Raw genomic sequence first — 115343 nt, forward strand, 5'->3', positions numbered from 1 at the left:
CAGATGCAGGCGTAATCTTATAGGTTCTGGTGACGCTTCCACTGTAGCTGCCTTCTCCCGTAATCGTTACGGTGATGGTCTTTACGTCTACAAAGTTGTCTGTGTCATAGCTTACCTTATAGTCGGTTCCTTCTGTCAGCGTATTTCCCTCTTTGTCTGTGACAGTCGGTGTCCATTTATGCTCCTGGGCATCATACTCATGATCTCTCGGATCATCTACGGTTACTCCCCTGTAAGACGGGTCATCCGGCACGATACTCTGGGCTGTAATAGTAATATATCCGTCTGTGACAGCAAATGTAACATTAAAATTAGTGTTTACATTTGTAAAGCTGTCTTTGCTCAATCCCATATACGTAGTTCCAACATCTGTTCTGCTTGCAATCGCATTTTCCTGTGTCGGACCATTTACCATATCGGTTACACTATATAATGCATTATCAGATAAAATACTGTAACCGTTTACAGACTGAGCTGAACCATTATAAACTCGGTTGTCGTTATTACCTATAACAAAGACTGTTACTTCTATTGGTGTGATTTTCAATGTAACTGTTTTTTCAAGCTGTCTGTAACCTGCTTTTCTGGCAATCACAGTTACATTTTTTTCTCCGACACTACTGATTGCCACACTAGTCACATCTGTGTATTCTGTACCATCTACTTCATAAGTAACTGTATAGCCATCTACACCTTCAACGCTTACATTACTTACTGTATGTGACTGTCCATCATATGTCCATGTTCCGCCAACAGCACTTAACTTAGCCCACTGAGCTGTAAGTGTATTACCTGGTGTTGTTTTTGTATCCACATGAAGGACTTCACCTGCATCTGCTACAGCCGGTTTTCCATCTGAATTCGTATAACTCCAGCCTGCAAATGTATATCCATCCGGTGCTGTAAATTCAAGTTCTTCTGGTGTTTTGGTCACTATTTCAGCATTATTTGCTGCATCGAATGACTGTGATGTTCCTTTTCCGATACCAGGCTGATAGAAAACTGTTGTTTTTTCTTCTTTTCCCCACTGTGCAGTAAATGTCACATCGCCTTTCATAAGATATACATCACCCGGATAATATACCCTATTATCTGTATCAGACAGCCATCCCTGGAAATAGGAATCAGCATCCGGAGCTGTAAGACTTGCTGCGCTCTTCACTTCAGCCTGTGCGTCTTCTGTATATTCAAACTCATCCTTCACAGTTCCGGTACCTGTTCCTGCCTCATAGCTTACCTTGAATGTCTCATCAGAAGTCCAATATGGTACAAGTGCAATGTCGCCACGAATTTCCGTATCAGGATTGTATAAAGATGTTCTCTGACCATTTTCATAGAGATACCATCCGCGGAATGTATGACCATCCGGAGTTGTTACAGACAACTCATCACTTGATAATTTACTTCCGAGAACCTTCTCGTAAACATTCGGCTCATCAGATGCATCTATTGTACTATATACCGTTATGTTAAATGTCGGTGCAACCCATTTAGCATAGACTGTGACATTTTTTGCAGGCATAATTCTTCCTGTAAATGTATACTGATTTCCTTCACCTTCCGGGTTATCATACCATCCTGCAAAAACATAACTTTCTTTTCCTGCGGGTGGCGTTAACTCTTTACTACAGGAAACACCGGTAAGAGACTGTTCAAAATATTTGCTTATTTGATCCGCTTTTGTTCCTTCATTGATAAAAATAATATCATACTGATTACGATTGTAATAAAATTTTGTTCCATCCCAGGATGTTCCATTTCTAGGACTCAGACTTGTATTACATGTGTAACCTTCTATATTATACCTGTCTTCATCTGTAACTGTATAACCTGATCCATATGATTTGTCTGTGTGATGTAATTTATACTGTTTTCCGTTCTTTGTAATCGTTCCTGTCTCACCAGGCAGTACCTCTACATAATAACCAGCAGATGATGTTTTTGCACTATTACTTACTTCATAAAATTTTGCTCCTCCTGCCGGCATTGTGAACAAATGTGTCTGGTATGTGCTTCCACCATAAGATGTACGCCAGTTATATCCAGGCCATTCGCTCTCAATATTAGCACCATACTTTGCAGTAATCCGAAGAGATGTATTTTCATTCCATCGATCATACATAAATTTTACATCGTATGTATTTCGATTAATATATACATTCACCACAGTAGATCCATCGCCTGCAATTGTCTGTTGCTTAATGCTCTGAAGAGTAAATCCTGCCGGAACCTTTCCATTCCATCCGGATACATTTGTCTCTTCTCCTGTTTTACCTCTTCCAGTTACTGCAGCAGCATAACTGTACTGTTCCATATCCCTTTTATCTGCAGAGAGATATGAATTCTCATAATTGGCATTTTCCATCCAGTACATAACAAGGTAATTGGTATCTTTTGCTTCCCATACTGCATAAAGCGTAATATTCTCTGTCAGTTTTTCTCCAAATCTATATTCGGATCCATTTTCTGTTAAAGACCAATATTTAAAAGTATATCCTGGTTTAGCAGGAATATTCGGTGCTGTTGTATTCTCTGTTGGCAGTATAAATACCGGTACCGTATAACTTCCACCATTACTCTGGTAGGTAATATAATATCCATTTTCAACCTTTGGATATAATACAACATCTTCATCTCTTAAAGTAACTGTTTCAACTTTTTTTGTTAACCCTTCGTCTTCATACCATCCTGTGATACCCTGAGTTCCGGAAACCGGAAAAGTCACATCTGATGTTGAAATCACATCCCCGGTTTTACCCTCTTTTGTACATATTACGATGCCAGAACTATTTTTAAAGAATACATAATACGCATCTTCATATTCTGCTACAACTTTAACGGTTCCTGTTTCACTAACAGAAACTGGTGTTGAGAAAGCAACCTGTGTTGATGTTCCTTCAATAAACCATCCTGTAAAGTATTGTCCGTCATGTTCCGGTGCAGCAGGTTCTACCAGACTTTCCCCATTTTTCACACTCTGACTGCTAATCAGATTTGTGCCATCATAAAATTCATAAGTTGCAATTGCAGGTGTGTTTTCACCGGTAATTACATAAATCGAGAAGTGGTCTGTTTCAAAGCTTGCACTATTTCCATTTGCAATATCTGCGATCTTATTAGCGGACGCGCCGTCTACGTGATAAACAGCATTTTCTTCGCCATCTACTCCTGCATTTCTGATAGATACCTTTACGTTGTCATCCGGCTGAATTACCGCACCATCCGGCCCGATAATGGTAATATCGTATGCTTTATAATTGTTCAGTTCTTTTCCTTCTGCTTCAATCGTATTTTCCAGAATAGTTTCAATTGCTCTTGACTCAATTACAATAGCGTTTACAGAAGATCCTTCTGGAAGAGCACCTTCCGGAGCATTCACTGTAATTCTCGCTCCATCTGCTGCCGTTATAGTAAGTTTCTGAGCAGGTTTACTTATTTCTGATTCTTCTGATAATTTCGTCTCACTCTCTGTTTCGCTCTCAGACTCGCTTTCACTTTCTGTCTCGGTTTCTATGGATGTTTCAGTCTGTGCTTCTGTTTCTACTTCTACCGTTGTGATATCAACGGTTGTATTATCTGTCTGGATACCTTCGATTATGTAAGATCCATTTTCTGTAGTACGTGCATTGATACTCTTATCGACCAGAACGCTTTCGATCTGGTAGCCGTTCTCCACTGCCACGTCGAAAACGATCTTTCCATCTTTTGCATAGGCTGTGGATTCTACGGTTGTGCCGTCTACTACCACATGGGCATGCCCGTTGATGGAAAACGTGACCACATTCTTTCGTATCTCCGTACCATCCTCATCTGTCTCAGATGCTTCTGTCTCTTGCACCTCTGTCTCAACGGTAGTTTCACTCTCTTCCACCGTTGTCTGACTCTTATCACTATTCTTATAACCACCTACAATGGTAGCTGCCAGAACATTCATAGATGAACTTGTAAAGATCATTGCGAACGCAAGTAATAAAGCCAGATATCTTCTTACTTTTTCCCTTTCTCTCATCTTCCCGCGCCTTCCTTTCTATGATTTTCTACTACTTAATGATAATATTTCCCTTATTCAAGAATGCCTCGGCATTCTTGCTGCGAGATGCGCGTCATGCAATGCATGACATACTTCTTCTGCGCATCTCTGCGATCCTGCCGGAAGCTATATCAGATGGGGGATTGACTCCCACCACTGATACTGATTTGTTGCTCACCACCTACAGAAGTGGGAGCCATTTCACATCTGATATATATATATATTGTATCAGCTGTCTTATTTCGTCATCTATTTCGCGTTTCCCGATATGAAAAAAGAAATCAACCTCTGCTGATTTCTTTTTTCACTTTATACAATTTCTCATCCTTAGATTCTCTTTGCAGCACCGTCTTTTACTCTTACTGCTGACGCATCGTTCTTAAAGGAAACATTCGCATTAATATGACTGTCCTTTACATCCACTTCTGCGCCATTTTTCTCAAATACAATTTCGTAAAAACTGTAGCTTCCGTCTTCATCAGAACCAAGGCTATTCATAGTTGCCGCTTTTGCTGCTTCATACTTTTCACTTCCGGTTTCCAGTTTTCTGGCTACCATCTTTACATCTTTTTCCAGTTTTGCATCCTTGGAAACTTTCACTTCAATCACAACTTCATCATTCTCAAAACGGAAGGAAGTCTGATATTCTTTTTCTGTTTCCTTTTCTTTCTTCTCCGTTTCTGTCTCTTTTTCCGTAACAGCTTCTGTTGCTTTCTCCGTTGATGCTTCGGTTGATGCCTCCGTTACTGCCTCTGTCGGTGCTTCTGTTGGTGCCTCCGTTACTGCTTCGGTCGGTGCTTCCGTTACTGCCTCTGTCACTTGGCTTTCCGCTTCTGCCTTCGCTGCTGCTTCCGCTGCCTGCCTCTCCGCTTCCGCCTTTGCTGCTGCTTCTGCTGCCTGCCTTTCTGCTTCTGCCTTTGCTGCTGCTTCCGCTGCCTGCCTTTCCGCTTCTGCTTTCGCTGCTGCTTCCGCTGCCTGCCTCTCCGCTTCTGCTTTCGCTGCTGCTTCCGCTGCCTGCCTCTCCGCTTCTGCCTTCGCTGCTGCTTCCGCTGCCTGCCTTTCCGCTTCTGCTTTCGCTGCTGCTTCCGCTGCCTGCCTCTCCGCTTCTGCTTTCGCTGCTGCTTCCGCTGCCTGCCTCTCCGCTTCTGCCTTCGCTGCTGCTTCCGCTGCCTGCCTTTCCGCTTCTGCTTTCGCTGCTGCTTCCGCTGCCTGCCTCTCCGCTTCTGCTTTCGCTGCTGCTTCCGCTGCCTGCCTCTCCGCTTCTGCCTTCGCTGCTGCTTCCGCTGCCTGCCTCTCCGCTTCTGCCTTCGCTGCTGCTTCCGCTGCCTGCCTTTCCGCTTCTGCCTTTGCTGCTGCTTCCGCTGCCTGTCTTTCAGCCTCCGCTCTCGCTGCTGCTTCTGCCTCTTCCCTGGCTTTTGCCTCCGCCTCTGCTTTCGCCTTTGCTTCTGCTGCCGCCTGTGCCTCAATTTGTGTATCTTCTTCTGCATATACTGCATAACCAGGGACTGTCATCATTGCCGCCATAAGAACCGCCATTATTTTTTTCATCACTTTGTTTCTCATAGACCACACCTCCGAATGATTCTGAATTTATATTTTCTCTTTTCGAGTATCTCTTTCGTTTTATGGACTCATTATAACAGGTTAGCTATTTCGTCATCTCTTTCGTCCTGTTTTCGAATTCATTTTATGCACTTTTTCTAACATTCAGAATCGTATTTTGTAACCATCCTGGTCTTTCTCTGTCCAAATCAGCCTCAGCACATGGTTTCTCTTGGTCTGCAGGAAACTTGTCGACATATTTTCCATTGATTTTACATAATATGGCAAATTTTTTACTAAAAATATACAAAAAAAATATTTCTTTTTGTGAAATATGTGGTACAATTATTGTATCCATGATATTTTAGGGGGATTATGAAAAATGGCAAAAGAGATTATTGCAATGCTTCTTGCCGGTGGACAGGGCTCCAGATTATATGCTCTGACCCAGAATCTGGCAAAACCTGCAGTTCCTTTTGGCGGTAAATATCGTATCATCGATTTCCCGCTTTCGAACTGTGTAAATTCTGGTATTGATACAGTTGGTGTTCTGACTCAGTATCAGCCACTCGTTCTGAATGAATATATTGGCAACGGACAGCCATGGGATCTTGACCGTGTTCACGGTGGTGTTCATGTACTGCCTCCTTATCAGCAGGCCGCTGGTTCTGACTGGTACAAGGGTACTGCAAATGCAATTTATCAGAATATTTCTTTCATCGAACGTTACAATCCAAAATACGTCATCATCCTGTCAGGTGATCAGATCTGCAAGCAGGACTACAGTGATTTCCTTAGATTCCATAAGGAAAAGAACGCTGAATTCTCTGTTGCGGTTATGGAAGTTCCGTGGGATGAGGCATCCCGTTTTGGTCTGATGGTTGCCGATGAAGATGACAAGATCACAGAATTCCAGGAGAAGCCGGCTCATCCAAAATCTAATCTGGCTTCCATGGGTATCTATATTTTTAACTGGGATATCCTGAAAAAGTACCTGGAAGAAGATGAAGCAGATCCACAGTCTGAAAATGACTTTGGTAACAATATCATCCCGAATCTGCTTCGTGATGAGTGCCGTATGTACGCATATCATTTCAGTGGATATTGGAAAGATGTAGGAACCATTTCTTCCCTGTGGGAAGCCAATATGGAAGTTTTGGATCCGGAACACAGCGGTATCAATCTTTTCGACGATAACTGGAAGATCTACAGCCGCAACAGCGGTATGACCGGTCACAAGATTTCTGCAGGTGCTGTAGTTGAGAATTCTATGATTACAGATGGATGCCGTATTCAGGGTACCGTAAAGCATTCCGTACTTTATTCCGGTGTAAAAGTAGAAGACGGAGCTGTGGTAGAAGACGCTGTGGTTATGGGTGGATGTGTCATTAAGTCAGGCGCTGTTGTCCGCCACTGTATCATTGCTGAAAATGCTGTTATCGGTGAGAATGCCATCGTTGGCGCAATACCTACTGAGACAGAAAAAGGTGTTGCTACGATCGGTCCTGGCGTATCTGTCGGTGAAGGTGCCAAAGTAGGACCGAATGCAATGGTAAGAGAAAATGTAAAAGGTGGTGAAGAAGTATGTTAGCATCCAGCACAAGTGCACTTGGTATTATTTTTCCAAACAGTTATGACGCTCTGGTTCCGGAATTATCCAATGTACGTCTGATGGCTTCCATCCCTTTTGCAAGCCGTTACCGTATGATTGACTTCATTCTCTCCAGCATGGTCAACTGTGGAATCAGCAACGTAACCGTATTAGTACGTAACAATTACTCCTCACTGATGGATCATCTTGGTTCCGGACGTGAATGGGATCTGACCAGAAAAAATGGTGGTCTCCATATTATTCCTCCATATGCAGAGAAGCAGAACAAGCTGTTTACCGGCCATGTAGAAGCTCTTGCAAATGTACTGGAATTCCTCAGACATCAGAATGAGAAATATGTATTTCTTTCCGATGCCAATATTGCAGTAAACTTTGATTTCAATGCCATGCTGAAGGCTCACATTGAAAATGACGCTGATGTAACTGCTGCTTATATTGCAGAAGAACTTCCTTCAAGTGCATTAAAGCATACCGCCAATGACAGAGGTCTGTATTATACATTCGCTCTGACCGGTACCAGAATCAGCAAAATCTATATTAATCCGCGTGATACAGGTATTCAGAATTTCTCCATGAATATCTACTGTATAGAACGTAAGAAACTCATCGATATGATCAATACCGCATTTGTACGTGGTCAGGTATACTTTGAGCGTGATGTTCTGGCTCCGAATCTGGAGTCTCTGAATGTGCAGGGATTCAAGTATGAAGGATATGCTGCCCGTATCAGTGATATGAGATCTTACTTTGATGAGAATATGAAGCTTCTGGATGATGAGAATCTGGATGCACTCTTTGACCCGAACCCGATCTACACCAAGATCCGTGACGATAACCCGACCAGATATATTCCTGGTTCTGAAGTATCTAACGTCATGGTTGCTGATGGTTGTGTCATTGAAGGCCATGTAGAAAACAGTATTTTGTTCCGTGGTGTGAAAGTAGCCAAGGGAGCGATTGTCAGAAACTGTATTCTGATGCAGGATACCGTGATTGAAGAAGGGGCGATTGTAGATTACACCATTACTGATAAAAAAGTTGTTATCAGTGCCGGTAAGGAAATGAAAGGTGCTGATACCTTCCCATTGTACATAGCAAAGGGACATCGAGTATAAGTCTGATAAAGTTTTGGGGTTGTCCATCATGAACAACCCCATTTTTATGATTCTTTTTAATTGAAATAAACCAGATCGTCTTCCGGTTCTTCTGCAGGTTCATAACTGATTCCATACAGCACCGGTCCTTCTTCACCATAATCCTTCTGATATTCATAATGAATCTTCGCAGTGAGATAAATCCACTGACGGGTCTTTAATTCACTCACAAAATCAGCCTTACACAGATATCCAATAAAACGGATATCATCTGCACAACAGGTCATGGCATTTCTGCCCGGAACAATCATACCCTCCGGCATTCTTCTGGACTTCATGACTTTTGCCAGAAAACGAACTGTTTTGCCCTCGTATCGTTCCGGATTATCCGATGCATCCAGGAACCACAGGCCATAGTCCATATCTTCAATATTAATCACATCTGCATCAAAATCAAATGGAGGTACTTCTGCCCCTGGGTCAATCGGTTCTCCGTCATAAGCCTCGAAGTATACCATTGCCCGTGGATTCAGGCTGCGTACCGTTCTGCGGTAGGAATGAAGATCCATGCTCTCTGTACAACGGTTGAAAATAACCATCTCTGTGTACTGGAACATGTTGCTAAACAGGCTTCTCATATTATTCAGATAAACCGGGAAAGTACTTCCGTCCACCAGAGTAATAACCTGAGCAAGCACCAGACGGTCCATCTGCCCCCACTCAAACACCCATTTATAATCCCACATGCCGTTCATTTCGATAAAAATTTTCTTCGGTGTGTACTGGCGGATACAGTATTTGAGGAAATCTGTATTCATCTTTTCTTCCTCATTCACGGTAATCATAGTAATATTGTTACCGCACAGATCCTCATTATTGTACTCCACTTCACCCTCTTCGCAGACAATCAGAAGACATCTCTGTCCCTCTGTAAAATCTTCGTCTGTCACAATATCCTGAAGAAAACTGGTCTTGCCGCTCTCCAGGAATCCCGTAATCATATATACTGGAATTTTCTGCATGATTTCCTCTCTTCTCGTATCTGTTGTTATTTCAGAAGAAACAGTTCTTCTAACTTATCTTCTTTTAACTTGGATCCGATAACACACAGTCTGCCTGTGTAATCTGCTGCACCGGTACGGATCTCATATTCACCAGGTACCAGATCGAAATGCATCCATGTTCCGTCCGTGCAAGGAAGCATGCCTTTTGCTCTCAGTACCATTCCCAGATCTTCAGACTCATCCAGAGTCTTCAGAATATGTTCCAGTTCCTCTTTGCTGTATTTACGCGGAGTCTCTTTTCCCCATGAAGTAAAGACTTCATCTGCATGATGATGGTGATGGTCGTGATCATGGTGATGTCCACAACTGCATACGCCATTCTCGTCGTAGTGATGCTCATGCTCGTGGTCATGATGATGTTCGTGTCCCTCATGGTCGTGTCCACAGCCGCATTCGCCATCGTGGTGATGCTCATGGTCATGATGGTGTTCGTGTCCCTCATGGTCGTGTCCACAGCCACATTCGTCATCATGATGATGTTCGTGATCATGTCCACATCCACACTCACCGTCATGATGATGGTGTTCATGTTCTTCCATCAGCTCTTTTGCCAGAGAATGGGTTCCTTCGATAGCATCCAGAATCTGCTGTCCTGTCAGATCATCCCATGGTGTGGTAATAATCACTGCATTTGGATTCTTTTCACGAACCAGCGCAGCAGCTTCCATCTGCTTTTCCTCTGTCAGGTTCTGGGTTCTGCTTAAAATGATGGCTCCGGCATTCTCTACCTGGTTGTTGTAGAACTCACCGAATGTCCTCATATACATCTTGATCTTGGATGCATTGGCTACAGTAATCAGACTGTTTACTTCCAGATGTGCAGCATCTGCAGCATCCTCAACAGCTTTTCTTACATCAGATAATTTACCTACTCCGGATGGCTCAATGATGATACGGTCCGGATGATATTTTTCTGTTACTTCCTTCAGTGCCTTGCCAAAGTCTCCTACCAGAGAACAGCAGATGCAGCCGGAATTCATCTCTGTAATATTGATACCTGCTTCCTTCAGAAATCCACCGTCAATGCCGATTTCTCCAAATTCATTCTCAATCAGCACTACCTGCTGGTTCGCATATACTTCCTTCAGCAGTTTCTTGATCAGTGTTGTCTTTCCTGCTCCCAAAAATCCTGAAATAATGTCTACTTTTGTCATATTCATTCCTTCTTTCTATTCAAACACTATCTGATTGTGCCGCTTTCTCACTAACAACCAATTATAAGTGAATCACTCATTTCTGTCAACTTCTGCCCGTGCCGCAAGAATTCCGAGAAGACGGGGAAAAGACGTTTCTTCCCTTGTATTCATCTGCACTTCCATCTGATTCAGATTCGGATCTGAATGTTCCAGTTCTCTGGAATAACGATATGCCAGTTCCACCCGCTCTTCAAAGGAAAGTATTTCACCCTTCTGCGCTTCTTCTGCCCGGCATAGTTCTTCCCAGATCAGCGTACTGACAATTGCCATCTTCGCCTTCGCCAGAGCATCCCCGTCATACACCGCACCGCAAAAATAAGTATACAGATAATATACCACCATCTGTTCTTTATCATTCTCAGGAATGTTTCCCGGATGCAAGGACTGTGCACATTGCTTCCAGACAGCAACATCCTTTTTCCAATGTTCATCCAGTACCTCCCACTCATCCAGGAGACATAACAGTTCTTCTGCATGTACCCGTCCTTTTTCTGCACAAAGCTTTCTGATCAGCGCCATCTCTCCCTTTTCATAACGGGTGAGAATCGTCTCGATTTCAAAAATCTGTCCAGAACGAATTCTGCTCTGCACATCATGTGCCAGCGCCAGCACCTCTGCCATTCTCAGATGAACCGGGTATTTTCTGTTCTGCAGCATGTTCAGCATCACTTCCCTGGTATCCTGCAGTGCTGAATATAAAAAGAAATCAAAACCTGCCTCTTCTTCCTGTCTGTCATCTTCCGCGGTCCGCATGGTCACCGGTTCCTGTTTTTCCAGAATTATCTTCGCCACAGCTGGACAGGACATGGACAGCGTAATCTCCCGTTCATTTTCAAATTCCTCAATATGGCGCGGATACTTCCGGCAGGTGGCACACATCATCTCCGGTCCCGCCTCAATATGCATGTCACATAAGTTTTCTTCATTTAGAAATGCGCACCGTTTCTTCTCATACTGTAAAAAAGTCTCTTCTTTCCAGTTCACGGAATTACGGATACGATTGCCAAAGCGCCCCTTCACTTTATGATATCTTGCCAGTGATTTTGGATCAATCACAATCTGCCATCCTGCACAGCATGTGGCAGGACAGAACCCTGCCAGACACTGGAACTTCTTATAATAGTCCGGTACCGTGTATCTCATTCTTTCACCCCATATCTTCTGTCCATAGACTTTCACATATCATTGCATCCAATATTGTCATGGATCTGCCGGTTTAACCCTGATACTTACAACAATGTTTTCAGAATTTTCAGCACACTGTTCTTATTGGTATCTGGCAATATGTACTTACATACTGCCTTTACTTCCTCTCTCGCTTCAGATACCGCATAACTTTCCCCGGCATTTTTCAGCATACCAATATCATTGTTATTATCTCCAAATGCCATCGTTTCTTCTGCTGTCACATGCAGGTGTTCCTGCAATTCTTTCAATGCATTGCCTTTCTCGGATCCTGGAGCAGTAAAATCCACCCAGTGATCTCCTGCCGCTGTTACCATTGCTTTTCCTTCAAAAAGCGTTTTCGCCGGAACCGCTTCTTTTGCTGCATCCTTATCTTTTAAAAAAGCAGAAATTTTCACGAGACAATCTGCCTTTTCCATCACGTCACCGATCTGGTCAATATGGATACGATAGCCTTCCCTCAGCCATTCCAGCATCTCTTTGTCCTGGCAGTCGGTATAATCCCCATCCGGAGAAGTTACCAGATAGAATGTATTCTCCAGGCTTCTTACATAAGCAAGGATCTCTTCTATAGTTTTCCCGTCAAATACCCTGCATGCCAGCACTTCATCCCGGTATGTGACGTATCCACCATTATTCGTAATAAAATACATCTCCTGTTCCACCGGTGCAAATACCGTCTTTACACTATTCGCCTGTCTGCCGCTGGCTGCTGCAAACACAATTCCTTTTTCTTTTAATTTCAAAATAACATCATACAATTCCGGATTCAGATCCGCAGTTCCTTCCGGTAACAGCGTACCATCCACATCTGATGCGATTAATTTAATCATCTTCTCCTCCAACTACTTTCAGCTGTTCTAATGCCTGCCTATTATAAGCTTCCTCACCACAGACCATACGAATTGCCTGGGCGCATCCCTGATGGTTATTATCTGCCACTTCCAGATCACAGACTGCCTTCACATGTGCATTGGCATTCCCCATGGCAACTGCCATTCCGGCAGCTTTCATTGCTTCTATATCATTGTCTGCATCTCCGACCATAACAACCTGCTCCATACCAAGTCCCAGCCTGGCACACAGGCTTTTCAGTCCGGATGCCTTACTGACACCCAATGGGGAACATTCCAGAGAACTGGTCTCGGAATCTACCAGTTCAGCCTGTATTTTTTGTTGTTCCAGCCATTTCCTCGTCTCCAGACGCTCATCCGGGCTGGTATGGTACAGATTAATCTTTTCCACCGGTCCTTCTTCCTTCAGCAATCTCTCCAGCACATTTTCTTCCATAGGATTGCAGGTCTTCTCATACATCTTCTGATACTGCCCCATCTGATATCTGTCCATATGAAGCATATGTTCTTTCTTCACACAGCAGATGCCATCACTGAATACACAGGTCATAAGATCTTTGCGTTTTCCCGCCGCCATCATAATCTCTGCTATTTCCCGGCTTACTTCCTCCCGGTGAAGTGTCTCTCCCTTTTGCAAATCCAACACCAGTGCGCCGCTTTCACCACACAGATAATGCATATCCGGGAAATCCTTTAAAATATCCCGCATTTCAGAAAAGCTTCTGCCTGTACAGAATACAACCTCCACACCTGCTGCCAGTGCCTCATGGATTGCTGATCGTGTTTCTTCATCTATCTCTTTCTTATCATTTAAAACTGTTCCGTCCATATCCAGGGCAATCAGCTGATATTTCCTGCTCATATTTCTACTCGCCTGTCTCCTTTTCTTTCTCCACTGTTTCATCCACACATTCTACAAAACGCTGCGCCAGCCCGGACAGCATTCTGTTCTTGTCCCAAACCAGAAAATAATCTGCCTGATGTCCCGGATTGACAATATTCTTCGTCACCACCTGCGTATGTGTCATACCAAAATCCATGGTTGCCGGAAAAATTGCAATTCCAACCTTGGCCTTTACCAGTGCAAATGCATTCATATAATTACTGATTCTGCACAGGATCTTTGGTTCCTTTTCCACTTTGGTAAACCATCCCACAATCTCCTTTGATCTTGACTTTCTGGATGGAATAATCAGCGGTTCCTCTGCCAGATCCGTCAATGTAACAAAGTCCCCCGGCTGCTTTGCAAGAGGATGATCATGTGGAATCAATGCAGCCCATGGCTCTGACCCCACAGGAATTCCATCCCACCGTTCTGTATCATAAGGTGCTGCAATGACTGCCAGATCACAGAGTCCCTTGGACAGACGGCTAATCACATCGTCACTGCTTCCATTCCACAGATTGTACTGTACTTCCGGATATTTGCAGGAAAATTCTGCCACCCACTGGGATATCAGCCGGGGTGCACTTCCTTCTACAGTTCCCACATACAACGTTCCTGTCACTCCCTGACCGAAGCTGCGGATCTCGTCTTCTGTTTTCTCCACCAGCGTCAGTATCTGGTCGCCCCTGTGAAGCAGGAGCTGCCCCACTTCGGTAAGCTGCAGCTTTTTCTTTTTCCGGTCAAACAGCTCCACTCCCAGTTCCTCTTCTAACTGATGGATCTGCCGGGACAGTGGTGGCTGCGCAATATGCAGATTCTCTGCCGCTCTGGTAATGTTCAGTTCTCTTGCCACTTCCATAAAATACCGTATTGCTCGAATATCCATTGCTTCTGCCTCTTTCTTCTCCAGTACATTCTGCCAGTATTCTCAAATATTTCTTCAAGAATGCCTCGGCATTCTTGCTGCGAGATGCGCGTCATGCAAAGCATGACATATTTCTTTTGCGCATCTCTGCAATCCTGCCGGAGGCTATATCAGATGGGGGATTGACTCCCACCACTGATACTAATTTGCTCCTCGCCACCTAAAGAGGTGGGAGTCATCTCACATCTGATATATCTGTTCAGTATCTTCACAGATACGATGCCAGTATACAATACTTTCCAGTCCGTGTCATCTGCTCTTTTTACAGTTCAGAATCCGCGATACCGATTCACTGATCTGTTCTTCACTGATATGTCCGTCTCTGACTGCCTGCAGTACTGCTTCATATGCTTCCTGAAAATCCTCCGGCATCAATATCATATCCGCACCTGCTTCCAGTGCCCGCACAGCCGCCTCTCCACAGGAATAGTGTGCTGTGACTGCCCCCATATCCATGGCGTCAGTAATAATAATTCCGTCAAATCCCATTTCGTTTCGTAATATATCTGTGACCAGTTCTTTCGACAGACTTGCCGGTATCTCTTCTGATATGATATTCGGGCAACAGATATGTCCCACCATGACAAATTCGCTCTGTTCTTCTATGCCTGCTTCAAAAGGCTTCCATTCTCCTTTTTCCAGTTCTTCTTTTGTACTATAGTTATAGGCAAATTCACTGTGACTGTCTTCCGCTGTATTCCCGTGTCCCGGGAAATGCTTCACCGCAGTACGAATCTGACTGTCATGAAAACCTCTGACTGCCCCTGCCACCATTTTTGCCACTTTTTCCGGATCCGTACCAAAAGACCGGTCACCAATCACCTGATTTTCAGCATTGCTCCACACATCTGCCACCGGTGCAAAGTCTGTATCAATTCCCAGTTCCGTCAGATAGGCTCCGATCTCTTTTCCCGCCTGATATGCTTCCTTTGGATTCCCGGATGCTCCAACTTCATACATGGATGAAAAATGTGGCGTATCCATAATCCCGGCATTAGCAATTCGTGCCACTCTGCCTCCCTCTTCATCCACTCCGATAAAGACAGGTATGTCCAGCAGTTCACTGCTAAGCAACTGATACCCTGCCGTCATTTCCTTTACCTGGTTCTCTGACAGAATATTATTTTCCATAAGAATAATGCCGCCAACCGGGCAGTTTTCAAAAGCTCCTTTCGTGACTTCTCCTGCCGCTGTGGTTCCATCTACACCGGATAGCTGATCCGGAGTTACAAAAAACAGCTGTGCCACACGCTGTTCCAGTGTCAGATCTTTCGTTTCTGCTGCCACGACAGACCTCCCCGCTAACAGACAGATTCCTGCTATCATCAAAGTTACAGTGGTTTTATGCTCTTTTCGCATCTGTTTTTTCTGTTTATCAGTCTCTTTCCAGTTTTTCATAGTTTCCTCTGCACCAGTATCCCTGAATTTTCTCCTTTACAGTATAACAAAAACAGCCCCGAAAATGAAATCTTTTCAGGACTGTCTGTTTATTCGTATGTCTGTTGCCTGTTCTATAACTTACTAAATATGTTTTACCAGTATCTTGCTGCGCATACCGGTGAATCGTAATTATAACTGGAAATGATAATTCCCTGTGACTCTGTAGCTGCATGTACGATCTGGCCTCCGCCAATGTACAGTGCCACATGACTGATTCCGCTTCCATCGGAATAGAATAACAGGTCACCCGGCTGAATATCACTAACGGATACGGATGTTCCTCCATAAGCCTGATCTGCTGCTGTTCTTGCAATATAGATACCAAAGTTCGCCATAACAGACTGGGTAAATCCGGAACAGTCTGTTCCGTTTGTCAGACTTGTACCACCATAAACATATGGATTACCCACGAACTGAACTGCATAGTTGGCAATCTCCTGTCCAACTGAACTGTCTGATGCCGGTGCTTCTGTCTCTGGTGCCTCTGTCTCTGGTGCTTCTGTTTCCGGTGCTTCTGTCTCTGGTGCTTCTGTTTCCGGTGCTTCTGTCTCTGGTGCTTCTGTTTCCGGTGCTTCTGTCTCTGGTGCTTCTGTCTCCGGTGCCTCTGTATATGGTGCTTCTGTTTCCGGTGCTTCTGTATATGGGGCTTCTGTCTCCGGTACTTCTGTATATGGGGCTTCTGTTGACGGTGTCTCATCTACATACGCTGTATCTGTTGACGGTGTCTCATCTACATACGCTGTATCCGTTGACGGTGTCTCATCTGTATATGTAGCATCCGCTGAAGCTGTGTCCTCTGCATAAGAAACATCTTCACTGTCAGAAATGTCTGTGTTTTCACTCACTTCCTTATAAGAAGCTTCTTCTGCCGCCTGTCTGTCTGCTTCTTCTTCCAGTGTAACTGCTGTCGGATAATAGGTCTTATATTCGCAGTAATCCGGGTGAATGAATCCATATACATCATTTCCCAGTGCTACTGTTGCCCATTCTCCGCTGGTGTCAACAACTTCCAGTTCCTCGGACTCGCTTGCCACATCAATTACGGTTGATTCCTCAGACGGAGTAGCTCTGACATTCAGTGCCTTTGCATTGACTACTGCTACATTATACGCAACTTTATCAGCAATCTCTTTTGCCTGTTCTCCTGTTGCAAAATACTCCGACTTCACATATCCGATAGCATTACCGGACTTAATCTTATACCATCCATCTTCATCTGTCTCTTCTACGGTTGCGGATCCATCATTATACAGCTTGGCCACTACCTCGCTGTTCTCATCAGCTTCTGAACGAATATTAATGTAACTTTCACACTGTGCAAAAATAAGCTCCCCTGTTTCTGCATCAGCTGCATTTACTACTCCTGCAAGATTCATAGTCAGACCTGCTGCAAGGATACATGATGTGATCCAAAGTTTTTTATAATGCATATTGTCCCTCCTTCTTTCATGCATGTATCACAATTACTTTTGTAATTATGTTGTAACTCTTCAGAACCTTTTGTGAAAGTACTGAACAGATACATCATGTTTTATATTTTAATGAACAAATGTGAACAGGTTATGTTATGTTCCTTAAAGATTTTTTGTGGATTCTTAATATTTTGTTAAGATTTGCATGATTTTTATCCAAAAAATAGAACATCGTATTTGTAAAGATACTGAACCGATACGAAAAAACCCTGTTTTGAGTCTGAATGTGAACAGCAAGATCCCCGGCTCTGTACTCCAGGACCGGGGATCTTCCATATCATATTTAAAAAAGGGAGGGTATTAAAAATTTGAAAAAAATGTGTTGCTTTCTTACTTTTTATCATCAGAATCTTAGAAGAAATATCCAAATCCTGTTGCTTTTCTACCAGGCTGTGTCTCGCTCTGATCCGGGCTCTGCATCCAGTCACCGTCATCAGACTGTCCATCCTGATATTCTTCTGTACTCTCTTCATCCTGAGATGAACTATCTGTAGTATCCTTTGCCTGCAGTGTAACAGTAACTACCTGTTCCTGATATCCGTTATCACCGGATCTCTTAATGGTTACATCTACAGACTCACCGGCTTCATAATACTGGATTCTGTCAAGAAGTTCCGACATGGAACTGATCGTTGTCTTATCCAGCTTGGTGATGATATCACCCTGTTTGATACCGGCTTCTGCTGCTGCACTGCCGTCAGTTACTTCATATACATAAGCACCTGCCGGAATGTTGTACATCTGTCTTGCTTCTTCAGATACGTTTGTAACACGAACGCCAAGGGCACCTGCTTTATCTGCATCTGCTTTCGTTCTGGTGGTCTGATTCATCAGATCTTCAATAACCGATTTTGCTGTATTGATCGGGATAGCATATCCCATACCTTCTACACCTGTGCTGGATGCCTTTGCGGAGTTGATACCGATCAGACGACCGTTCTCATCCAGAAGAGCTCCACCACTGTTACCAAAGTTAATGGCTGCATCCGTCTGAATCATATTCTGTGTGATCTCACCATTATCTGTAGAAAGAATAACTTCTCGATCCAGAGCACTGATAATACCAAATGTTACGGACTGTCCGTATCCAAGTGCATTGCCGATGGCAATTGACCAGTCACCTACATTTACTTCATCAGAATCACCGATCTCGATAACTTTGATCTGATCCATGACATCCTGTGGAATATCATCCAGTTTCACTGCAACGACTGCCAGATCAAGAGAAGAATCAGTACCTTTCACCTGCGCGGTTACCATCTTATCTTCGTCGTTCTCTGTATCTGCACTAAAGAGAACGGTAAGCTGATCTGCATTCTGTACTACATGATTATTGGTTGCAATCAGAAGTTCTGTATCACTCTTACCAACGATGATACCTGAGCCTGTGCTCTCGCTGTCCTGTTCATATTCCTGACCCCAGAACTGGATGGTCTCTTTACTCTGATTTGTAATAGCTACAATAGATGGCATTGCATTCTGTGCGATCTCTTTTACATTCGGAAGATAACTTCCATCGGAAGATGTATCTGTTGCTTCTGAATCAGAGGCATCTGCGCCAAGTGTAATACCGCTTGTATCGGCCTCTGACTCAGTCTCTGTAGATTCTTCAGCCTGTACACCGGCCATTCTTTCATTGTATGTGTTCACGCCAATTGCTGTACCAGCTGTTCCTGTTATGGTAATCACTGCAAGAGCAATACCTAATTTTTTTGCTTTATTCATAATCCATACCTCCTTAAGGTTTATGTCTTTATTTCAAGAAGATCGATGATCTGATTTCTTATCTCTCTTCCTTGTTTCTGAAACTAATATTAATGGAAATATGTGTTTAATTTGTGAAAACAATGCAAACAAACCGTGTACTTTTTTGGGTGCTTCTGTGATTTAGTATAACCCTGCGTATACCGCTGCCAGTACAACAGTAATAATTCCTGACACAGCTATGGACAGACTGCTCATAGCTCCTTCTATCTCTCCCATTTCCATCGCTTTAGCGGTTCCTATGGCATGAGATGCTGACCCGATTCCAATACCCTTGGCGATAGGATCCGTAATGTGGAACAACTTGCAGACATATTCTGCAATGATGTTACCGAGAATTACGGTGATGATAATAACTGCAACTGTAATGGTTACAAATCCTCCCAGTTCTTCTGATACCCCCATTCCAATTGCCGTAGTGATAGACTTCGGAAGCAGCGTCACATACTGGTCATGGGAAAAATGGAAAATCATTGCCAGTACCAATACACAGGTCACACTAGTCAACGCACCGGACAGGATTCCGGCAAGAATAGCAACTACATTCTTCTTTAGCAGTTCTACCTGCTGGTAAAGTGGTACCGCAAGACAGACTGTTGCCGGTGTCAGCAGATAGCTTAAATATTTTGCTCCATTATAGTAGGTATCATAATCAATATTGCATGCCAGTAATACAGCAATCACTGCTATGATAGAAAACAGCAGTGGATTAATCAATGAGATTTTTGTCTTCTTTCGCAGCCATCCGCCCAGTTCATATGTAACGCAGCTGACTAATACTCCAAAAAACAGGGATTCCAGCATTACATCATTCATCTTTTGTCTCCCCTTTCTTCCGTGCAGAGTGTTTCAATACCAGCTCTGTCACTTTTCCTGATACACCCATAACCAGCACTGTAGATACTACTGTAATCACAGTCACTTCCACCAGCATGCTGCTTAAGTCCCCCCAGGATTCTATCAGTCCCACACCAGCCGGAATAAACATCAGTGGCATGATCTCTATTAGAAAGATTGCAGTATCTTTGACTGCATCCAGTTTCAGCACACCTGTCTCCAGCAAAATGAATAAAATCACCAGTCCGTAAATACTTGCCGGAACCGGAAGGGGAATCGCATATTTCAATAATTCTCCCACAAAGGAAACCAGCAGAATAATCATAAATTGTCTGAGATACTTCATATTATAACTTCCTTTCCATCAGGCTTTGACTGCCCATCGCATCTTCGTAGATCTTGCACGCCCATTGGCTCGACATTCTTCTGCCGACGGCCGGATCACTTCTCTGGCAATATCCTGAAAAATACCTTCTTTATAGTAAGCATTGAATGCTTTCTTCACCAGACGGTCTTCTCCTGAGTGGAAGGTCAGGATCGCAATTCTTCCTCCCGGCGCCATAATATCCGGCAGCTTCTCCAGGAATGTTTCCAGTACCTCAAATTCACTGTTTACATCAATGCGCAGTGCCTGGAAGGTTCTCTGACAGGTCTTTTTGAGAATATCTTTCTTTTCTTTATTTTCCGGCAGAAAAGCCAGCGCACGTTCAATCACCTGCCGAAGATCCGTTGTAGTCTCGATTTTCTGTCCTTTTCGAAACGTTTTTGTCACTTCAGCAGCAATCTTATCCGCATATGGTTCATCAGAATTCTCTATCAGCATACCTTCCAGTTCATCTCTCGTCACTTCCCGCAGACGCTGCGCAGCAGATACTCCCTTCTCCGGATTCAGGCGCAGATCCAGCGGTCCGTCCAGTTTATAGGAAAATCCTCTTTCCGGATTATCGATCTGCATGGAAGATACCCCCAGATCTGCCATACAGAAGTCAAACGGTCCATACTCTGCCCCGATTCGGTCAATATTGGCAAAATTTTCCTGAATAGATGTGAAAATATCCGGTCCGTACCCCGCTTCTTCCAGCCTCTTTGTTGTCTTCACGATCTCAATGGGATCCACGTCCAGGGCATACAGATGTCCCTGTCCTTTCAGGCATTCCATCATCTTACGACTGTGTCCACCGTACCCAAGCGTGGCATCCAGCCCTTTCTGTCCCGGCTGAATCTGAAGGAAATCCAGAATCTCCTTCACACAAATGGAGATGTGCATACCCGCCGGTGTGCTTCCCTTGCTGATCACCTTCGCCACCGTATCCGCATACTTCTCCGGGTTCAGCTCCTTATATTTTTCCTCAAATTTACGAGGATGTGTACCTTTATACCGCACACGCCTCTTATGTGGCTGCTCGTTTTCCATATTCTTACCTCCTGCCAATGGGGACGGTGTTTTCCGGCTTTTTTCCTGTCCCCATTGGCTAAATTCTCTTTTTAATTGGTCTTACCAAAACACCTATCCTTTAGAGTAACACTATGCGCCCAAAATATCCATGCCAAATTTCAGGTTTTTTCGTATCTTTTTCTGTACATTACTTCAAAAGGCAATTATTTTTCTCTTGACAGCAAATATTTTCTATGCTACTTTGTAATTCCAAAACTTATGTGAATTTTTCTAAACGGCAACGTTTATTTTTCGTCACATCACCTCTGGTGATGTGGCGTTTTTTTTTGCTTATTCAGAGCCATGCAGATTTATGCAAAGCAGACTGTTCAAGTTCACTTGATAAAGACTGCTTTCATAAATCTATATGGCGAGAAACCATAAATGAGCAAAAAGGAAGCCTCGCAGAGGCGATTTTGCGAATTGGCTCTGAATAAGCAATCACATAAAGCCTCAATATTTTACAGAAAAAGGAGAATTTATGAATCAGACTTTTATGAAAGAAAAAAAGATTTTACCGCTGGTTTTATCCATGTCTCTTCCGATGGTCTTATCCATGCTGGTAAATTCACTTTATAACATTATTGACAGTTTCTTTGTTGCTAAAATCAGTGAAAATGCCATGACTGCTCTTTCCCTGGTTTATCCGTTGCAGATTCTGATCAATGCCGTAGCCGTCGGCCTTGGTATTGGGTTGAACACCACTGCATCCTTTTATCTGGGCGCACAGGAGCATGAGAAAGCCAATGACTCTGCCTCTGTTGGCATGATTCTGAGTATCATCCACGGACTGATCCTGACACTGGTATGCATCCTGATTGTTCCACACTTTTTACGACTGTTTACGCAGGATGAAGCAGTAATTTCCTATGCGCTGACTTATTCTTATATTGTATTTGGATTTACCACTCCGATCACCGTCGGCATTGCCTTTGAAAAGGTCTTTCAGGCTGAAGGACAAATGATGATTACCATGACCACTATGCTCTGTGGATGTATTACTAATATTATCCTGGATCCAATCTTTATCTTCGGTATCGGACCGGTACCCAAAATGGGAATTGCCGGAGCTGCCTGGGCAACGGGCATCGGGCAGATCGTTCCTATGGTACTTTATTTCATCATTTATCTGAAAAAGCCACTGCCCATTCGCTTGTATATACGAAAAGGTATGTTTGATCCACGGCTTTGCCGCCAGATCTATGGAGTCGGTATTCCGGCCGCACTGAATATGGCTCTGCCATCTCTGATGATTACTGCACTGAATGGCATCCTTGCCTCTTTTTCTTCGGTATATGTTCTGGTTCTGGGAATCTATTATAAACTGCAGACATTCATCTACCTTACCGCCAACGGTATCGTTCAGGGTATCCGCCCGATTACCGGATACAATTATGGTGCCGGAGAATATAAACGAGTAAGAAGTGTATTCAAAACGGCACTTGCGCTGACTGCAGGTGTCATGCTTACAGGTACTATGATCTGTATGGTTTGCGCTTCATGCCTTATGGGATTGTTTACTTCCAATCTGGAAACCATCTCTGCCGGATGTACTGCCTTGCGAATCATCAGCCTTGGATTTATCGTTTCCTCTGTTTCTGTTACCGCAAGCGGCCTTCTGGAAGGTCTGGGACAGGGAACTCTATCACTGATTATTTCTTTTATGAGATACCTTCTGATCATTGTTCCTATGGCTTTCCTGTTAAGCCACCTGATTGGTGCTACAGGCGTCTGGCACGCCTTCTGGATTGCCGAATCCGTATCCGCTTTCACAGCCGGGGCTATTTATAAGAAAAAAATTGTACATGAATTATTAAAAAAGAATTGAACATAAGAAATGGTATATTAGATCTGCAAGCGGATCTAATATACCATTTTTTTAATTCATAATAATAGAATGTTCGCGGAACGCGCAGTCTGTTGTTTAGAATACTACGACTCTTGTTCCAACAGGGCAGTTATTATACAGATAAACCAGATCAGATCTCTCCATTCTGATACATCCATGGGAAACTGCCTGACCCATACGGTTGTCTACCTTCGGATGGAATGCACATCCGTTTGGATTGCTTGTAGTTCCTGTTCCCGACGAAAAGTGAAGCACATATCCGTTATAGGTATCTGACCATTCCTTTTTCAGGATGCTTCGAATACCACTTGCGGTTCTGTTCTGCCATCTTCCAACACAGCAAGGGAACGTCTTTTTCAGCTTCCACTTTCCTGCGCTTCCCTTATATACATATACTTTACAGGTACGTTCAGATACCCAGATCAGCCAGTTTGTATTACTTGTATAGCCTTTACTGTTCACAAATTCCTGTTTTACTGTCTTAGTATAATCATTTTTTCCATTTACATCCAGGCCAGTATACTTCAGGTACTTACGTTTAATACTGATCTTATCACCATTCTTCAGATAACCATTTACCGCTGTACCACTCTTGGCTGTCACTGCCAGTTTTGTTCCTTTTTTCAAAGTAACTTTTTTAGACAATGTTATGTTCCATACGGTTACCTTTTTCTTGGTCTTTACCGTATAATATGGGCGACGGATACTAAGTACTGATTCTGACAGTTTCTTTGCCTTTACACTGATCTTGTTGGACGCTTTGCTGAGATATTTTTTACCATTCTGCTTTTTATAAGCTTTTAACAGATACTTGTAGGTCTTTCCAGCCTGCAGATTTCTGATTGTGCAGGTGTATTTTGTTTTACCAAGGGTCTTAATCTTCTTGTACTTACGTGATGCGGTATCATACTGATACAGTTCATATCCAGATACGCTTGTATTCTTCGACCATCTCAGATTCACAGACCGGTCTCCCAGTGATACTACCCGGAAATACTTTGGGGGATCTACTTTTGAACTGGCGGATACCGGAACTGCCATGGCCAAAACCAGCAGCATACTGAATACTACAATTCCAAAACTACGCTTAATTCCTCTCTTCATAATTACCTCCATTCAATTGTCTGTTTATTATAACACACAATTATGGAAAAACTATGAGTTTTTTTATAAGATTTCTTAGAATTTTCTTAGGATTCCCCATTTCATTTGTATTGACATTTGAAAAAACTTCTTTTAGAATAATAATCTATGGGGAATGAGGTTCTCCCCTGGGCAACCTAAACTGCTTCTACTTGAATGTAAGATAAAATTGCATTTCGATAAGTTAAGCTGATGACTTCTACGATTACGCAATCGCAGAATCATCAGCTTTTTTTGTACGCAAAAGCAAAAATAACTTCTGCGAAATATTTCATTTGCACCGCAAGAAAGGAGATTGTTATGTTAACTTCACTGTCACTTATTTTCCTGGTAGGACTCGCTATGGGCGCCATCTGCCAGAAACTCAAGTTTCCACGCATTATTGGTATGCTGGTTACCGGTATTTTTCTGGGTCCTTATGTTCTGGATTTTCTGGATCCATCAATCCTCTCCATCTCAGCTGACCTGAGAAAAATGGCACTCATTATTATTTTGATCAAAGCCGGATTGTCCCTGGATTTGGGTGATCTGAAAAAAGTGGGCCGCCCGGCCATTCTGATGTCCTTTATCCCGGCATCCTGTGAGATTTTCGCCTATACTCTCTTTGCTCCGATGCTTCTTGGCGTTACAAGAACAGAAGCTGCCCTTATGGGTGCGGTTCTTTCTGCTGTTTCACCAGCAGTAGTCGTTCCACGCATGGTCCAGCTGATGGAAAATAAATATGGTACAGAAAAAGCCATCCCACAGATGATCCTCGCCGGGACATCCTGCGATGATATTTTTGTTATTGTACTCTTCACCACATTCCTTGGGATGACACAGGGTGGGCATGCTAATGTGATGGACTTCGTAAACATTCCGGTGTCCATTATTCTTGGTATCTTTCTTGGCTCCATAACCGGTTATCTGCTGTATCTGTTCTTTGAGACATCCTATGCACGGAAGCATTACGTACGCAATAGCATGAAAGTTATCATTGTCCTTGGTGTCTCTTTCCTGCTGATTGCCATCGAAAGCTGGCTGGAAGGCACGATCTCTGTGTCAGGACTTCTGGCTGTCACCAGTATGGCTGTCGTTCTTAAGATGAAAAGTACTACTTTTGTGTCCAAACGTCTTTCCGAAAAATTCGGAAAACTCTGGTTGGCTGCCGAAGTCATTCTGTTCGTTCTGGTGGGTGCCGCTGTGGACATCCGTTACACACTGAATGCCGGAATTGCCGCCGTCGCCATGCTCTTTCTGGCACTGGCAGTCCGTTCCTGCGGTGTTCTGCTCTGCACTGCCGGTACCAGTCTCACAAGGAAAGAACGTCTCTTTTGCATCATTGCCTACCTGCCCAAAGCCACTGTACAGGCCGCTATCGGTTCCGTCCCTCTGGCTGCCGGACTGTCCTGTGGCAAAATCATCCTGTCCGTAGCAGTAACGGGAATCGTAATCACAGCTCCACTTGGCGCCTTCGGTATCGATATGACCTATCAGAAACTTTTGAAAAAAGAATAAATTCTCAGAAAAATACTTGCATTTTCCACGCATCAATGTTATGATATTAAAGCTAGTTCAAAGACATCGATGCGTGGCTCAGCTTGGTAGAGCGCTGCGTTCGGGACGCAGAGGTCGCAAGTTCAAATCTTGTCGCATCGACTAACAAAAAAGAGAATCGTTCGTGAGAATGGTTCTCTTTTTTATTATTTGGTACAAAAAGTATGTACCTTCGATCTCTTCCGGCACTAACGCTGTTCGGGCGCAGAGGGTGCTGGATGTCCGGTGGACATCCGTTTAGCACCGACCAGAGCGGAGATCACGAGATCCGGGGGATCTCGGTTTGGGGCCGACTGTAACGAAAACTGCGAACTCCAGGATCTTTTTATCCGTCTTGGCGAGGTGGATCAGTCCTCAGGCTCATTACCAGCCACTATTTCCCATCCAAACTTTTTCATAAAATCAATAATTCTCTTTGTTGGTTTCCAGTCATCTTTTTCCATTTCTTTCAATTCTTCCATAGAAAATGAGATCGTTTTACCCTGTTCCAGTTCTTTACGGCTTCTGTCCAATTTTTCAAGGTATTTTATGTTCTCAGCCAATTATCATGCTCCTCTGCCTCAAAACCTGCAAGGTTTATTCTTGTTCTTCCAGCATCTTTTTAGCAGTCTTCTCATCCACATCCAATCTGGCACACAGAATTTTTATTATTTCATCCTCTTCCAGCTGAATTTCCCTCGCCATTTGAATCATTCCTGCCTTCATTCCAGCCTTCATTCCAGCGTCCATTCCGAATTTCATTCCGGCCTGTTTTCCAGCTTCCCATCCACCTTCATATTCTGCCTCTCGCAGCTTACGTTCTTCCTCTTCCTTGTTATATTCAAAAATGCTCACTTTTTCTGCCTCCGCTCTATTCTGCTGTAGAAATTCTGCAAGGATTCCATCCCGAATACATTCATTCACTGCCCGAGATACTCCTGCGTCCAAGCCCATTTTCCCCACATACTCCCTCACTCTGTCTACATATTGTGCATATTCTCCCAAAACTTTACACTGTTCCATCAACTCTCTGTTATGCCCCTTATTAATATTCAATGTTGTTACTTTTAATTCCAGATCCGGCTCACCAATCAGGCTCTCAAATGCTTCTGACAGATATTCTGTACGACTGTCTTCCATCTCCTTTGTTCCGTTGTAAAATACCAGAAATTTAGGTGCTGGGACCTTTTGCAATGTAGATGAATATAATGACTTGCCGTCTACCAGCTTCTGATACTCACTGGCAATATAAAACAGATCTCTCATCGGCATGTTTGGATTATAGGTAGACTGATGTTCATACAGAAACAAATTCGTATCAATTATAAATGCCAAATCATTTTTCATTCCCATATAGACTGCATTCTTCAATGTCACAATCTGTAATTGTTCCGGATCTGAATATGCTGTTCCATTCATCGCATTATATAGTGACAACAAATTCACTTTATCTGAAAACAACATTCGAAATATCGTATCTTTGTATTTTCTATTTGCTTTCAATCCATTTGTTTTTAGCTGTTTCTTTTTTAACTGATTTGTACTCAGTCTCTGATTTCTTTTTGTTTTTCTCTTTGCCATAGGCGTATCCTCCTGTTTTGTACAGGAGTTGCCTGGCAATGTCTTTATCTCCACATTTTTCGGGTATCTCCTGCATTTTCAAATAATTAATTAGAATGAAAAAGCATAAGATCTCTGAAATGATGTTGAGAATTCGGACAGTGTATTGCACTGAGATTCGAAAAATATGCTTTTGTGATTCTTATATTAACACTTATCCCCCTTCATTTCAAGCAACTTTTTGTAATTATTTATATAACTTTTTATATGTGTTTATCAAAAATAATTCAAGAATGCCGAGGCATTCTTCTGAGCATCTCCGCAATCCTGCCGGAGGCTATATCAGATGGGGGATTGACTCCCATCACTGATATAAAAAGCAGGAAAAGTTCGTCACCCATAACCAAATTCTCCCTTTCTTTTTCCCTTAAAATTGGTTACTACAACCCTGTTTTTTTTCCTGTTTTTTCTGTATGATAACTATAATCAGATCGTAATAGAAGGCCGCAGAACTATACGATATTTAAAGGAGGTTTTTACTATGTTAACAGCAAAACAGAATATGATCGAATGTATGAAGGCCGGAGGACATCCTGACCGTTATGTAAATCAATATGAAGCTATCAAGCTTTTATTCCACCCATTTATGTTTACCAGCCCTTCCCCTCAGAAGGGTCAGACAAATATCGTAAATGCATGGGGTGTTACCAACAGCTTCCCTGACAACGTACCAGGTGCTTTCCCGGTTCATACTCCGGACAAGATCGTCGTAAAAGATATTGAGAACTGGAAAGATTACGTAAAGGCACCTTCACTGAATTTTCCACAGGAACTCTGGGATCAGTGCAAAGCTATGTACGATGCGGTTGACGGTGAGAAAGCGTTCAAGGCTTCTTTCGTTGCTCCAGGACTTTTTGAACAGACACATCATCTGTGTGAAATGGTAAATGCACTGTACTATTATGTAGACTACGAAGATGAAATGCATGACCTGATCAAATATCTGACAGAATGGGAATTAAAACTGGCAGAAGGCATCTGCGACCACCTTCACCCGGATATGATCTTCCATCATGATGACTGGGGCAGCCATGACAGCACATTCCTCAGTCCGGCTATGTTCGAAGATTTCTTCCTGGATTCCTATAAAGAGATCTACGGCTATTACAAGAGCCACGGCGTAGATTATATCGTGCATCATTCTGATAGCTACGCTGCTACGCTGGTACCTGATATGATTGAAATGGGTATTGACGTATTCCAGGGATGTATGAAGACTAATAATGTACCAGAACTGATCAAGAAATATGGTGATAAGATTAGCTTCATGGGTGTAATTGAAAACGCATTTGTTGACCACGAAGGATGGTCCGATGAAGAATGTGAAAAAGTTGTTCGCGAAACCATCGCTGACTGTGGTATGCACAGTTTCATTCCTTGTATCGCTCAGGGTGGTCCTGGTTCTGTATATCCAGGTGTTTACCTGTCACTGGCAAAAGCAATTGATAAGGTAAACCAGGAACAGTTTGGATTCACACCGGAAGAACAGGCTGCAATGCGTCTGCCACACGATATCATGTTTTAAATTGTATTCAGACAACAGCTCAGCCGGGTGCATGCACCCGGCTGATTTTTCTGCCCTTCAAGAATGCCTCGGCATTCTTCTGCGCATCTCTGTTTTCATCAGACTATCCCTTCCGTCTTCTCCAAAGCATCCAGAAAATGCATGGAGATATGACAGTAATTTCGTACCTTCGCATCATCCAGATCTACTCCCATACTTTCCTGAATCTTTTTCATACGATAGACCGTGGTATTACGGTGCATAAATAATTCTGCCGATGTCTGTGTAATAGATCGTTCATGATCCAGAAAACACAGAAGTGTGTAGAACATCTCATCTCCATTCTGCTTCTCCTTCCACAAACGATAGACTGCCGGCATTACCGCCATAATTTTGTCCCTGGCCTGTACTCTTGCTGTCAGCAGATACTCCATGGCATAAGTTTCAAAATACTGGAATGCCTTCGGCTTCTCCGCCTTCATTCCCCGTTCCAGTGCATATTTCGCCTGACGGTAGAATCTGGATATCTCACTGATTCCCTCCTGATCCGGAAGACTGAATCCCACACAGACCGGGTTGTGCACCACCAGATTTCTCAACAGCATACAGGCATCATATTCCTTAGACAGATTTCTTGTGGATAACAGCACCAGATCATCCTGCCATACATAGATGCTGGCATCCGTCAGATTCTGAATCAGCATCCGCATCAATGAATTCATCTGACGTCCCTGATTTTCCTTTGCATCCTGTTCCGTAAAATGAATCAGAGTAATATAATACGTATCATTTGCTTTCCAGCCCATATATTTTAACTGCATCTCTAACTTTACCGGATCATACAGCTTCTCCAGCATCACATTCAAAAATACATTACTTGTGCTGGACACAGGATCTTTCTGCAGTGACTGCCCCATTGCCGGCTGCAGAACCTCAATCAGTCTCTCCAGAAGCTGCATGTCTCCCTGATTCAGACGGCGTTCTTTTGCAATGAGATTGATCCGTCCACAAATCATATTATTAAAGTAAAGACATAGTGTAGTTCCGCTCAGATCGATTATCTGGTTCTGAGGCAGAGTATAATTCACTTTGTCGTAAGAATAAAATTCACTGTTCCCACTGTGAAATTTTATCATATTTACCGCATTCACTGAAGAATATCCATAACGGCTCAGATATGCCCATTCACTGTCCAGGGCATGTTCCCCATAGACACTGGTTCTTCCCAGCACTTTGTTATTCGCATCAAACAGCACCATAGGATTCTTGAACATCTTGTACGCCTGATCCATTGCCGCCTGATAATCCTGTCGATCCACAGCTTCTTTGATCTTGCTGATCCAGTCCTCATGGGCATCAAAGATAGACTGTACCAGTTCAAACACTCGGGTGATCTCCATATCATAGATGAAAATCCGATCGCCTTCCCCATCGCAGACAACATAATCCTGTTCCCGATAGATATGTACACAATTCGTCGCATAAGCAAGGCGGGCACTGTTCAGAACGGCAGGTGCCTCTTCTCTGATCTCCAGTTTGATATCCAGTTCCGAAATCTGGTTGGCAATCATCCACATACTTAATTTCAAATCTTAGCCCTCCCATTCAAGAATGCCTCGGCATTCTTGCTGCGAGATGCGCGTCATGCAAAGCATGACATATTTCTTTTGCGCATCTCTGCAATCCTGCCGGAGGCTATATCAGATGGGGGATTGACTCCCACCACTGATGCTAATTTGCCCCTCGCCACCTAAAGAGGTGGGAGTCATCTCACATCTGATATATCTGCTTTTCTGCTTCTGGTATCATTATAATACCACAAAAACACAGTCCTGTGGAAGCTGTTTTCCATCTCCCACAGGACTGTTGTTTCCGCTGTTTTTCAGTTGTTTTTCTTATTTTTCAAAATGAGTCATCGGCTTGGTTACTTCCTGATTCTCATCCACAATGACTTCTCCGCCACGATTAATTGCATCAATCACATCCGTAATAAAATCATATACTCCAGGGAATACAGATCCCGGTTCACCCATAACCGTTGCCGGAATGAAATAATTCTTGGAATTTACCTCACTGATGACTTTTCTGGTCTCAGCTTCTACATATTCCTTGGTCCAGTCACCACGGTCTACTTTTCCGTTGTCGATACCACCCTGGAAAGAGATCTGTCCACCATAAGTCTTAATCAGATTCGGAATGTCATTTCCATACATACAGCCCTGCCAGATGTCAATGCCCATCTTGATCATACTTGGAACCAGGTTTGCTCCATAGGAATCACTGTGATGGATAATCAGTTCTACACCATTTGCTTTCCAGTATCCGTAGATCTTCTGGTAAGCCGGTAACAGGAATTCATCAAACATTTCCGGTGACAGGAAAGAAGATCTCTGGCTGCCCCAGTCATCATGATGGAACAGTGCATCCGGATGAATGTGGTCAATAACTTCTTTTGCTACCTTCAGTTCGTATTCTACCAGATAATCAATGAGTTCATGCATGGCTTCCGGTTCATCATAGAAGTTAATCATACAATCTTCCATACCCATCAGATAATGAAGTTTTTCAAAAATACCAGGTGCAATAAATGGAGCTACGAAGTACTGATCTCTGTCGATGGCATTTACCTGTGCAATGGTTGGTGCCCATTCTTCATCAGTAAACTCTGTTCTTGGCATATGTACTTTTTCTTTCCAGTTCGTCACATCATCTACTACTACAAATTCCGGTGAAGTATTCGGAAACATACCCGGTACATTTTCCGGGAATTCCATCTCAACGCCCCATCCGTTTTTCCAGGTGCCCCCCTTCTGAACCTGACCCATGGCAAATAAAGTTGCCGGGTCAAATGCCAGTTTCACATATTCAAACTGATTTACATATTCATCCAGTTTTTCGCCTCTGATACATGCTAATACTTTCTGTTTTGGTGTCATAATGATTTCCCCCTTTTTTCACATATCATGATCTTAATTGTTTTTTCCAAGTTTATAACCAAACTGTAATAATAAAGCACCAACCAGAACACAGACTGCCGGAATGATCATGAATCCTGCGCAGACACCTGTCTGCAGTGTTGCCAGCTCTGATGCATTTGCTTCTGTAAAGTAGGACATATCTGCCATAGCTGATGTATAAGCACCAAGTGCCAGACATCCGGAGATCAGAAGTCCTCTTGCCACGATACCAAGCTTGATCGGAACTGTAAGCAGTCCCATTACCGTACCGGTTACGTCATAACCCAGTTTCTCACCACTGAACTGTGCACAGTTCGCATAAAGTTCCGGATCTGCTGTATTGGAAATATACATGAAGAACATCAGAATACTCATCAGTACAATGACGATCGTAGTATTGCTTCTTAATATAAATGCCAAGAATCCTGCTGCTGCCATAATAATATAAGATAAGATAATACTGTTTTTTCCACCCAGCTTTCCTACCACATGTCTTGCCAGATAGGATGCAATGATACCAAGAATATTAGCTGCCAGCATAAACGGTGTCATCAGTCCAGGATTACCGGAAAGATAGGTGAAATAATAAGCTGCCATACCATTTACCAAAAAAAATACTACGTATTTCAGCATATCAGAAATAAGTAATGCAATCAGGTGTGGATTACAGGCAACTGCGTCCATAGCCTTTACCTTCGGCTGGCCAGCCACCTGCTTCTGCATTGCTGCTGCCATGGCCGCTTCTTCTTCGCCGGTTGGTTCATAACCTTTGAACATTACAAAGTGTGCATACATGCCGGCAAACATCAGACAGGCAAATACAAATGCAGTTGCTGCGTAGGAGTTTGCTTCTCCCACAATCGATGCAAAGAAGGAAACTACTGCCGGTCCCACAAAGGAATATACAACAGACGCTGCAGAAGTCCAGATACTTCTGGAAGAAGACAAAGCCATACGGTCTTCCGGCGTCTTTGCTGCTACATTGATCATAGAAATACTTGCAATATACGGAAGATTCCATGCAATTCGGCTGGTGATCATCGCAAGTGTGACAAAAACAACCGCCGCCATTCCGTTCCCGATACGGATAAACTGTCCCGCATATAAAAACGGTACCAGCCAAGGTGTCAGGATCAGCCAGGAGCGATAACGTCCCCATTTCTTTGCTTTTCCTTTGTTCATGAATGCACCATACATCATAGACAAGATCGCATCTACCACTGCTGAAATCGTGGTCATAACCGCTACAATTCCTGTACTGAATTTGGCGATGTTGGTGAAGAAATAGGATGCGTAGAAAGTATCGATATTCGACATTAACGTAAAGCCGAAATCACCGACACCGAAAAACTTTTTCAGCGATCCGCTGATCTTCTTAGGTTCTTTCTGTTCTGACATAACTGCTCACCCTCCTTGTGTCGTTTTGTGCAAATCCTCCATAATTTCTGTCATTTGCAGATTTTGTATGTCTTATATGTTGTAGTATAAGGGTTTTACAAAGCAGTTCCTATGGTATAGAAATACAATTTTAGGATGTCTTTTCTCTCTATTTTTGTTTATGAATACCATACCATTTTATGATAAAAAATCCACGGATCTCTGTATCAAAGGATCCATGGATTTTGATCTTTCCTACACTTGGGGAACCCAAAGTCTAAAGGTCTTCTGCCGTTATTTCCCGATATGGAAGCCGGATATATTTTCCATCTTTGAGCTGATATTTCTCCGGAAGTTCGTTTTCGGTCACAAGTGCATAGGCCAGTTCCAGCATAGCATATGCCTGTCCTTCTCCGTCATTGAGAACGGTTCCCAGAAATTCTCCTTTTTTTACTACTTCCAGTCCCACACTGGTTCCATCGATTCCCAAAATTACTGGCCAGTCAGTATCACCCGGTTTTAATCCTGCTTCTGTCAGAACATCCACCGCCCCCAGGGCCATATCATCATTATTTGCCAGAATTACTTCAATTTCTTCTCCGTATGTATCCAGAAATGTCTGCATCTTGGTTGCCGCCTGATCCCGGTTCCAGTTCGCTATCTCATCTGCCAGTTTTTCAACCATATAACCACTTTCTGTGATTTCTTCAATCACCGCCATGCTTCGCGCAAGAGAATCATTGTGTCCCGCTTCTCCTTCTAACATGACATACTGCAGTACACCGTCTTTGTTTTTATCAATTTTGTTAAAATTTTTTCTGCATTCTTCCACAAGAATTTTGCCCTGCAGACGCCCTGATTCATAGGCATCTGCTCCCACATAATAAAGTTCGTCCCAGCGGTCCAGATCCTCTTCTACCAGTTCTCTGTTGAAAAAGATTACAGGAGTCTGGCTTTTCCTGGCTTTTTCTATAATACCGGATGCATCTGTACGATCCACAAGATTAATGCAGGCAATATCCACCTGATCATCAATAAAATCATCCATCTGACTATTTTGCACCATCTGACTTCGCTGTGCATATCGGATATCCAGGCTTATGGTAATTTCCCATTCCTTTTCTTTCTCTTTTGCATAATTCTGAAAACAGGAAATCAGTTCCGATACAAATGTATCGTACTGATCATAGGAACTGACTCCTATACGCAGAACTTTCTGATTTGTTTTTCCGTTTTTCCTCTGTGAACTGCATCCTCCAAGCACCATGGCTACACCAAGTGTAAGAGCCAGTCCCCCCAGCATTTTTCTGTTCATACCTTCTCCCCGTCAACTGTTTGGAAACAGGAGCCTTGCATGTTCCTCGTCATACAAGTTTTCCTTTGTAACAATGTTATATGAAATATGGATATTTTCATTAATCCAGTCTGCTTCACGCTTTTCCGTCAGTGCCATAATTCCCTCGTATCCCATACCGAATTCGTTCTGGTAGACCAGCGCAGCCAGATTCTCATTATCCAGATCGTTCACTGTTGCCGCTGTGTTACCGATTCCGTATATCTGCAGTCTTGTCTTTTTTCTCTGCGAATGGCTCTGGTATTCCTCCCACAGCGCCGCTGTCTGCTCTGTGGAATACTTGTCCAGCGTTACCGCTTTTCCGTTGCTTTGCAGGACCTCCACTACCGCGTCCATAATCTCTTCTGTCTTTTTTCCGGTTTCATCTATTATTTCAATTTCTTCTCCGGATGCTTTTAATGCATCTGTTACGCCACAGTAACGATTCTGCATACTGTCCCTGTCCATTCTTTCTCCCAGAATGATGATCGGTCCGTCCTCCGGAAGCATTTCGCTTAACACTTTCTTTCCCAGTGTCTTTCCCATCCGGTAATCATCTGCCCGGATCACAGGATATTCCTCACCGACTCCGCTTTCTATAAAAACCATTGGGACTGATATGTTGCTTTTTTTCAGTTCTTCCTTCATCTTCTCCTTTTCGATACATGCCACAAGTACACCGGAGGTTCCCAGTTTCTCTTCCCTCTCTATTGCCAGAATCTCATCTTCTGTCGTATTATTTGCATCCAGATGCACATAATTGATCATAATTCTGGCATCGTCTTTTGCCTGCTCTGCACCTGCCTCTAACATTGCCCACTCATTTTCTGCATCCTGATAGAGAACCACTGAATATAATTTTTTCTCGTTTTTCTGAACCGTTTCCGTAATATATCCATATACGGTAACAGGAATCAGTACTGCGGCTGCCAGGAAAATCGGATACTTTCGTCTGTTTTTTTCGTTCATCTCTGCTCTCCCGCCTCCTCTTCCGTGGTCTTTGGAATATGAATTCTCACTACAGTACCCTCATCCGGCTCACTTTCTATTTCCAGTCCATATTGTGTTCCAAAGTAAAGCTGTATACGCTGGTTCACATTTTTCAGTCCGATTCCGGATCCTTTCTGCCGTGCTTTCTCGCCGCCTGTCAGGAGATGTTCGACCTGTTCTTCCGGCATCCCCGGTCCGTTATCCTCTACTTCCAGATACAAATCCTGCTCTCTGGTATAAGCACGGATGTGGATCTCTCCTTCTCCATCCATATATTCCATACCGTAATATATTGCATTTTCTATCAATGGCTGTATTACCAGTTTGATTGTTTTGTACTGTTCTATATCAGGTTCCACCTCAAAGTATGAGGTAAATTTATTCTTATACCGGTATCTCTGAATTGCCAGGTAACTTCTTGCATGCTGCAGTTCGTCCCCTACAGAGATTACATTTTTCCCTCTGGAGAGACTGATTCTGAGAAGTCGTCCCAATGCCTGCACCATCGATACCGCATCCTCATACCGCTCACTCTCAATCATCCACATAATCGAGTCCAGTGTATTATACAGAAAATGTGGATTGATCTGGGACTGAAGGGCATCCAGTTCGTTCTTACGCTTTTCTTCCTGTTCCTTTACCATCTTATCGGTAAGTTCCTGTAATTCTTCCACCATAAAACGGATCGTCAGGCCGAGATGCTGTATCTCCGGAGGACCGCCAATATATACCACAGGCTGCTGCTTCATCTCAATTCCCTGAATGGATTTTTCCAGTTTTTTCAACGGATCTGTAATGCGCACTGCTACATACTGATTGACAAAAATCATTAAAAAAATTGCCAGTACCAGGTTCAGCAATGCCATCATCCTTGTCTGATTCAGATCACTGAACAGGCTTTCTTTTGATACCACACTGACAATCTTCCATCCGGTATAACCCACAGTTTTTACCACAACTACTCGTTGTTCTCCCTGGAATTCTTCGTTGTGTACCCCCTCATCGTAAGTGCTTGCTGTCTGATTATTCTCCTGTATAATGTTGGAAAAAATCAGATTCTGTCTGGGATGATAGATGATCTCCCCATCTCGTCCTATCAGATAAACATAGCCTTTTCCGTCATTATTCACTTCTGTAAAAAGCTGCTGGATTCCACTGAAATTCATATCCACCAGAAGAATTCCACCAGACATTTTTCCATCATTGGTCAGTTCCACCCCCCGGCTCAAAGAAACTACCCAGTAATATCTGCCACTTTTATTTTCAAAAATATTCTGTACATGCAGATCTGAAAAATGCAGATTTTCCATCTTATCCGATGCGTCCTCAAACCAGCTTTGCGCGGTAATATTCACATTCTTTTTCAGGCTTCCCACCGGTGCTGCCCCCAGAAGCTCCCCGTCTCTGGTAAAGCAGGCTATGCTTACCAGATTATCTTTGTTTGCTTCATACAAGAGACTTAACTCCCGGGAAATGTCATCTTTATCAAAATCAACTTTCTTTATTACATTGTAATACACCGCATCGGAACTGCGCATCATAGACCGAAGATACGTATTCAGATTAATCTCCACCTGCCCGATCAGTTTCTGACTGTCCGACAATACCTGCCGCTCCAGCGTTCTCTCATAGCGGTTCAGCAAAACAGCAGTGATCAGTATCATCCCTGTCAGCGCCACAAACGTAAAAGACATGGAAATCATAAACCGGAAACTGCGGTTGCCGACTCTTCTCTGAAGTTTTTTCCATTTTTCGTTCAGATATCTCATGTTCCTGCTTCCTCTGCATGTTCTGTCCGATACTTACTTGGTGCCACACCAAAATGGCGTTTAAAAACATAGCTGAAATAATTCGAATCTGTGTATCCTACTTTCTGCGCTATGATATAGCTCTTCTCATTTGTCTCAATCAGCAGTTTTGCCGCCTGTTCCATCCGGTATCCTGTCAGGTAGCCTACAAATGACTGTCCTGTCTCTTTTTTAAAAATTGTCGAAAAATAAGAATTCGATACACCAAGAAGATCGCAGACCTGATCCAGCGAAATGTTTTCATCGGCATAACTGTTCTGCACATATTCCTGTGCTCTCTGTACAAAGCTTCTGGTAGAACTGTTTCTTGCAATAATCAGACGGCTGCGGTATTCCAGACTGCGTTCCAGTATCCAGACCCTGAGAGCTGCCGGATCCATATCCATCAGATGACTGTATAACTGACCGATATCTTTCTCCGTTTCCCTGTCTGCAATCTCATTGTTTGCCGCAAAACGGTAAAAATCACTGATCAGATCCATAATATCTATGTGATGCTGAAGCATGGATTTCCCATGAATGGTCAGTTGTTCTACATAACAGTCTACCGCTTCTGTCACTTCTTTTTCTGTTCCGAGACGGATTTTCTTAAAAAGCTGTGACAATTCTGCTCCCGGTGCCCCGGCAGAACTGTAATCTTCTTTCGGCGCAATTTCACGGATATTGATTGCCCGTATTGCACCGTAAATACCTCTGTAAGAAACAGCCTCTCTGGCACCATTGTAAGAATCTGACAGTTCCATCAGCGAATCGCATACTTTTCCGATTCCTGCTGTTGTCACTGCACCGATCATGCGGTGCACATATCTGCAGAAACGGTCACAGTCATCTGTCAGCTCTGCCACATCCCCTTCTTTTTCCAGTTCTGCAATCAACACCGTATTTCCCATATAAGAAAAACTCTTTGTTTTCCATTTTTCTCCCAGATATTCCTGTGCCTGTTTTTCTACAGAAGCAGTCACCAGCATGGCAGTCATTCCTTCCGGAATCTGCGTTGCCGACGTGTGGATCACCAGGCAGCAGACATGTGGCTGCGTAAAAGTAATCTGGTAATCTCTGAGATACCTGTCAATCTGCTCCCTGGTCAGCCACCCTTCTATGAGTGCTGTATAAAAGTTGACTCTCAGAAGCGGAAGCGAATCCGTATAGTATTTTTGCAGGGTCTCCACATTTCTCTTTTCCCTGATCTCGGTGTCTAACTTTTCTCTCAGCTTCTGAAAAACCTTCGTCAATTCCGCACAATTCAGCGGCTTGAGAATATATTCATCCACTTCCAGATGTATGGCTTCTTTGGCATATTCAAATTCATCAAAACCGGTAAAGAGAAGAATCTTTGTTGTCGGAAATTCTGCCCGAATTCTCTTTGACAATTCCATTCCATCCATATAAGGCATCCGAATATCTGTCATTACCACATCCGGCTGATACTCTTCCACCAGTTCCAGTGCCTTTACTCCGTTATTTGCCAGTCCCACAACGGAAAATCCCATATCCTCCCACGGAACTTTCTTCATAATAATCTGTGTTACATCATCTTCATCATCTACCAGAAGTACTGTATACATTCCTGCTTCCCCCCGCTGCTTTTCCTATCTGAACATTTACTTTCTGTCTTACTCAGTATATCAGATTCCCTGTGTTTCGTACACTAAAACAGAGGCACTCATGCACCCGTTCGGATGCATTCTGTGCCCCTGTCTGTCATAAAATATGATGTCGGGAGCAAAAGCCCCGACTTTGATGCCTACGGATTGTTTCGTGCTATGCACTCCCACAATCCTACCCAATATTCGCATATCGTGGGACTATCATCCCACTTTTATGCTCATATCGGGGCGGGTCCCAAGGTCTTTCACCCACCTATGAGCAAGCTCATGTGGGTTTAGACCTTTTGACCCTGGCATCATAATATTATTTCTTCTGAACGTATTTCAGGCAGTCCAGTGTAACGGCTACCAGAATGATAATACCGGAGAATACGAACTGAAGGTTGGTATCAATACCCAGAATAGTCAGGGAATAGGTCAGTGCTGTAAAGATGCACACACCTACTACTACGCCTGAGATCTTACCGATACCACCGGTAAAGGATACGCCACCTACTACGCAGGCTGCAATAGCATCCATATCCCAGCCCTGTCCATATGCTGCTGATCCGGAACCAACCATACGGATACATTCCAGCCAGGAGCCGAATCCATACAGAACACCTGCCATCATGAAGGCACCCAGAGTAACCTTAAATACAGAGATACCAGAAACTGCTGCTGCTTCTGAGTTTCCACCAACTGCATACAGATATTTACCAAATGTTGTCTTATTCCAGATAAACCATACAATGATAATTGCTGCCACTGCCCAGAGAATAATGGTTGGGAAGTTGTTGATCTTCGGAATAATCATGGAAGGAATGTTAGATTCGATAGATCCGAAAGAAACACCCTTGGTAGAATAAGTTACCAGACCGAAGATTACCAGCATGTTTGCCATTGTACAGATGAATGGATGCATCTTAAACTTCGCTGCGAAAAATCCTGCGATGGTAGTAAAGCAGGTACACAGCAGTACGCACATAAATACTGCAAATACGACTCTGACGCCTACCGGAAGTCCTGTAAAGTCAAATACATGACCAAATACGGAACCGGTGTTGATTCCTTTGTGCATGATAATTGTTGCTGTGGTCGTTCCCATACCAACCATACGTCCAATGGAAAGGTCGGTACCTGCCAGCAAGATCAGCCCTGCTACACCAAGAGCCAGGAACATTCGCGGTGATGCCTGCTGCAGAATATTCAGTACGTTATTGGTTGTCAGAAGCGGTGTATGCTTAATAATCGGTGTGATGATACACAGCATAATAAAGATCAGTACAATGACAATATACAGACCATTCTGAAGAAGGAAAGATCTGCGGTTGAAGTTGTACTTGTAGTTTTCCCATTTCTGTGCCTGTGTCTCTGCAAAAGAGAACTTTGACATACGCAGCAGATCCAGCAGATGATACTTGTAGTTAAATGCTGCATGTCTGCGGTCTTTTACATCCTGCAGATCCTTTGCCAGTGTCATCTTGGCATCAAAAAGACGGTTTTTGTGTACATACTTTTCGTCTTTCTGTTCCTGATGATCTGTCAGTTTTGCCATGGTTGCCTGATGTTCTTTTTCCAGCTGGGCAACTGCCTGTTTGTATTTTTCCTGTGCGGCAGCTTTTTCCTGTGCACAGCTTTCTTTTACCGGCTGGAAATATTCACTGTCGTAATGTGCTTTGATATAGCTTTCTGCATCTGCAATCAGTTTTGAAATACTGTCTTTGTTTGCCGCTTCCACCTTCTTTGCTTTTTCGATTCCGGCGCGGCACTCTGATATACGGTTTTCTCTTTCTCCTGCGGTGAGAGTCTTGTCTCTCTTTGCCACATCAACACTGTTCTGGAAAGCAATTACACGATCGGTCCCTTCCCGGCGCAGGTCATCGATCTGTTTCTGTATCTTTCCGACATATTCATCAATTGGCTGACGGAGCTTCATTTCCTGCTCCTGTGTCAGAATTTTACTGTTTGCCATAATCTGTCTCTCTCCTTATTATAGGTATTTTGCACTGAGTCTCAGCAATTCTTCCTGATTGGTTTCTTTGGTATTTACAATACCGGAAAGATGTCCGTTGGACATAACACCGATACGGTTTGTGATTCCCAGAATCTCAGGCATCTCAGAAGAAACTACAATGATTGTTTTTCCCTGTTTTGCCATCTGGACGATCAGTTCATAAATCTCATATTTGGCACCGACATCAATTCCTCTGGTCGGTTCATCCATCATAAATACCTGTGGTTCTCTCTCCAGCCATTTACCAAAGATTACTTTCTGCTGATTTCCACCGGAGAGACTTGAGATCATGTCGTCCGGTCCCATACATTTGGTATGCATGATTTTAATCTCATTAGCTGTTGCCTTTGTCATCTTTGTATCCGAAAGCGCAATTCCCGCTTTATACTGACTCAAGTTGGCAATCGTTGTATTAAAAGTCAGATTACCCTTCAGGAACAGACCGTTGGCCTTACGTTCCTCTGTAATCATTGCAAAACCATGTTCCATGGCTTCTTTTGCACTGTTGAAGTTCATCAGATGATTCTTAAAATATACTCGCCCTGCTGCTCTGGTTCTTACACCGAAAATTGTTTCCAGAAGTTCGGTACGTCCTGCCCCAACCAGACCATACAATCCGAAGATTTCGCCCTCTTTTACTTCAAAAGTAATATCCTGCAGATGAGGTTCAAACTTGGTGGACAGATGCTGTACAGACAGAATCACATCCTTCGGTGTATTATCCAGCGGTGGGAATCTGTTTTCCAGCGAACGGCCTACCATTGCCGCAATCAGTTCATTCATATCTGTTTCTTTGGAACTCTTTGTCATAACAAGCTTTCCATCTCGTAATACAGAGATCTCATCACAGATCTCAAAGATCTCATCCATCTTATGGGAAATATAGATCAGTGCAATTCCCTGGGACTTCAGCATCCGCATCATTTCGAAAAGCTTGTCCACTTCCTGTACTGTCAGAGAGGAGGTCGGTTCATCCAGAACGATCACTCTCGCGTTATAGGAAATCGCTTTTGCAATTTCACACATCTGTCTCTGGGAAACTGACATATTTCTCATCGGCTGTGTCAGATTGACTGTCATTCCCAGTTTACGGAACAGCTCAGATGCTTCTTTTTTCATTCTTCCCTCATCCACAACGCCAACGGAATTCACCGGATAACGTCCGAGGAAAAGATTATCCATAACATTACGCTCCAGGCACTGGTTCAATTCCTGATGTACCATGGCAATTCCATTTTCCAGAGCGTCCTTTGGTCCGGAAAAGCTTACTTCTTTTCCATCCAGAAAAATGGTTCCTTCATCTTTCTGGTAAGTACCAAACAGGCATTTCATCATGGTAGACTTGCCTGCGCCATTCTCGCCCATAAGTCCCATGACTGTTCCAGGCTTCACGTCCAGATTGATATGGTCCAGAACCCTGTTTCGTCCGAAAGACTTACTCATCCCTCGTATGGACAAGATCAATTCATTTTTCTCTGCCATTCTTCTTACCCCTGTCTTTTCTTCTTCTTAATCGTCGAGATGGGGGCAAAGCTCCTTTGCCCCCATCCAACGTGATCTGTTTATTTTTTCTTACTGACTAAGCAGAGATGTGTAGGATGCTGCATTATCTGTCTTAACCATGTTAATTGCGAATGCATCATACTGGCTTGGGTTACCCAGACGGTTTGTAATGTTGGATTCTGTCTGACCGTCACCACCGATGTATTCTACATCCAGATTCAGAATATCATCATAGTTCTGAAGCAGTGGCTGGTAAGTAGAGCTCAGGAAGTTATCTGCTGCGTTGTAGATGTTCAGCCATACGCTCTTTCTTGGGCTTGTGCTTTCATCCAGCTGATTAGAAACTGGTGCATATACTACTGTAGAATCTGTGAAATCCTGATAGTTGTCAGCTGTTACTGCTACGTTTAATGCGTAGTAAGAACGTTCGTCTGCATTATATGTATAAACGTCATCTGTCAGAACGTTGCCTGCTTCGTCTGCTGTTCCGATACCTGTATCAATATCTACTCCATCCAGTGCGTTACGCAGAACACGAAGTGTTAAGTAAGCCTGAACGTCAGCATGCTGGCTGATTGTTCCGCCGTATCCGTCTGCGATTGCTGCAACTGCATCACTGTTTGCATCGTATCCGAATGTAGGAACTGTATTTTCCTGTGACCATGCATTGAACATGGACATTCCCATACCATCATTGTTAGAAGCGATAACATCGATCTGATCACCGAAAGATGATGACCATGTACCGATTGCATTACCTGCTGTTGCTGCATCCCATGTAGCACCTGCAGAATTCTTCATTTCCTGAGAAGCCAGCTCACGAACGATGTATTCTTTTCCGTTGATCTCCAGCTTGCCATCCTGTACTACGGTAGCGGAACCGTCTGTGTTTGTTCCAACCGGATCACTGTTGATATCGCCGTCTGTCTCTACTGCTGTACCAAGAGCTTTACGAACACCTCTTGTACGTGCGATAGAATCGTTATGTCCGATATCACCGATTGCCAGAACGTATCCGATGATGCCATCACCGTTACGGTCGATAGAATCAATATTAGCTTCGATATAATCTTTGATCATGGTTCCCTGAAGTTCAGCACCCTGATTTGCATCAAATCCTACATAGTAGGTATTGTCATTGAATGTAAGAGCATCCATATCCAGCTCACCTGTTGAGCTGTTAGATGGCTGACGGTTGAACCATACAAGTGGCTTGTCACTGTTTGCTACATCCTCAGCAGAAACACCAACTGAAAGAGCTGATAAACTAAGAGCTGCTGCAAGCATTAAAACGATTTTCTTTTTCATAAGAAAAATACCCCTTTCTTTTTCGGACCTCTTGTCCGCACTGTTTATGATGCTCTTACTATATCGAATTTTCATTGTTAAAAAAATAGAATATTTTTCGTTCCGCATTGGAATTTTTTAGATATTCTGTTATTTTTTCTTTTATTTCTTACGTTTTATTCGTCATTTAACCCATTTTATCCAGCAAAACTACTCTGTCAATTCCACACATTTCAGGAGTATCTTTCCATTGCTTCTTTTTCTTCCTCCTCATGTGTAATAAACAATACCTGTTTCCCGATGCATTTTCTTCTTGTATACTCCATCACCAGTTCTCTGGTGCTTTGATCCAGACCACGAAATGGCTCATCCAGGAATAATACGTCCCAGTCCGCATAAAAAGCTCTCACAAGTGCCACTCTCTGCCGCATTCCAAAAGACAGTTCCTTTACTTTCTGATCTACGCATCCCGGCAGACCGACTTTTTCCAGTTCTGCCTTAATTCTCTCGTATTCCTGCTTTTCTGACTCAGACTCAAAGAGTTTTCTTTTTCTCATAATCCGGATATTGGCATAGACACTCAGATCCTCACCAAATATCTGATCCTGGAAAACAGCACTTTTCTTTCGTCCTTCCAGACCCGCTATGCTTCCGCTGTCCGGTACCTCCAGTCCCATAAGCAGCCGAAGCAGGGTAGTTTTTCCTGATCCGGATGGAGCCATAAGACAGGTAATCTGTCCACATGAAAATGTCTGCGACAGGTCTTGAATGACGTGATGATCTCCATAACTTTTACTTACATGCATCAGCACAATGTCCTGCTGCAATACCTGCCTCTCTTGCGTTGGAATACCTTTTACTTCATTTGGTTTTTCTGTCTTTGATACTCGCATTTTTTTCAGCCGTTCTTCCGCCATATCCAGTATTCCAAGGAACAGCTTTTCAAACAGATAGCTCAACACCAGAATCATCGTCGTCCAGGCCAGCAGATCTGCTGTTTCCAGATAGATCTTTGCCTGATACAGCTTCTCACCAATAGTTCCGCCTGAGATTCCGATTACTTCCGCTGCAGTTCCTGCTTTCCATGCCAGTCCGATTCCAAGGGCGCAGCCGACCCTCACATAAGGAAGAAGCTGGGGAATGGCAAACCAACGTACCCTCACCCATTTTGACAGTTCAAATACTTCTGCCAGCTCTGTCAGCTTCGGATCCATCTGCTGCAATCCTTCCAGCACATTCATATAAAGGATAGGAAATGTCATCAGAAATACAATGCCGACAGACAGATTTCTGGAAGACATCCACATTAACAGCAGGATAATCACTGACGCTACCGGTGTGGACTTCATCACGCAGATCATGGGATAGCACAATTCTTCTACCTTTTTGTGCCGGAACGCCAATACTGCCATAACGGTTCCGGCCAGCGCCCCAAGCAAAAAGCCTCCCATGATTCTTTCTGTGGAATGTAGAACTGTGCTCCAGAAATGTATCTCCGGAAGTAACTGAACCAATCTTTTTCCTGCAACAACAGGAGATACCATCAGTATCTCCTGTCCAATCTGCATACTTAATATCTGCCATGCCAGCAGCCAGAATATGACTGCCCACCAGCGCATTTTACTCTGCTTTTTTCTTTTATTCTGCATCATAATAGAATTCGTCTGTCGGAAGTGTTCCGCCTACCGCCTGTGGATTCTCCTGTTTCAGGACTTCCAGATAACCGGAGAGTTTTTCTTTCATTTCTGCTCCGTCTATGTATACAATATTACACTCCGGAAGCGCTTTTTTCGCAACCTCTTCCGGAATGATATCATAATTGCCAATCATCTTTGCTGCCTCTTCGGCATGATCATTTACAAACGTTACCGATTCCTGATAGCGCTCCATGAAATCTTCCACGATCTCCGGATGCTCCTGGACAAACTCCGTTCTTACCACTGTCACACCGGTCACCAGACTGCTGTTTCCGCCGTTTTCTTTCTGGATGTTATCCCATTCCTCCGTCAGATCCAGAGCCACTCGTAAAGAATCATTTTTACTCTGTGCCGTAGTCACAAATGGCTGCGGAAGAAGAGCTATCGCGTCCTCATGCTCCGCCAGGGCTGCCACGCATTCTGTATGTTCGCTCTTCCATTCGATCTGCACATCTTCGCCTGGAGTCAGCCCGTTTTCTTTTAATATGTAATTCAGCGCATATTCCGGTGTGGCACCTTTGCCGCTGGCATAAATGGTTTTTCCCTTCAGATCAGAAATGTTCTGAATCTGATCGCCGTTTTCCACCAGATATAATACCCCCAGTGTATTAATCGTCAGTACCTGCACACTGCCGTCCGTTTTCTGGTAAAGCACACTGGCAAGATTAGCCGGAACGGCTGCAATATCTGCGGTTCCCTGAGCAATCGCAGGGGTTACCTCATCCGGAGATGCCACAATCTGAAAATTGTAATTTTCATCTGCAACCTCCCCCTGGTCTGCCTGATTCATCAGAGATACCATTCCCATTGCCGTCGGGCCCTTTAACGCCAGAATATTCACAGAATTTTCTGCCAGCACGTTCGATCCGGCGCACAGCACCATCGTTCCTGCTGCCAGCATGATTAACTTATGATGTCTTCTCATACTCTTTTCCCTCATTAATCCACCAGCTTCTCCAGTTCTTTCACATATTCTGTCTGACTGGATACCTTATGTCCTGCCGTTGCCGCATATTTATTTACCGCTGCCTGTGATTTCTTGATAGACTGCATGGTTCCGGCACCTGCCACGCATCCTCCAGGGCATGCCATTCCTTCCAGAAGATACCCATTATATTTTCCGGCTTTCGCCATAGTCAAAAGCTTCCTGCATTCTTTCAGACCTTCTGCATTTGCCATTTTAATATCTATATCCGGATATTTCTCTCGAATTACATTTTCTACTGCTTTCGCCACTCCACCGGATACTGCAAAATTACGGCCATCTGATGAGGCATCATTCACACCATCCGGATCTTCTTCCAATAATTCTACATCGATATTCTTCGCTGCAAAAATTCCTGTCATTTCTTCAAATGTCAATACAAAGTCTACTTCACTCTTTACGGTTCTTCGCATAGCTTCCAGCTTTTTCGCCGCACATGGTCCTATAAACACTACTTTTGCATTTTTGTTTTGCTGTTTGATCAGTCTGGCTGTCAAGGTCATCGGCGTCAGTGCCATGGAGATACAGTTCGCATAATCCGGAAACAGTTTTTTTGCCATCATAGACCATGCCGGGCAACAGGATGTTGCCATAAACGGAAGCTTTTCCGGTACTTCTTTCACAAAATCTTCCGCTTCCTGTGCTGCACACAGATCTGCTCCGATTGCCACTTCAAATACATCTGTAAATCCCAGTTCTCTCATAGCCGCTCTTAATTTACCCGGCGTCACTTTCGGTCCAAACTGACCTACAAATGCCGGAGCCAGTGCCGCATAAACCTGTTCTCCAGCCTGAATAGAACGAATAACCTGGAAAATCTGCGACTTGTCCGCAATCGCACCAAAAGGACAATTCACCAGACATTGTCCGCAAGACACACATTTGTCGTAATCAATATCTGCTTTTCCATTCTTATCCGTATGAATAGCATCCATTCCACAAGCTGCCGCACATGGTCGTTCCTGTACAATGATTGCATGATAAGAACAGACTTCGGCACATTTTCCGCATTTAATACATTTTTCCTGATCTATATAAGATCTTCCATTTGTACGATCCAGTTTGATTGCTTTTTTCGGACAGACTTCCACACATGGGTGTGCCAGACATCCCTGACAGCCATCTGTTACCCACACTCTTTTCTCATTGCAACCGTTACATGCAAATTTGATAACGTTAATCAACGGCGGCGTATAGTATGTCTCTGGTTTATCAGCCAGCTCGACCTGATCCGAAATCGGTGCATGCTCTGTCGCATCACGATATGGCAGTCCCATAGCCAAACGCACACGTTCTCCAACAATTGCCCTCTCCAGAAAAACATCACTTCGAAAACTGCCCGTCTCTCCCGGAATAATGTGATAAGGTATCTCTTCCACTGTTTTCTCTACAGAACAACCCGTATCATAAGCCATTTTTGCCACTTCCGTAAAAATAGCATGACGAATCTCCTGTATTCTTGTTTCTACTCCTCGCACTTTTTTTCCTCCTGTGCTCATATATTCCTCCTGATACCTTAAAATTCTTTTCCGCATATACTGCTGTTTAAGATTATTTCCCAAACACGAAATTATATTAACAAACTTCTATATAAAATTCCAGATAAAAAACCTGTGGAAACACTTCCGGCTGCCACAGGATCTTTTGTTATTCATTCTATATGCGCATGAAAACATGCCTCTGCCTATTACACCTGAAAACGATCATATGTTTTATAACAGTCCAGACAGATCTTTTTTCCATCGGAAATTCGGATCCAGTTTGCTCCTGTCATTTCGCCACAGCACTCACATTTGTAAGAATCAAAGATTCTTGCTTCTTCTGGCAATTTAATAGTAGTCTCTTTTACGTCAAACATATCTTCCGGTTCCGTGTTTTGATAATAAGCAAAGGATTCTTCTCTTGACATTCCCTCTGGTTTTTCTCTCAAAACAAGTCTTACTGATTTTCCTGTTTTTCTGTTATAAAATGAAAATGCCTGTTTTCCTCTCATATGAAACAGTAAATTTCCTTTTCCTACACTGCATCCAAGAAGCACCTGTATGGCGTCTACACCACATGCATCATTTTCTGAAATACAAACCACATCTTCATCTTCTGAAAAGGTAATATTCAATAATTTTTCTGCATAGATTGCTGCCTTATATCCTATGGTAAGACCACCACACTCATGTCCATGAAATGCAACACATTTTTCCCATTTTGTCATTTGTAATACCTCCATTATTTTACAATCACTATTTTATTTCCATCAACTTCCGTAATAACTGCATTCACACCATATACAGCCTTAATGTTTTCCGATGTAATTACAGATACATCTCCGTAATCAAACGATTTTCCGTCATGCATTAATAAAAACCTGTCGCAATACTTTAATGCCAGATTTAAATCATGAATTACAATGATTACCGTCATATTGTCTTCAGACGCAATGCCTGCTGCTATCTTCATAACCTCATGTTGGTTATATATATCGAGACTTGCTGTAGGTTCATCAAGAAGCAGCACTTTCGGCTGCTGGGCAAGTGCTCTTGCCAGCATAACCTTCTGCAATTCACCTCCTGATAACTCGTCCGTATATCTCAACTTCAAATCTGTAAGATGCAGTCGCTCTATTGCGTTGTCTACAACAGCATAATCTTCTTCAGATGGTGTCATCTTCATGTGCGGTTTGCGTCCCAGCAGCACCGTATCATACACAGTCAGTCTGCCTGACGATGTATGCTGTTCTACGTAGGCAAGCGTAAGCGCTATTTCCTTTCTGGATGCTTTGCTAATATTCAGGTTTTCTACCAAAACAGTTCCGCTATCTGGCCTTAATATTCTGTTAAAGCATTTCAAAAATGTACTTTTTCCAACACCATTATTTCCCAGTAATGCAATACAATGTCCCGCTTCTTCTTTCAGACAAACAGCCTTAAGAACACTTTCGTCTGTATGATAGGAAAAATTAACATTTTCTGCATGTATCACTTAATGTCGCCCCCTTTTCAAAATAATCCAAAGAAATATCGGGGCTCCCAGTATAGATGTAATCGCTCCTATTGGCAATACAATCGGACTTATAATCAACCTGGAAAGAAGATCACTTACCAGCAGCAGATTAGCGCCTGCAAGTCCTGCTGCCGGTAACAAATATCTATAATCTGATCCAACAAACTTTCTTACAAGATGGGGTGCAATCAATCCAACAAAACTGATAATACCAATATACGACACAATGACCGCAGCGGTAAATGATCCAACTACCATACTACATAATATTGTACTCTGTGTTTTTACACCCAGACCTTTTGCAGTTTCTTCACCGCCCTGCATCGCATTATAATTCCAACTGTTTAACTGAAAATATATTGCCGCAAATACAACTACTGTACCCATGACAATAATTTCTTTCCAAAATGTACTACCGAGATCACCAAATGTCCAATATACCACTGCAGCGACACGGACATCATCTGCAAAATATTCCAGCAATGTCGTTCCCGCTGAAAATAATGAACTTAATGCCACACCGGCAAGAACCAATGTACTTGCATTAATCTCTCTGAATCGTGACAGACATAATACAAATATGGTGGATACCATTGCAAAGAAAAACGCACATAAGGTAGTGACTACCGGATTATTTACATTTAACTGAGCACCTGTACTGCCTGCTGACATCATTCCGCCTCCCAGCGCAATGATTGCAAATGCTGCTCCAAACGCTGCTCCCTGAGATACACCAATAGTAGATGCAGATGCCAGTGGATTTCGCAGAACACTCTGCATCACACATCCGACAATTCCAAGGCCAAATCCTGCTGCAATTGCCGTCACTGCTCTCGGAAGACGTATACTTAAAATTATAATACTGTCCTTTTTCTCACCATGACCAAACAGAGTACGTAAAACTCGCCCCAATGACACAGAAGATGATCCCAATGCGATTGCCAGTAAAAATACTACAATCGTGAATAAAAATAAAAAAATCAAAAAGTATATTTTTTTTCTGACAAAAGAGCGATATTCCAAACCTCTCCTCATTTTATCTTCCGGCATTTTTTATTCTCCAATTGTAATCGTTCCAAAGCCATAATGATTTTCATCTAACACATCTAAATAATCCATACCAATCATCGTATTAAAGATTTCTTCTGCTTTTTCTTCGAAATTAATATTAGAGAACGCCTCTGGATAAAGAACGGAACCTGCATAATAAGAATCTACAATTGCCAGTTCCATATTGCACCAGTAGTAATTAAAGTTAACCTGCGCATATACTTTGCCATTCTGAACTGCTGTAAGACTGTCAATAGCATCCGGATTCGCTGCATAATCTTCATTTACCAGTTCCATGTTTCCAGGATTGAGGAAAATCACATCCGGATCCCACTCAAGAATCTGTTCCATACTTACTTCAACACCTGAAGTTGCATCTAATTCATCCGGCAGACTGATTGCATGAATTGCTTCCAATGGTGCATAATTTACATAAGTTCCTGTAAATCCATGTCCGCCACTCCAACTTACAGCACCCGGATATACCGTAGGTTTTTCTTCATCCGGAATATCTTTTGTCAATGTATCCAATTCTTCTACCCATCCTGTGATGGATTTCGCAACATTTTCTGCATGTTCTTCTGTTCCAAGCACTTCACCGATCAAGCTTATAGAATCTGTCAGGTAATGTGAGTTAAATGCATCACCATAAACTCCGATAACCGGAAGTCCGGTCTTAGCTGCAAGGTCTTCCATCGCAACCGGATCTGAATCCTGATAGAAAATAACATCTGGATCTAATGCAACAATTGCTTCTGCATAATCTGCATTTCCGCTTCCACCAGATGCCATGGCCTCGCAATTAGCAAAAAAATCTTTATTAGCATATGCATACGGCATTCCAGGATCTCCGCGAAGTTCCATCTCTGTGCAGCCAACAATCTTTTCTGTGCCTCCCGCATAGACAATCAATCTGGCTGCGCTTCCAAGAGCCACGCAGTTATCTACTTCTTCTGGAATTTCTACTTCTCGTCCAAAAACATCTGTAACGACTCTTGTTGCTTCTTCCTCTGCCGCTGCCGGACTCATCATTACTCCCAGAGCAGTGATTCCCGCAAGTACCATTGTAATTCTTTTACTGTTTCTCATTTGTTTTTCCTCCTTTATTTGATGTTGCCGCAGCCATTATACAGTCCAGAAAACACTGGTAAGAGTTACTTCAATTGCTTCTCTGACAACATTGTTTACACTAATGCTTTGCAAATAATCTTTTACTTGCTTTTCGATATAAGTATCAATTCGCATGTTTGCTTTTAATCTTCTAAGATACCACTGTTCTGCTTCTTCTACTGTCCGCTCTGATTTCCAGACAACAGGATCATATCGCAATTCAGGGTGATATCCCCAAAGCCATAATGCATCAAACAGTAATGGCATATCATCTAGCTTTTTCAAAGAAGGATCTCCTGCAATTTTACGTATTTCATCATAAACACAATCATTCCGCCTTGTAGGTTTACTAATAAAACAATATTTTTTGCTGGCATCATTCATTTTCTTAAAGGAATCATAATCTATAACAGCAGGTGTCGTATGAGCAAACACCATATCATATTTTCCTTTAAATTCTTCTCCATCACAAGTATGCCAATTTCGTTCCAGAAACTGCACATTTTTTATATGGTTTCTTTCTACATAATGTTGTCCTTCTTCTATCATACGAGGAGAGAAATCTACGCCTGTAACGTTTCCTGCACGTTCCGCAATTCTGCATGAATATGCACCTGCACCACACCCTACATCAAGCACTTCCATATTCTGAGATAACTGAATCTTTTCTTCCATAAATTGCAGAAACGGATCTTCTTTAAAATTATTTTTTTCTTCAAGTAAATATTCCGATGCCACACTATCCCATACAGCAATTTCCGATGCTACATCTTCGAATTTTCTAACCCATAATTCTTTAATCATATTGATATCCAACATATCGCCTACCCCATAACTGATATTCATAAGTCATCTCACACCTTTTATATTCTAAACAAGAATATCTACCAGACTAAAAAAGAGCAGTCCTACCAAAAACTGCTCTTTCTGAGATAAGGATGCTAATGACATTTCTTCCAATATGTGTATTTGTTAGAGTACCATATTGAAGGACTCTTTTAAGTTAACCTGCTGTTAATATATACTGTTTTATAAGTCATAACAAGCCTCCCCGGGGGATATATTATTCACTTTTCATATGAATAAATGGAATATCTGTATCTCTTTTGGATATAGATTCAGACCTCACTCACATTTATGATTCCATCACATAGTTTTTTATAAATGTCAAAAATTTCTTTGGTAATCTTTCCATTTTCTGATCATTACGGAAGATACAGATAAACTGCACAGACTGTTCCTGTTTTTCCAACTGCATGGTATCGTGATTTATAAATTTGTCACTATGACTCAAGCCATCAGGACTGATGTTACCCAAATCCGTGTTCTGCAGCATAGCCTGCATAATATAGTCACTGTTCGTAGTGACCTTAACCTGTAGTTTTCTTCTTTCTTCTTCACTTTCTTTTTGCTCTTTCCATAAAGAGATACCGGAATAGTAATCCTCCACACCCTGAACCAAAGAAATCTCATTCCGTTTTTCATGGTATGCTTTGTCTCTGCAATACAAAACCGTTTTCGTTCTTTTTAAAGTATAGTAACCGATATGATTCTCTGGAAACATCTTCTTCAGCTTATCCAGCTGAGAATCTTCAAAATAGGCAAAACCCAGCTGATCCTGATTTGCGATAATTCTTCGTATAATTTCTTCTGCTGGCGCACTGATGATATTATATTTTTCTCCTGCACTTTCTTGTATATAATACTCACAGAACGTATTGGCAAACCAGGAGCTGGGCTGAAATGATACCCTCAGTTCTTCTGTGGCATCTTCTTCCGCACAATCCAGAATCTTTGTGCTGCACTCTACCATACTTAACGCATATTTATAAATCTGTTCCCCTTTTGCAGTCAATTCAATTCCATGCCGCCTCCGTTCAAATATTTTCTTTCCAAGTTCTTTTTCCAGAGCTGCTATGGTTTTGCTCACATTGGACTGTGACGTAAACAGCATCGAAGCCGCCTTACTGAATGATTTTGTCTGTGCACAGATTACCATGCACTGAAGCTGTCGTAATTCCATTTTTGTCCTTTCATCTTATGCCTGCGAAATCTCATCAATAAATCTACATTCTTCTTCCGTAAATGGTGCGCAGGCGATTGCTTTGATATTATCCAGGATCTGCTGTGGTCTGGATGCACCTATCAGGACGCTGGTTACTTCTTTGTGCTGAAGCAGCCAGCCAAGTGCCATCTCTGCCAGTTTTTCACCGCGCTGCCCGGCCAGTTCATTCAGCCTGCGTATCTGTCCCATTCTGTGTTCATTCAATGTACTTTCTTTCAGGAATCTGCCATCGGTACGGATACGGCTGTCCTCCGGGATTCCGTGAAGATAACGATCTGTAAGCTGTCCCTGCTCCAGCGGACTAAAGGTGATCAAACCTTTTTGCAATTCACCGGTCATTTGTTTCAGACCGTTTTTCTCTACGGTTCTGTCAAAAATGGAATACCTGTTTTGGTTAATCACAAACGGACAGCGAAGTTCCTGCAGAATCACGGCAGCTTTTTTCAAAGTTTCTCCATCATAATTAGAGAGTCCTACGTAGATTGCCTTACCACTCTGTACCACACTTGCCAGTGCTCCCATAGTTTCTTCCAGCGGTGTATCCGGATCCATTCTGTGATGATAGAAAATATCCACATATTCCAGTCCCATACGTTTCAGACTCTGATCCAGACTGGCAAGGAGATATTTACGGCTCCCCCAGTTACCATAAGGGCCGTCCCACATGTCATATCCTGCTTTTGTTGTAATAATCAGTTCATCTCGATAGCCCCCCAGATCTTCTTTTAAGATTCTACCGAAGTTTTTCTCTGCACTGCCCGGTTCCGGTCCATAGTTATTGGCCAGGTCAAATTGTGTAATTCCGTTGTCAAATGCTGTAAAGCAAAGTTCCCTTATATTTTCAAACTTTGACGTATCTCCAAAATTATGCCACAGTCCAAGTGACACCTTCGGAAGTAACAGCCCGCTGTTTCCGCAGCGGTTATATTCCATGGCAGTGTATCTCTCTTTCGATGCAGTATACATAGTAATCTTCCCTCTGTTTTGATATAGTTTTTTGTAACGCTTCGAATTCCATTATACTATCATTCTCCAGCCAGTGGCATCTTTTAAATATAAATCTCATATTTTTCTTCCATACCTAAAAGGTATTGTTGGTAATATAAATTAAATATTTCACAATAGTTGCATCTCATGCTATATTATAGACAGATAAAAAGTCAGGCCAGACTTAACAAGATGTGAAATCACTTAATCCATTATTATTTCTCACAATGTTGAAAAGGAGGAACTGATCATGAAGAAGTTTAAAGAATTTTTATCCGAATATTATCGTAGTTTCGCAAAGGGATATCATATGTAATCTGATATTCACCAGATAAAATAAGATATACACTCTCTGGGGATTGCTCACGTAGCAGTCCCCCCTTTTTATGTTTTGTTTGACTTATTCTGGATAATGTGCGACAATACTTTTATGGTTGAAAGTGCTAAAGTGACCTTGATTCTTGAATAAATATAGGGAGGCATGTTACATGTTAAAGCAAATTACTGTTTATGCAGAAAATAAGAAAGGAACCATGAAAGATATCACCGGTATTCTTGCCGGCCATGATATCAATATCTGGGGTTCTGTTACCAATGAAAGTTCTGAATTCGGCATGGTCCGTATGATTGTATCCGATCCGGACAAGGCTCTGAAAGAGCTCTCCGCTCAGGATTATCTTTGCCGAATGACGAACGTGATCGGTGTGGAAGTGGAAGATGAAGTGGGTAACTTAAATGCACTTCTGACTGCATTCCTGGATTCCAATATCAATGTGGATTATGTATACCTTTCCTTTAACCGCGATACCGGCAAACCGGTTCTGGTACTTCATACGGAAGATCTGGAAGAAGCAGAATCCTGTATCTTATCCAAAGGATTCTCAGCAATTTAATTAATTCTAAGAAAATCCTGTGACATAAAAAGCCACAGGATTTTTCATTTTATTCCGCATACCGGCATGCTCACATCTCTTTTCCAAAAATGACTTCTCAGAGATATCGTCTAATACTTCATTCTCCATCCGGCATGGTATTTATTTTTCAGGGTTCCGTTCACCAGCTTTCCCCATCCCAGCGGATAACCATTGACGCATACCAGCTGCCAGCCTTTCTCCAGGCGCTTTTTCATAGCTTTAGCATTGTGCATCTCTTCTGCTTTCTGAAGATTACGCTCTACAATATCATCCACTTCCAGAGTTTCCCCACGAAGATATTTTTCCACACGCACATCACGGTAATCCAGATTAATCACTGCCGTGTATTCTTCTTTTTTCAATGCCATGGCAAAGGACTGGCTTGGTTCAAAGCGATCCTTTCGAATCTCTCCCAGATACAGACCGTTTCGCAGGAATACCAGACCTTTTCGAGTTCCAAGCGCTTCCGGTACCAGATAGACCTGACCCTTGCGAACCTCTACCTGTTTCCAGTTCATCTCCATAGAGACATCAGCGAAGAATTCTGCCAAAACTTTTGTCTCAGGCTTACCGATACCTTTGATATCTGAAATACTGCCTTCTACCGGATTCTTATGTTCATCTACAGTCATCTCTCTATTCGGATGTCCGTTTCTGTCATTTTCCTGCGCTCCTGCCATCTCCCCAGGTGCTCTTTTATGAAGCAGCGCCAGAAAATGTCCCTCTCCTGCCATTTTGTGTGGCCAGATGCGCACACATTTTTTCAAGTCAGGGGTTCCCATTTTTCTTCTGACTGGATCTGCACATTCTCCGTCCCAGCCTTCGTACGCCACTTCCGGGCGCCCCGGTGCGAATCCTTCATACGGCTGAATCTCCCGAATCTCCATGTCGTCTCTGCTGTCCAGCAGGAACTGAATCACCTGTTCGTTTTCTTCCGGTGAAAAGGTACAGGTGGAATAGAGCATATCCCCGCCCGGTGCCAGCATCTGTGCGGCTCTGGTGATAATTTCTTTTTGCTGTTTTGCACATTCAAATGGTTTGTTTCCATCCCACACTTTTGCCACGGCAGGATCTTTACGAAACATTCCTTCCCCGGAACACGGCACATCTACCAGAATCTTGTCAAAAAATTCCTGGAAGTTCTCTGCCAGCTTTGCAGGTACTTCATTGACCACAAAAGAATTGCGTATTCCAAACACTTCGATATTCTTTAGCAGCGCCTTTGCTCTGGATGCACTGATATCATTGGCAACCAGCACGCCCTTCCCGTGAAGATGTGCCCCCAGTTCCGTTGCCTTGCCTCCCGGTGCTGCGCACAGATCCAGCACTCGATCCCCTGGCTTTGACACCAGCCTGGATGCCGGTGTCATAGCACTCGGCTCCTGCAGATAATACATTCCCGCATAGTAAAACGGATGTCTGGCAGGCATATCCTGTTCTTCGTAATAATATCCATTTTCCGTCCACGGAATCTTTGTCAAATGAAAAGGTGCAATTTTTTCAAACTCTTTCAGAGAAATCTTATCTACATTCACTCGCAGGCCAAAGTTTCTCGGATGGTCATAGGATGCAAGGAATTCTTCATACTCTGATCCAAGAAGCTTCTTCATTTTCATCTCAAACTCTTCCGGTAAATTTACCATTTAACTTTCCTCTTTCTATTCAATACTCTTCAGTGATTCTACCATATCAATCTTCTTCAGTTTCTGATGCATAACAACATTCACCAGTATAGAGAATGCTACCGTAAATGCCGCAGAAATCAGGAAACTTGGCGGATTGATATTTCTTCCAAACATAGTCGCATCTACTTCCACAGTTGTGATGACAAAGTAGTGCAGGACTTTTCCCATTCCCATGCCTGCCAGAATACCGATGGCAGTAATCAGGATATTCTCTCTGTATACATAGGCATCTACTTCCCCATCATAGAAACCAAGCACCTTCAGGGTTGCCAGTTCTCTCTTTCTCTCATTGATATTGATGTTACTTAAATTATACAATACCACAAATGCCAGAAGTCCTGCCGATACAATCAGTACGATAATAACGGAATCCAGTGTAGACAGCATATTATCGATCTGTGTCATAGTAGATGTGGTGTAGCTGATACTCAGTGCAGCATCTTCATTTAAGAAACCCTGTCCCAGTGCTTCCAATGCTGTCGTATCTGTACCATCTTCTGCCCGGAACATGATTTCATTGTATTCCGGTACTTTTCCGGTGCATTTTTCATATAAGTCCGGCGTCATATAGATATAATGTGACAAATAATTTTCCGTCACTGCCGCAATCGGCACTTCTATTTCTCCCAGTTTCTCATCTTCCAGCACCAGCATATCTCCGGCCTTCACACCCATCAGGGAAGCAATCTTTTCGGTAATAATGGCGCCCCCATCATTCAACTGATAGTTCTCACCGGTCTGACGATCACGAAATACCAGGAAATCATCGATCTCTTCCAGCTTTTCCGGAACCACCAGATAAACGTTCCAGGATTTTTTCTCCCTGCGCACAGTTTCCTTCTGCATCAGTGCCTCTGTGTAATTCGCTACTTTATCGTTGTTTCCCACAGTCTGAAGCAGTTCTTCCTTACTTTCTTCTTTCGCACCGGTATCCAGAATTACCATAGCATCATAAAGCTGCAGCTGCTGATACTGCAGATGTCCGATGTTTGATATGGAGTCTCGTAAGCCATAGCCCACCAGCATCAGTGCCATACAGCCCCCGATTCCAAATACCGTCATAAAAAATCTCTTTTTATAACGAAACAGATTTCGCACGGTGGATTTCCAGCTAAAGCTCAAATGCTTCCAGATAAACGGTATCCGTTCCAGTAATACACGTTTTCCTTCTTTTGGTGCAGGCGGACGCATCAGCACCGCCGGTGTCGCTGCCAGTTCCCGATAACATGCCGCCAGTGTTGCCAACATGGTACTTGCCAGTGCCGCACCTGTGGCAATGAATGCATATTTCATATTATAAGGAAGTTCGATATTTGTCATATGATGGTACATGATCCGATATGCCGTCACGATAACAAATGGCAAAAATTTTTCTCCAAAAGCAATTCCGGCAAGGCTGCCTCCCAGCGTAGCAAATAACGCATAACACAGATATTTTGATGCAATCGCAGCTTTCCCGTATCCCAGGGCCTTCAAGGTACCAATCTGGGTTCGTTCTTCTTCTACCATACGGGTCATGGTAGTCAGACTGATCAGTGCTGCTACCAGGAAAAACATCACCGGAAATACCTGCCCGATGTTACGCATACGATCTGCATTTTCTCCATAACCGATATTCTCCGGCAGGTCACTTCGATCACTGACCGTCCATTCCGGATATTCCAGATCTGCCACTTCTTTTTCTGCATCAGCAATCTTCTCTTTTCCTTCTGCTATTTTATCTTCTGCTTCCTTCTTTGCCTTTTCATATTCAGTCTTTCCGTCTTCCAGCTTCGCCTCGTTATCCGCAATCTCCTGCTCTCCGTCTGCGATTTCTTTTTTACCGTCCTCTATGGTCTTTTTTGCATCGGCAAGCTGTGCTTCTGAATTCGCAAGCTGCGCTTTTCCTTCTGCGAGCTGTGCTTCTCCGCTCTGTAGTTCTGCTTCTGAATTATTCAGCTTCTGTTCATTCTTCTGTATAGTCTTTTCTGCATCTTTCAGCTGTTTTTTGCCATCTTCCAGTTGTTTTCGTCCCGAAGTAATCTCTTTCTGTGCAGATTCCAGAGCTGCTTCCCCTTCTTCAATCTGCTTCAGAGACTCTTCCAGCTGCACCGGGACCTTATCCAGTTCAGTTTTTCCCTGTTCTAGCTGTACCTTCGTCTCATCCAGCTTCGCTCTGGATGCTGCAAGCTGTTCTCCTGTCTGGTCAAATGTTGTCTCTGCTGTCTCAATAGCCGATATAATCTGATCAAGATTCCCCTGTACTTCTTCCTTCTGCGCACCGATCTGTGCCTCTGCTTCCTGTGCCTGGACAAGCGCACTCTGCGCCTGGGTCAACTGCTCCTGAAGCTGGGCAAGTTCATTCTGTGCCTGGGTCTGCTGTTCCTGAAGCTGGGCAAGCTTATTTTGCGCCTGAGGCAGCTGCTCCTGAAGCTGAGCAACTGTCTGCTGTGCCTGATACAGCACTGCACTTTGCTCCTCGATTGCTGCCTGCGCAGCCTGAATTTGTCCCGGCAGTGCACTCAGTTCTGCTTCCTCTTCCACAGATAACTGGTACTTACTCTCATCCAGCGTTTCTCCCTCCTGCAGATTTGCCTGATCTGCATTCTTCTGCGCTTCCAGTTCTGCCTTCTTATTCTCCAGTTCCATCTGCCTTTGCTGCAGAGCTGCCACCTGACCGGACAGGGTATTTATTTCATTCTGCGCATTATCTGCAGCTGCCTGTGCCTGGGTAACTCCATCTGAAAGCTGTGTCACTGCATCGCCTGCCTGAGTGACTCCATTCGAGAGCTGTGTCACTGCATCTGTCGCCTGGGTGACTCCATCTGAAAGCTGTGTCACTGCATCGCCTGCCTGGGTTACCCCATCTGCCGCAGTTGCCGCTGCTACATCCAACTGCTCCAGTGCCTGCTGGCAGGTTTTCTGCTGTGTCTCCAGTTCTGCCTTCTGCTCAGCCCATGCCTTCAGACTGCTCTGATACTGTGCCAATCCTTCCTCATACTGAGTGACACCCGCTTTATAAGCCTGTTCTCCCTGCCGATACTCGGCCATTTTTTTCTGATACTGTTCCACACCTTCTTCATATTGTGTGCGTCCGTCTGCCAGTTCTTCTTTTTTCTGATCCAGTTCCTTCTGCCCTTCATCCAGCTTCGCGGTAGTCTTTTTGTATGTCTTATTAAATTCCTTCTGCTTTGCTGCCAGTTCTTTTTTTCCCTGATTTAACTGCGCCCATCCATCTTGCAGCTGCTGACGCCCGTTTACCAGTTTTGCTTCATTTTCCGCAATCTGCGCCTTTCCATCTGCCAGTTGTCTTTCGCCGTCCCGAACTTCTTTCTCCCCCTGCTTTAGTTCTTGCTTTGCATCCTCCAATTCCTGTTTTGCATCACGGATCTGCTGCTCTCCGTCACAGATTTCCTGCCATGCATCTGCCAGCTCACTTTCTGCCTCAGCTTCTCCATCTGCCAGTTCCTTTCTGGCATCCTCCAGCTTCTCATTGGCTTCATCCTGTATCTCCTGATAACGAATCTCACATCTTTCTCCGGAGATATCTTCAATGCGCTGTTGTACCTCTGCAATCAATATATCATACGCGTCCGTATAAGCCGTCAGGTTCTCCGCCTCATTGACCTTCAGATAGACCTGCGTATAGACTTCATAGGAAAAATCCTCCGGCAGGACATACGCTGCTCCGGACAATTCTCCAGTTCCCAGCGTGGTATTTCCTCTGTTAAAAGAAATATACAGTGGACTGCTTCCGGCCCCGACAATAGTGAATTCTTTTTTCTTTAACTGATAATCATCTTCTGTTTCCCGGTAAAAGGTAATAGAATCTCCTATCTGATACCCTGATTTATCCAGGAATTCAATATCTACAAAACATTCCCCCGATTTTTCCGGCAGACGTCCTTCTGTGGCTGTTAACTGGTTCAGAGTTGGCGAAACAGATTCTACTCTGAGCGCATGCTGATCTGTACCTTCACCGCATAATACATCTGTCATATAGCCGGGTTCTGCCTTTTCCACCCCATTGATCTGACTGATTGCCTCTATGTCTCCTTCTGTCAGTCCCATGGTGCTGATTATCTTCAGATCCATAAGCTGATGCTGGTCAAAATAAGCATCTCCCGAATAACGCATATCCGGTGCCGCTGACTGTATTCCTGAATAAAATGCCACTCCCAGTGCCACAATCAGGAAAATGGAAATAAAACGGTTCAGACTCTTTTTTACTTCCATATAAAAATCTTTTCTCAGTGCCCTTTTCTTCATACCTGTCCCTTTATATGACTTACCATTCTATATCTGCTACAGACATTGGTGCCTCATTCCTTCGCATGTCTGCCACTTTTCCATTCTTGATTTTAATGACTCTGTCTGCCATCGGTGCGATTGCCGAGTTATGGGTAATCACGATAACGGTCATTCCCTTTTCCCGGCACATATCCTGCAATAATTTCAGAATTGCCTTACCTGTCTGATAATCCAGAGCCCCGGTCGGTTCATCACACAGAAGGAGCTTGGGATTCTTCGCCAGTGCCCTGGCTATAGACACTCTCTGCTGCTCTCCACCGGATAACTGGGCCGGGAAATTCTTCATACGCTTTTCCAGTCCCACTTCCTGCAGCACCTGTCTGGCATCCAGCGGATTCTTGCAGATCTGAAGTGCCAGTTCTACATTTTCCAGTGCAGTCAGATTCGGAATCAGATTATAAAACTGAAAAACAAATCCGATATCATCCCGTCTGTACCCGGTAAGCTGCTTCTGGCTGTACTTTGCAATGTCGCTGCCATCCACCAGTACCTGTCCGGATGTCGCCGTATCCATGCCTCCAAGGATATTCAGAACCGTCGTCTTCCCCGCACCACTCGGTCCTACAATCACGACAAACTCGCCTTTCTCTATCTCAAAATCAATACCGTCCACCGCACGAATCTCCACTTCACCCATCCGGTAGATCTTCGACACATTTTTCAGAGAAACATATTTTTCCATCGTGTGCCTGCCTTTCTTTGCTCATTTCAAGTGATATTACTTTTATCATAGCATATTTCGTTATATATCTTCACTTAAATTTCTATAAACTGATGTGCACATATCGCAGATATTTGTACGTGTACAAAAGATTTTCTCGTTGCAATTCGGAAAAGAGTGGGTTATAGTTATGGAAGGTTATATTCCAGACTCAATATCATCTATGCAGAAAGGTTTTACATATGAATAAAGATAATATTATTTTAATTGGTATGCCAGGTGCCGGAAAGAGTACCATTGGCGTGGTTCTGGCAAAGGTACTGGGTTACCAGTTTGTTGACACGGACCTGATTATTCAGAAAGAAGAAGGAAAGCTTCTGTGGCAGATTATTGAAGAAAAAGGTGTCGAAGAATTTATCAATATTGAAGATAAGATTAACAGCAAAGTCAATGTTTCCAAATGTGTTATCGCACCTGGCGGCAGCGCTATCTTCGGAGAAAATGCCATGAAACATTTTCAGGAAATCGGTACTGTTGTTTATCTGGATGTGGACTATCCGATTCTGAAAAAACGTGTGGGTAATTTTGAACGCCGTGGCGTCATTCTCCGTCACGGGAATTCCTTCCGCGATATTTACAACGAACGTCTGCCATACTATCACAAATACGCACATGTGAAAATCTCAGAAAACAATCTGAATATTTCTCAGACCGTTTCCGCCATTGTAGACGCACTGGATATGGCACCTGAAACGATATAACGATTGCAGAATTGTGAATGTGCAGAGCACAAAGCAATCCATATGATTATGTAACAAAACTCCCGGAACTGTATTCTTGCTATTCCGGGAGTCTTTCATTTTACACTATTTTCTGCGGACTACAGGATTCCCTGCATCTCGTTCAGTAATTTCTTGCGATACGCCGAATCTTCTGTACATCTTCTTAGATCATCCAGGCGTCCTTCATCCATAAGTTTTCTGGTAAGCGCAGCCATATCATCTGTACCTTTTTTTATCAATCTGTCTGATTCTAATTCCAGTACCTGTCCACCCATAATCTCACCCAGTCCTTTCCTGACATTTTTCGACTCCGGGAAACTATATTCGTATCTGTTCAGTACCTTCACAGATACGAAGCCAAAATTCAATAAAATCGCCTTTGGCGATGAAATTTTGGCGTGTATGTCTCGGGATTTTGGCATATTCATGCCAAAACGCCTCGCGGGACAGTGCGTTTTGAACAATTACCTATATTTCACAATTTTACTGATCAACTCTCTGATATCCCGGAATTCTTTTTCCAATCCGTGATTGAGAAGTTTCTGTTTCAGATATTCTGCAATCATTTCATATTCCTGAAACAGTTTTTCACGCAGCACTTCATCATTTTCCAACTGCTACTTCATTTTCTCGTACCGCATAATATAAAACGGCAACAGCATAATCAGATCTTTTTCCAGGATTTCTTTTATGGAATACCACTCAATCCTGATTACCGGAACTTTATACTGTACCACCTGATTATCTGGGAATTGCAATTCCATACTCACATTCTTTTTCTGAGCATCTCCACGCAAATATAATATGCAGGAATGTGGAAACTGCATCCGGTACACACCATGAACCTTTTCTGCATATTCCACATTGATTGCAAAATCATACTCTATCATACGCAAAATCATCGTACTGTCTTCCGTACTCTGACATTCCATATGATATCGTTTCTCACCAATAATTATGTAAAAATCCGTTATCTTCTTTCCATTCTTCGTCAGATGCTCGTTCCGTCCCTGTATGATTTCCGTGTCCAATGGATAATTCGTTCCAAATACCTCATTAATCAATGGTATTGTAAGCTCTGGCATTTTCTCTGTTTCCGTCCGAAAAACATTGTCAAATATCGTGCTCTCTGCCATGAGATTCCTCCTTTTTCTTTATTTGGTTATCTCATGTACTTCTCTTTTTGTTTATCGGATGTATATTAATTCTGGCATTCCAGAATGTTATCTTTTGTAAAGGTTATAAATACTATATGTCCTCCTTTGGTTTTATCTTAACACAGTCTTTTTTTGAAATCTACGTATTTTAAAAAGAGACTGCTGTACTTTTCCATAAACAGTGCAACAGTCTCTATATTAGATCATTTTTAGAAATTGCTATTCACTTTTCTTTTTCACCGGATGCTTCCTCATTATCGCAAAGTACATAATCAAAAGCAGTGTGGATGCCAGTATCCATGCCATCGGGCTTGCCAGGCACACGCCTGCATAGCTGTGATAATGGATAGCTATGAGTGCCACGCTTCCACGCCCCAACAGTTCTGCCACACCTGCCATCATTGGCAGTAGGCCGTATCCCATGCCCTGGATTCCATTTCGGTATACATTCACAATAGTCAGTGGGAAGAGGAACAGTGCGGTAAACTTCATGTAAGTATCTACCATGCCCTGAATCTGAGAAGCATCTCCGCTGACAAACAGACCGGTGACGACATAACCCCAGTAATACATGACAATTCCCATGACGATGGAAAAGGCAAACCCGAACTCTGTTGCCCTGGCAAAGCCTTTCCGTACCCGGTCATAGCGTCCTGCACCAACGTTCTGTGCTGCAAAGGTGGCAATTGCAGAACCAAGGGCTATGTATGCCTGTCCTGACATCTGTTCACACTTGGATGCCGCAGTAAACGCAGCCACATAGGTAGATCCAAGCGTATTTAATGCCATCTGTACCATAGTTGTTCCGATAGCCGTAATGGAATACTGGAATGCCATTGGCAGTCCCACTGAGAGCTGATTTTTCACCAGACGGCTCTCCACATGCAGATCTTCTTTGTTTAAACGCAGAATCGGCACCTTTTTTATTATATAGATCAGACACAAAACTGCTGATACACCCTGAGAAATGACCGTTGCGTAAGCAGCTCCTGCCACACCCATTTTTAAGACAATGATCGATACCAGATCCAGCACAATATTCATGGAAGCAGAAAACAGCAGGAAGTACAGCGGTACCTTACTGTTTCCCAGCGCTCTCAGGATACAGGCAAACAGGTTATATAATGCCTGTACCAGAATTCCGGCACATATAATCATGATATAGCGGTAAGCATCATCAAAAATATCATCTGGTGTATTCATCAATACCAGCAGCCGGTGCATTCCAAGCAGACTGATGGCTGTTAGAATGATGGTCGCCGCAAGAGCAATCATTCCTGCTGATACTACGCTTTTTCGCATGCCATTCATATCTCCGGCACCAAAACGCTGGCTGGTCAGTACAGTAATTCCTGCCATCAGCCCGGTCATAAATCCCAGAATCATAAAGTTGATAGTTCCGGTGGATCCCACCGCTGCCAGTGCCTCCGTACTGACGAACTTTCCTACAATCACTGTATCTACCACATTGTAGATCTGCTGAAACAGATTCCCCGCAAATACCGGCAGTGCGAAGTACAGAATATTCTTACCCGGACTGCCTGTTGTCATATTTTTTTCCATAACCGTCTTCCTCTTTCTCCCTCTTCCATGAATCACAGCTTCATCTCGGTTACTCAGGATCGCAACACTTTTTATTTCCGTCAAAAAGTTCTGATCCCCCATAAAAGTGAACCAGAACTTTTTCTACATCACATTATTCTTTTTTTCAGTCTGTGTCAAGAACTTTTATAAAAATTAACGTATCTGTTCAGAGCCAACCTCCGAAATGCTGCACATTTCGGAGATGTTCCTTAATTTCGAATCTCCTGTCTCATAAATCCAATATAAGATCCGCCAAAAGCTACCATCATCAGTGCTACCAGACCGGTCAGATGCGGCCATACCAGAAGCATGCTCTGTCCGAAGGACAGGTAACCGGAGATGGCTCCCTCAAGCTGCTGCATGGTAACAACATTTACCGAACGCACTGTCGGGTTCATGATTGTGGATACCGCTTCACTATACAGATAATATGGTGAGATACGGTTCAGTCCAAGGTTCAGTGTATAGTTATTCATGGTATTCAATGCTGCCTCATATTGTGTGGTAATCGGATATACTGCATTTGCAATGATATTTGCTACCATACTCATGAAAATTGTGAAGAAAATCCACAATGCGATCACTGCCATTGCTGAGGTGGCTGAATGTCTGCACACAACAGAAAACAGGATGGATAATCCAAGCCAGAAGTCCATGTATACCACGGTGAAAATCAAAAATGCCAGAACACGCAGAACCTCTTCTGTCTGAGGAATCAGCCCCGTTGACAGAACTCCCACAGCTCCCACAAAGATTCCCATGGTAAATACCATAATCATGATCACGGCATTGCCTGCCAGGAATTTTCCTATAATAATAGAATCACGGTAAATCGGCTGTGCAACCAGCCGGTTCAGGGTACCATTGTTCCGCTCACTGTTGATCGCATCGAATCCCAGAGTCAGTCCTACGAACGGTCCCATCAGAGCTATGATGCTCATAAAGGATGGGATGGAATTGCCACTGGTTGTATAGATCTTCAGGAATACAAAGTTACTGTCACTGGAAATAGCGTCTGCCAGTCCATTCAGTGCCCCGTACAGACTGGCAATACTGGTTCCCAGAATCAACAGTAAAATGATCAGGAAACGCTTGCTGCGCAGATGATCTGCCAGTTCCTTATGATACAGTGCCATCAGACCGGTATGTCTGCCCGCATGGCTTCCATGCTCTTTTTTCACTGCTGACGGTTGTTTTTCCGATGGCTGTTTTTCTTTCTTTAATACTGCTGCGGTCATCTTGCGCCACCTCCCCTGAATAACTTATTATGTAATTTTCCCTTCTGGGTGGCTTTCATTGCGGCAGCCTCTGCCTCCGCTTCTGCCCGCTCAAAATACATCCGGTAGATCGCATCCAGGTCTCCGCCTCTCTGATGGAGATGCTGGATCGTATATTCATGGCTGCCAAGGAATGTGGTCAGCTGAGAACGGATATCATATTTTGATTCTACCACAAACATATTTCCTTCTTTTTGTATGCTGGATACGCCCGGCTGTCTGCTGATCTCTGCCAGTATCTTGTCATCACAGGGATCCACCTGCAGTTCCAGAGAATACTTCGTGCTGTCCTGTACCTGATGCCCCAGATCCTCGATCTCACCGCAGGCTACCAGATTACCGTTAACAAAAATGCCTACCCTGTCACAGATCTGCTGTACTTGATACAGCTGATGGGATGAAATCAGCAGTGTTCTGCCATCCTCTTTTGCCATCTGTGTCATCAGTTCCAACAGTTCTCTCATACCTTCCGGATCCAGTCCCAGTGTCGGTTCATCCATGATGATGATCTCCGGATCCTTCATCAGCACATCTGCGATGCCCAGTCGCTGACGCATACCCTTGGAATATGTGCCGGCCTTCTTATTTGCCGCGTCTTCCAGTCTGACACGCTTCAGTGCCGCATCACTGCGTTCCTTAATTTCTTCTTCTGACAGTCCGTTCAGACGTCCCGTAAATGCCAGATTCTGTCTGCCGGTCAGATCCTGATAAAATCCCGGATTATCCGGCAGATAACCTACGATTTTCTTGATGCCCAGTGCATTCCTGGTACAGTCCATACCTTCTATGGTTGCCGTACCTGCCGTTGGCTCTGTCAGACCAAGAAGCATCAGGATCGTAGTGGTCTTACCGGCACCGTTCGGTCCCAGTAAGCCAAATATCTCACCTTTTTTTACAGACAGGTTCAACTGATTAACCGCGGTCTTCTCACCATAGCGCTTCGTCAGCCCGCTTGTCCGAATGATCACTTCACCCATAACTTATCTTCTCCCATATTTTTTGAATACATAACCAAGACCAGCTCCCAGTACTACGATAATCGCAACTGCTGCCAATCCCCAGCTGGTACGTGTCTTCACAGATACACGCAGGCTTGCGGTAGATGTTGCCACATCGTTGGCTGCTGTGATCGATGCTACATAATCACCTGTAATAGCATCAGAATCCGGTGTAATATAAGCGGTTACTTCTTTGGTTGCGCCTGCTTCCAGCAAATCAATGGTAGATTCATCAAAACTGATGTCCCAGTTGCTGGCAGCGGAAGAAGTCAGATTCAGGTTGGTCAGATCCACATTACCTGTATTTGTAATGGATAAAGTTACTGCTTTCTTATCATTTGCATAAGCATCTACACTTAAGTTACCGCTTGGTGTAGATACTTCTACGGCATAAGATCCGGTAATGGTTACTTTCAGTTCTTCCGTCAGTTTTTCTGAAGAAGAAATGGCGGAAATCGGAATGGTATAATCACCCTGAGTCAGTGTCTCAGGCGGTGTAACAGAAACGGTAATACCCTGGCTGGCACCTGCTTCCACATTCAGACTGGCTACGGCATTGCTTTCTCCTGATGGTGTAAAGCTTACCTGCCATCCGTCCGGTGCCTCTGCCGAAAGACTGAAGGACTGTTCGGATCCCTTGTTATTTACCAGTGTGGTATCAAAACTGAATGCGGTACCGGATGCGGCCTGCTGTTCTGCATATTCTGCGGTAAAAGTACTGGCTCCGTTTTCCTCTTCGGAAACATTCAGTGTCAGTGTCACATCACTGCTTTCCCCGTCATCTGTGACAGCTTCCAGTGTTACATTATATTCGCCCTCTGCCGTACCTTCCGGAACGGTCAGGCTTAAGGTTGCCAGTCCTTCCGATACTTCACCGGAAGACTGAATATGTACTTTATTGATCTGACCGCCGTTTCCACGAAAATATCCTTCCCATCCATCCGGCAGATCCTTAATGCTCAGTGCTGCATCCTGACCGCTGCCTGTCTGGTTGATAAAGTCCAGATCAAATGTCGTTGTCTCACCTGGTTTTACGGAGATACCCGGATAAGCGGTACTCATCTCAAATGTACTGTCAGAAGATACTTCCTGTGTATCTGTAGTTGTCTCCGGTGCTGCATAGACCGCTGCAGGTGTCACGAGACTAAACATACTCAGAAGTGCTGCTGTCATACCAATGCTCTTTAACTTAGACCGCTTACTTCTTCCTTTCCCCTTTGTAATGTTCTGATTACTGAAATACAGTTGTCTCTTTCTCATGATCTGCATGCTCCTTTACTTCAATTTACAGGGATATTCTGTGAGGCTTCATCTGGCACTCACCTGCCCCGTTTGCTGACGCTATAGTAGAACCTGAATCTAAACTAAATTTAAAGTAATTTGAGCTAAATTTTGAACATCCTGTGAACTTGTGAAAATTCAGTGAACTCTGCTGTTTTTCCAGATTTTAGTGCTATACTGTCCCACAGAAGATATCCCGGAATTCATTTTAACCGGTCATTTTTTCAGGAGGGTTTTATGTTTCGCATATTGGTTGTAGATGATGACAAAAATTCCAGACGGTATTATCACGCAGTTCTTTCTCATTCCGGCTATCAGCCTTTTTGTGCCGATTCTGCGGAAAATGCCCTTCATCTGCTGGAAGAAACGAATATAGATCTGCTTCTGGTGGATGCTCTTATGCCCGGAACGGATGGTTTTTCTCTGACCAAAACACTCCGTGACTGCGGAAATGATATGCCGATTCTGATGATTGCGCCAAAGCATATGGCAAAAGATGTAAAAAAAGGATTTCTCATGGGTGTGGATGACTATATGACCTGTCCTGTGGATGAAGATGAAATGCTGCTGCGTATCCGGGCACTTCTGCGCCGTGCAAAAATCGTATCCGAACACGAATTAAAGGTGGGGGATACTATTCTTGACTATGATACACTGACCGTATCTATCCATGGTAACGAAACGATTCTTCCACAGAAAGAATTCTATCTGCTTTATAAGCTCCTGTCCTACCCGAACCAGATCTTCACCAGAGACCAGCTCATGGAGGATATCTGGGGTCCGGAATCCGATTCCACATCCGCTACTGTCAGCGTACATATCGGACGCCTGCGGAAACGGTTCGAACACAGTGAAGATTTTACCATACATACCATACGGGGACTGGGGTATAAGGCCTGTGTGTTAAAATAGTTTCACTTTTCTTGTTCACTAAATCATGTTATATTAATTTCATAAGTAGGAGGAGAATATTTATTGTTTCAAATTACTTATTCTAAGAAAGCAATAAAATTTTTACAAAAGCAGGATAAAACCACACAAAAAAGACTTATTTATGCAATTAAAAAACTTCCTCTTGAGGGTGATATTAAAAAATTACAGAATACAAAAGGATTTCGTCTTCGAGTAGGAAATTTCCGTGTATTATTTGATGTAAATGGAATTATCATAGATATTATAGAAATTGGTAATCGCGGGCAGATTTATAAAGGAGTGTGATCAATATGTCAAATGTAAAAGAAAGAATCTTTGGTGCTGTTACCATTATGAGTGAACAGGATGCACAAAAACTCTGGGAATTAATCCAAGGAACTTTTATTCTTAATAATGCTGAAGAGGTTACTCCCGACGAAGATGAATTAGCAGCCCTTGCCGCTTATGAAGCAAATGATCCAGAATACCAACCTTCTATGACACAGGAAGAATTACTGAAAAAGCTTAAGTTGTAAAATCAGGGGCTGTCTGAAAACAGACAGCCCCTTTTGCTCCATTATACAATTTCTAAATCAGTACCTGTTTATAATCAAGTTCTTTCATTTTTTCCAGTAATGTTTTTTCCTGTTCCGGAGTCAGATTTTCCATTGGTCGTCTCATATTTGATGTCTTGATGACTCCTTCTTCTTTCAGAATCACTTTATATGCTGCAATGTTATTAATCTCACACATCAGTGCATTTAGAACATTGGTACGTCTCTGATATTTTGTTGCGAGATCATAATCCTTTTTCTGTATTGCATTCCACAATTTTGCATAATGCTCTCTGATAATCATTGCATTACCGGATACAACACCTTCGCCGCCTACTGCACAAAGTGCTTCAAACAGATGGTCTGGTCCTACCAGTACACTGAATGTCTGGTTCTTTACTAACATGAACTGCTGCAGTTTTGTAAAATCAGGGAAGCTGTATTTAATACCAACTACATTTGGGCACTGTTTTGCAACTTCTTCGCAGACTGCCGGATTCACATCGTTCACTGCATTTTGTGGAATTGCATACATATATACCGGGAAATCTTTTGAGACACTGTTTGCAACTGCTACATAGAAATCCACAAGTCCCCGGTCACTTAATTTGTAGAATGCCGGAGTAACCACACCAATTCCATCTGCTCCAATTTTTTCTGCATGCTGTGCAAGTTCGATCGTATCTTTTAGGTTCCATGCTCCTACATGTACAAACACCGGTACTCTTTTTGCAGCTTTTCGTACTGTAACCTCAGCTACCAGTTTTCTTTCTTCTACAGTAAGATACATCATTTCTCCTGTAGTTCCACATGGATATAAGCACTGAAGACCGCCGTCTATTACGTGATCTACCAGATTTTCAAGAGATTCCACATCTATGGTATCCTCATCTGTTAACGGTGTTACAATTGGTACTACTGTTCCATACAATTTCTGCATTTTTTCTCTCCTTTTCATTTTATTCCTGCTATTTTTGCAGTTATTAAATGGCTTCTGCCACTCATTCACTTTTATCCAATACTCTTACTCTGATGATTATGAATTACTGTAACCAGCGATACAGAGAATAATAATAATCCACCCTGAACCAAATCAAATGCAAAACTTGGTGCGCTCATCATTGTCATACCAAAACTGATAACACGTAAGAGGAAAGAAGCTACGATAGTTCCAGGAATGTTATAAACACCTGGCTTGATGAATGTTGCTCCCAGCATCAGTACCGTCAGTGAATTCATCAGTGCATCAGATCCCATATATGGTGTAGCACTGTTTAACATAGATGTCTGTAATACACCAGCAACTGCACAAAGCAGTGCACAGATTACAAATGCTTTTACTTTCTGTTTTGCAACGCTTACACCGATATACTGACAGGTTGTCGAACTAGAGCCTACAGCATAAAGTAATTTTCCACTCTTTGTTTTTTCTGAATATACCCACATAATGGCTACAATAATTACTGTTACAATAACAGAAATCGGAATAATTCCTGCCAGATAAGACTGACCAAGAAATGTATAGCAGGCTGGCCACCGTCTTGAAGAAATACTCCCTCCTCCAGTCATCCATTTACAGATTCCTGTTGCTACCAGTGATGTTCCAAGTGTTGCCACAAAGGATGGAATTTTAATCTTTACATGGAGAAAAACATTGATGATACCATATCCGATTACGATAAGAAGCGTAATCAGTAACATTGGTATATACATACCTGCAACTCCTGGTTGATCCAGCACTTTTGCCAGAACAACTGCTGCCACTGTTAATTCCATACCTACCGAATAATCTGTTTCCCCTACACACATAATCAGCGTCTCGCCCATACCTACCAGTGCCAGAATACAGGTTGAGCTTAACATTGACATAATATTGGTTACACTGCAGTATCTAGGCTGCATAATGGAAAAAAACAGAAATACTATAACGGTAAATAATCCAAGCCAATATTTGGTAATGATTTTTGAAATATTCTTTGAAGTCATATCCCGTTGCCCCCTTATTTATTAAACTTAACGCTAGGCAACCCACCCTTATGCGTAAGAGAAATGAATCCTACTGCCAGCAGAATAATGCATCCCTGAATTAAATCGTCTACAAAGTCAGCAGCTCCGATACTTACTGTTCCATTACTTATAATAGCCAGAAGCAGAGATGCCACAACCGTTCCCTGAATATTGTAACGTCCAGGTCTTAAGAATGTTGCTCCCATCATAACGGCGGCAAATACAGACATCAGTAAATCATTTCCCAGTGTTGGTGAAACTGTTTTTACCTCTGATGAAAGGACAATTCCACAAAATCCTGAAATAAACGCACATAATAAATATGCAAATACAACGGTACGTTTAGCATTGATACCAACGTTTTTACATGCTGCCGGACTGACACCGACAGAATTTACATATCGCCCAAATTTGGTACGATCCTGAATAATAATAGTTACTACAGCAATAATTAATAAAATAACTACCGGCATTGGCACTACACCAAATACTTTCCCCTGTCCAAGGAATGTAAAGGAAGCAGGCCAGTAATTTGAGAACATATAACGATTTCCTGTTGCAATTTTGATAAAACCATTTACAAATGTCGTCATTGCAATGGTTCCGATAAATGACGGAATGCCCACTTTTACTACAAAAAACGCATTGGTAAGTCCTACCAGCATTGCTACCGCTAGCCCCACCAGAACTGCAATAAAATAATTATTAAAAGAAGGTCCTTCCAGCATTTTTCCAACAACTGCAGCTGCAATGGTTGCTTCTGCTCCAACTGCCAGATCCATTTCACCGGTTTCCATAACAATAGTCATTCCAATTGCCATCAAGGCTGTGATTGTAGCAGAATTTATAATATTCATAATATTATTTACTGCATAAAATCGTGGCTGAAGAATACTGAAGAACACAAAAATAATTGCTCCGACAATTAACAGAAGATATTTTGTCATCCCTTTCAAAGAGAAGTTTTTTGATGCACCCTGTTGCATATCGCCTTACTCCTTTCTTCCGATTGCATCTGATAAAATTCGCGTTTTATCAAATTCAGAACGTTTATATTCGGCTACAATATCACCGTCATGGAAAACATATAACTTATCACATGTGGTCAGCAATTCTTCCAGTTCTGATGAGATAAAGACAACGCTCTTATTTTCATCATCCACTAGATGACGTATTTCGACGTAAACCTCACTCTTTGCTCCAAGATCCATACCTGCCGTTGGTTCATCCAGTACCAGCAGTTTCAGATTATCCAGTTCTACGGATCGTCCGATAATAATCTTCTGAATATTTCCACCACTCAGTTCTATGATGTTCTGTTCAATATTGGTATATTTTACTTCATTTTTTTCCAGTACTCTGTTAGCAAACTCCCGCATTTTATCAAATTTCATAAATCCCGCTTTATTTGAAAGTTTATCAATAAACAGGTTACAGATATTATCTTCCAGAGACAGTCCTGGAAAGGCACCATTAATTCGTTTCTCCGGCGTGAGAATAAATCCTCTGCGAATCATCTGTACCGGTTCCGTTTTCGTTATCTTTTCTCCTGCAAATGTTACATCCATACCTTCTGACAGACGAATGCCGCCTATCGTTTCCATTGTCTCTGTACGCCCGGATCCTACCAGACCGTAAAATCCAACTGCCTGTCCCTCTTTGACAACCAACGGAACATGATGTTTCTTATTATCATAAGTAATTTCTTTTGCTTCCAACACGGTTTGGGCATTCGTAAAGTCTTTTTCCGGTACATGTACTGTTTTCTGGCGTCCTGCACGTATCATTGCTTTGACGCAGTCATCTCTTGACAGTTCTGCCGCAGGTGCTGTCAGAACTTTTTTACCATCTGCAAAAACCGTGATCATATCTGATATCTCGTAAACTTCTTCAATCTTATGTGAGATAAAGAAAATTGCCATATCCAGTTCATCTCGCAGACTCTTTACAAATTCCAGGAAAGGTGCAACCTCGCCTTCACCCAGAGAAGCTGTCGGTTCATCCAGAATAAGTACGGAAGGGTTGTCATAAAAAGCTCGTATAATTTCAATGATCTGCTGCATGCCGGCACCCAGTTCATCAACCGGCACATCCAATGGCACTTCTATTCCAAGTTTTGAACGAATTTCCTCTGCTTTTTTCCGAATTTCTTTCTCATCAATTAACAATCCCTTTTTCGGTTCCCGTCCAAGGCATATATTCTGCGCCCCGGTCAGATGTCCTACCAAGTTTCTTTCCTGGTAAACCATACTGATACCTGAAGCCAATGATTCAGCCGGTGAATGAAATACCTTTTTTTCTCCATTTACATAAATTTCTCCATCATCCGGATGGTAAACTCCTGTCAGCATCTTACAAAAAGTACTTTTTCCGGCTCCGTTTTCCCCGCATAATGCGTGGATTTCGTGTTTACGAACTTCCATACTAATGTGATCGTTCGCAACAAGTCCAGAGAATTCTTTTGTTAAATTCTCTATTTTTAATACCACCGCTTTATCATTTCCCATGGATTTATTACCCCGTGTGTCATAATCTCTTAAAAGTAAACACCCCATTGCTTTTTTCAGCGAATGGGGTGTTGTAGTTAAAGAAAGACAGGCTTTCCTGTTACAAATTATAATTATTCTTCGACGTAATCTGTTACAACATAAGCACCATCGCCATCATTCCAGTTGTACCATGCATCAGCATCGTCAGGATCTCCACCATAGTAATCAAATACTGCGTGGATGTTTGTTCCAACTGCCGGACAATTGTCTCGATCAATTACAATACCTTCACAATACATAATTTCACCTACGTGAGAAATAGCACATCCTTCATCACCAGGATTCAGTCCTTCGACCTGAATATCATCAACAACTTCCAGTGCCTTATGTACAAACAGTTCATCAGGAACAGCATAGCTGTACTGAAGAGGAGTATTGTTTCTGATATATGACCATGTTTCGGATCCGCCATCAAAACCGGATACCCATACATTGTCAACGCCTGCCTGTGTCAGCGCTTCTGCTACTGGTACGCCAAAATAGTCTGTACTTGTGATAATACCTGTGAGCTGATCGCCATACTGTGTAACCCATGTTTTTGTAAAGTCATTTGCTGCCTGAAGTTCATCATATGTTACTGCCGCAATATCCTGTTCGGAAAGAATGTTTGCTGTTGAATAGCAGCTTGCAATTGCGCTCATAACATCTGTACGTTCATAATGAACCTGAATAGATTTCTTTGTAATAACTGCGATGCCTTCATTCCATTTGCTCTTTTCACCAATCGCATACATTAATGTTGCGCCTGCAAGACCATCTGGCATAGCAGAGTTGCTGATAACGCCATCAACGATCTGTGTATCCATATTGTACCAGCCGATTCCTGCTGCACGAGCCTGTGCAACCAAATCCTGTTTGGAATCCATATTGGTAAGGCTGAATGTTAAGATGGCATCTACATTCTGGTTAATCAGATTCAGAACTTTGTCTCGAAGATCTTGTTCACTTTCATAAACAACTTCTACCAGTTCCCATCCTCTGTGTGTACATTCCAGTCTTAACTGTTGCAAAATACGCTGAATAGATTCAAATTCAGGTTTATCTGAAATAAAACCAATTGTTAAAGCTCCATCAGACTTCACAACTGGATGCGGGTAATCATCAAATGCTGCTTTTTCTTCTGTAGCGGATGCCACACATGTAAGGCTGAAAAGCATCACCAATGATAACAACAGTGCCACAATACGTTTTGTAGTTTTCATATTACTACCTCCTTAAATTTTTTGATAAGCATCTATTTTCCGATCTGCTTATCTGTTTCTGATGAATATATGTTAACTGAAATGTCCGTTTCTTGCCATAGCGCTATATGACATGAAAATACCATTTTAGGACATTGCTTTTATGTATTTTTCTGCCATTTTTCAGCATATTCGTCCGTTTGTTTCGTCGCTTTTTCATATATTTTGGATATGTTCGCGCTTTTTTTGTTTCTTTTGTATATATTTGCAGATTGTATTTTTATTCAAACAACACATTTTCGGACAAGAAAAGAGATCATTCCACAAACCCATGCAGAACGATCTCTTTTCTTAAGGATGGTATAAAATGTTATCTGTTGACGCAATGCTCCGGCTCTTCACCTGCAAGTACACGTATAATATCTTTCGATACACATAGACTAACGTCTCTGTATGCTTCAAATGACTCTGCTCCAATATGAGGTGTGCATACTACATTATAATTAAATATTTCCATTCCTTTCGGTAATGGTTCCATCTCGAATGCATCCAGTGCTGCTCCTGCAATCTGCCCTTCTCTTAATGTTTTTGTCAGATCATCCAGATCTACCAGCCCTCCCCGGGCTGCATTCACAAGATAGGAACCTTTTTTCATTCTCATAAACATTTCTGTATTAAACATGTGATATGTATCATCTGATACCGGTATATGCAGGCTGACCACATCACTGGTTTCAACAATCTCATCCAGTGAGCATGCTTTCACTCCCAACTCATCAGCCAGTTTCTGATTCATATAGAGATCATAGGCCTTAATCTGAACATCAAAGCCCTGCAGTTTTTTTGCTACCAGTCTCGCAATTGCTCCAAATCCCACAAGACCGACTGTTTTGCCTCTTAATTCGGATCCAATCCATCGAGGCCAGTTTCCTTCTTTCAATTCTTCATGAATTGGGATTACTTTTCGAAGCATGTCCAGAATATAGCATACGGTGAGTTCTGCTACTGCATTTGAATTCTGTCCCGGTGCATTTAATGCTTTTACACCATGTTTTTTTGCAGCTACAAGATCAATGTTATCCACACCTACTCCAAATTTTGCCACAGCCTTTAATTTCGGTGCAATTTCAAATACTTCTTCTGTATATTTATCCATTCCGATAATAGCAGCATCAATATCTCCTATGATATCTTTCAGTTCCTCAAAACTATACGCCGGAAAAGACCTTGTTTTATCATATATAACCTCATGTCCATTTTTCTCCAGCAATTCCCATGCATCTTTACATAATGTATCAAAATGAGATGCTGATACAAGAATTTTACCCATATCCCGTTCCTCCGTCTTTCTTATTTTAAGGAAAATACTTTGCGTGCTGTTTCTCCAAGGCACAGTGCCAGATCCTTTTCTGACAGATGCAGCGCATAATGTTTTGCCAGTTCCACACCTACATTATCTGGATTATCTGTACCAAGCATAAGTCTGTGGCATCCCAGTTTTTCTACAAAGTTTTTCACCACATATACCGGGCACCATGATGTTTCCAGATAAATATTAGGACAAACCTGCGCTGCCACTAACGCCTCGCTTCCAAACATACCTCCTCCGGCATGTGCCAGTACAAAAGTAACATCCGGATACTCCATTGCCATCGGAATCACCAGTGACGGCAATGCCGATGCTACACCGTTGCCAGTATGGATCATTACCGGAACTTTTAATTTTCTGGCTACTTCGTATACCTTTCTGGCCTGTGGAGCATTTGCAGCACAGCAGTATGCTTCCGGATGTAATTTTATTGCAACAAACCCCAGCTCATTTATTGCCCAGGAAACATGCTCGATATACTCTTCCTCTGAGCAATGTGGTGTATAGGATACAATTCCCCATGCATGTCCCGGATGCCTCTGCGTAAACTCATAGATTCGTTCACATGACTTATGCCAGTCATTCACCTTTAAACCAGGCTGCAGAATGACCCCGTCAATCCCAAATTCCTTCATGTAACCCAGCACACGTTCTTCATCATCATTTGAATTATAGATTAGATCTTCACCCAGATGCATATGTGCGTCAATCACCATGGCCATAAATGATTCCCCCTTTTTACATTTTTATAATTTTAATATTGTAATTAAAATTACTTTGTTTTCCCGGAATGTACTTCATAGTTCTTTCGATAAGAACTTGGTGTAACACCCGTATAATGTGAAAAATGTCGAGAAAACGAATATGGTGTTGCAAATCCTGCCATTTCCGATATCTCTGCTATGCTGTATTTCTGATCTGCCAGTAATTTGCATATTTGTTTTAACCGATTCTGAATAATGAGCTGATTTACAGAACAGCCAAACAATTGATTGCATATTCTCGTCGTCTGTCTCACACTTAAATTCAAAACATTTGCCACATCACTTACCGTAATATTATTAAATGCATTTTCATTAATAAATGATAAAATCCGGTCTATCCGATGACAATCTTCCGATTCACGTAATTGTACAGCCTTTATCCCTGAATTCTCAGAAAGCGAATCTACTGCTTCGAGCAATAATGTATGAATAATACATGCAATTGAAACTGAAGTTATCAGGTCTTTTGACATAAACTTATTCATAAGCGCCTGTGCAAGTTCATGAAAGGTGGGCGTTTCTTCTCTTGACACAGGAATCCGCGTATCATTAAAAGTATAATTAATCACATCCATATCAGATACAACATCAAACCCCAAAACCAGTTTTTTTGTATTCGGTGAACTGTCTTTTATACTGTGCATAATACCTGACGGAATAAAAATATAACTACCTGCACAACATGATATAATATTTCCATCAAACCAAAATTGTAACTCTCCCTCATATACGTAATGCAGTTCGTGAATTACATGTTTGTGCCAATTCGTCGAAAGTTCTTCTTCATTTGAAGCAACTATCCGACACCACGATACAATAGATCTCATAGCGTCACTGGAAGAAGACAGGTTCATGTTATTTAGTACATGTCCATCCCTTCTCATGATTATTCCTCCTCAGCACGAGTTTTTTCACTTCATATTCAAGCCTCTTTGAACAGCTACTCTTTGGTCATTTTTCAAATAAATTCACGCCTCCCCCTATGTTTTATTTGTTGTAAAATTATGGTAATTTTTGCCAAATAATTGGTTAAATTCAGATAAAATATAACAAATACTAACCAATAACTCAATAAAATGTCCGAAATTGATATTTTTATGGCTGGTTATGAGTCTTTTCCAAAAGGGGGGATAAAATACCTGTAATTTTTATTTTTCTACAATTGCCACCGCTCGAAGTGGCGAGCCGGATCCTTCCTTTATATTGAGTGGTAATGCAATAAAATAAGAATAAACCGGAAGTTTACTTAAATTCACCAGTTCTTCAAATATAATGATGTCTTTGGGCAACCAGAATTCATCATGCCCCCACGACTTCTTACACTCACCCTCTTTTTTTGCAATATCCCCGCCAATAGTATCCGTTCCTATGGCACGAACTTTTCGATTATAAAACAGCTCTGCTGCTGTTCTGTCAAGTCCAGGCTCATTTTGCGCATACCATATGGCATCTTTATCCGTACACCAGAAGCGATCCCACCCAAAACACAGCAATGCCATTTCATTTTCCCGGACAGCCGCGCCACTTCTTCTTTCACATTCCAGTATATCCTCCGCAGTTGCCTGTTCCCCCGGCTGTAATTCAAGCCAGCGAAGATCATACAGAACTGCAGGTACAAAAAAGTGTGATACGTCAAATGTATCAATTGTTCGATCCATTTTGTAAGAGCAGGAATGCGCCGGTGCATCTACATGTGCCCCTGTATGCTCTGCCATAGATATGCTTTGGCAATAAAATCCATCATGCTCATGTGTCACAGTTTTATCAATTACAAGATGTGGGTGAGATGGCCACCTTGGTATTCCTTTTTCTATTACAGGTGATAAATCTACTATCTTGAACTTGTCATTTATAAGTTTTCCAAATTCTCTGATTCCTATGCCATCCATTACTTTTCCTCTTCCGATACGGTACTTTTGTTTAATAATGAACAAATCCATTTCTTCTTTTCTGAACAGAAAATTCGCAGCCCCAGTCACAGCCAAGTGAAGAAGCAATTTCTACGATTCCACCCCATGTTGCATCCGGAATATCAATTCCCTTTTCTCTTCTTCTTCTTGCTGTGTTGAATTCAAATTCACCAGGTAAAAGTACTTCTTTAAATCCTTCTGCCGGTTTTGCAGACTTAATATAAGAAGCATGATTCTCCACCTGAGCCGCAAACAGATCTCTTCCCAAAAAGCAGTCTGGATTAACAGCCATTAAAAACAATCCATTTTCAGATTTTAGCTTTTTACCTTCTTGCAGGCATGTCCAGTAATCATCATTTGCCAGAGCTATACTGAACAGATCTGCCATAATTGCCAACGCAGATCCTTTAGCACCTCCCATTTTTCCCCCAAGTGGATAAATCGTGCCTCTTGGTTCTTTGTAAAAATCATTTGGATCGGTTGTGTCACGTCCCTGACCATCACGAATCCAGCCCTCCGGAACCGATTCATTTTTCTGAATATAAGTTCGAAGTTTTCCTTCTGCTACCACGGTTGTAGCTCCGTCCATCATAATCGGATCTTTCTCTCCACGCGGAACAGCCCATGATATTGGATTGGTTCCCAGTCTTGCTTCCGCAGCTCCAAACGGCGCCAGTGGACCGCTGGAATAGAGTCCTGCTGTTCCGAACGCCATCAATCCTGCCCTTGCAATTCTTTCTGTATACGCCCCAAGCCGTCCAATATGAGTCGAATGAATGACTATTGCACATGCAACCCCATTTTCTTTTGCTTTCTGTATTACAATCTCTGCTGTTTTTCTTCCCGCAACATGGCCAAATCCATAATCAGCATCAACAATTGCAGTGGTTGGTGTTTCTTTCACTGTCTTTACATCAGCACCCGGTACAATAAAATGTTCCTCTATCTGCCACATATATTGTGGAATACGCAGAATGCCATGAGAATCCACTCCCAAAAGATTCGACTGTACCAGTTCTTCCGATACGATTTCTGCTTCTTCTTCCGATGCACCGGCTCTTCTCAAAATATCCTGTACATAACCACGTAACTGCTGTTCTTTTATTAACATAGCAGTTCTGTCTCCTTTTTCACTTCTGATGCGGAGGGAATCGAATCTGCTGCTCCAGGTCTCTGAATGGCAATGGCACTTGCAGCAGATGCCCATTTTGCCGAAGCTGTTATATCTTTTCCTTTTAACCTGCCTTCCAGATAAAATCCGGTAAACGTATCCCCTGCCGCTGTAGTATCTATCGGCTTCACATGAAAAGCACTGCATCTGTATATTCCGTCAGGACCGGCTACTGCTGCTCCGTCTCCTCCCAGAGTCAGTACAATTTCTGTTTTTGGATAATTTTCCTTTAATTTTCTTAAGATCTTATCCGGATCTGTTTCATTGCTTAACATTCCGCCTTCGATCTCGTTAACAAACAACCAGGACAATTTTTCTAATGGATAGGAACGGACCTCCTCGCCCATTGGTGCTGCATTCATAGCGACACGAAGTCCTTTTTCTGCTGCCCGTCTCACAATCTCACCCACAAGATTGGTTTCATTTTGCACCAGAATGACATCATCCTTGTCTGCAAATGCAAGTATTTCATCTATGTACGCTTCTGTCAGAAGATGGTTGGTTCCCGGATGAAGCAGTATACAGTTTTGTCCTTTTTCATCCACCTGAATGATTGCATGGCCGTTACTTTCTTCCGAATTACGAATGTAGTCTGTCATCACGCCTTTTTCTTTCATTAATTCAACCAAAAACCTGCCATCACTTCCCGCATAACCGGCATGATAGACAGATACACCCGCTTTTGCCAGAGCAACAGACTGATTTAAGCCTTTTCCTCCGCTGCACACTTCACGTTTCAATGCGGCACACGTTTCTCCCGGCTGCAAGAAATGATCTACTTTATATACATAGTCCACATTTAATGATCCAAAATTAATAACTTTCATAAACTGTTATTCCTCCAAATGGCACCATGCTCATGCATAAATAATAACTGCCAGATATTTCAATGATGTCTTTCCTGTATTTGTAATCATATGTCCCTGCCCGACATCAACGATATTGGTATCACCTGGTCCGATCTTTATTTCTGTGCCATCCTGTTCCTGCACAATTCCCTCGCCTTCAAGGAAAAAACAGATCTCCATGTCTTCTTCATGAACATGATATCCAACACTGTGCCCCGGCTCCAATGTTCCTATGGCAAACAATCTTCCCTTTTCATGCATTTCATCTGTTTGAAGGATATCTTCTATTTCAAACCTTCCCTGTCCGCCTTTCATATGCTCTATATATCTGACAGGATATTGTCCTTTTTTTATGACTGGCATTTCAACTTTCCCCCTGGTTTCCACATTTTCCTTCATGATCTATGTATTCTGTACATGTCAATGCTTCCTGCGCCGTGATTTGCAGCATAGATTCTCGCTTCTTCTTCATCCACACTCACGCAAATCTGTGTAGCACCTGTATTTTCCTCTATCACTGTTGCATGGAATTCCGGTATTGCTTTTTCTGTCACCTTATAAAGTGTCAGAGCTTTATCCTCAGAGCGGCTTCCGCCTATAAGATAAAGTTCTCCCCAGATACGTCCGGCCCAGATCACATGGCCAAAATGAATCGGAAGTTCACCAATCATCTGATATTTCCCGTTAAGTTCTTTCAAAATACGGATATGTTCCCCATGAAATCCCTGTATTACAGCAAGCTCGTCTTTTCCGTCTCCATCAAAATCCGCAGTCCATATATCACTGGTTTCGCCAATTGGGAAAATTTCTGTCTTCCATTCTTCTTCATGATGAATGACTAACATTCCTTCTGAAGCACCAATCAGCATCTCCTGTTTTCCATCTGCTCTGGTATGAAGATACATCCCATGATTTTTGGTAAGCCCTTTGTAGATTTCTTTTAATTCTATAGCTTTTCCCTTTTCGTACTCACTGACATAGATTCCACCAGGACGGCTCCAGTCTTCTGTATAATCTTTTCCAGAACAAAGGGATGCACCTATCAGATACTGCTTTTCTCCATCTTTTAACATACCGATTCTGTGAACAAACGGAAGATCACACAGCTTTTCTTTTTTTATCTGAATGCCATCTCCTTCTGTAAATTCATTTTTCCAGACAGAAGCCCGTTCTGAGTCAAATACAGGATAAAATTCTTCAATAGAAAGAAATGCATTTTCGTCTTCCAGTGGTACCAGTGACATGACTCCTCCCGGTCCATTCCATAAAGTATATTGTTCCCCATTTTCAGGGTCCATCATAAAACATTCTCCGTTTCGATTCTCCGAAGCAGCAATACAATATTCTTTTCCGTTTATGTTCATTACCGTTATTGCATAAACCATTTCCAGATCTGCCAAATGCTGTTTACTAACCTTCATCACATTCTCCTTCCAGGATCTCTGCTAGGAATCCTCTGCATACTTTTTCATTTTTTAAAGGATCTTGCCCTATCTGACATCTGCTCTCAACCGCCACACCGATTCCCTGTGGTTTTGCTATTACCTGTGCTGCATCTTTTAAAATCTCCTGTCCTTTGGCTACGTCCAGAAAACCAGGTTCTCCCATAGCCATATGCCAGTCACCATATCCTTCTTTCTTCGGATCCAGAATCGCATTGGCAAGATGCAGGTGTCCAATATATGGAGCACAAATTTTCAGTGATTCTCTTAAGTCTTCTTTATTCAGCGCAACATGTGCACTATCCCATGAAAGGTAACAGTTTTTATAATGACCGTTTACCTTTTTCATTAAGTCCGCAGCCTCTGTTGATGGTCCTATCAGATTATTTTTATGTGCGTCCCTGTCAAGTGGCTCTAACAGTAATATCATTCCTGGATATTCTGCTATCTTCTCAGAAATCGCAAACAGGACTTCTTCAATCCCTTTCATGGCTTCCTTCCGATACTGCTCTCCCGGATCCGGACCACTGATCATTGCAACACGGTCTGCACCGCTTTCTGCTGCAATGTCTATCAGATTATTTATTTCCAGAATTGTTTTTTTCCGGATTTTGTCATCTGTAGTTGACGGGTTCAGTTTTTTCTCATTGATATCATTTGTAATCCACTGAGTAAACCCAATGTTGAGTTCTTTTACCAGATCTATAAATTTTTTTCTTATTTCAGTATTTTTTAACGACCCGGTTTCTATACGGCTATAATAGTTTTCAAGTAAAATTTTCCTAACCGTATCATACAATTCCTCTTCTTTCGTCAAAAGCGGATAAAAGCTCTCTGATACTAATAATGATGGACAAAATATTTCTTTTAACTTCATCATCGATTCCCCCCTGATCACCTGTTTTTTATAATTGCTCCTTTATCCGCAGATTCTGCAAGGCGTGCATATACATTCAAATAACCCTTTAAATGTTTTGGCTCTTTTATCTGAAGCGCTTCCATTCTCTGTTTTAGTTCCTGTTCAGAAACCATCATATTCAGTGTACCTTTTTCCACATCTATCTCTATCTGATCTCCGTCTTTTATTGCTGCGATTGGTCCACCCTCTGATGCTTCCGGAGAAATATGTCCCACAAAACATCCATTATTGGTTCCTGAAAATCTTCCATCTGTAATTACCGCTGTGCTGAGCGCAAGTCCCTGTCCATAAAGCATTTTCATAATACGAACCATTTCTCGCATCCCAGGTCCCCCCTTTGGTCCCTCATAACGGATTACCAGAACGGTTCCAGGTTCAATGCTTCCTTCATGTACTGCAACTGTGGCTTCATCTTCTGAATCAAAACATCTTGCTGTACCTGAAAAATGCAGCATGGACGGATCGATAGCTGTCGGCTTTGTCACGGCACTGTCTGGAGCTATATTACCCCTGAGAACAGCCAGGCTTCCCCATGTATGGAATGCATCCTCAATAGAATGAATCATTTCATTATAGGTAAATGGCATTGTTTCCAGAATTTCTCCCCAGGCCCTTCCTGTGCAGGTCATTGCATCCATTTTTAAAATTGGAGAAAGCTGTTTCATAACTGCAGGCACTCCTCCTGCATCGTAGAAGTCCGGAACATTCAGAGGACCGTTTGGATATATTCTTGCAATATGCGGCGTATTTCTTGCAATTTTATCCATAACGTCCATTGTAAAATCACACTCTGCCTCATATGCAATTGCCGGAAAATGTAACGCCATATTCGTTGAACCGCCTATTGCCATTCCAAGTCTGACCGCATTTTCTATTCCATTACTGTTTATCATTTTACGGGCCGTCAGCCCTTCTCTGACCATCTCCACAATTCTTCTTCCGGAAGCCTGTGCCGCACGCAGCCTTTCTGCCATGACAGCCGGTATCATAGAAGTTCCCGGCAGACACATTCCCATTGCTTCTGTAACCGCACACATTGTATTCGCAGTACCCAAGAATGAGCATGACCCTTTACATGGATTAGACCTGTTTTCCAGAATATCATATTCTTCCTGGGTTATTTTCCCCTGCTCCAACATGGCCAGGGCTTCTACCATACTTGAATTATCCGATGCGCGTCCATCAAACTGCATTCCACCCATAGCAGGACCGCCATTTACAATAATAGTCGGAATATCCAGACGGGCTGCCGCCATAAGTAAGCCAGGAATTACTTTGTCGCAAGATCCCAGAAGAACCAATCCATCCACGTGGTTAATTGATGCCATGGTTTCAACCGAATTGGCAATCAGATCTCTCGCCGGCAATATAAAATGCATGCCATCATTTCCACAACCCATTCCATCACACGGACCAATTGTTCCAAACTCTACCGGAGTTCCACCTCCCTGAAAAATCCCCTGCTTTACATATTCCGACACATCCCGCAAATTTGCATGTCCCGGATTTGCCATATTCCATGTATTGGCAATTCCTATAAGGGGTCTGTCCAAGTCATAATCACTATACCCCATTCCCTTGTATAAAGCCCTGATACTGGACCATTCCGGTTTTGCCAAAGTTGACTGACTGCGTAATGCTTTGCACATACTCTTCACCTCTTATAACGATTTATCCAGTGCCTCCACGATTAGACTTGCCACCACTGCCCCTGGATCAAGAAGTTTTCTTGATTCTTCTCCACGTATAGCAGCTCTTCCGTGAACTGCCAGCATTCCAACTGTGTTCTCTGCACCCTGTTTTGCCGCTTTCGCGCCTTCTGCCGCCATTACTTTAGTATCTTGATTACTCATTTCCTTCATTGCTCTGACCGCCGGTGCAATTCCATCCAGGAAAGTTTTTTCTCCTTCTTTGGCTTTACCCATTTTGGTAACGCCTTCCTGCCAGCATTCCATAATGCTGCAGATTCCATCATTATCCAATTCCATTCTTCCTTTTAACTGCTTTCCTGCGGTCATCATTCCATTTGCCATAAGTGTTCCCATTGTCGACGGTACTTTGGCTGCCATAGCTTTTCCCGCATAATAAAATAATTTTCCAACATCCAGCTCATCTTTATCTTTAATTGCTTCTGAAGCCGCCTGAAATCCGTCACTCATAGTAAGTCCAAGATCTCCGTCTCCCACCTTGCTGTCCAGAGATATCAACAAGTCTTTATTCTCTGTCATAATATCTGCAATGGTGTTAATAAATTTTTTTGTCTGTAATGCGTCCCAACTCATTTTATTCTTCCCCTTTTACTCATCCAATTTGTGCTGTTTGAAAAATGGTGTATCTGCACTGGCTGAAAGATATCTTTTCAGTTCATCATCTACTTTGCAAAGTGAAATAGACGCTCCTGCCATTTCCATAGAGGTTGCGAATTCTCCTGCGTAAGTATGGAACAGGCCGATTCCTTTTTCTTTCAGAATCTGTCCTACTCGGTTCATCATAATGTACAGTTCATCCAATGGCGTAGCACCAAGGCCATTTAACAGTACTGCTACCTCGTCACCTTCTGTATATGGCAGATCCTTTAACAACATTCCCATCATATCGTCTACAATTTCATCTGCTGTTTTCAGTTTCTCGACACGAATACCGGTTTCACCATGGATACCCATTCCAACTTCCATTTCATCTTCTCCTATGGAAAATCCTGCCTCACCAACTCGTGGCACAATACACGGAGAAAGGGCTATTCCCATAGTACGTACATTTGCACATACTTTTTCTGCAACAGCTTTTACTTCATCCAGATCCTTTCCTTCCGCAGCTGCAGCTCCGGCACATTTGTATACAAAGAAAATTCCTGCAACACCTCTTCGTTTACTGATATCATCTGTTTCTCCTGTAATTGCGGATGCAATATCATCACCAGCCACTACACTTTCTACACGAATATCTTCTTCCATGTCTGCCATATCTGCTGCCATGTCAAAATTAAAAATATCACCATTATAATTTCCATAAATATAGAGAACTCCGGCTCCATTGTCGATCTCCTTTGTTACCGCAAGCATCTGCTCTGCACTAGGTGACTGGAAAACATCTCCGACTGAGCATCCATCCAGCATACCCTCTCCTACATAACCCAAAAACAATGGCAAATGTCCGCTTCCACCACCTGTAGCAATCGATACTTTTCCAGGATGTTTATGTGTGGTAACCAGGCATCTCAAATCATCCTCTACACATTTCAGATCTTTCTTATGTGCACAGTAAATACCAGCCAACATTTCATCTACATATTTCTCCGGTTTATTCATAATTTTTTTCATAGTTGTTTTCTCCTTTTTATTTTTACTCTGTTATTTTTTTTCGAAATGTTTTCGCATTTTGATTGAATTCTTTCATTGCCTGTTCCAGACGTTTTACCACCTCATCTGTTGGGAGCCCGATTGCCCCTCTGGACGCAGGAATTGTCGTTTTGCATTCATTACTGTCCATAAAACGGACACCTTCTAAAAGATTTGGCGTATCTTCTTCATCAATTGCAATAAAACCATATTTGTCCGCATGTACCAACATACCTGGTTTTACTTTTGTTCCAAAGATTTCTATCTCTGTTCCAAATTTCAATGGACAGGAATATGCATGTCCGACGCCAAGCCGTTTTGCCATCATCTTAAATCCACCATACATTCCCTCATCCACATCCCGTACATAGCCATCTGTAATTCCGCCAACACAGCCAAGGGCTCTGTATGCATTTCCTGTAACTTCTCCAAAAATGGATCCTTTACTATATGGCGCATCCAGATCCTTTGCCATAAGAATCTTCGGTCCTGGAATACTTGCCAGATACTTGTATAATTCCAGATAACAATCCGGATGTTCTTCTTTTATTTTTTCATCTGCACATATATACTCTACTGTTACTGCATATCCAACCATTGCTCCCATTCCAGGTGCATAATCCTGAATTGCCTCATTACTCATGTGGCATTCCATACGGTCTTTCTTTGTAACAGCCTCCCAGCCATTATAAATGGTTGGTGTATTCCATCTTCTGAGTTCAAGCAGATCGCTTTCTGTTAAACGTGCCATTTTTTCCTCCTTATCAGCCTTTTACTGCTCCCGCTGTCAGACCACTTACAACATATTTCTGAAGCGCAATCGATACAATAATAACCGGTCCTGTAATTACAACCGCTGCAGCCATCAGTCCACCCCAGTTTACACTGGTGTAAGAAATGAAATTAAATACCGCCATCGGCAGTGTTTTTGTCGAACTACTGCTTAAGATCAGTGCAAACAGGAAATTATTCCACGCATAAATAAATGATAAAATTGCTGCTGTAAAAATTCCCGGTGCAGATAATGGTATCATGATACGAATAAAAGAATTAAAAACAGAAGATCCGTCTATAAATGCCGCTTCTTCCAGTTCTTTTGGAATGGATCCAAAATATGGTGTTACGATCCAGACAATCAGTGGCAGGGATACCAACAGATTTGCCATAATCAGCGAAGTATATGTTCCTGTCATTTTCAGTTTTGAAAAAATAATGTACCACGGAACAAGAAATGTGATTGCCGGGATAATACGTACTGCCAGGATAATGAGTGACAGTTTATTCTGCTTATATCTTGCAATTGCATATGCTGCAGGCAGGCCAAACAGACAGGCCAGAACTGTTGCTCCGGTACTTACAATCAAACTATTTATAATTGGTTTTAAGAAACTGTATTTTGTAAATACTTCAATATAGTTTTTTATAGTCGGTGTAAACACAAACATTTTCTTTGGATTCATAATGTCTACAATTGTTTTAAAGGAAGCTGAAAGCATCCAGAGCAGTGGAACCAGATTCACAAACATAATGCACACTACGACAATCCAGAAAATTGTCTTCATGCAAATTTTTTTCGGTTTGATACGGCGTTTGTTTTTCATGATTCATACCTCCTCTCTATGCGTGCCTTCAATAACATATACAGGATTGCAACTACAAGCACTACAATAAAAAATACGATCAGCAAGGCGGATGCCTTTCCCATATAAAAGTATTCAAATGCATTCCTGTAAGAAAGAATATTTAAATTCTCAGAAGAATATCCCGGTCCTCCTGTTGTTGTCGAATAAATAATGTCAAATGTTTTCAATGCATCAATTACTCTTAAAAGAATCGCCATTAAAATTGTCGGCGCCAACAGAGGAAGCTGTATTCTTGTAATCAACTGCATCTCATTTGCCCCATCTACTTTTGCAGATTCAAATACATCTGCACCCAGTCCACTGATTCCAGCCAGTACCATAAGCATTACCATCGGTGTCCACTGCCAGATATCTATAATGATCAGGGATGAAAATACTGTGTCTGAACTTCCAAGCCATGCACTGGTCGGAAGTCCGACTTTTCGTAAAATCAGATTTGCCAGGCCAATCGTCGGATCATAAATTAACTTCCATACCATACCTACTGCAACCGGTGTCGCAACCATAGGTAAAAGAAATACTGTACGAATAATTCCTGTATGCCTTGTAATTTTCCCCAGCAAGAGAGCTATTGCCACTCCAAGGATTGTCTCTATTGCTACAGCAATCAATGTGTAATTTATCGTTCTCCAAAATGCATCCCAAAACCTGCTGTCACTGAAAATCTCTATATAATTCTGCAGGCCAACAAACTTTTTCGGAATATTGGCCGACATCCCCCATTCACAAAAACTTAACTGTAATGTATACAAAATTGGATATGTAACGCATAACAAAATAAAGATTATCGTTGGCGCTGTAAAAATCCATTTAATATTTTTATTCACCCATTTTGCCATCCACTCCATACCTCCTTCCGCTTATTTTGAAAAAGAGTCCATAACAGAAAGAATATCTTTCTCCCGCATGGACTCTTTTCTCAACTTTTCCTAATAGAATTTTTTACTTTTCTGCATCCAGTAAAGCCTGAATTCTTGCATTTGCTCCATCAGCCTTTGCCTGAAGATCTTCATCGGAAATTCCCTCAATTGCAGCAGTAATTAATTCGCCAATAATAGTTCTTGCTTCTCCGCCATCAACCATATACGGTCTGTCAGTTGCAACTCCAACAGGGTTGGATTCGTTAATCACTTCTGCCAGCTGTTCCGGATATGCTGTCTTGGCTTCTTCGCTTTCCCATGTAGAAGTTCTTGCTGATGAATTTCCGGCAACAAGACCTTTGATATCCTGATCCTTTCCAACTGCCCATTTTACAAATTCCCAGCTTGCTTCCTTATGTTCAGAACCAGATCCGATTCCAAGCGCCCATGCAGTTACATTAAATGGTGTTGTTCCGGCAGGTCCCTCAGGGAATACACCGTATCCAACCTTATCAGCTACAAGTGATGCTTCCGGATCAGTTGCAAATGCATACTGGCTGTCACAGTCAATTCGCATTGCTGCCAGTCCCTGTGTAAACAGGTTCATTGTTTCTGTCCAGTTCATATTTAAAACACCAGGTGCACAGTATTCTCTACAGAGTTTTCCATAAAATTGAAGTGCTTCAATTGCTTCCGGAGTGTTCATAGTTGCATTTCTGTCTTCATCAAAGAAATCTCCGCCAAATCCTCTTAAGAAACCGGAGAACTGTGTAACTGCCGCATTACCTTCTCCTCGAAGTGCCAGAGCATACACACCGTTATCCGGATCATTTAATTTATCGCACCATTCCAGTAATTCGTCATATGTTTTTGGTGAGCCTTCTAATCCGGCTTTCTCTACCAGTTCTGTATTCAAATATAATATTTCACGTTCTGTCAGATACGGGATACCATATGCAGTTCCATCCTGACTGGTAATTTCTCTTGCAGACTCGAAGAAATCCTCATAATCAAATGCCGTATCACCTTCAAAATATGTATTTAATGGTTCAAGCCATCCATTCTTGATATACAGCAATGATTCCTGTAATGGACGATAACCAAATACATCCAGGTCTTTGCCGCCTGCAGCGGAAGCAACTGCCACTTTGTTGCTTACCTGTGCGTCCTGCAAAGATTCAAATTCTACATTAATTCCAGTTGCTTCTTCAAATTCACCAATATCTTTCTGGATTTCTTCCATAAAAGATGAATTACAAACAACAACGCTGATTGTCTGCCCTGCATAGTCCTGTGACAGTCCGGCATCCTCAGCCCCTGCACCAACTGATAATGCTGTTGCCATCATTGCTCCTGTTAATAATGCTACGTTCCTTTTTTTCATTGCTACATCTCCTTTTCTTTTTATTTTTATTACTTTTTAAATAGCTCTTTATTTACCACATTGACAGGAAATCCACCATGTAAAATGCTGTCAACCCCATCCAATGCTTCATGAACCATATTTTTTCTTGCTTCCAGAACATTGCTTCCAATATGTGGTGTAATCACTACATTCTCTATCTTTGCAAGTTCCTCTGATACTCCGGGTTCAAATTCAAAAACGTCTGTTGCCGCCCCACGAATCACTTTTTCTTTTAATGCTGTAACCAAATCAGCTTCACACATAACAGGCCCTCTGGCTGCATTTACAAAATATGCTGTTGGTTTCATTTTTTTGAATGTTTCCAAATTGAAAATATGATGATTTTCTTTTGTATATGGCATATGACAGGAAATCACATCTGCTTTTGCCAGAACCTCTTCGAATTTCCCATAAGTAGCCCCGAGTCTTTCTTCCTCTTCCGGTGTTTTTCGGAACGGATCATAATACATAACCTTCATTCCCACACCCTGTGCTTTTCTTCCTACTGCCTGTCCTATCCTGCCATATCCAATGATGCCGATTGTTTTTCCATATAAAAATATATCTCTGTCCAAAAACATATCTGGCTTACATGTTCTTGTCACACGGAGTTCCCTGTCGTACATGACAATTCCCTTTGTAATGGCAAGCATGATTGCAAATGCCAGTTCCGCCGTTGGTTCCGTTACTGTCGTAAGTGTGTTCACAACAAATATTTGCTTTTCTGTACAATATTTCCAGTCAATATTGTCATAACCCACTCCAAAATTCGCAACTACTTTTAATTTACGTGCTTTATCAATCAACTCCTTTTTAAATGGAAAGGCTGATATGGTAAACAAAGCATCGCAGTCTCCTATATATTCTTCCACTTCTTCCATGGAAAAATTACGTTTTTCTTCGTCCGGAATTATAATTTCAAATTTATTTCTGTATTCTGTAATGATATCTTCCGGTATCCATCCGGTGATCAACAATCTGTTCATCGCTCTTCCCCCAACTTTCTTGCAATTTTCAATGCTTCTCCTGCTGCCATTCGTATCCAGTCGTATTCATAACACAGAAATATGAAATCTGCTCCCATATCCATCCACATACGAATGCTCTCTTCCTTCGGTTCTGACGAAATTCCACATACCACTCCGGATTCCTTGCATGCTTCAAAAACTGTTCGAATACATTCCAGATTTTTTGGATTATAGACATCCGGAAGAATTCCCAGAGACGCTGATAAATCAAACTGTCCGACTACGATACCATCTACCCCTTCTACCTTCAGTATTTTTCGAATATTTTCAACTCCTTTTTTATGCTCAATCTGCATGATTTTAAATACCTGTGAATCTGAATTCGAAATATACTCCTCGTTAGATACCAAACCATAATGGTTCGATCGGATCGGACCCATTCCACGCATTCCTTTTGGTGGATAAATACAGGACGCCACTGCTTTTCTGGCTTCTTCTTCTGAATTAATCATTGGAAAAACTACCCCGTCAGGTCCTAATTCAAGTATCGGTTTGGCAAGTACCGGATCGTTCCACGGAAGTCTGACAATAGCCGCTGCTCCCTCTGCCTGCGCTGCCATAATATGAAGCGTTGTCTGATATTTATCAAGATTCGAATGTTCGTTCTCTATCCAAACCACATCAAACCCAACAGCCGCCAGCAATTCAGTTATGCAGGGATCCTGTGAACGAATATGCGTCCCCACAACAAGCTTCTTTTCATGAAATAATTTATTCAATCTACCTATCTGATACATATTACCACCTCTGCTTTTTACTAAACGCAGTTTTATTATTTGCTAAATTTATTTTGTTGTTTAACCGTTTTGTTTACTTGTCTATACCGTGATTATAAATATCATTTAGTTGTTTGTCAACATAAATGCATTATTTTTTATGCTTTTTGTCACTTTTTCATATATTTCTTTTTTATTTTTTATGCATTTTGTTATTATGCAATCCATTTTTGTTTAGTATTTAGTTAAACAAAAATGGTCCTTGTTTTTTTGTATAATAAAAAAACTGTGGTCCATAATCTGAACCACAGTTTTTCTATGCTTTTTTTACACTGGATCGTATTACAAGACTGCCCACAATCTGTATTTTTACATTTCGTACAGCAGAATCCTCTATCGAATCAAATAATAAATCAACTGCTTTTTTTCCTATTAACTCCTTTGGCACCCGTATGGTTGACAGCGAAGGAAAATTTATTGCTGCAAATGGTATGTCATCAAATCCTATCACAGATACGTCATCAGGAATTTTGTACCCTTTTTTTCTCAGACACTTTATAGCACCTATTGCAATGGTATCATTATCTGAAAAAATACATTCAGGAATTTTTACTTTGCGCTCCATAAAGTGTTCCATGTCATTATAGGCACCCACCAATGTCGGGGTCAGTGGAAATTCTCTTCTCACTTCCAGACCAAATTCTTTTGAATATTCCATAAATGCTTTTTTTCTCTCCCGGAAATTCTCGATCTGATCATTACTGGAAAAGTATGCAATTTCTTTATATCCATGCTCTTTGAAATATCGAAGTGCAAGATATACATTTTCATCATTATTAATTCCAACACAGTTACACGGCCAATTCCTCATGTTATTGTCAACTACTACATATGGTATTGGAATAGATCTTAAAATATTAAATTTGTTCTCAACAATCTCCGTTCCAAGAACAATCACGCCCACATATAAATCAAAATCTATTTTTTCCAATTCTTCTTTTTCAAATATATCGACCTGTATAATACTCAGCCTGTAATTTCTTGCCCTGCATCTTTCTTCCACCGAATCCATAACCGCCGAAATAAACCCCTGGTTCTCTTCTACCAACATTCCATGTTTTCGAAATTTCAGGAACAAGACAATATTTTTATCATCGTTCTGGATGCTTTTCGTTCTCGTATGAACATATTCATATTTTTCTGCAAGTTCTAAAACGCTTTTTCTTGTTTTATCACTAACCCCCTTTTTTCCATTTAATACAATTGATACGGTAGCCGGTGATACCCCTGCCAGTTGTGCCAATTCTCTGACCGTCATTCTATTCCTCCCTTTAATTACGGCAGAAGGCTAACATTCTTTTCTCTTAAATACCATGCAACTTTTGCACTTTCCTCTAACTCTTCTGCCCCGTAAAATGCCTTAATAATATCTCCCCCTCCAACAAGCTGACCATGATTTTTTAACAAATACCCTCTTTTTTCATCTGCACGTTCTGCAAATAACGCAAATAATTCTTCTGTCCCAGGCGGTGCATATGGTATAACCCCAATCTTTCCAAGTTTCATCTCAAGATATGGCGTGTACTTTGGAATCGTATTTTCTCCGTCCAGGCATGAGAATATTACACTATAAAAACTATGTATATGTACAATTGCTCTGACTTTATGATTTTTTTCATAGAAAATCTTATGAAGTGGTAGCTCTTTACTCGGTTTCACTTCATTATATCTTTTTCCCGAAAAATCTACAATCGAAAATTCGGTCTTTTTTAAAGTTCCAAAACATGTTCCACTTCCGGAAATATAAATTTTATCATTATGTATAAAGCTTAAATTTGCGGAAGATCCATTTGTTTTATTTCTATCAAACAGACTATGAGCTACCCATATTGCCTGTTCCAGTTTTTTCTCAAGTTCCTGCTCCATTGTACTTTTACCCCCTTGTATATTCCAAAGCCCTGATAAAAAAATCTTTTTTTCCAAAGTTACCAGACTTTAAAACCAATCTCATTTCTGGTTCCTGCACCGGTATTAATACCGGCACTCCAGGCGCAATACTGCCTCCAACATAATACCTGTCATATCCGAGTTTTTTTGTTACAGCTCCGGAAGTTTCTCCTCCGGCTACAATCACCCGCGTTCTTCCTTCTCGCACAAACTGCTGTGCAATTTGAGCCTGAATTTGCTCTATAAGCATGGAAATATTCTCATTTTTCTGATTTTCTGTAACTGTAGAGGCATCTTCTGAACTGTATAGCAGAATGTCATCCTCTTTCCATTTGCCAATTACTTTCCATATGGTATCAACACTTTCTGTTCCCTCCAGAATTTTTCGTGGACTCATTTTATAGGCTTTCTTTCCTGTCTCTAAATACTCTGCTATCTGTCCAAGCGTGGCTACTGAGCAGCTCCCTGCAATAATAATTGCCGGAGTTTCCTGCCCTTTTATCAGTTCCATCTCCTGATGTTCCAACTTTTCTGCCAAAAATGTACTAACCCCTGAGCCTCCGGTTAACAATTTAAATTTTTCAAATATTTCTACAATCCGTTTTCCCTGTTCCTGTTCATAAAAATCCGGCACAAAATATATATGTTTCTTTTTTCTCTGATATTCACCCATCCATTCCTGAACATCCGGCTTTTCACAGATCTCCTTCGGCATAACAACCACTTCTCCGGAACTTTGTTGTCTCATAAGTTCCTTAATGCGACAATCCCACATAGGTGTTAATGGATGATCTTTCATTGAACTATTCTGTAATTCCACTCCGTTTACATACAGGCATCCGTTTCTGACTGTTCTTCCATTAACCGGAAGAGCCGGGCAGACTACGGTAGCTGTTTCTCCCAGATAATCCATGGCTGCATCTATAACAGGACCAATATTTCCATCCTTTTTGCAATCGAAAGTGGAACAATATTTTATATAATACTGTTTTGTCCCCTGTTCTCTCAGCCATGCAAGTGCTTCTACACTCTCTTTTACTGCTTCTTCTTTTGGTTCAGTTCTAGTCTTCAGCGCAATAACAGCCACATCCGCATCTTCTGTTTTTATATCAGCTTCAGGAATTCCATTAAACAGAATTGTTGATATTCCTTTTTCTGCAAAAAAAGATGCCCAGTCACTCGCCCCCGTAAAATCATCTGCAATACATCCAATCTGAATCATTCTTTTTCTCCTTCCTACTACTTGTTTCTTTTTACAACTCCGATCCTTTCAAATACCCATAAATAAATCTGTGCCTGTATATAACCGAAACCGGCAAAGCCCACTGTAATCCATATTGGTAATAATTTTACCGTTAATGTGAATGCAAATATTTCTATACCTAACAGCAATGTAAGAAGTAGTGTATAAACCAAACATTTCACTCCACCTGCAAACGAAATCGTAATTAACTCATATACTTTTCTCTTTTCCATAGCAACAAGAGGAAAATAATATAGCCCTGTAATAAACACACATATTCCTGTTACACACGCAATCCACGTACAGATATATTTTCCTGCTACAGGCATGGAGCCGGCAATCTTTATCTCCATCACAAGAATCCCTGCTATTCCGACCAGAATTCCGAATCCAATCTCTGCTTTCCCCCAGCCTTCCCGAATGGACTGCATATAATTATGAAAAACCCTGTCATCCTTCTCACAAACCCATTTTATCAGGCTTCCATACATTCCCTCTAATGCCATTCCTATTGTAAAAACAGGTATACATGTAAAAAGAAACAAAATATTAACTATCGCAATCTTACTAATTTTATCCATCGCTTTCATAAAACCGCTGTCATACTGTAACCAGTTCATAATTATCCTTCATATTATTAATCTTTTTATTAAATTATATAATTAATTTTACTAAATTTCAACTAAATTTTAGTATTTTCATTTTAGTTTCAACTCTGAAGCTTCTGTTCCTGTCCCTTTATATCAGACTCCAGCTGGGAAATTATATTCTTTAGCTGTTCTGTATAAACGGAATAACTGGTATCATCCGGTTCTTCTGTATCCGTCTTTTCCAGAAGATTTTTCAGTTCCTCTGTCAGGCTTTGCGCCTGTTTCTCTGCCTCTGCCATCTTCATGGTCAGTTCCCTGCAAAGTTCTTCGGTTGTTTTTTCACTGTCTTCTGCCTCGCCATTATCCGGCCTGGAATCATCAATTTCTCCGGATGCAGGTTCCGTCTCCGGCTGAAATATCTCTGACTCACTCTGGTTCTCAGATTCTGTCTCGCTTTCTGATTCACTTTCTTTCTCAGATTCCTGCTGATTCGCTGCTCCTGACATTTTCTATTTCATTTGTCTGATAGGTACGGATATACTCTGCATTTTCCGCATCTGCCTCAGCAGACTCCCAGGTGTATTTTGCTTCCAGGACTCCCTGATCATAGGCAAGCTGTGTATCTGTCAATGTACTGGCTGATTTGATGATTGCCGCTTCATAATAGGCACACGCCGCCTGATAGCTCTATTCTGTCAGCTTCAAAATGGCGTCCCCTTCTGCCAGCTATCTTCCCCATCTTATTTCTGTTCACCATTTTCATTCTCCCGTTTTTCCATATCATATTGCATCTGAATCATTACTTTCCGGATAATAGTAATGGAATAAGTTGAACTGAATTTAAACTTTACGTTTTCATAAAAAAAGACGGAACCGGGCAATATGCCTTTATTCCGTCTCTTTCTGTCATTTCTTTTTTCTGACTTTATGACTCTTTTTTATCTGTACCTTCAATGAATGTCACATCAAAATCTACCCGATATTCTCCTGCTATTTTTTGCTCAAATCTCTTCTGTATCCGATCAGAAACGATCTTGCAGTGCTCCATCCGAATATCTGAAAACAGGATCAGATACTGTGTATAACTGTATCTGGTATAAAAATCTCCTCTCCGCAGTGAACTGCGAATGGCCTCAGCCAGTTTCTCCGATGCTTCCCGATGCTTACTTTCCATATCACTGCGCACAGGAGCTTCTGAAGAACTGATCTGTTTTAATGTACACAGCATAATATAAGCCGCGGTTCCGTTTCGCTCCATCATACGCCTGAATACATGATAGATATCTACAAACCCTGGAAAACTGCAATAATATGCACCTTCTATATGATCTTTTTCATCCAGCCGTTTTCGAATATCTTCCGTCACTTCTGCAGTCTGGCTGACATGTTCCCCCATCGCCTGGAACCGTTTCAACATCTCCGGTGAAGGCGGCAGCCCCAGTTCATCCTGAGCCATCTTTGTGGCCTTTTCATATATCTCCATAGCTTCCTGATATCTGGACATTGCTATCAGACTGTCGATCTGCCATAACTGCCAGTTTTCAAACGGATAAATGGACGCTGCTGCCGTTGCAACCCGCAGTGTCTCCTCATAATGTTCCCGTTCCATGTTATATTCACACAATTTCTGTACACACTGTGCATACAGATCTCTGCACCGCACATTTTCCACAGTCACCCAGTCTTCACCAATCATATTCGGCAGGAATTCTCCCGTATAACAGGCGACCGTTTTACTCCAGATATCAATCTGCTCCTGTCCTTCTGCCTGTTGACCTTTCTTTGCCAGTTTCTGAAACTCACCTACATCCACCCATAACGGAATCTCTTTATCCCAGGTACACATTCCATTCCGGATACATATATACTGGCTGTCTGGTAATCCGGCTGTCTTCAGCTGTTTGCGCAGACGAAAAATGGTATTATTCAGACTGCCGTTTTTATTTTCTACGGATTCTCTCCCATACAGAGCATCTATCAATCCTGCTTTGGAAATTCCTTCCTGCCCATAAAGTGCGAGCATTTGAAGAAGCTGTGTGGTCTTAGAGACTGTATTACGGTCAATTACAATCTCTTTGCCCCCATAATTTAGTGAAAATGTTCCCAGCATCCTGATTTCCAGTCTTTTCTCTTCCATACACTTTCCTCCATCCTGCATCACTTACCTTATTCGATTACAGGTATTTCGAGAATATCATTTTTCTTTTACTTTTTCAATCCTGTGATAACCAAAAAGAAGCCGCATACCACATCGTGATATACAGCTTCTTCTCAGATTTCTTTTATGACCAGATGCCACCTATTGTATATGCCTGTTTAATGCCTTCCAGATTCTGCTTTGCTGCTGCCTTCACTGCCTTCTGAACAAATGCATACGTCTGTGGCCTGGTTGACTTCAGACTCTGTGGTGACAATACATACTCCTTATAGGATTCTGCAAAATATTCGGAACTGTTCTGTGTCAGATATTTATAATTTGCAGATTTTAATGCGCTCTGTTCTTTATTATAGATCGCTATAAACTCTGAACTGGTATCTGCATTTCCTGCCAGCCATCCAACAAAATGGCCAAGCTCATGATAAAGAGTATCTCCACTGCTTCTCTTCAAAGTAATATTATGTGACTGTACGGAAAAATATCCGCTGTAGCTGACTGACGGATTCACTTCCACTTCAAAGCCCAATTTTTCAAATGCGTTTAATACAGACGCATCTGCCTTTGGTGCCCCAGATCTTACATTCAACGTTGTTACCTTCTGCATATTATTGCCGGAAGCTGTGTTGGTCTTTGAAACAGCAGTCGCTGTCTTCGTCTGTGGCTTATTGGTTGTCGTTGTCTTGATGGTTGTCTCTATGGTAGTAGTTACCGTCTTGATATCAGAGTTTTTCTTTGTTGCTGCTACTTCCGTAGTCTGAACGGTTTTAGCCGTTGTTACTTTCTGCTTTGTATTTTCTTTCTTGGTCGTTGTTGTCTTTTTTCTACGTTTTGTTGTCTTCGCTGTCCTGGTTGCTTTCTTTTTCAGCTTTGACTTCTTCACAGTTCTCTTTGTTGATCTTGTTGTCTTAACCGTTGGCTTCGTTGCAAGTGGTACTTCCTCCTGTGGAATCACGATGCTTCCGTCTTCTGTATCAATATATTCTACTATCTGTGGCACAGACAATTCATCTGTCTGACGTTCTGTATACCATGCACCTGTAACCAGAACTGCAGCTGCAAGTACCATACTTCCACATCTTACTAAAATATTATTTCTTTTCATATATTTCACCATCCCTCTGTTGGATCTGCATACTTCTCCTACTATTACATATGTAGTATACCAGAGAAAGGATAGCGAAAGGATAACAAAATATCGATTTTTAAGGTCTTGAGCAGTTAAAATTTAATTTCAATTCTCGTTCCGCTTCCCAGCTGACTCTTTAAATCCAGCTTTGCTCCATGGCACTGAACCACATGTTTTACAATGGCAAGTCCCAGCCCTGTTCCGCCGGTAGACTTAGACCTGCTCTTATCTACCCGGTAGAATCTCTCAAATATCCGTCCCTGATCTGCCTGAGAGATACCGATTCCGGTATCTTCTACTGCCAGATCTACATGATCATCTTCCCGGCTTACAGATACTACCACATTTCCGTATGGACGATTATAGCGAATAGCATTGCTGACCAGATTATACAACAATTCCTCCATCATTTCACGGTTTGCCTGCATTCTGGTCGGTTTTCCGGTAAGCATCAGTGTCACATTCTGCTTTTCTGCACTGATCTGCAGCATACTGACACATTTTTCAGCCAGCTCATAGAGATCAATCTCTTCCATCGGCACCTCTGTAGATGCATCCAGCTCTGACAGCCGGAGAATATCATTAATCAATGTCAGCAGCCGATTGGAACTCTTGGATATCTCTCCTGCAAAACGTATAGTGTCATCTCCGGATGTCATGCCATTGGCAATCAATTCTGCATATCCAGAGATCGCAGTCAGCGGTGTCTTCAGCTCATGAGATACATTGGCTGTAAATTCCTGACGCATCTGAGAACTTTTTACAATATCTTTATGCTGTTTACGAATTGTCTCCATAAAAGGTTCCAGTTCCCGGTAAGTAATCTCCATATCTTCATCATCCATATGCGATGCCATATGTTCAATCGGTGCCAGAATACTGGTCGTCAAAAAATGAGTCAGTATTACACTTACCAGAATCAGTGCCGCTGACATCATTCCCAGCGGCAGAGCCAGTGCACTGAGCATGCTCCAGACATTTCCTGCTTCTTTTGCCACACGCAGCACCTGACCGTTGTCCAGCCGCAGAGCAAAATAAAAAGCGGTTTTATTCATAGTTGCCGAACGCCGCATCGTCTCGCCTTCTCCATTTTGCAATGCTTCCTGAATCTCCGGTCTCTGCCCGTGATTGTCCAGTTCCCCGATACTTGCATTAGTATCAAAAGCTACTGTTCCATCTGTATCAATCAACGTGATACGGACATGATCCACAGCCTCCATGGTATAATCCGTCTGTGAATCATCAAAAATACCTGTATTTTTCAGTTCATAGGCACAGATCCTTAAATTCTCCCGCACTTCTTTCTGAAACAGTTCAGAATACACTGTCATTGACAAAATCACTGTAAAAATAATTGCCACCATAGTAATGATGGCAAATTGAATATTTATTTTCCTTTTCATTCGATCCGATACCCCACATTCCGCACAGTTTTAATGTGTTTTCCCGCATCTCCCAGTTTCTGTCGAAGGGTCTTGATATGCATATCCAATGTACGGGATTCTCCTTCAAAATCAATCCCCCACACCTTTTCCATGATGTTTTCTCTGGTCATGACAATTCCCGCATTCTGCAGAAACAGCTTTAACAATTCAAATTCTTTATAAGTCAGTTCACAAAGCTGTCCATCCAGCAGTACCTGCCGCTTCTCGCAGTCCAGGATAATATTCTGGAAGGTTAACTGCTTTTCTTCTTCGTCCTGATTCATCCGGCGAAGAAGTGCCTTTACTCTGGATATCAGTTCCATGATACCAAATGGCTTGGTAATGTAGTCATCCGCTCCGTTATCCAGCCCTTTTACTTTGTCGATCTCAGATGATTTTGCAGTCACCATAATCACAGGGACACGCCGGATATCCGGATTTCTCCGGATCTTTTTTAATACCTCAATCCCGTCACTGTCCGGAAGCATCACATCCAGCAAAACCAGTTCCGGTCTGCGATCCTGGCATCTGCTCCAGAATGTTCTGGCATTTTCAAAACTCTCCACCTGGTATCCGCTGTTTTTCAACGCATAGCTTTCAATTTCGCTGATATTTTTATCATCCTCTACAATATAGATGACTGACATTCCAATTCCCCCTCATTTTTCTGAACAGTTACGGAAGTTCATAAAGTTCTCTGTATTTCTCACGCTGCTGTCGAAAGTCCTCATGATCCCTGATCTCATTAGAATAAGCGTGCGGATCGTATTCGCTGTCATGCTGCTGTACCTGGTATGCAGAAATATTGGAGCAGTGATCCGAAATACGTTCCATATCTGTACACATATCAGACAGGATAAATCCAAGCTGAATGGTACATCTGCCCTCCTGAAGTCTGCGGACATGACGGTTGCGCACCTGAATGTTGATATCATCAATGACGTCTTCCAGTGACTCTACCTTCTTGGCTTCCTTCACATTATCTGTTACAAATGCTGAGAAAGCAGTATCTACAATATCTTTTACAGCTGCCCGGAATACGGACATCTCTGCATCTGCATGCTCAGAAAAATGCAGATCCTTTTCTTTCATTTCTTTTGCTGAACGCATCAGGCTGACCGCATGATCCGAAATTCGCTCAAAGTCTCCGATACAGTGAAGCAGCATCGTCATACTTCTGCTGTCCGTATCTGATAACGTCTTACTGCTGAGCTGCACCAGATAGGAACCAATCTTATCCTCATACTGATCCACGGTCTCTTCCAGTTCTGTAATTCGTTCCGCCTTCTTATCGTCATACTGATCAAACAGTTCCAATGAAGAAAGCAGGGATTCGCGGGAGAGATATGCCATTCTCTTTGCTGCAACATAAGAATATTCTGCTGCCACTGCCGGACGTTCCAGGAAACGTTCGTCCAGAACCGGAATCTGCATCTCGTCGGACACTTCTTTTTCCTCGTGATTTCCCACTGTAAGCTGTGCCAGTTTCACTAACTGATTGCCAAACGGCAATAACAGAACGGTAGTAAAGATATTAAACACACTGTGAATGATCGCAATGTTTGCCGGTCCGATGGCATCTGTCAGAAAATCAAAATGTACAAATACATTGATGCCATAAAACAATATCAGACAGACAACTGTTCCGATCAGGTTAAAGTACAGGTGAATGGCTGCCGCACGTTTTGCATTCTTGTTTGCTCCGATAGCAGACATAATAGCGGTAATACAGGTACCAATATTCTGCCCCATAATGATCGGAATTGCAAGCCCATAGGTAACATTTCCTGTAGCACACAGCGCCTGCAAAATACCTACCGATGCAGAAGAGCTCTGAATGACTGCTGTGATAATCATACCTGCCAATACTCCGGCTACCGGATTAGCGAATTTTACCAGAATCTGTCCAAACTCCGGTACTTCGGCAAGTGGCTCTACCGCATTGCTCATTGCTGTCATACCAGACATCAGAATAGCAAAACCAACCATAATCGTAGCTACATTCTTTTTCTTTTCACTCTTGGCAAACATCAGAATAAATGCTCCGATAATTGCCAGAATCGGTGCAAAAGATGTTGGCTTTAACATCTTTAAAAAGAAGTTGCTTCCCTCAATTCCTGTTAAACTCAGGATCCAGGAAGTTGCTGTGGTACCGATATTGGCACCCATAATCAAGCCAACCGCCTGATTCAGCTTCATAATGCCGGCATTTACAAATCCGACTACCATAACCGTCGTTGCAGAAGAGGACTGAATCACTGCCGTCACTCCTGCACCCAGCAGAACCGCTTTGATACGATTGTTTGTCAGCTTCTCCAGAATCTTTTCCATCTTACCGCCGGATGCTCTGGATAAACCATCACCCAGCATAGACATACCATACAGAAAAAACGCCAGACCTCCTAAAAATGCAATTACTGAAAATATATCCATCTCAAAACTCCTTTACTGCCCACCGCCTTTCCGGTGAACCCTTTCACTCATGTTCATTACCCTCAGATAAAGCTAATGTAACATGGGCTTGTAAAATTTAAGAGTTTTGTATGTAAAATTTATGTAAAGTCTTTCATTACTTTCCTGTTTTTTCCTTTATTTTACAGTAACTCATTGCTGCCAATGTACTGCATGCAGTTGCAATCAGTGCCGGTCCTACAATTGCAGCCGGATCTGCGCTTTCAAATTCACTGCGCCAGGCAATCATATTTACCGGAATAAGCTGCAACGATGAGATATTCAGAATCAGGAAGGTGCACATCTCGTTGCTGGCAGTTCCTCTCGGCACTGCCTTTCCTGGAAGTTCTCCGCACCTTCGTCCTTCGGAGATCTCTTCCAGCTCCCGCATTGCCTCCAGACCTGCCGGTGTCGCCGCGCTGCCAAGTCCCAGCATATTGGCAATCATATTGGTCGTGATACATTCCTGCGCACGATGTCCGTCCGGAATCCCCGGAAACAGGAATCGGATTATCGGATGCAGCCTCCGGCTCATAGCCTGAATCATACCACACTCCTGTGCGATCTCCATCAGTCCCATCCAAAACGCCATCATACCGGCAAGACCGATCCCCATCTGCACCGCATCCTTCGCCGCTGCCAGAAGACCATCCGTCACCTCACCAAGCGTCCCCGCAAAAGCCCCATACACCATGCCGCCAGCCAGCATCACCGCCCACAAAAAATCCATATCCAGCATACCTACTTAGAGATTTTGTAATGTATATAAAACTTTTCTCTCTTTTATTCATAACATTTGGGCTTCTGCAAAGATTTTATAATACATAAAACTTTCCGCTCTTACTCCTGCTCACACAATTTTCAAACTCTAACTGATTTATTTTTTTGTCACTTTCTGTTCCAGTAAACAGATTTTCCATATATGTATTTTCTGAAAACGGTAGGCAGATTTTCGTCGCATCTGCGAGCATAATGACACCGGCTCCACGGGAAATCCCCTATCCCCGTAGAGCCGGTGTCCATAAATGGCGCAGCAGATGCAGAAAATCAACGTGTTTTCATGAAATACATATATAGAAAATCGTGCTTATACTGTAACACTTAACTCAATTATAGTTTGAAAATCCTCACAGCTTCCTTCCCAGCATCTCTGCATTGGTCGCGTACGCCATCGCAGTCTCTCTGGTAATCTTTCCTTCTTTATAATATCTCAACAGACACGAATCTATGGACATCAGCTGTGGATTCTGTGAGGAATACATGACTCCGTCAATCTGATGTACTTTGTTCTCCCGGATCATATTCCGGATGGCCGGTGTCATTACCATAATTTCAAATGCCGGAATCTGTTTTCCATTCACATCCGGGATTAACTGCTGAGATACAATTGCCTGCAATACCGATGCCAGCTGTATGGTGATCTGTCTCTGCTGATTTGCCGGAAATACGTCAATAATACGGTCTACTGTATTTGCCGCCCCCAGTGTGTGCAGGGTTGAAAAAATCAAATGTCCTGTCTCTGCAGCCGTCATAACCGTATTGATCGTCTCATAGTCTCTCATTTCTCCCAGCAGAATCACATCAGGGCTCTGGCGCAACGCTGCTCTCAGTGCCGTAATATAACTCTCTGTATCAGTTACCACCTCTCGCTGACTGACTATGCTCTTATTATGACGGTGTACGAATTCCAGCGGATCCTCCAACGTAATGATATGTTCTGCCCTGGTCTTATTAATGTGATCAATCATACAGGCAAGGGTCGTTGACTTTCCACTGCCCGCAGTTCCTGTCACCAGCACCAGTCCATTGTTAAAATCAGCCAGATGAATAATGGAATCCGGAATTCCCAGTTCTGTGTGATCCGGAAGCTGAAATGCAATCACACGAATCACTGCTGCCAGTGAACCTCTCTGTTTATAAGTACTGACACGGAATCTGGACAGCCCCGACAATGAAAAAGAAAAATCATCATCCCCGGTTTCCAGCAGCCGATCCATGGACCGCTGTCCCGCCAGTTCATAGATTCCCCGGATCACCTCACTGGTCTCGTCCGGCATCATTCGTTCTTCACCAATTGTTACCATTTCACCATTGATTTTACAGGTCAGTGCCCGCCCTGCCACAATGAAGATGTCTGATGCCTGACGATCTATCGCAGTCTTCATGATCTGTTTTACTTTCTCAATGCTCTGTTCCATAATTCCTCCGGCCTGTATTTTATTCTCGCTGCATTACCGGCAGTACCATGTCTGCCTTCCATTCATTTTTCTGCTGCACCTGCCATCCTGTGATCTGATAACAGGCTTCACCTTCTTGCTGCGGTGCTGCAATTGTCAGTTCTGCTTCAATCTGCTGTGTATCATCTATCGTTTCCTGAAAACTGCATACAATACCCTGCTGATCTTCTGCGTAGGTTACTGTCAGGTTCTCTGCCTGAAGTGCACCCCATACGTTTTCCAGAAAATGATCTTTTTCTTTATTATATTGTTTCACCAGAATCCCGTCAATCGACTTTACCTTTTCATACGCCCGGCTCTGTGCCTTATAATAAAGCTGTGTGCGATCCGCCATTTTCCGACTCATCTGAAGGTCCGCCCTGGCGGTTGCCAGTGAAAGCACCGCAAAAACAATCAGACAAAGCATAACAAACACCAACAGTACTGTAGACAGCCCTGCTCCCAGAAATCCCTTTTTTCTATTCATTTCTGCCTCCGGTTCCGTCTGGAAAATAGCTGGCTGTCTGAAGTGTATACAATGTATCCTGCGTCTTCACATCCATCACCGTAATATGGATCTGATTCATGCCAGCTTCCTCTGTCTGTGCGATCTCGGCCAGATATATTCCGTCTTCTTCCCCGCAGACATTTCCCAGTTCATCATAATAACGCCGGTCATCTTCCGTCCTGCTTCCACTGTACTCCTCTGCCAGACTCTGTGCCACACTTACTGCCATATCCAGTCTGCCTGCCTCCCGGCTAAGCATATGTGCTTTGGCAAATACCTGCACGCATCCTGCTGCTGCCAGTGCAAAAAACACAATCGATATCATCAGTTCCAGCAAAAACAGACTGGATCTGGAAGATTCTCTTACTTTCATAGACTGCCGCTCCTTCTCCTGATCTGAAATGTATGGCTGTGGTTCTCATCCATCTGTAAAGTCACTGTCAGGCATCCCTGTTCCTCCGCAAAAGATACTTCCTCCATGCTCAGGAGCACCGCTCCATCTGAAGCCTTTGCATCTTTTTTTGCTGACACCAGCAACTCCTTCAGACTTCCTCCTTCTGCAAAAATATAGGTAACATATTCTTTCTCTCCAATATTCTGCCTAATCTGCAGTGCAGGCTCACCTTCTATTTCACCAATGCTGACGATTCCGGTGCGGTCATTCTGACGCACCTTTTCCCGCAGATAATTTTCTGCCGTCCGTTGCGTCTGATGCAGCTCCATCTGATGCGTTACGGAACGGTACACCATTGCCCCCAGTGACACAAACATCAATAATGCCATCGCATACATCAAAAAAGTCACCATGGTAAATACCACTTCTATGGAATGTTTCTGTTCTTTCATACTTGCCTCATTTCTGCCGTCAGCTTCCCTGCTTCTCCAAAACAGTCACATCGGGCATCAGATTCGATCCCATTACTTCATAATTCACAATATAGCGCGTTTCATCATAAGTCAGCCCATAGTGTTCCTTCAGATAATCCAGACTTTCCGGGTAAACACCCTCCATGGCATAGCAGGTCACCATATCCCGCCGAATAGCTTCCTCCAGGCTTTTCTTCTCCTGCCTGGCAGCCTGATCCGATACTGACGTGATGCCGTTCCACACACATCCGATTACTGCCACTGCCAGAAGTGCCGGAGCTGCCAGTGACCGTACATTCTTTCCCACATTTTTTTGTTTTTGAAAACGATTCATCTGACTCTCCTAACCCAGACTGGACATAATATTCATCAGCGGCAACATGACTGAGATCAGAATCAGTCCTACCAGTACGGATAAAACTGCTACCAGTGTTGGCTCGATGACCGATACCTTCTGCTGCAGATTCTGTACCACATCTTCCTCATACTCACCGGCAATCTTCGACATAACCTGATCTACGGATCCGGTACGCATGCCTACAGAAACCATTTTTCCATAAATTCCGGAAAAAATCCTGCTTTCCGTCAGTGCCCGATCAATGCTTTCCCCTTTCATCATCAGTTCCCGGCATTTGCTGATCCGCTGCTTCATCTCACTGTGTGTCACCAGTTTTTCCGTCATCTCCAGGCTCTGATCCATATCAAGACCGCTGAAAATGCACAGACTCAGCCCTTCTGCCACACGGGAGCATGCAATCTTCTCTGCTGTCTTTCCAGTCAGTCTGGATCTTTCCAGCCAGCCGCGAAAAGCTTCTCTTCCTTTGTCAGAAAGCACCAGATATGCCATTACTGCCACCAGCGCTGCCAAAATCAACACAAAAGCCAGGCTGTACCGACTTAGTACTGTTCCAATCTTCAGAATTCCTGCTGAGACACCAGTCAGTCCACCGCCAAGCTGTTGGAGCACTTCATGGAATACCGGCATGACTTTGACCACCAGGATCAGTATGACGACCGTGAGCATTCCAAGCATAACCGCCGGATACAACAGTGCACTTTTGATGCTCTCTGCCAGATCCTTTTCCCTCTCATAGTGAAGCGCCAGACCATCCATAACTTCATCAAGGCGTCCTGTCTGCTCTCCGATCTCCGTCATACTGCAGACATATTCCGGAAACACTTCCGTTTCCTTCATGGACTGCGCCAGATTACCACTCATTTCCATATGCTCATATAATGTCTCCAGGATCTTCTTCCCTTCTCCGTCAGGCAAATCCTCCTTCATAATAGCAAGACCTTCGATGGAAGAAATTCCCGCATGAAGAATCATGGATAACTGACTGCAAAACGACATCAGTTCTTCGTTACTCAAAGTTTTCATACAATCCCCCTTTTTCCATGCAAGCATGATGCTGCCTGTTCCTCAACTCAGCCGCGCACATTCGCAAAACGCATCTCTCGATGCTTTCCGCTGCTTCGCAGCTCTTTTTGCTCATAACCGTGCGCTCAGTTCATGCTTTCGTCCAGCCAGCATTTCATGCAAGCATGATGCTGCCTGTTCCTCAAGCATGACTGAGTTGCTAACGCACATACTGTACCATATATTTCTCGCTGTTTTTTGCCACCTGTTTTTTTTCGGCTTCGGTGCTGGATGCGGCTGTCATGGTTGGATCCAGTAACTGCCAGGTATCTCCATTGAATTCTACGATATTGTCCACCCAGCCTTTGTCCTTCAGATAGGTACTGATCCATGCGTGATACAGTCCATCGTTGGTATATCCAATATCCAGTTTTGCCGGAATTCCCCGGCATCTGAGCATCGCACACATCAATGCCGCATAATCAAAACAGATTCCTGTCTTTGTTTTTAAGGTATCATCTATATCCGGCAGGTATCCGTATGGAACATTCGCTGCCTTGTCATAATCATATGTAATGTTCGATGTCACATAATTATAGATGTTCTGCAATACAGTCAGATCATCTTTCGTATCCCCCGCCAATTCCGCAGCCAGTTTTACCGCCTCACTGTTCTCGTTAAAGTTCACATATTGGTTCGGATATAAAAAAGGGAGAAACTCACTTTCCAGACTGACTTCAAAGGATTCATTCAACAGTGCACTGTATTGATCATCCGCGATATTCTCGTAGACTTCCAATGCATATGTTCCATCTCCTCCTGTCAGCGGAAGTACCGTTTCTCCATCTTCCTCTGTCACAAAATACTTATACACAATTCCGTCGGGTCCTGTTAACTGTATGTTGACTTTTTCCATATCTCCCTGATAAGACGCTACCGTGTACCCTTGGGATGTATCTGAGATATCCAGTGTAAAACTCCCCTCTGACAGTACGTCCGTGCCCTCTGCCACAGGCTGCAACACCTGTGCCACACCAAGATACGGATCATCTGCCACAGTTTTTGCTGCTTTTCCGCATCCCACACCAAGCAGTAAAAGCGTCATGGTCAGGAGTGCCTGGTAAATCACACGCTTGGGAACTCCCCGATCCTTTGCCACTTTCTTCATTGCCTCTTTTTTATCAATTCCCTGGGAGAGATAATGCTCCATATGTTCTTCTACACTCAGTTCTTCCCATTTCTCCCTGGCTTCCTGTTCCACTGCCTGTCGGCTCTTGCCCTCAATGACGATGACACATTCTCCCTTTGGCTCGGTCTGCCGGAAATGCTCCAATGCTTCTGCCAGTGTTGTGGTAAATGCTGTCTCATGTTTCTTAGTCAGTTCCCGGCAAATGGTTGCCCTGCGGTCTCCCAGAGTCTCCAGCAATTCTTCCAGTGTTCTTACCAGACGGTGCGGTGCCTCATACAGAATGATGGTACGCATCTCTGTCTTCAGTTCTTCCAGAACCGCCTGCTTTTCCTTCTTATCCGATGGCAGAAACGCTTCAAAACAAAATCTTCTGGTGGACAGTCCCGACAACGTCAGCGCCGTAATACATGCCGCCGCTCCCGGAAGGGATGTAACCTCGATTCCTGCTTCATAGCACAGGCGTACCAGATCTTCACCCGGATCAGAAATCCCCGGTGTACCGGCATCCGTAATCAGTGCTACATTTTTTCCTTCCTTCATCTGTTCAATCAGATAATATGCCTTATCGATCTTGTTATATTCATGATAACTGGTCATCGGCGTCTTGATCTCAAAATGATTCAACAGTTTAATACTGTTTCGCGTATCCTCTGCCGCAATCATATCTACTTCTTTTAAAGTACGCAGCACCCGCAAAGTAATATCTTCCAGATTACCGATCGGTGTTGCACACAAATACAATTTTCCCTGCAAGGCCTGCGCCTCCCTTCCTCTAATACCCGTATATATCATAGATCTCGCTGGTATAGACTCCCGGTTTCTCATATACGATCAGTGGCTTCTCCACGGTAACCCTCGGGCGTCCTCCTTTGAGACCTTCTATCAATACCATATTTGGTTCTTTATCCACAAAAGGATACACCAGCTTCATGCGTTTTGGCTCCAGCCGATATCTGCTCATGGTTACCATAATCTCAGCCAGCCGAAACGGACGGTGTACCATATAGAATCTTCCGTTTTCTTTCAACAATGCAGATGCCTGTCCTATCACATCCTCCAGTGTACAGAGAATCTCATGTCTGGCAACTGCCTTAGGCATATCTGGATTCACCAGACCATGCTGCCCGGTCATATAAGGCGGATTCGACGTTACCACATCAAAGGATGCTTTTCCAAAAAAATCCGTTGCTTCTTTGATGTCACCTCTGATAATCTCCACTTTTTCATTCAGATCATTTAGGCATACACTGCGCTGTGCCATGTCTGCACTGGTCTCCTGAATCTCCAGCCCGGTAAAATGTCTGCCTTCTGTCTTTGCTTCCAGCAAAATTGGGATAATTCCGGTACCGGTTCCCAGATCCAGAGCATTTTCACCCCTTTTCACTTTCGCAAATCCGGACAACAACACTGCATCCATGCCAAAGCAGAACCCATTCTCATTCTGAATGATCTGGTAGCCATTGCGCTGAAGTTCATCGATTCGTTCTCCGGCTTTCAGCTCAACTTTCATTCTGATTCTCTCTCCCGTGTAACTTCCGGCTTTTCTCCCCGGTTGTGACGTCGGTTATTCCGATGCTCACGGTTATCCCTGCGTTCCCTTGGCTCACGTCGATCTCTGCGCTCCTTTGGTTCACGTTCATTATCACGATTTTCCCGGCGTTCCTTTGGTCCACGCTCATTGTCACGATTTTCCCGGTGTTCCTTTGATACACGCTCGTTGTCACAATTTTCTCGTCCTTCTCTTTTGCGTTCCTTTGGTTCCGCCTCGCTGTCGCAGATTTCTCTGCTCTCCTTGATTTCCCGGTCATTATCTTTATTGTTATTCTTACGTTTTTTCGGCTTGAACTTCAGTTCACTCACCGGATATTCGCTCATTTCTTTTCCGTCATCCACCTCGATCAGAACCTTCACAGTCTGTCTCAATACATTCACACTGTGTACTTCACCCTGGTCTCCATCCGGAAGGGTGACTGTCTCGCCAACATCCGGCAGACGGCTATTCAGATACTCATAAGTATCCTCTTCATTCTTCAGACAACACATCAGGCGTCCGCAGACTCCTGAAATCTTCGTCGGATTCAGAGACAGATTCTGCTCTTTTGCCATCTTAATCGATACCGGTGCAAATTCTGATAAATACGTATGACAGCAAAGAGGACGTCCACAGATTCCCACTCCCCCTAAGATCTTTGTCTCGTCTCGTACACCTATCTGACGCAGCTCAATTCGCATCTTAAACACTACTGCCAGATCCTTTACCAGCTCACGGAAGTCAATTCTGCCGTCAGCTGTAAAGTAAAACAGGATCTTATTATTGTCAAATGTATACTCAGCATCAATCAGCTTCATATCCAGATTGTGCTTCAGGATCTTCTTCTGACAGATTGCCATCGCTTCCCGCTCTTTTTCACGGTTACGTTTTGCATGCTCGTCATCTTCCGCAGTGGCGATACGAAGTACTGGTTTCAGTGGCTGTACCACTTCTTCTCTGGCTACTTCCTTCGTTCCTACTACCACATGACCATATTCTGTTCCACGGGCTGTCTCCACAATGACGTGCTGTCCCCGTTTAATCTCCATATTCTTAGGGTCAAAATAGTATACCTTCCCCGCCGTACGGAAACGAACCCCTATAATTTTTGTCATTCTACTGATTCTCCTTTATTAACAGGAACAGTAATTCCATCGTCAGATCAAAATTCACATTGGCGGTCAGTCTCGCCTTTGCCTTGCGAATTCCATCCAAAATCTGCTCCAGCCCTTCATAAGAGCAATGTCTGGTTTGCGTCGTAATTGCTCTCACATTCTCTTTAAAAATAATACCATTGGCATCACTGGTTGCTTTGAAGTACAGTACATCACGGAACCATACTGCCAGCAGATCCAGATAATCCCGGATATCCAGCTTATATTCACTAACTGCCTTCACCGCCTGGGAGATCTCCCCAATGTCCATGTCTTTTACATGGGTCAGCAAGTGAATGGCTGCACCTTTGATCTCTGAAAAATACTCAGAGGATGCCAGACGTTCTGCCTTTCCTATATTTCCCTGTGCAAATGCCACACAGATATCAGCCTCATAGTCCGGGATCTGCACATGCTCCATCAGATACTTTCTTACCAGTTCATCCGATGCCGGTTTCATATTCAGCATCACACATCTGGATAAAATCGTCGGTAAAAATGCTGCCGAATTCGTAGTAAGAAGTAAAATCACCACATATTCAGGCGGCTCTTCTATGGTCTTCAGCAGTGCGTTCTGTGCCTGCTGATTCATCTTCTCCGCATCCGGTATAATATATACCTTATACGGACTGCTGTACGGACGTACCTGCACATCTGCCACTACCTGCTCTCTGATATCATCCACACCGATGGTGTTTAGCTTATCATGCGTCACTTCTATAATATCCGGCTGATTGTGTCCCTCTGCCTGACGGCATGACTGACACATTCCGCACGGTTTTTCTCCCTCTCCCTGACACTGCAGCGCTCTGGCAAATTCTCTCGCCAGTGTCTTCTTCCCGCAGCCTTTTTCTCCGTTAAATATATAGGCATGTGATACCTTATCCATCTTCATTGCATTTTTCAGATGCTCTACCACATCTGTATGCCCGATAATCTGATCAAATCCTGCCATGCCTTCTCCCTTCTGAACCAGGTGCTGCCTGATTCTCGTTACCGTTCACTGTATAGCCGGTAACTGATTATTCCTTTACTTCTTTTGCCCTGCCCGGATAAAAGCAGCTACTTCTTCTACACAGGACATAATGTCTTTATCATTAGAAAATCTTCTGTCAATCCCAGCTTTTGCCAGCTTCTCTTCCGCATAATCTGCCTGATCTGCCAGAAAACGCCTGCACAGTTCCTCATACTTCGGAACTGGCTGCTGCTTCTCACGCTTCAGAGCCCGCTCCAGGCGAAGTCCGTCCTCCACCTGAATATAGACCGGAACAACCAGTTTTTCTCCATAATAATTACGGATCTGTGCGTACGATTCCAGTGTCCCGATTGCCAGATAGTCTTTTCTGTTCAAATCCGCGTGCTCATCATCCACCGTAAAATATGTCCATATTCCATGAATGGTATGATAAGCACGTTTTTCAATCACTCTGCCTTCCTTCTCAAGCTCATTCAGGACATTTTCATCCACAAAATAGTACTCTTTTCCATCTGTTTCCCCTTTCCTGATCGGTCTTGTCGTATACATTACAAGAGGATTCAGATCCAGATCTGTACGGCTGATTACTTCCCTGTAGATGGTATCTTTTCCTGTAGAGCTTTTCCCTATCATATAAAACAG

103 protein-coding genes, 1 tRNA gene, 2 pseudogenes and 1 riboswitch (1 of these 107 running past the window's edge) are annotated in these 115343 nt (G+C 42.7%); of the genes and pseudogenes, 12 read left to right on the forward strand and 94 right to left on the reverse strand.

Features of this window, described 5'->3' with window-relative positions; all coding sequences use genetic code 11:
- Both H8716_RS06225 and H8716_RS06230 read right to left on the reverse strand, forming a co-directional pair.
- A partial coding sequence (locus tag H8716_RS06225; protein WP_249307713.1) for an InlB B-repeat-containing protein occupies nt 1–4009 on the reverse strand: 4009 nt, incomplete at its 3' end.
- A gap of 348 nt (nt 4010–4357) precedes the next feature.
- Entirely contained in the window at nt 4358–5593 is a 1236-nt protein-coding gene (locus H8716_RS06230) for a hypothetical protein (protein WP_249307714.1), read from the reverse strand.
- A gap of 361 nt (nt 5594–5954) precedes the next feature.
- Between H8716_RS06230 and H8716_RS06235 the strand changes: the two genes are divergently transcribed.
- Both H8716_RS06235 and glgD read left to right on the forward strand, forming a co-directional pair.
- On the forward strand, nt 5955–7163 hold the full coding sequence (locus H8716_RS06235) for a glucose-1-phosphate adenylyltransferase (protein ID WP_249307715.1): 1209 nt from the start codon (nt 5955–5957) through the stop codon (nt 7161–7163).
- Entirely contained in the window at nt 7157–8299 is a 1143-nt protein-coding gene (gene glgD / locus H8716_RS06240) for a glucose-1-phosphate adenylyltransferase subunit GlgD (protein ID WP_249307716.1), read from the forward strand. The genes H8716_RS06235 and glgD overlap by 7 nt, the downstream gene beginning before the upstream one ends.
- 56 nt (nt 8300–8355) lie before the next feature.
- On the opposite strand, the gene H8716_RS06245 is transcribed toward glgD, so the two are convergent.
- From H8716_RS06245 to rsmH, 12 genes are all read right to left on the reverse strand, one after another.
- Nucleotides 8356–9300, reverse strand: coding sequence for a TIGR03943 family putative permease subunit (locus H8716_RS06245; protein WP_249307717.1), 945 nt, complete (start codon nt 9298–9300; stop codon nt 8356–8358).
- A 26-nt stretch (nt 9301–9326) separates the two neighbouring features.
- Nucleotides 9327–10496: a CobW family GTP-binding protein gene (locus H8716_RS06250; protein WP_249307718.1), complete on the reverse strand. Its 1170-nt coding sequence runs from the start codon at nt 10494–10496 to the stop codon at nt 9327–9329.
- A 72-nt stretch (nt 10497–10568) separates the two neighbouring features.
- Nucleotides 10569–11681, reverse strand: coding sequence for a flagellin lysine-N-methylase (gene fliB / locus H8716_RS06255; RefSeq protein WP_249307719.1), 1113 nt, complete (start codon nt 11679–11681; stop codon nt 10569–10571).
- Nucleotides 11682–11767: 86 nt separating this feature from the next.
- A complete protein-coding gene (locus H8716_RS06260; protein WP_249307720.1) occupies nt 11768–12556 on the reverse strand; it encodes an HAD family hydrolase in 789 nt (262 codons plus the stop codon).
- Nucleotides 12549–13439 (reverse strand): Cof-type HAD-IIB family hydrolase, encoded by an 891-nt coding sequence (locus H8716_RS06265; protein ID WP_249307721.1) that lies wholly within the window; start codon nt 13437–13439, stop codon nt 12549–12551. The genes H8716_RS06260 and H8716_RS06265 overlap by 8 nt, the downstream gene beginning before the upstream one ends.
- Nucleotides 13440–13443: 4 nt before the next feature.
- Complete coding sequence (locus tag H8716_RS06270; protein ID WP_249307722.1) at nt 13444–14349, reverse strand: LysR family transcriptional regulator; 906 nt, start codon at nt 14347–14349, stop codon at nt 13444–13446.
- Nucleotides 14350–14637: 288 nt separating this feature from the next.
- Nucleotides 14638–15786 carry a glycoside hydrolase family 3 protein gene (locus H8716_RS06275; protein WP_249307723.1) on the reverse strand — a complete coding sequence of 383 codons (1149 nt, stop codon included), beginning with the start codon at nt 15784–15786 and terminating at the stop codon, nt 14638–14640.
- 134 nt (nt 15787–15920) lie between these two features.
- Nucleotides 15921–17258, reverse strand: a complete 1338-nt coding sequence (locus H8716_RS18130) for a C40 family peptidase (protein ID WP_249307724.1) — start codon at nt 17256–17258, stop codon at nt 15921–15923.
- A gap of 393 nt (nt 17259–17651) precedes the next feature.
- The gene (locus H8716_RS06285; RefSeq protein ID WP_249307725.1) at nt 17652–19025 is read right to left on the reverse strand and encodes a S1C family serine protease; all 1374 of its coding nucleotides are present in this window, start codon (nt 19023–19025) and stop codon (nt 17652–17654) included.
- A 162-nt stretch (nt 19026–19187) separates the two neighbouring features.
- The gene (locus H8716_RS06290; RefSeq protein WP_249307726.1) at nt 19188–19880 is read right to left on the reverse strand and encodes an LrgB family protein; all 693 of its coding nucleotides are present in this window, start codon (nt 19878–19880) and stop codon (nt 19188–19190) included.
- Nucleotides 19873–20247: a CidA/LrgA family protein gene (locus H8716_RS06295; protein WP_249307727.1), complete on the reverse strand. Its 375-nt coding sequence runs from the start codon at nt 20245–20247 to the stop codon at nt 19873–19875. The genes H8716_RS06290 and H8716_RS06295 overlap by 8 nt, the downstream gene beginning before the upstream one ends.
- Before the next feature lie 18 nt (nt 20248–20265).
- Entirely contained in the window at nt 20266–21315 is a 1050-nt protein-coding gene (rsmH, locus tag H8716_RS06300) for a 16S rRNA (cytosine(1402)-N(4))-methyltransferase RsmH (protein WP_249307728.1), read from the reverse strand.
- A 502-nt stretch (nt 21316–21817) separates the two neighbouring features.
- Here rsmH and H8716_RS06305 point away from each other — a divergent pair.
- Nucleotides 21818–23164, forward strand: a complete 1347-nt coding sequence (locus H8716_RS06305; RefSeq protein WP_249307729.1) for an MATE family efflux transporter — start codon at nt 21818–21820, stop codon at nt 23162–23164.
- Between the two features lie 96 nt (nt 23165–23260).
- Here the strand turns inward: H8716_RS06305 and H8716_RS06310 are convergent, their stop codons facing one another.
- Nucleotides 23261–24289: a L,D-transpeptidase family protein gene (locus H8716_RS06310; RefSeq protein WP_249307730.1), complete on the reverse strand. Its 1029-nt coding sequence runs from the start codon at nt 24287–24289 to the stop codon at nt 23261–23263.
- Between the two features lie 141 nt (nt 24290–24430).
- Nucleotides 24431–24537: riboswitch (Fluoride riboswitch) on the forward strand.
- 91 nt (nt 24538–24628) lie between these two features.
- On the opposite strand from H8716_RS06310, the gene H8716_RS06315 reads away from it, so the two are divergent.
- Both H8716_RS06315 and H8716_RS06320 read left to right on the forward strand, forming a co-directional pair.
- Nucleotides 24629–25825, forward strand: a complete 1197-nt coding sequence (locus H8716_RS06315; RefSeq protein ID WP_249307731.1) for a cation:proton antiporter — start codon at nt 24629–24631, stop codon at nt 25823–25825.
- Nucleotides 25826–25892: 67 nt separating this feature from the next.
- A tRNA-Pro gene (locus H8716_RS06320) sits at nt 25893–25966 on the forward strand.
- Nucleotides 25967–26211: 245 nt separating this feature from the next.
- On the opposite strand, the gene H8716_RS06325 is transcribed toward H8716_RS06320, so the two are convergent.
- Complete coding sequence (locus H8716_RS06325; RefSeq protein ID WP_249307732.1) at nt 26212–26406, reverse strand: hypothetical protein; 195 nt, start codon at nt 26404–26406, stop codon at nt 26212–26214.
- Nucleotides 26407–26440: 34 nt separating this feature from the next.
- Entirely contained in the window at nt 26441–27424 is a 984-nt protein-coding gene (locus H8716_RS06330) for a hypothetical protein (RefSeq protein ID WP_249307733.1), read from the reverse strand.
- A 520-nt stretch (nt 27425–27944) separates the two neighbouring features.
- Here H8716_RS06330 and H8716_RS06335 point away from each other — a divergent pair.
- Nucleotides 27945–28988 (forward strand): uroporphyrinogen decarboxylase family protein, encoded by a 1044-nt coding sequence (locus H8716_RS06335; protein WP_249307734.1) that lies wholly within the window; start codon nt 27945–27947, stop codon nt 28986–28988.
- Between the two features lie 98 nt (nt 28989–29086).
- On the opposite strand, the gene H8716_RS06340 is transcribed toward H8716_RS06335, so the two are convergent.
- The 7 genes from H8716_RS06340 to H8716_RS06370 form a co-directional block, all read right to left on the reverse strand.
- The gene (locus H8716_RS06340) at nt 29087–30556 is read right to left on the reverse strand and encodes a PucR family transcriptional regulator (RefSeq protein WP_249307735.1); all 1470 of its coding nucleotides are present in this window, start codon (nt 30554–30556) and stop codon (nt 29087–29089) included.
- Between the two features lie 306 nt (nt 30557–30862).
- Nucleotides 30863–31903 carry a uroporphyrinogen decarboxylase family protein gene (locus tag H8716_RS06345; RefSeq protein WP_283243001.1) on the reverse strand — a complete coding sequence of 347 codons (1041 nt, stop codon included), beginning with the start codon at nt 31901–31903 and terminating at the stop codon, nt 30863–30865.
- 33 nt (nt 31904–31936) lie between these two features.
- Nucleotides 31937–33322 (reverse strand): MFS transporter, encoded by a 1386-nt coding sequence (locus tag H8716_RS06350; protein ID WP_249307736.1) that lies wholly within the window; start codon nt 33320–33322, stop codon nt 31937–31939.
- Between the two features lie 256 nt (nt 33323–33578).
- Nucleotides 33579–34616, reverse strand: coding sequence for a galactose ABC transporter substrate-binding protein (locus tag H8716_RS06355; protein ID WP_249307737.1), 1038 nt, complete (start codon nt 34614–34616; stop codon nt 33579–33581).
- Between the two features lie 12 nt (nt 34617–34628).
- Nucleotides 34629–35603 carry a sugar ABC transporter substrate-binding protein gene (locus tag H8716_RS06360; protein ID WP_249307738.1) on the reverse strand — a complete coding sequence of 325 codons (975 nt, stop codon included), beginning with the start codon at nt 35601–35603 and terminating at the stop codon, nt 34629–34631.
- Nucleotides 35600–37393, reverse strand: coding sequence for a sensor histidine kinase (locus tag H8716_RS06365; protein ID WP_249307739.1), 1794 nt, complete (start codon nt 37391–37393; stop codon nt 35600–35602). The genes H8716_RS06360 and H8716_RS06365 overlap by 4 nt, the downstream gene beginning before the upstream one ends.
- Nucleotides 37390–38997 (reverse strand): response regulator, encoded by a 1608-nt coding sequence (locus H8716_RS06370; RefSeq protein ID WP_249307740.1) that lies wholly within the window; start codon nt 38995–38997, stop codon nt 37390–37392. Before H8716_RS06370 ends, H8716_RS06365 begins: the two co-directional genes overlap by 4 nt.
- A gap of 114 nt (nt 38998–39111) precedes the next feature.
- Here H8716_RS06370 and H8716_RS17830 point away from each other — a divergent pair, with 114 nt between their 5' ends.
- Complete coding sequence (locus H8716_RS17830; protein ID WP_249307741.1) at nt 39112–39318, forward strand: hypothetical protein; 207 nt, start codon at nt 39112–39114, stop codon at nt 39316–39318.
- Between the two features lie 25 nt (nt 39319–39343).
- Here the strand turns inward: H8716_RS17830 and H8716_RS06380 are convergent, their stop codons facing one another.
- The 13 genes from H8716_RS06380 to H8716_RS06440 form a co-directional block, all read right to left on the reverse strand.
- Nucleotides 39344–40993 (reverse strand): ABC transporter permease subunit, encoded by a 1650-nt coding sequence (locus H8716_RS06380; RefSeq protein WP_249307742.1) that lies wholly within the window; start codon nt 40991–40993, stop codon nt 39344–39346.
- An 18-nt stretch (nt 40994–41011) separates the two neighbouring features.
- Complete coding sequence (locus H8716_RS06385; RefSeq protein ID WP_249307743.1) at nt 41012–42517, reverse strand: sugar ABC transporter ATP-binding protein; 1506 nt, start codon at nt 42515–42517, stop codon at nt 41012–41014.
- A gap of 90 nt (nt 42518–42607) precedes the next feature.
- Nucleotides 42608–43825, reverse strand: coding sequence for a substrate-binding domain-containing protein (locus H8716_RS06390; RefSeq protein ID WP_408610888.1), 1218 nt, complete (start codon nt 43823–43825; stop codon nt 42608–42610).
- A gap of 233 nt (nt 43826–44058) precedes the next feature.
- The gene (locus H8716_RS06395) at nt 44059–45477 is read right to left on the reverse strand and encodes an ATP-binding cassette domain-containing protein (RefSeq protein ID WP_249307745.1); all 1419 of its coding nucleotides are present in this window, start codon (nt 45475–45477) and stop codon (nt 44059–44061) included.
- Nucleotides 45464–46447, reverse strand: coding sequence for an ABC transporter substrate-binding protein (locus H8716_RS06400; RefSeq protein ID WP_330606492.1), 984 nt, complete (start codon nt 46445–46447; stop codon nt 45464–45466). Before H8716_RS06400 ends, H8716_RS06395 begins: the two co-directional genes overlap by 14 nt.
- A 14-nt stretch (nt 46448–46461) precedes the next feature.
- Nucleotides 46462–47985, reverse strand: a complete 1524-nt coding sequence (locus H8716_RS06405) for a 4Fe-4S dicluster domain-containing protein (protein ID WP_249307828.1) — start codon at nt 47983–47985, stop codon at nt 46462–46464.
- A 209-nt stretch (nt 47986–48194) separates the two neighbouring features.
- Nucleotides 48195–48716 (reverse strand): FmdE family protein, encoded by a 522-nt coding sequence (locus H8716_RS06410; protein ID WP_249307746.1) that lies wholly within the window; start codon nt 48714–48716, stop codon nt 48195–48197.
- A gap of 14 nt (nt 48717–48730) precedes the next feature.
- Nucleotides 48731–49483 carry an ABC transporter ATP-binding protein gene (locus tag H8716_RS06415; protein WP_249307747.1) on the reverse strand — a complete coding sequence of 251 codons (753 nt, stop codon included), beginning with the start codon at nt 49481–49483 and terminating at the stop codon, nt 48731–48733.
- A complete protein-coding gene (locus H8716_RS06420) occupies nt 49484–50554 on the reverse strand; it encodes a FecCD family ABC transporter permease (protein WP_249307748.1) in 1071 nt (356 codons plus the stop codon). It lies immediately after the preceding gene.
- 3 nt (nt 50555–50557) lie between these two features.
- On the reverse strand, nt 50558–51643 hold the full coding sequence (locus tag H8716_RS06425; protein WP_249307749.1) for an ABC transporter substrate-binding protein: 1086 nt from the start codon (nt 51641–51643) through the stop codon (nt 50558–50560).
- Nucleotides 51644–51679: 36 nt separating this feature from the next.
- Nucleotides 51680–52510: a class I SAM-dependent methyltransferase gene (locus H8716_RS06430; RefSeq protein ID WP_249307750.1), complete on the reverse strand. Its 831-nt coding sequence runs from the start codon at nt 52508–52510 to the stop codon at nt 51680–51682.
- Between the two features lie 289 nt (nt 52511–52799).
- Nucleotides 52800–53687, reverse strand: a complete 888-nt coding sequence (locus tag H8716_RS06435) for a LysR family transcriptional regulator (RefSeq protein WP_249307751.1) — start codon at nt 53685–53687, stop codon at nt 52800–52802.
- Nucleotides 53688–53702: 15 nt separating this feature from the next.
- Nucleotides 53703–54695 carry an aldo/keto reductase gene (locus H8716_RS06440; RefSeq protein WP_249307752.1) on the reverse strand — a complete coding sequence of 331 codons (993 nt, stop codon included), beginning with the start codon at nt 54693–54695 and terminating at the stop codon, nt 53703–53705.
- Between the two features lie 509 nt (nt 54696–55204).
- On the opposite strand from H8716_RS06440, the gene H8716_RS06445 reads away from it, so the two are divergent.
- The gene (locus H8716_RS06445; protein ID WP_249307753.1) at nt 55205–55609 is read left to right on the forward strand and encodes an amino acid-binding protein; all 405 of its coding nucleotides are present in this window, start codon (nt 55205–55207) and stop codon (nt 55607–55609) included.
- Between the two features lie 110 nt (nt 55610–55719).
- Here the strand turns inward: H8716_RS06445 and H8716_RS06450 are convergent, their stop codons facing one another.
- Genes H8716_RS06450 through H8716_RS06460 form a run of 3 tightly spaced genes read right to left on the reverse strand, consistent with a single transcriptional unit; the run spans nt 55720 to nt 62287 of the window.
- Nucleotides 55720–57273 carry an RsmF rRNA methyltransferase first C-terminal domain-containing protein gene (locus H8716_RS06450; RefSeq protein ID WP_249307754.1) on the reverse strand — a complete coding sequence of 518 codons (1554 nt, stop codon included), beginning with the start codon at nt 57271–57273 and terminating at the stop codon, nt 55720–55722.
- A gap of 15 nt (nt 57274–57288) precedes the next feature.
- Nucleotides 57289–61563, reverse strand: a complete 4275-nt coding sequence (locus H8716_RS06455; protein WP_249307755.1) for an ABC transporter permease — start codon at nt 61561–61563, stop codon at nt 57289–57291.
- A gap of 19 nt (nt 61564–61582) precedes the next feature.
- On the reverse strand, nt 61583–62287 hold the full coding sequence (locus tag H8716_RS06460) for an ABC transporter ATP-binding protein (RefSeq protein WP_249307756.1): 705 nt from the start codon (nt 62285–62287) through the stop codon (nt 61583–61585).
- A gap of 221 nt (nt 62288–62508) precedes the next feature.
- Here H8716_RS06460 and H8716_RS06465 point away from each other — a divergent pair, with 221 nt between their 5' ends.
- The gene (locus H8716_RS06465; protein WP_249307757.1) at nt 62509–63027 is read left to right on the forward strand and encodes a shikimate kinase; all 519 of its coding nucleotides are present in this window, start codon (nt 62509–62511) and stop codon (nt 63025–63027) included.
- A 119-nt stretch (nt 63028–63146) separates the two neighbouring features.
- Here H8716_RS06465 and H8716_RS06470 read toward each other — a convergent pair whose 3' ends face one another.
- The 7 genes from H8716_RS06470 to H8716_RS06500 all read right to left on the reverse strand — a co-directional run bounded on the left by H8716_RS06470 (nt 63147) and on the right by H8716_RS06500 (nt 69324).
- Entirely contained in the window at nt 63147–63476 is a 330-nt protein-coding gene (locus H8716_RS06470) for a hypothetical protein (RefSeq protein ID WP_249307758.1), read from the reverse strand.
- Nucleotides 63477–63512: 36 nt separating this feature from the next.
- Nucleotides 63513–63662, reverse strand: a complete 150-nt coding sequence (locus H8716_RS06475; RefSeq protein WP_249307759.1) for a hypothetical protein — start codon at nt 63660–63662, stop codon at nt 63513–63515.
- Nucleotides 63663–63665: 3 nt separating this feature from the next.
- Complete coding sequence (locus tag H8716_RS06480) at nt 63666–64184, reverse strand: hypothetical protein (protein WP_249307760.1); 519 nt, start codon at nt 64182–64184, stop codon at nt 63666–63668.
- Nucleotides 64185–64424: 240 nt separating this feature from the next.
- Nucleotides 64425–65768: an MATE family efflux transporter gene (locus H8716_RS06485; RefSeq protein ID WP_249307761.1), complete on the reverse strand. Its 1344-nt coding sequence runs from the start codon at nt 65766–65768 to the stop codon at nt 64425–64427.
- Between the two features lie 230 nt (nt 65769–65998).
- Nucleotides 65999–66925 carry an ABC transporter permease gene (locus H8716_RS06490; RefSeq protein WP_334299705.1) on the reverse strand — a complete coding sequence of 309 codons (927 nt, stop codon included), beginning with the start codon at nt 66923–66925 and terminating at the stop codon, nt 65999–66001.
- Nucleotides 66926–67023: 98 nt separating this feature from the next.
- On the reverse strand, nt 67024–68043 hold the full coding sequence (locus H8716_RS06495; RefSeq protein ID WP_249307763.1) for an ABC transporter ATP-binding protein: 1020 nt from the start codon (nt 68041–68043) through the stop codon (nt 67024–67026).
- Nucleotides 68044–68046: 3 nt separating this feature from the next.
- On the reverse strand, nt 68047–69324 hold the full coding sequence (locus H8716_RS06500; RefSeq protein ID WP_249307764.1) for an NEW3 domain-containing protein: 1278 nt from the start codon (nt 69322–69324) through the stop codon (nt 68047–68049).
- Nucleotides 69325–69582: 258 nt separating this feature from the next.
- Between H8716_RS06500 and H8716_RS06505 the strand changes: the two genes are divergently transcribed.
- The 3 genes from H8716_RS06505 to H8716_RS06515 all read left to right on the forward strand — a co-directional run bounded on the left by H8716_RS06505 (nt 69583) and on the right by H8716_RS06515 (nt 70793).
- Nucleotides 69583–70257 (forward strand): response regulator transcription factor, encoded by a 675-nt coding sequence (locus H8716_RS06505; RefSeq protein ID WP_249307765.1) that lies wholly within the window; start codon nt 69583–69585, stop codon nt 70255–70257.
- Nucleotides 70258–70320: 63 nt separating this feature from the next.
- Nucleotides 70321–70563, forward strand: a complete 243-nt coding sequence (locus H8716_RS06510) for a type II toxin-antitoxin system RelE family toxin (RefSeq protein ID WP_249307766.1) — start codon at nt 70321–70323, stop codon at nt 70561–70563.
- A gap of 5 nt (nt 70564–70568) precedes the next feature.
- On the forward strand, nt 70569–70793 hold the full coding sequence (locus H8716_RS06515) for a hypothetical protein (RefSeq protein WP_249307767.1): 225 nt from the start codon (nt 70569–70571) through the stop codon (nt 70791–70793).
- Between the two features lie 52 nt (nt 70794–70845).
- Here the strand turns inward: H8716_RS06515 and H8716_RS06520 are convergent, their stop codons facing one another.
- From H8716_RS06520 to H8716_RS06750, 47 genes and pseudogenes are all read right to left on the reverse strand, one after another.
- A complete protein-coding gene (locus H8716_RS06520; RefSeq protein ID WP_249307768.1) occupies nt 70846–71751 on the reverse strand; it encodes a dihydrodipicolinate synthase family protein in 906 nt (301 codons plus the stop codon).
- 71 nt (nt 71752–71822) lie between these two features.
- On the reverse strand, nt 71823–72797 hold the full coding sequence (locus H8716_RS06525) for an ABC transporter permease (protein WP_249307769.1): 975 nt from the start codon (nt 72795–72797) through the stop codon (nt 71823–71825).
- Nucleotides 72798–72811: 14 nt separating this feature from the next.
- Nucleotides 72812–73804 (reverse strand): ABC transporter permease, encoded by a 993-nt coding sequence (locus tag H8716_RS06530; RefSeq protein ID WP_249307770.1) that lies wholly within the window; start codon nt 73802–73804, stop codon nt 72812–72814.
- Nucleotides 73805–73810: 6 nt separating this feature from the next.
- Nucleotides 73811–75325, reverse strand: coding sequence for a sugar ABC transporter ATP-binding protein (locus H8716_RS06535; protein ID WP_249307771.1), 1515 nt, complete (start codon nt 75323–75325; stop codon nt 73811–73813).
- A gap of 113 nt (nt 75326–75438) precedes the next feature.
- Nucleotides 75439–76569 (reverse strand): sugar ABC transporter substrate-binding protein, encoded by a 1131-nt coding sequence (locus H8716_RS06540; RefSeq protein ID WP_249307772.1) that lies wholly within the window; start codon nt 76567–76569, stop codon nt 75439–75441.
- Nucleotides 76570–76918: 349 nt separating this feature from the next.
- Complete coding sequence (locus H8716_RS06545; RefSeq protein ID WP_249307773.1) at nt 76919–77878, reverse strand: phosphoglycerate dehydrogenase; 960 nt, start codon at nt 77876–77878, stop codon at nt 76919–76921.
- Nucleotides 77879–77898: 20 nt separating this feature from the next.
- A complete protein-coding gene (locus tag H8716_RS06550; RefSeq protein ID WP_249307774.1) occupies nt 77899–78639 on the reverse strand; it encodes an amidohydrolase family protein in 741 nt (246 codons plus the stop codon).
- 50 nt (nt 78640–78689) lie between these two features.
- Complete coding sequence (locus H8716_RS06555) at nt 78690–79565, reverse strand: helix-turn-helix domain-containing protein (protein ID WP_249307775.1); 876 nt, start codon at nt 79563–79565, stop codon at nt 78690–78692.
- A gap of 264 nt (nt 79566–79829) precedes the next feature.
- On the reverse strand, nt 79830–80615 hold the full coding sequence (locus H8716_RS06560; RefSeq protein ID WP_249307776.1) for a cyclase family protein: 786 nt from the start codon (nt 80613–80615) through the stop codon (nt 79830–79832).
- Complete coding sequence (locus H8716_RS06565) at nt 80602–81702, reverse strand: Ldh family oxidoreductase (protein ID WP_249307777.1); 1101 nt, start codon at nt 81700–81702, stop codon at nt 80602–80604. Before H8716_RS06565 ends, H8716_RS06560 begins: the two co-directional genes overlap by 14 nt.
- Nucleotides 81696–82589 (reverse strand): ribokinase, encoded by an 894-nt coding sequence (locus tag H8716_RS06570; protein ID WP_249307778.1) that lies wholly within the window; start codon nt 82587–82589, stop codon nt 81696–81698. Before H8716_RS06570 ends, H8716_RS06565 begins: the two co-directional genes overlap by 7 nt.
- 30 nt (nt 82590–82619) lie before the next feature.
- Nucleotides 82620–82973: a cupin domain-containing protein gene (locus H8716_RS06575; protein ID WP_249307779.1), complete on the reverse strand. Its 354-nt coding sequence runs from the start codon at nt 82971–82973 to the stop codon at nt 82620–82622.
- A gap of 32 nt (nt 82974–83005) precedes the next feature.
- A complete protein-coding gene (locus H8716_RS06580) occupies nt 83006–84031 on the reverse strand; it encodes an FG-GAP repeat domain-containing protein (RefSeq protein ID WP_249307780.1) in 1026 nt (341 codons plus the stop codon).
- Nucleotides 84021–84932, reverse strand: a complete 912-nt coding sequence (locus H8716_RS06585) for a sugar phosphate isomerase/epimerase family protein (RefSeq protein WP_249307781.1) — start codon at nt 84930–84932, stop codon at nt 84021–84023. The genes H8716_RS06580 and H8716_RS06585 overlap by 11 nt, the downstream gene beginning before the upstream one ends.
- Nucleotides 84933–84946: 14 nt before the next feature.
- Complete coding sequence (gene ilvD, locus H8716_RS06590) at nt 84947–86620, reverse strand: dihydroxy-acid dehydratase (RefSeq protein ID WP_249307782.1); 1674 nt, start codon at nt 86618–86620, stop codon at nt 84947–84949.
- Between the two features lie 12 nt (nt 86621–86632).
- Complete coding sequence (locus H8716_RS06595; RefSeq protein ID WP_249307783.1) at nt 86633–87253, reverse strand: dihydroxyacetone kinase family protein; 621 nt, start codon at nt 87251–87253, stop codon at nt 86633–86635.
- Between the two features lie 15 nt (nt 87254–87268).
- A complete protein-coding gene (locus tag H8716_RS06600) occupies nt 87269–88291 on the reverse strand; it encodes a dihydroxyacetone kinase subunit DhaK (protein WP_249307784.1) in 1023 nt (340 codons plus the stop codon).
- Nucleotides 88292–88313: 22 nt separating this feature from the next.
- On the reverse strand, nt 88314–89060 hold the full coding sequence (locus H8716_RS06605; RefSeq protein ID WP_249307785.1) for an RraA family protein: 747 nt from the start codon (nt 89058–89060) through the stop codon (nt 88314–88316).
- 13 nt (nt 89061–89073) lie between these two features.
- Entirely contained in the window at nt 89074–89910 is an 837-nt protein-coding gene (locus tag H8716_RS06610; RefSeq protein ID WP_249307786.1) for a carbohydrate ABC transporter permease, read from the reverse strand.
- Nucleotides 89907–90791 (reverse strand): carbohydrate ABC transporter permease, encoded by an 885-nt coding sequence (locus H8716_RS06615; RefSeq protein WP_249307787.1) that lies wholly within the window; start codon nt 90789–90791, stop codon nt 89907–89909. The genes H8716_RS06610 and H8716_RS06615 overlap by 4 nt, the downstream gene beginning before the upstream one ends.
- A gap of 103 nt (nt 90792–90894) precedes the next feature.
- The gene (locus tag H8716_RS06620; RefSeq protein WP_249307788.1) at nt 90895–92196 is read right to left on the reverse strand and encodes an ABC transporter substrate-binding protein; all 1302 of its coding nucleotides are present in this window, start codon (nt 92194–92196) and stop codon (nt 90895–90897) included.
- A gap of 29 nt (nt 92197–92225) precedes the next feature.
- On the reverse strand, nt 92226–93203 hold the full coding sequence (locus H8716_RS06625) for an NAD(P)-dependent oxidoreductase (protein WP_249307789.1): 978 nt from the start codon (nt 93201–93203) through the stop codon (nt 92226–92228).
- Nucleotides 93200–93982: an HpcH/HpaI aldolase family protein gene (locus tag H8716_RS06630; protein WP_249307790.1), complete on the reverse strand. Its 783-nt coding sequence runs from the start codon at nt 93980–93982 to the stop codon at nt 93200–93202. Before H8716_RS06630 ends, H8716_RS06625 begins: the two co-directional genes overlap by 4 nt.
- A gap of 295 nt (nt 93983–94277) precedes the next feature.
- Nucleotides 94278–95279, reverse strand: a complete 1002-nt coding sequence (locus H8716_RS06635; RefSeq protein WP_249307791.1) for a LacI family DNA-binding transcriptional regulator — start codon at nt 95277–95279, stop codon at nt 94278–94280.
- Nucleotides 95280–95296: 17 nt separating this feature from the next.
- On the reverse strand, nt 95297–95887 hold the full coding sequence (locus H8716_RS06640; RefSeq protein WP_249307792.1) for a class II aldolase/adducin family protein: 591 nt from the start codon (nt 95885–95887) through the stop codon (nt 95297–95299).
- Between the two features lie 7 nt (nt 95888–95894).
- Nucleotides 95895–97130 (reverse strand): 3-oxo-tetronate kinase, encoded by a 1236-nt coding sequence (gene otnK, locus H8716_RS06645; RefSeq protein WP_249307793.1) that lies wholly within the window; start codon nt 97128–97130, stop codon nt 95895–95897.
- 17 nt (nt 97131–97147) lie between these two features.
- Nucleotides 97148–97771, reverse strand: coding sequence for a YesL family protein (locus tag H8716_RS06650; RefSeq protein WP_249307794.1), 624 nt, complete (start codon nt 97769–97771; stop codon nt 97148–97150).
- Between the two features lie 89 nt (nt 97772–97860).
- Nucleotides 97861–98247, reverse strand: a complete 387-nt coding sequence (locus H8716_RS06655; RefSeq protein WP_249307795.1) for a hypothetical protein — start codon at nt 98245–98247, stop codon at nt 97861–97863.
- Nucleotides 98216–98371: a hypothetical protein gene (locus H8716_RS06660; protein ID WP_249307796.1), complete on the reverse strand. Its 156-nt coding sequence runs from the start codon at nt 98369–98371 to the stop codon at nt 98216–98218. Before H8716_RS06660 ends, H8716_RS06655 begins: the two co-directional genes overlap by 32 nt.
- 295 nt (nt 98372–98666) lie before the next feature.
- Nucleotides 98667–99878, reverse strand: coding sequence for a BTAD domain-containing putative transcriptional regulator (locus H8716_RS06665; protein WP_249307797.1), 1212 nt, complete (start codon nt 99876–99878; stop codon nt 98667–98669).
- A 145-nt stretch (nt 99879–100023) separates the two neighbouring features.
- Nucleotides 100024–101001: an anthrax toxin lethal factor-related metalloendopeptidase gene (locus H8716_RS06670; protein ID WP_249307798.1), complete on the reverse strand. Its 978-nt coding sequence runs from the start codon at nt 100999–101001 to the stop codon at nt 100024–100026.
- 116 nt (nt 101002–101117) lie between these two features.
- The gene (locus H8716_RS06675) at nt 101118–102428 is read right to left on the reverse strand and encodes a sensor histidine kinase (RefSeq protein WP_249307799.1); all 1311 of its coding nucleotides are present in this window, start codon (nt 102426–102428) and stop codon (nt 101118–101120) included.
- On the reverse strand, nt 102425–103096 hold the full coding sequence (locus tag H8716_RS06680; protein WP_249307800.1) for a response regulator transcription factor: 672 nt from the start codon (nt 103094–103096) through the stop codon (nt 102425–102427). The genes H8716_RS06675 and H8716_RS06680 overlap by 4 nt, the downstream gene beginning before the upstream one ends.
- A gap of 28 nt (nt 103097–103124) precedes the next feature.
- Nucleotides 103125–104882 carry a Na/Pi cotransporter family protein gene (locus H8716_RS06685; RefSeq protein WP_249307801.1) on the reverse strand — a complete coding sequence of 586 codons (1758 nt, stop codon included), beginning with the start codon at nt 104880–104882 and terminating at the stop codon, nt 103125–103127.
- A gap of 136 nt (nt 104883–105018) precedes the next feature.
- Nucleotides 105019–105630 carry a nucleoside recognition protein gene (locus H8716_RS06690; protein WP_249307802.1) on the reverse strand — a complete coding sequence of 204 codons (612 nt, stop codon included), beginning with the start codon at nt 105628–105630 and terminating at the stop codon, nt 105019–105021.
- Nucleotides 105631–106027: 397 nt separating this feature from the next.
- Complete coding sequence (locus tag H8716_RS06695) at nt 106028–107098, reverse strand: type IV pilus twitching motility protein PilT (RefSeq protein WP_249307803.1); 1071 nt, start codon at nt 107096–107098, stop codon at nt 106028–106030.
- A gap of 19 nt (nt 107099–107117) precedes the next feature.
- Nucleotides 107118–107603 carry a hypothetical protein gene (locus H8716_RS06700; RefSeq protein WP_249307804.1) on the reverse strand — a complete coding sequence of 162 codons (486 nt, stop codon included), beginning with the start codon at nt 107601–107603 and terminating at the stop codon, nt 107118–107120.
- Entirely contained in the window at nt 107596–107997 is a 402-nt protein-coding gene (locus H8716_RS06705) for a type IV pilus modification PilV family protein (RefSeq protein WP_249307805.1), read from the reverse strand. Before H8716_RS06705 ends, H8716_RS06700 begins: the two co-directional genes overlap by 8 nt.
- The gene (locus H8716_RS06710) at nt 107994–108470 is read right to left on the reverse strand and encodes a DUF4860 domain-containing protein (RefSeq protein WP_249307806.1); all 477 of its coding nucleotides are present in this window, start codon (nt 108468–108470) and stop codon (nt 107994–107996) included. The genes H8716_RS06705 and H8716_RS06710 overlap by 4 nt, the downstream gene beginning before the upstream one ends.
- Before the next feature lie 19 nt (nt 108471–108489).
- On the reverse strand, nt 108490–108825 hold the full coding sequence (locus H8716_RS06715) for a hypothetical protein (protein ID WP_249307807.1): 336 nt from the start codon (nt 108823–108825) through the stop codon (nt 108490–108492).
- A 9-nt stretch (nt 108826–108834) separates the two neighbouring features.
- Nucleotides 108835–109872: a type II secretion system F family protein gene (locus H8716_RS06720; protein WP_249307808.1), complete on the reverse strand. Its 1038-nt coding sequence runs from the start codon at nt 109870–109872 to the stop codon at nt 108835–108837.
- Between the two features lie 199 nt (nt 109873–110071).
- Entirely contained in the window at nt 110072–110956 is an 885-nt protein-coding gene (locus H8716_RS17835; protein WP_334299706.1) for a transglutaminase-like domain-containing protein, read from the reverse strand.
- Nucleotides 110957–110959: 3 nt separating this feature from the next.
- Nucleotides 110960–111793, reverse strand: a pseudogene (gene rsmI, locus H8716_RS17840) (16S rRNA (cytidine(1402)-2'-O)-methyltransferase); the annotation flags it as partial.
- A 19-nt stretch (nt 111794–111812) separates the two neighbouring features.
- A complete protein-coding gene (locus H8716_RS06735; protein ID WP_249307809.1) occupies nt 111813–112550 on the reverse strand; it encodes a tRNA1(Val) (adenine(37)-N6)-methyltransferase in 738 nt (245 codons plus the stop codon).
- Nucleotides 112551–112771: 221 nt separating this feature from the next.
- Nucleotides 112772–113686 (reverse strand): annotated as a pseudogene (locus tag H8716_RS06740) (PSP1 domain-containing protein); the annotation flags it as partial.
- A 1-nt stretch (nt 113687) separates the two neighbouring features.
- Nucleotides 113688–114680 (reverse strand): DNA polymerase III subunit delta', encoded by a 993-nt coding sequence (holB, locus tag H8716_RS06745; protein ID WP_249307810.1) that lies wholly within the window; start codon nt 114678–114680, stop codon nt 113688–113690.
- 75 nt (nt 114681–114755) lie between these two features.
- Nucleotides 114756–115343, reverse strand: the 3' portion of a protein-coding gene (locus tag H8716_RS06750) for a nucleoside/nucleotide kinase family protein (protein ID WP_249307811.1). 9 nt of this gene lie beyond the right edge of the window; only the last 588 of its 597 coding nucleotides appear in the window; the start codon falls outside the window, past its right edge; its stop codon occupies nt 114756–114758.

Source organism: Jingyaoa shaoxingensis, from assembly GCF_014385005.1.
Lineage (GTDB): Bacteria > Bacillota > Clostridia > Lachnospirales > Lachnospiraceae > Marvinbryantia > Marvinbryantia shaoxingensis.

Bases quoted from the DNA above. Each gene is read 5' to 3' on its own strand.
- H8716_RS06610 (WP_249307786.1), bottom strand. From the start codon at position 89,910: ATGAAAAACAAACGCCGTATCAAACCGAAAAAAATTTGCATGAAGACA.
- H8716_RS06425 (WP_249307749.1), bottom strand. From the start codon at position 51,643: ATGAGAAACAGTAAAAGAATTACAATGGTACTTGCGGGAATCACTGCT.
- H8716_RS06485 (WP_249307761.1), bottom strand. From the start codon at position 65,768: ATGGAAAAAAATATGACAACAGGCAGTCCGGGTAAGAATATTCTGTAC.
- H8716_RS06710 (WP_249307806.1), bottom strand. From the start codon at position 108,470: ATGAAAGAACAGAAACATTCCATAGAAGTGGTATTTACCATGGTGACT.
- H8716_RS06260 (WP_249307720.1), bottom strand. From the start codon at position 12,556: ATGATTAAATTAATCGCATCAGATGTGGATGGTACGCTGTTACCGGAA.
- H8716_RS06305 (WP_249307729.1), top strand. From the start codon at position 21,818: ATGAATCAGACTTTTATGAAAGAAAAAAAGATTTTACCGCTGGTTTTA.
- H8716_RS06530 (WP_249307770.1), bottom strand. From the start codon at position 73,804: ATGCAACAGGGTGCATCAAAAAACTTCTCTTTGAAAGGGATGACAAAA.
- H8716_RS06720 (WP_249307808.1), bottom strand. From the start codon at position 109,872: ATGAAAACTTTGAGTAACGAAGAACTGATGTCGTTTTGCAGTCAGTTA.
- H8716_RS06400 (WP_330606492.1), bottom strand. From the start codon at position 46,447: ATGAGAAGACATCATAAGTTAATCATGCTGGCAGCAGGAACGATGGTG.
- H8716_RS06515 (WP_249307767.1), top strand. From the start codon at position 70,569: ATGTCAAATGTAAAAGAAAGAATCTTTGGTGCTGTTACCATTATGAGT.
- H8716_RS06355 (WP_249307737.1), bottom strand. From the start codon at position 34,616: ATGAACAGAAAAATGCTGGGGGGACTGGCTCTTACACTTGGTGTAGCC.
- H8716_RS06345 (WP_283243001.1), bottom strand. From the start codon at position 31,903: ATGACACCAAAACAGAAAGTATTAGCATGTATCAGAGGCGAAAAACTG.
- H8716_RS06410 (WP_249307746.1), bottom strand. From the start codon at position 48,716: ATGACAAAATGGGAAAAATGTGTTGCATTTCATGGACATGAGTGTGGT.
- H8716_RS06455 (WP_249307755.1), bottom strand. From the start codon at position 61,563: ATGAAGAAAAGGGCACTGAGAAAAGATTTTTATATGGAAGTAAAAAAG.
- H8716_RS17830 (WP_249307741.1), top strand. From the start codon at position 39,112: ATGCATTCTGTGCCCCTGTCTGTCATAAAATATGATGTCGGGAGCAAA.
- H8716_RS06495 (WP_249307763.1), bottom strand. From the start codon at position 68,043: ATGGGTGAAGTGATCATTCGGACAAGCGGGCTGACGAAGCGCTATGGT.
- H8716_RS06680 (WP_249307800.1), bottom strand. From the start codon at position 103,096: ATGTCAGTCATCTATATTGTAGAGGATGATAAAAATATCAGCGAAATT.
- H8716_RS06245 (WP_249307717.1), bottom strand. From the start codon at position 9,300: ATGCAGAAAATTCCAGTATATATGATTACGGGATTCCTGGAGAGCGGC.
- H8716_RS06385 (WP_249307743.1), bottom strand. From the start codon at position 42,517: ATGGCAGAGAAAAATGAATTGATCTTGTCCATACGAGGGATGAGTAAG.
- H8716_RS06650 (WP_249307794.1), bottom strand. From the start codon at position 97,771: ATGAACTGGTTACAGTATGACAGCGGTTTTATGAAAGCGATGGATAAA.
- holB (WP_249307810.1), bottom strand. From the start codon at position 114,680: ATGGCAGGATTTGATCAGATTATCGGGCATACAGATGTGGTAGAGCAT.
- H8716_RS06635 (WP_249307791.1), bottom strand. From the start codon at position 95,279: ATGACGGTCAGAGAATTGGCACAACTGGCAGGGGTATCACCGGCTACC.
- H8716_RS06250 (WP_249307718.1), bottom strand. From the start codon at position 10,496: ATGACAAAAGTAGACATTATTTCAGGATTTTTGGGAGCAGGAAAGACA.
- H8716_RS06690 (WP_249307802.1), bottom strand. From the start codon at position 105,630: ATGGATTTTTTGTGGGCGGTGATGCTGGCTGGCGGCATGGTGTATGGG.
- H8716_RS06465 (WP_249307757.1), top strand. From the start codon at position 62,509: ATGAATAAAGATAATATTATTTTAATTGGTATGCCAGGTGCCGGAAAG.
- H8716_RS06540 (WP_249307772.1), bottom strand. From the start codon at position 76,569: ATGAAAACTACAAAACGTATTGTGGCACTGTTGTTATCATTGGTGATG.
- H8716_RS06615 (WP_249307787.1), bottom strand. From the start codon at position 90,791: ATGGCAAAATGGGTGAATAAAAATATTAAATGGATTTTTACAGCGCCA.
- H8716_RS06715 (WP_249307807.1), bottom strand. From the start codon at position 108,825: ATGAATCGTTTTCAAAAACAAAAAAATGTGGGAAAGAATGTACGGTCA.
- glgD (WP_249307716.1), top strand. From the start codon at position 7,157: ATGTTAGCATCCAGCACAAGTGCACTTGGTATTATTTTTCCAAACAGT.
- H8716_RS06700 (WP_249307804.1), bottom strand. From the start codon at position 107,603: ATGAATAGAAAAAAGGGATTTCTGGGAGCAGGGCTGTCTACAGTACTG.
- H8716_RS06490 (WP_334299705.1), bottom strand. From the start codon at position 66,925: ATGGCACTGTATCATAAGGAACTGGCAGATCATCTGCGCAGCAAGCGT.
- H8716_RS06685 (WP_249307801.1), bottom strand. From the start codon at position 104,882: ATGGATATATTTTCAGTAATTGCATTTTTAGGAGGTCTGGCGTTTTTT.
- rsmH (WP_249307728.1), bottom strand. From the start codon at position 21,315: ATGGAAAACGAGCAGCCACATAAGAGGCGTGTGCGGTATAAAGGTACA.
- H8716_RS06520 (WP_249307768.1), bottom strand. From the start codon at position 71,751: ATGCAGAAATTGTATGGAACAGTAGTACCAATTGTAACACCGTTAACA.
- H8716_RS06625 (WP_249307789.1), bottom strand. From the start codon at position 93,203: ATGAACAGATTGTTGATCACCGGATGGATACCGGAAGATATCATTACA.
- H8716_RS06360 (WP_249307738.1), bottom strand. From the start codon at position 35,603: ATGAACGAAAAAAACAGACGAAAGTATCCGATTTTCCTGGCAGCCGCA.
- H8716_RS06670 (WP_249307798.1), bottom strand. From the start codon at position 101,001: ATGAAAAGAAATAATATTTTAGTAAGATGTGGAAGTATGGTACTTGCA.
- H8716_RS06655 (WP_249307795.1), bottom strand. From the start codon at position 98,247: ATGTCAGGAGCAGCGAATCAGCAGGAATCTGAGAAAGAAAGTGAATCA.
- H8716_RS06365 (WP_249307739.1), bottom strand. From the start codon at position 37,393: ATGAGATATCTGAACGAAAAATGGAAAAAACTTCAGAGAAGAGTCGGC.
- H8716_RS06605 (WP_249307785.1), bottom strand. From the start codon at position 89,060: ATGGCACGTTTAACAGAAAGCGATCTGCTTGAACTCAGAAGATGGAAT.
- H8716_RS06630 (WP_249307790.1), bottom strand. From the start codon at position 93,982: ATGTATCAGATAGGTAGATTGAATAAATTATTTCATGAAAAGAAGCTT.
- H8716_RS06445 (WP_249307753.1), top strand. From the start codon at position 55,205: ATGTTAAAGCAAATTACTGTTTATGCAGAAAATAAGAAAGGAACCATG.
- H8716_RS06575 (WP_249307779.1), bottom strand. From the start codon at position 82,973: ATGCCAGTCATAAAAAAAGGACAATATCCTGTCAGATATATAGAGCAT.
- H8716_RS06430 (WP_249307750.1), bottom strand. From the start codon at position 52,510: ATGAATATCAGTTATGGGGTAGGCGATATGTTGGATATCAATATGATT.
- H8716_RS06380 (WP_249307742.1), bottom strand. From the start codon at position 40,993: ATGGCAAACAGTAAAATTCTGACACAGGAGCAGGAAATGAAGCTCCGT.
- H8716_RS06565 (WP_249307777.1), bottom strand. From the start codon at position 81,702: ATGTTAATAAAAGAACAGCAGTTACGTGGTTATGTACAGGATATTTTG.
- H8716_RS06585 (WP_249307781.1), bottom strand. From the start codon at position 84,932: ATGATGAAGTTAAAAGAAATATTTTGTCCATCATTATTAGTATCAGAG.
- H8716_RS06440 (WP_249307752.1), bottom strand. From the start codon at position 54,695: ATGTATACTGCATCGAAAGAGAGATACACTGCCATGGAATATAACCGC.
- H8716_RS06580 (WP_249307780.1), bottom strand. From the start codon at position 84,031: ATGAAGGTTAGTAAACAGCATTTGGCAGATCTGGAAATGGTTTATGCA.
- H8716_RS06550 (WP_249307774.1), bottom strand. From the start codon at position 78,639: ATGGCCATGGTGATTGACGCACATATGCATCTGGGTGAAGATCTAATC.
- H8716_RS06505 (WP_249307765.1), top strand. From the start codon at position 69,583: ATGTTTCGCATATTGGTTGTAGATGATGACAAAAATTCCAGACGGTAT.
- H8716_RS06450 (WP_249307754.1), bottom strand. From the start codon at position 57,273: ATGGTAAATTTACCGGAAGAGTTTGAGATGAAAATGAAGAAGCTTCTT.
- H8716_RS06665 (WP_249307797.1), bottom strand. From the start codon at position 99,878: ATGGAAGAGAAAAGACTGGAAATCAGGATGCTGGGAACATTTTCACTA.
- H8716_RS18130 (WP_249307724.1), bottom strand. From the start codon at position 17,258: ATGCATTATAAAAAACTTTGGATCACATCATGTATCCTTGCAGCAGGT.
- H8716_RS06265 (WP_249307721.1), bottom strand. From the start codon at position 13,439: ATGAGCAGGAAATATCAGCTGATTGCCCTGGATATGGACGGAACAGTT.
- H8716_RS06435 (WP_249307751.1), bottom strand. From the start codon at position 53,687: ATGGAATTACGACAGCTTCAGTGCATGGTAATCTGTGCACAGACAAAA.
- H8716_RS06390 (WP_408610888.1), bottom strand. From the start codon at position 43,825: ATGCTTGCAGCAGCTCTTAGTTTATCAGCTCTTTCAGTTGGTGTTTCT.
- H8716_RS06500 (WP_249307764.1), bottom strand. From the start codon at position 69,324: ATGAGAAAGAGACAACTGTATTTCAGTAATCAGAACATTACAAAGGGG.
- H8716_RS17835 (WP_334299706.1), bottom strand. From the start codon at position 110,956: ATGACGCTTTTACTGCTTGGTGTGGGATGCGGAAAAGCAGCAAAAACT.
- fliB (WP_249307719.1), bottom strand. From the start codon at position 11,681: ATGAGATACACGGTACCGGACTATTATAAGAAGTTCCAGTGTCTGGCA.
- H8716_RS06480 (WP_249307760.1), bottom strand. From the start codon at position 64,184: ATGGCAGAGAGCACGATATTTGACAATGTTTTTCGGACGGAAACAGAG.
- H8716_RS06570 (WP_249307778.1), bottom strand. From the start codon at position 82,589: ATGAAAGTTATTAATTTTGGATCATTAAATGTGGACTATGTATATAAA.
- H8716_RS06555 (WP_249307775.1), bottom strand. From the start codon at position 79,565: ATGAGAAGGGATGGACATGTACTAAATAACATGAACCTGTCTTCTTCC.
- H8716_RS06370 (WP_249307740.1), bottom strand. From the start codon at position 38,997: ATGTATACAGTACTTCTGGTAGATGATGAAGATGATGTAACACAGATT.
- H8716_RS06330 (WP_249307733.1), bottom strand. From the start codon at position 27,424: ATGGCAAAGAGAAAAACAAAAAGAAATCAGAGACTGAGTACAAATCAG.
- H8716_RS06535 (WP_249307771.1), bottom strand. From the start codon at position 75,325: ATGGGAAATGATAAAGCGGTGGTATTAAAAATAGAGAATTTAACAAAA.
- H8716_RS06395 (WP_249307745.1), bottom strand. From the start codon at position 45,477: ATGATGCAGAATAAAAGAAAAAAGCAGAGTAAAATGCGCTGGTGGGCA.
- H8716_RS06695 (WP_249307803.1), bottom strand. From the start codon at position 107,098: ATGGAACAGAGCATTGAGAAAGTAAAACAGATCATGAAGACTGCGATA.
- H8716_RS06230 (WP_249307714.1), bottom strand. From the start codon at position 5,593: ATGAGAAACAAAGTGATGAAAAAAATAATGGCGGTTCTTATGGCGGCA.
- H8716_RS06705 (WP_249307805.1), bottom strand. From the start codon at position 107,997: ATGAAAGTAAGAGAATCTTCCAGATCCAGTCTGTTTTTGCTGGAACTG.
- H8716_RS06620 (WP_249307788.1), bottom strand. From the start codon at position 92,196: ATGAAAAAAAGGAACGTAGCATTATTAACAGGAGCAATGATGGCAACA.
- H8716_RS06275 (WP_249307723.1), bottom strand. From the start codon at position 15,786: ATGAAAAACTGGAAAGAGACTGATAAACAGAAAAAACAGATGCGAAAA.
- H8716_RS06315 (WP_249307731.1), top strand. From the start codon at position 24,629: ATGTTAACTTCACTGTCACTTATTTTCCTGGTAGGACTCGCTATGGGC.
- H8716_RS06460 (WP_249307756.1), bottom strand. From the start codon at position 62,287: ATGGAAAAATATGTTTCTCTGAAAAATGTGTCGAAGATCTACCGGATG.
- H8716_RS06420 (WP_249307748.1), bottom strand. From the start codon at position 50,554: ATGCCGGAAGATAAAATGAGGAGAGGTTTGGAATATCGCTCTTTTGTC.
- H8716_RS06675 (WP_249307799.1), bottom strand. From the start codon at position 102,428: ATGAAAAGGAAAATAAATATTCAATTTGCCATCATTACTATGGTGGCA.
- H8716_RS06295 (WP_249307727.1), bottom strand. From the start codon at position 20,247: ATGAAGTATCTCAGACAATTTATGATTATTCTGCTGGTTTCCTTTGTG.
- H8716_RS06525 (WP_249307769.1), bottom strand. From the start codon at position 72,797: ATGACTTCAAAGAATATTTCAAAAATCATTACCAAATATTGGCTTGGA.
- otnK (WP_249307793.1), bottom strand. From the start codon at position 97,130: ATGATTCAGATTGGATGTATTGCAGATGATTTTACGGGGGCGAGTGAC.
- H8716_RS06235 (WP_249307715.1), top strand. From the start codon at position 5,955: ATGGCAAAAGAGATTATTGCAATGCTTCTTGCCGGTGGACAGGGCTCC.
- H8716_RS06595 (WP_249307783.1), bottom strand. From the start codon at position 87,253: ATGAGTTGGGACGCATTACAGACAAAAAAATTTATTAACACCATTGCA.
- H8716_RS06640 (WP_249307792.1), bottom strand. From the start codon at position 95,887: ATGGAGCAGGAACTTGAGAAAAAACTGGAACAGGCAATATGGGTAGCT.
- H8716_RS06600 (WP_249307784.1), bottom strand. From the start codon at position 88,291: ATGAAAAAAATTATGAATAAACCGGAGAAATATGTAGATGAAATGTTG.
- H8716_RS06350 (WP_249307736.1), bottom strand. From the start codon at position 33,322: ATGTCAGAACAGAAAGAACCTAAGAAGATCAGCGGATCGCTGAAAAAG.
- H8716_RS06290 (WP_249307726.1), bottom strand. From the start codon at position 19,880: ATGAATGATGTAATGCTGGAATCCCTGTTTTTTGGAGTATTAGTCAGC.
- H8716_RS06735 (WP_249307809.1), bottom strand. From the start codon at position 112,550: ATGAAAGTTGAGCTGAAAGCCGGAGAACGAATCGATGAACTTCAGCGC.
- H8716_RS06310 (WP_249307730.1), bottom strand. From the start codon at position 24,289: ATGAAGAGAGGAATTAAGCGTAGTTTTGGAATTGTAGTATTCAGTATG.
- H8716_RS06470 (WP_249307758.1), bottom strand. From the start codon at position 63,476: ATGAATATGCCAAAATCCCGAGACATACACGCCAAAATTTCATCGCCA.
- H8716_RS06285 (WP_249307725.1), bottom strand. From the start codon at position 19,025: ATGAATAAAGCAAAAAAATTAGGTATTGCTCTTGCAGTGATTACCATA.
- H8716_RS06270 (WP_249307722.1), bottom strand. From the start codon at position 14,349: ATGGATATTCGAGCAATACGGTATTTTATGGAAGTGGCAAGAGAACTG.
- H8716_RS06545 (WP_249307773.1), bottom strand. From the start codon at position 77,878: ATGGGTAAAATTCTTGTATCAGCATCTCATTTTGATACATTATGTAAA.
- H8716_RS06335 (WP_249307734.1), top strand. From the start codon at position 27,945: ATGTTAACAGCAAAACAGAATATGATCGAATGTATGAAGGCCGGAGGA.
- ilvD (WP_249307782.1), bottom strand. From the start codon at position 86,620: ATGTGCAAAGCATTACGCAGTCAGTCAACTTTGGCAAAACCGGAATGG.